At 68.6% G+C, this 109,469-nt stretch carries 125 protein-coding genes and 4 tRNA genes (1 of these 129 running past the window's edge); 69 read left to right on the top strand and 60 right to left on the bottom strand.

The genetic code is table 11. The features are described from left to right. Positions 1–434, bottom strand: partial view of a YihY/virulence factor BrkB family protein gene (locus tag A5655_RS05840; RefSeq protein WP_067006585.1) — the 5' end (the start) only. 553 nt of this gene lie to the left of the window's left edge; the window shows 434 of its 987 coding nt (coding positions 1–434); its start codon is at positions 432–434; its stop codon lies off the left edge, out of view. Between the two features lie 65 nt (positions 435–499). Continuing rightward, positions 500–685: a hypothetical protein gene (locus A5655_RS05835; RefSeq protein WP_067006660.1), complete on the bottom strand. Its 186-nt coding sequence runs from the start codon at positions 683–685 to the stop codon at positions 500–502. Between the two features lie 108 nt (positions 686–793). Between A5655_RS05835 and A5655_RS05830 the strand changes: the two genes are divergently transcribed. Next, positions 794–1,162, top strand: coding sequence for a DUF952 domain-containing protein (locus A5655_RS05830; RefSeq protein WP_067006583.1), 369 nt, complete (start codon positions 794–796; stop codon positions 1,160–1,162). Here the strand turns inward: A5655_RS05830 and A5655_RS05825 are convergent. Beyond that, positions 1,147–1,524: a Rid family hydrolase gene (locus tag A5655_RS05825; RefSeq protein ID WP_067006581.1), complete on the bottom strand. Its 378-nt coding sequence runs from the start codon at positions 1,522–1,524 to the stop codon at positions 1,147–1,149. The genes A5655_RS05830 and A5655_RS05825 overlap by 16 nt on opposite strands. Positions 1,525–1,725: 201 nt before the next feature. Between A5655_RS05825 and A5655_RS05820 the strand changes: the two genes are divergently transcribed. Then, the gene (locus A5655_RS05820; RefSeq protein ID WP_197508606.1) at positions 1,726–2,133 is read left to right on the top strand and encodes a nuclear transport factor 2 family protein; all 408 of its coding nucleotides are present in this window, start codon (positions 1,726–1,728) and stop codon (positions 2,131–2,133) included. A gap of 3 nt (positions 2,134–2,136) precedes the next feature. Here the strand turns inward: A5655_RS05820 and A5655_RS05815 are convergent, their stop codons facing one another. Both A5655_RS05815 and ppgK read right to left on the bottom strand, forming a co-directional pair. Then, complete coding sequence (locus tag A5655_RS05815; RefSeq protein WP_082978500.1) at positions 2,137–3,693, bottom strand: RNA polymerase sigma factor; 1,557 nt, start codon at positions 3,691–3,693, stop codon at positions 2,137–2,139. A gap of 178 nt (positions 3,694–3,871) precedes the next feature. Then, positions 3,872–4,678: a polyphosphate--glucose phosphotransferase gene (gene ppgK, locus A5655_RS05810; protein ID WP_067006573.1), complete on the bottom strand. Its 807-nt coding sequence runs from the start codon at positions 4,676–4,678 to the stop codon at positions 3,872–3,874. 101 nt (positions 4,679–4,779) lie between these two features. Between ppgK and A5655_RS05805 the strand changes: the two genes are divergently transcribed. Next, complete coding sequence (locus A5655_RS05805; RefSeq protein ID WP_067006570.1) at positions 4,780–5,664, top strand: inositol monophosphatase family protein; 885 nt, start codon at positions 4,780–4,782, stop codon at positions 5,662–5,664. 4 nt (positions 5,665–5,668) lie between these two features. Here the strand turns inward: A5655_RS05805 and cei are convergent, their stop codons facing one another. Further along, the gene (gene cei / locus A5655_RS05800; RefSeq protein ID WP_067006567.1) at positions 5,669–6,319 is read right to left on the bottom strand and encodes an envelope integrity protein Cei; all 651 of its coding nucleotides are present in this window, start codon (positions 6,317–6,319) and stop codon (positions 5,669–5,671) included. A 171-nt stretch (positions 6,320–6,490) separates the two neighbouring features. Here cei and A5655_RS05795 point away from each other — a divergent pair, with 171 nt between their 5' ends. Continuing rightward, positions 6,491–6,793: a DUF4193 domain-containing protein gene (locus A5655_RS05795; RefSeq protein WP_003919098.1), complete on the top strand. Its 303-nt coding sequence runs from the start codon at positions 6,491–6,493 to the stop codon at positions 6,791–6,793. Positions 6,794–6,797: 4 nt separating this feature from the next. Here A5655_RS05795 and A5655_RS05790 read toward each other — a convergent pair whose 3' ends face one another. Then, positions 6,798–7,283 (bottom strand): DUF3093 domain-containing protein, encoded by a 486-nt coding sequence (locus tag A5655_RS05790; protein WP_067006564.1) that lies wholly within the window; start codon positions 7,281–7,283, stop codon positions 6,798–6,800. 25 nt (positions 7,284–7,308) lie between these two features. On the opposite strand from A5655_RS05790, the gene dut reads away from it, so the two are divergent. Both dut and A5655_RS05780 read left to right on the top strand, forming a co-directional pair. After that, a complete protein-coding gene (gene dut, locus A5655_RS05785) occupies positions 7,309–7,773 on the top strand; it encodes a dUTP diphosphatase (protein WP_067006557.1) in 465 nt (154 codons plus the stop codon). Then, a complete protein-coding gene (locus A5655_RS05780; RefSeq protein ID WP_067006548.1) occupies positions 7,773–8,501 on the top strand; it encodes a DUF3710 domain-containing protein in 729 nt (242 codons plus the stop codon). The genes dut and A5655_RS05780 overlap by 1 nt, the downstream gene beginning before the upstream one ends. 3 nt (positions 8,502–8,504) lie before the next feature. On the opposite strand, the gene A5655_RS05775 is transcribed toward A5655_RS05780, so the two are convergent. Further along, positions 8,505–9,203 (bottom strand): hypothetical protein, encoded by a 699-nt coding sequence (locus A5655_RS05775; protein WP_067006546.1) that lies wholly within the window; start codon positions 9,201–9,203, stop codon positions 8,505–8,507. Between the two features lie 136 nt (positions 9,204–9,339). Here A5655_RS05775 and A5655_RS05770 point away from each other — a divergent pair, with 136 nt between their 5' ends. Together A5655_RS05770 and A5655_RS05765 are read left to right on the top strand one after the other, a co-directional pair. After that, entirely contained in the window at positions 9,340–9,708 is a 369-nt protein-coding gene (locus tag A5655_RS05770; protein ID WP_066935066.1) for an OB-fold nucleic acid binding domain-containing protein, read from the top strand. Beyond that, a complete protein-coding gene (locus A5655_RS05765) occupies positions 9,705–10,343 on the top strand; it encodes a DUF3159 domain-containing protein (protein ID WP_067006544.1) in 639 nt (212 codons plus the stop codon). Before A5655_RS05770 ends, A5655_RS05765 begins: the two co-directional genes overlap by 4 nt. A 126-nt stretch (positions 10,344–10,469) precedes the next feature. Here the strand turns inward: A5655_RS05765 and A5655_RS05760 are convergent, their stop codons facing one another. Both A5655_RS05760 and A5655_RS05755 read right to left on the bottom strand, forming a co-directional pair. Then, positions 10,470–11,144, bottom strand: a complete 675-nt coding sequence (locus A5655_RS05760) for a TrkA family potassium uptake protein (protein WP_067006542.1) — start codon at positions 11,142–11,144, stop codon at positions 10,470–10,472. Further along, complete coding sequence (locus tag A5655_RS05755) at positions 11,141–11,824, bottom strand: TrkA family potassium uptake protein (RefSeq protein ID WP_082978499.1); 684 nt, start codon at positions 11,822–11,824, stop codon at positions 11,141–11,143. The genes A5655_RS05760 and A5655_RS05755 overlap by 4 nt, the downstream gene beginning before the upstream one ends. A gap of 130 nt (positions 11,825–11,954) precedes the next feature. On the opposite strand from A5655_RS05755, the gene A5655_RS05750 reads away from it, so the two are divergent. From A5655_RS05750 to dxs, 4 genes are all read left to right on the top strand, one after another. Then, positions 11,955–13,949, top strand: a complete 1,995-nt coding sequence (locus A5655_RS05750) for an APC family permease (protein WP_067006537.1) — start codon at positions 11,955–11,957, stop codon at positions 13,947–13,949. After that, positions 13,946–15,163, top strand: coding sequence for a class I SAM-dependent RNA methyltransferase (locus A5655_RS05745; protein WP_067006657.1), 1,218 nt, complete (start codon positions 13,946–13,948; stop codon positions 15,161–15,163). The genes A5655_RS05750 and A5655_RS05745 overlap by 4 nt, the downstream gene beginning before the upstream one ends. Before the next feature lie 111 nt (positions 15,164–15,274). Then, positions 15,275–16,738: a cation:proton antiporter gene (locus tag A5655_RS05740; protein ID WP_197508604.1), complete on the top strand. Its 1,464-nt coding sequence runs from the start codon at positions 15,275–15,277 to the stop codon at positions 16,736–16,738. Between the two features lie 48 nt (positions 16,739–16,786). Next, positions 16,787–18,700 carry a 1-deoxy-D-xylulose-5-phosphate synthase gene (gene dxs / locus A5655_RS05735; protein ID WP_067006531.1) on the top strand — a complete coding sequence of 638 codons (1,914 nt, stop codon included), beginning with the start codon at positions 16,787–16,789 and terminating at the stop codon, positions 18,698–18,700. Here dxs and A5655_RS05730 read toward each other — a convergent pair. From A5655_RS05730 to A5655_RS05720, 3 genes are all read right to left on the bottom strand, one after another. Beyond that, a complete protein-coding gene (locus tag A5655_RS05730; RefSeq protein WP_067006526.1) occupies positions 18,697–19,983 on the bottom strand; it encodes a ribonuclease D in 1,287 nt (428 codons plus the stop codon). The genes dxs and A5655_RS05730 overlap by 4 nt on opposite strands. A 1-nt stretch (position 19,984) precedes the next feature. Beyond that, positions 19,985–20,587 carry a DUF3000 domain-containing protein gene (locus A5655_RS05725; protein ID WP_156764718.1) on the bottom strand — a complete coding sequence of 201 codons (603 nt, stop codon included), beginning with the start codon at positions 20,585–20,587 and terminating at the stop codon, positions 19,985–19,987. A gap of 98 nt (positions 20,588–20,685) precedes the next feature. Beyond that, positions 20,686–21,492: an enoyl-CoA hydratase/isomerase family protein gene (locus A5655_RS05720; RefSeq protein ID WP_067006520.1), complete on the bottom strand. Its 807-nt coding sequence runs from the start codon at positions 21,490–21,492 to the stop codon at positions 20,686–20,688. 57 nt (positions 21,493–21,549) lie between these two features. Here A5655_RS05720 and hemE point away from each other — a divergent pair, with 57 nt between their 5' ends. The 4 genes from hemE to A5655_RS05700 are packed head-to-tail and all read left to right on the top strand — an operon-like array spanning position 21,550 to position 25,422. Beyond that, positions 21,550–22,623, top strand: a complete 1,074-nt coding sequence (gene hemE / locus A5655_RS05715; RefSeq protein ID WP_067006517.1) for a uroporphyrinogen decarboxylase — start codon at positions 21,550–21,552, stop codon at positions 22,621–22,623. Then, positions 22,620–23,975 carry a protoporphyrinogen oxidase gene (locus tag A5655_RS05710; RefSeq protein WP_067006515.1) on the top strand — a complete coding sequence of 452 codons (1,356 nt, stop codon included), beginning with the start codon at positions 22,620–22,622 and terminating at the stop codon, positions 23,973–23,975. Before hemE ends, A5655_RS05710 begins: the two co-directional genes overlap by 4 nt. A gap of 5 nt (positions 23,976–23,980) precedes the next feature. Next, positions 23,981–24,676, top strand: coding sequence for a hydrogen peroxide-dependent heme synthase (hemQ, locus tag A5655_RS05705; protein WP_067006512.1), 696 nt, complete (start codon positions 23,981–23,983; stop codon positions 24,674–24,676). Continuing rightward, on the top strand, positions 24,673–25,422 hold the full coding sequence (locus A5655_RS05700) for a class I SAM-dependent methyltransferase (RefSeq protein ID WP_067006509.1): 750 nt from the start codon (positions 24,673–24,675) through the stop codon (positions 25,420–25,422). The genes hemQ and A5655_RS05700 overlap by 4 nt, the downstream gene beginning before the upstream one ends. Here the strand turns inward: A5655_RS05700 and A5655_RS05695 are convergent. Next, positions 25,419–26,699 carry an amidohydrolase family protein gene (locus tag A5655_RS05695; RefSeq protein WP_067006654.1) on the bottom strand — a complete coding sequence of 427 codons (1,281 nt, stop codon included), beginning with the start codon at positions 26,697–26,699 and terminating at the stop codon, positions 25,419–25,421. The two genes, A5655_RS05700 and A5655_RS05695, sit on opposite strands and share 4 nt — an antisense overlap. A 199-nt stretch (positions 26,700–26,898) precedes the next feature. Between A5655_RS05695 and A5655_RS05690 the strand changes: the two genes are divergently transcribed. Next, the gene (locus A5655_RS05690) at positions 26,899–28,389 is read left to right on the top strand and encodes a PE family protein (protein WP_067006507.1); all 1,491 of its coding nucleotides are present in this window, start codon (positions 26,899–26,901) and stop codon (positions 28,387–28,389) included. Between the two features lie 104 nt (positions 28,390–28,493). On the opposite strand, the gene msrB is transcribed toward A5655_RS05690, so the two are convergent. The 4 genes from msrB to A5655_RS05670 are packed head-to-tail and all read right to left on the bottom strand — an operon-like array spanning position 28,494 to position 32,539. Next, complete coding sequence (gene msrB / locus A5655_RS05685) at positions 28,494–28,904, bottom strand: peptide-methionine (R)-S-oxide reductase MsrB (RefSeq protein ID WP_067006504.1); 411 nt, start codon at positions 28,902–28,904, stop codon at positions 28,494–28,496. Beyond that, positions 28,901–30,205 (bottom strand): arabinofuranan 3-O-arabinosyltransferase, encoded by a 1,305-nt coding sequence (aftC, locus tag A5655_RS05680; RefSeq protein WP_067006501.1) that lies wholly within the window; start codon positions 30,203–30,205, stop codon positions 28,901–28,903. Before aftC ends, msrB begins: the two co-directional genes overlap by 4 nt. A gap of 4 nt (positions 30,206–30,209) precedes the next feature. Continuing rightward, positions 30,210–31,787, bottom strand: coding sequence for an alpha/beta fold hydrolase (locus A5655_RS05675; RefSeq protein ID WP_156764719.1), 1,578 nt, complete (start codon positions 31,785–31,787; stop codon positions 30,210–30,212). Then, positions 31,784–32,539 carry a pyrimidine reductase family protein gene (locus A5655_RS05670; protein WP_067006494.1) on the bottom strand — a complete coding sequence of 252 codons (756 nt, stop codon included), beginning with the start codon at positions 32,537–32,539 and terminating at the stop codon, positions 31,784–31,786. Before A5655_RS05670 ends, A5655_RS05675 begins: the two co-directional genes overlap by 4 nt. On the opposite strand from A5655_RS05670, the gene zapE reads away from it, so the two are divergent. Beyond that, positions 32,538–33,614 (top strand): cell division protein ZapE, encoded by a 1,077-nt coding sequence (gene zapE / locus A5655_RS05665; protein WP_067006490.1) that lies wholly within the window; start codon positions 32,538–32,540, stop codon positions 33,612–33,614. The genes A5655_RS05670 and zapE overlap by 2 nt on opposite strands. Here zapE and A5655_RS05660 read toward each other — a convergent pair. From A5655_RS05660 to A5655_RS05650, 3 genes are read right to left on the bottom strand one after another with little or no spacing between them, the layout of a single operon-like run. Further along, positions 33,571–34,107, bottom strand: a complete 537-nt coding sequence (locus tag A5655_RS05660) for an N-acetyltransferase (RefSeq protein ID WP_082978498.1) — start codon at positions 34,105–34,107, stop codon at positions 33,571–33,573. The two genes, zapE and A5655_RS05660, sit on opposite strands and share 44 nt — an antisense overlap. After that, positions 34,095–34,604 (bottom strand): hypothetical protein, encoded by a 510-nt coding sequence (locus A5655_RS05655; RefSeq protein ID WP_067006487.1) that lies wholly within the window; start codon positions 34,602–34,604, stop codon positions 34,095–34,097. The genes A5655_RS05660 and A5655_RS05655 overlap by 13 nt, the downstream gene beginning before the upstream one ends. A 21-nt stretch (positions 34,605–34,625) precedes the next feature. Next, positions 34,626–35,363, bottom strand: a complete 738-nt coding sequence (locus tag A5655_RS05650; protein WP_067006484.1) for a Clp protease N-terminal domain-containing protein — start codon at positions 35,361–35,363, stop codon at positions 34,626–34,628. Positions 35,364–35,480: 117 nt separating this feature from the next. Between A5655_RS05650 and A5655_RS05645 the strand changes: the two genes are divergently transcribed. From A5655_RS05645 to A5655_RS05635, 3 genes are all read left to right on the top strand, one after another. Beyond that, positions 35,481–35,813, top strand: a complete 333-nt coding sequence (locus A5655_RS05645) for a DUF732 domain-containing protein (protein ID WP_082978497.1) — start codon at positions 35,481–35,483, stop codon at positions 35,811–35,813. 103 nt (positions 35,814–35,916) lie between these two features. Then, positions 35,917–37,407 carry a sodium:alanine symporter family protein gene (locus A5655_RS05640; protein WP_231999079.1) on the top strand — a complete coding sequence of 497 codons (1,491 nt, stop codon included), beginning with the start codon at positions 35,917–35,919 and terminating at the stop codon, positions 37,405–37,407. 234 nt (positions 37,408–37,641) lie between these two features. Next, positions 37,642–39,276, top strand: coding sequence for a fatty acyl-AMP ligase (locus A5655_RS05635; protein WP_067006482.1), 1,635 nt, complete (start codon positions 37,642–37,644; stop codon positions 39,274–39,276). A gap of 55 nt (positions 39,277–39,331) precedes the next feature. Here A5655_RS05635 and A5655_RS05630 read toward each other — a convergent pair whose 3' ends face one another. Then, the gene (locus A5655_RS05630) at positions 39,332–40,135 is read right to left on the bottom strand and encodes a transglutaminase family protein (RefSeq protein ID WP_067006479.1); all 804 of its coding nucleotides are present in this window, start codon (positions 40,133–40,135) and stop codon (positions 39,332–39,334) included. A 517-nt stretch (positions 40,136–40,652) separates the two neighbouring features. Between A5655_RS05630 and A5655_RS05625 the strand changes: the two genes are divergently transcribed. After that, the gene (locus A5655_RS05625; RefSeq protein ID WP_067006476.1) at positions 40,653–41,030 is read left to right on the top strand and encodes a DUF732 domain-containing protein; all 378 of its coding nucleotides are present in this window, start codon (positions 40,653–40,655) and stop codon (positions 41,028–41,030) included. 37 nt (positions 41,031–41,067) lie between these two features. After that, positions 41,068–42,021 (top strand): alpha/beta fold hydrolase, encoded by a 954-nt coding sequence (locus A5655_RS05620; protein WP_067006473.1) that lies wholly within the window; start codon positions 41,068–41,070, stop codon positions 42,019–42,021. 4 nt (positions 42,022–42,025) lie between these two features. Here the strand turns inward: A5655_RS05620 and A5655_RS05615 are convergent, their stop codons facing one another. Further along, positions 42,026–42,946, bottom strand: a complete 921-nt coding sequence (locus A5655_RS05615) for a cation diffusion facilitator family transporter (RefSeq protein WP_067006470.1) — start codon at positions 42,944–42,946, stop codon at positions 42,026–42,028. 50 nt (positions 42,947–42,996) lie between these two features. Here A5655_RS05615 and A5655_RS05610 point away from each other — a divergent pair, with 50 nt between their 5' ends. From A5655_RS05610 to A5655_RS05585, 7 genes are all read left to right on the top strand, one after another. Beyond that, entirely contained in the window at positions 42,997–44,163 is a 1,167-nt protein-coding gene (locus A5655_RS05610; protein ID WP_067006468.1) for a glycosyltransferase, read from the top strand. Between the two features lie 25 nt (positions 44,164–44,188). After that, positions 44,189–44,392, top strand: a complete 204-nt coding sequence (locus tag A5655_RS27730) for a hypothetical protein (RefSeq protein WP_156764717.1) — start codon at positions 44,189–44,191, stop codon at positions 44,390–44,392. Between the two features lie 10 nt (positions 44,393–44,402). Then, a complete protein-coding gene (locus A5655_RS05605; RefSeq protein ID WP_067006465.1) occupies positions 44,403–44,681 on the top strand; it encodes a hypothetical protein in 279 nt (92 codons plus the stop codon). 135 nt (positions 44,682–44,816) lie between these two features. Beyond that, positions 44,817–45,113, top strand: a complete 297-nt coding sequence (locus A5655_RS05600) for a hypothetical protein (protein WP_067006463.1) — start codon at positions 44,817–44,819, stop codon at positions 45,111–45,113. A 118-nt stretch (positions 45,114–45,231) separates the two neighbouring features. Then, the gene (locus A5655_RS05595) at positions 45,232–45,579 is read left to right on the top strand and encodes a DUF732 domain-containing protein (RefSeq protein ID WP_067006460.1); all 348 of its coding nucleotides are present in this window, start codon (positions 45,232–45,234) and stop codon (positions 45,577–45,579) included. Positions 45,580–45,710: 131 nt separating this feature from the next. Then, complete coding sequence (locus tag A5655_RS05590) at positions 45,711–46,211, top strand: hypothetical protein (protein WP_067006457.1); 501 nt, start codon at positions 45,711–45,713, stop codon at positions 46,209–46,211. A gap of 77 nt (positions 46,212–46,288) precedes the next feature. Continuing rightward, on the top strand, positions 46,289–46,573 hold the full coding sequence (locus tag A5655_RS05585) for a hypothetical protein (RefSeq protein WP_067006454.1): 285 nt from the start codon (positions 46,289–46,291) through the stop codon (positions 46,571–46,573). Positions 46,574–46,594: 21 nt separating this feature from the next. On the opposite strand, the gene A5655_RS05580 is transcribed toward A5655_RS05585, so the two are convergent. Beyond that, the gene (locus tag A5655_RS05580) at positions 46,595–46,984 is read right to left on the bottom strand and encodes a hypothetical protein (protein ID WP_067006451.1); all 390 of its coding nucleotides are present in this window, start codon (positions 46,982–46,984) and stop codon (positions 46,595–46,597) included. A gap of 292 nt (positions 46,985–47,276) precedes the next feature. Here A5655_RS05580 and A5655_RS05575 point away from each other — a divergent pair, with 292 nt between their 5' ends. The 7 genes from A5655_RS05575 (at position 47,277) to A5655_RS27720 (ending at position 53,900) form a co-directional block, all read left to right on the top strand. Continuing rightward, entirely contained in the window at positions 47,277–48,416 is a 1,140-nt protein-coding gene (locus A5655_RS05575; protein ID WP_067006644.1) for a site-specific integrase, read from the top strand. Next, positions 48,406–48,876 carry a hypothetical protein gene (locus A5655_RS27725; RefSeq protein ID WP_156764716.1) on the top strand — a complete coding sequence of 157 codons (471 nt, stop codon included), beginning with the start codon at positions 48,406–48,408 and terminating at the stop codon, positions 48,874–48,876. Before A5655_RS05575 ends, A5655_RS27725 begins: the two co-directional genes overlap by 11 nt. Before the next feature lie 146 nt (positions 48,877–49,022). Continuing rightward, on the top strand, positions 49,023–49,280 hold the full coding sequence (locus A5655_RS26950; RefSeq protein WP_231999078.1) for a helix-turn-helix domain-containing protein: 258 nt from the start codon (positions 49,023–49,025) through the stop codon (positions 49,278–49,280). Positions 49,281–49,698: 418 nt separating this feature from the next. Beyond that, a complete protein-coding gene (locus A5655_RS05570; RefSeq protein WP_067006450.1) occupies positions 49,699–50,196 on the top strand; it encodes a hypothetical protein in 498 nt (165 codons plus the stop codon). Positions 50,197–50,373: 177 nt separating this feature from the next. Next, a complete protein-coding gene (locus tag A5655_RS05565; RefSeq protein ID WP_067006447.1) occupies positions 50,374–50,649 on the top strand; it encodes an HNH endonuclease in 276 nt (91 codons plus the stop codon). Positions 50,650–50,959: 310 nt separating this feature from the next. After that, a complete protein-coding gene (locus tag A5655_RS05560; protein WP_067006445.1) occupies positions 50,960–52,369 on the top strand; it encodes a hypothetical protein in 1,410 nt (469 codons plus the stop codon). Positions 52,370–52,418: 49 nt separating this feature from the next. Next, entirely contained in the window at positions 52,419–53,900 is a 1,482-nt protein-coding gene (locus A5655_RS27720; protein ID WP_156764715.1) for a hypothetical protein, read from the top strand. A 49-nt stretch (positions 53,901–53,949) separates the two neighbouring features. Here the strand turns inward: A5655_RS27720 and A5655_RS27715 are convergent, their stop codons facing one another. The 3 genes from A5655_RS27715 to A5655_RS27705 form a co-directional block, all read right to left on the bottom strand. Further along, positions 53,950–54,156, bottom strand: a complete 207-nt coding sequence (locus tag A5655_RS27715; RefSeq protein WP_156764714.1) for a hypothetical protein — start codon at positions 54,154–54,156, stop codon at positions 53,950–53,952. A 75-nt stretch (positions 54,157–54,231) separates the two neighbouring features. Then, positions 54,232–54,720 (bottom strand): GNAT family N-acetyltransferase, encoded by a 489-nt coding sequence (locus A5655_RS27710; RefSeq protein WP_156764713.1) that lies wholly within the window; start codon positions 54,718–54,720, stop codon positions 54,232–54,234. 57 nt (positions 54,721–54,777) lie between these two features. Continuing rightward, a complete protein-coding gene (locus A5655_RS27705) occupies positions 54,778–55,788 on the bottom strand; it encodes a hypothetical protein (RefSeq protein ID WP_156764712.1) in 1,011 nt (336 codons plus the stop codon). Between the two features lie 340 nt (positions 55,789–56,128). On the opposite strand from A5655_RS27705, the gene A5655_RS05545 reads away from it, so the two are divergent. Continuing rightward, entirely contained in the window at positions 56,129–57,118 is a 990-nt protein-coding gene (locus A5655_RS05545; protein WP_231999077.1) for a hypothetical protein, read from the top strand. 41 nt (positions 57,119–57,159) lie between these two features. Here A5655_RS05545 and A5655_RS05540 read toward each other — a convergent pair whose 3' ends face one another. The 7 genes from A5655_RS05540 to A5655_RS05515 all read right to left on the bottom strand — a co-directional run bounded on the left by A5655_RS05540 (position 57,160) and on the right by A5655_RS05515 (position 59,018). Beyond that, positions 57,160–57,561, bottom strand: a complete 402-nt coding sequence (locus A5655_RS05540) for a hypothetical protein (protein WP_156764711.1) — start codon at positions 57,559–57,561, stop codon at positions 57,160–57,162. Between the two features lie 241 nt (positions 57,562–57,802). Further along, positions 57,803–58,087 (bottom strand): hypothetical protein, encoded by a 285-nt coding sequence (locus A5655_RS05535; RefSeq protein WP_067006430.1) that lies wholly within the window; start codon positions 58,085–58,087, stop codon positions 57,803–57,805. After that, a complete protein-coding gene (locus tag A5655_RS27700) occupies positions 58,084–58,236 on the bottom strand; it encodes a hypothetical protein (RefSeq protein ID WP_156764710.1) in 153 nt (50 codons plus the stop codon). The genes A5655_RS05535 and A5655_RS27700 overlap by 4 nt, the downstream gene beginning before the upstream one ends. Continuing rightward, entirely contained in the window at positions 58,233–58,643 is a 411-nt protein-coding gene (locus A5655_RS05530; RefSeq protein ID WP_156764709.1) for a hypothetical protein, read from the bottom strand. Before A5655_RS05530 ends, A5655_RS27700 begins: the two co-directional genes overlap by 4 nt. A 108-nt stretch (positions 58,644–58,751) precedes the next feature. After that, positions 58,752–58,826, bottom strand: a tRNA-Val gene (locus A5655_RS05525). 16 nt (positions 58,827–58,842) lie between these two features. Then, positions 58,843–58,916 (bottom strand) — tRNA-Cys (locus A5655_RS05520). A 29-nt stretch (positions 58,917–58,945) separates the two neighbouring features. Further along, positions 58,946–59,018, bottom strand: a tRNA-Gly gene (locus tag A5655_RS05515). Positions 59,019–59,195: 177 nt separating this feature from the next. On the opposite strand from A5655_RS05515, the gene A5655_RS05510 reads away from it, so the two are divergent. Further along, a tRNA-Val gene (locus A5655_RS05510) sits at positions 59,196–59,267 on the top strand. A 126-nt stretch (positions 59,268–59,393) separates the two neighbouring features. Here the strand turns inward: A5655_RS05510 and A5655_RS05505 are convergent. From A5655_RS05505 to A5655_RS27695, 5 genes are all read right to left on the bottom strand, one after another. Then, positions 59,394–60,431: a YncE family protein gene (locus A5655_RS05505; protein ID WP_067006423.1), complete on the bottom strand. Its 1,038-nt coding sequence runs from the start codon at positions 60,429–60,431 to the stop codon at positions 59,394–59,396. A gap of 234 nt (positions 60,432–60,665) precedes the next feature. Continuing rightward, complete coding sequence (locus A5655_RS05500) at positions 60,666–61,637, bottom strand: NHL repeat-containing protein (RefSeq protein ID WP_304441648.1); 972 nt, start codon at positions 61,635–61,637, stop codon at positions 60,666–60,668. 172 nt (positions 61,638–61,809) lie between these two features. Beyond that, entirely contained in the window at positions 61,810–63,456 is a 1,647-nt protein-coding gene (locus A5655_RS05495) for an NHL repeat-containing protein (RefSeq protein ID WP_067006417.1), read from the bottom strand. Position 63,457: 1 nt separating this feature from the next. Further along, positions 63,458–64,690, bottom strand: a complete 1,233-nt coding sequence (locus A5655_RS05490; RefSeq protein WP_067006415.1) for a hypothetical protein — start codon at positions 64,688–64,690, stop codon at positions 63,458–63,460. 255 nt (positions 64,691–64,945) lie between these two features. After that, positions 64,946–66,376 carry a hypothetical protein gene (locus tag A5655_RS27695; protein ID WP_156764707.1) on the bottom strand — a complete coding sequence of 477 codons (1,431 nt, stop codon included), beginning with the start codon at positions 66,374–66,376 and terminating at the stop codon, positions 64,946–64,948. A gap of 328 nt (positions 66,377–66,704) precedes the next feature. On the opposite strand from A5655_RS27695, the gene A5655_RS05485 reads away from it, so the two are divergent. Genes A5655_RS05485 through A5655_RS05455 form a run of 7 tightly spaced genes read left to right on the top strand, consistent with a single transcriptional unit; the run spans position 66,705 to position 75,062 of the window. Continuing rightward, positions 66,705–67,142 carry an MmpS family transport accessory protein gene (locus tag A5655_RS05485; protein WP_156764706.1) on the top strand — a complete coding sequence of 146 codons (438 nt, stop codon included), beginning with the start codon at positions 66,705–66,707 and terminating at the stop codon, positions 67,140–67,142. Beyond that, the gene (locus tag A5655_RS05480) at positions 67,139–70,003 is read left to right on the top strand and encodes an RND family transporter (protein ID WP_082978494.1); all 2,865 of its coding nucleotides are present in this window, start codon (positions 67,139–67,141) and stop codon (positions 70,001–70,003) included. The genes A5655_RS05485 and A5655_RS05480 overlap by 4 nt, the downstream gene beginning before the upstream one ends. Before the next feature lie 7 nt (positions 70,004–70,010). Continuing rightward, a complete protein-coding gene (locus A5655_RS05475) occupies positions 70,011–70,607 on the top strand; it encodes a TetR/AcrR family transcriptional regulator (protein WP_067006412.1) in 597 nt (198 codons plus the stop codon). A gap of 41 nt (positions 70,608–70,648) precedes the next feature. Further along, positions 70,649–71,077, top strand: coding sequence for a PAS domain S-box protein (locus A5655_RS05470; RefSeq protein ID WP_067006409.1), 429 nt, complete (start codon positions 70,649–70,651; stop codon positions 71,075–71,077). A 60-nt stretch (positions 71,078–71,137) separates the two neighbouring features. Next, positions 71,138–71,995, top strand: a complete 858-nt coding sequence (locus A5655_RS05465) for a class I SAM-dependent methyltransferase (RefSeq protein ID WP_231999076.1) — start codon at positions 71,138–71,140, stop codon at positions 71,993–71,995. A gap of 7 nt (positions 71,996–72,002) precedes the next feature. Further along, positions 72,003–72,713: an ABC transporter ATP-binding protein gene (locus A5655_RS05460; RefSeq protein ID WP_231999075.1), complete on the top strand. Its 711-nt coding sequence runs from the start codon at positions 72,003–72,005 to the stop codon at positions 72,711–72,713. Between the two features lie 9 nt (positions 72,714–72,722). Continuing rightward, complete coding sequence (locus A5655_RS05455) at positions 72,723–75,062, top strand: ABC transporter permease (protein WP_067006400.1); 2,340 nt, start codon at positions 72,723–72,725, stop codon at positions 75,060–75,062. Here A5655_RS05455 and idi read toward each other — a convergent pair. Further along, on the bottom strand, positions 74,997–75,599 hold the full coding sequence (gene idi, locus A5655_RS05450; RefSeq protein ID WP_082978493.1) for an isopentenyl-diphosphate Delta-isomerase: 603 nt from the start codon (positions 75,597–75,599) through the stop codon (positions 74,997–74,999). The genes A5655_RS05455 and idi overlap by 66 nt on opposite strands. 18 nt (positions 75,600–75,617) lie before the next feature. Continuing rightward, positions 75,618–76,544 (bottom strand): heme o synthase, encoded by a 927-nt coding sequence (locus A5655_RS05445; RefSeq protein WP_082978492.1) that lies wholly within the window; start codon positions 76,542–76,544, stop codon positions 75,618–75,620. A 100-nt stretch (positions 76,545–76,644) separates the two neighbouring features. Between A5655_RS05445 and A5655_RS05440 the strand changes: the two genes are divergently transcribed. Next, positions 76,645–76,938: a hypothetical protein gene (locus tag A5655_RS05440; protein WP_067006397.1), complete on the top strand. Its 294-nt coding sequence runs from the start codon at positions 76,645–76,647 to the stop codon at positions 76,936–76,938. A 55-nt stretch (positions 76,939–76,993) separates the two neighbouring features. Beyond that, positions 76,994–77,821 carry an enoyl-CoA hydratase/isomerase family protein gene (locus tag A5655_RS05435; protein ID WP_067006394.1) on the top strand — a complete coding sequence of 276 codons (828 nt, stop codon included), beginning with the start codon at positions 76,994–76,996 and terminating at the stop codon, positions 77,819–77,821. On the opposite strand, the gene A5655_RS05430 is transcribed toward A5655_RS05435, so the two are convergent. From A5655_RS05430 to A5655_RS05420, 3 genes are read right to left on the bottom strand one after another with little or no spacing between them, the layout of a single operon-like run. After that, positions 77,816–78,595, bottom strand: a complete 780-nt coding sequence (locus tag A5655_RS05430; RefSeq protein WP_067006391.1) for an MBL fold metallo-hydrolase — start codon at positions 78,593–78,595, stop codon at positions 77,816–77,818. The two genes, A5655_RS05435 and A5655_RS05430, sit on opposite strands and share 6 nt — an antisense overlap. Continuing rightward, entirely contained in the window at positions 78,588–80,117 is a 1,530-nt protein-coding gene (locus A5655_RS05425) for a long-chain-fatty-acid--CoA ligase (protein WP_067006388.1), read from the bottom strand. Before A5655_RS05425 ends, A5655_RS05430 begins: the two co-directional genes overlap by 8 nt. After that, the gene (locus tag A5655_RS05420; protein WP_231999074.1) at positions 80,117–81,055 is read right to left on the bottom strand and encodes a DMT family transporter; all 939 of its coding nucleotides are present in this window, start codon (positions 81,053–81,055) and stop codon (positions 80,117–80,119) included. Before A5655_RS05420 ends, A5655_RS05425 begins: the two co-directional genes overlap by 1 nt. 65 nt (positions 81,056–81,120) lie before the next feature. On the opposite strand from A5655_RS05420, the gene A5655_RS05415 reads away from it, so the two are divergent. The 4 genes from A5655_RS05415 to A5655_RS05400 are packed head-to-tail and all read left to right on the top strand — an operon-like array spanning position 81,121 to position 84,304. Continuing rightward, complete coding sequence (locus tag A5655_RS05415) at positions 81,121–81,723, top strand: ABATE domain-containing protein (protein ID WP_067006381.1); 603 nt, start codon at positions 81,121–81,123, stop codon at positions 81,721–81,723. A 44-nt stretch (positions 81,724–81,767) separates the two neighbouring features. Then, entirely contained in the window at positions 81,768–82,556 is a 789-nt protein-coding gene (locus tag A5655_RS05410; RefSeq protein ID WP_067006378.1) for an SDR family NAD(P)-dependent oxidoreductase, read from the top strand. Between the two features lie 17 nt (positions 82,557–82,573). Then, complete coding sequence (locus tag A5655_RS05405) at positions 82,574–83,497, top strand: catalase family peroxidase (protein ID WP_067006375.1); 924 nt, start codon at positions 82,574–82,576, stop codon at positions 83,495–83,497. Positions 83,498–83,533: 36 nt separating this feature from the next. Continuing rightward, complete coding sequence (locus A5655_RS05400) at positions 83,534–84,304, top strand: sulfite exporter TauE/SafE family protein (protein ID WP_067006372.1); 771 nt, start codon at positions 83,534–83,536, stop codon at positions 84,302–84,304. A gap of 4 nt (positions 84,305–84,308) precedes the next feature. Here A5655_RS05400 and A5655_RS05395 read toward each other — a convergent pair whose 3' ends face one another. Both A5655_RS05395 and A5655_RS05390 read right to left on the bottom strand, forming a co-directional pair. Continuing rightward, positions 84,309–85,397 carry a glutamate--cysteine ligase gene (locus A5655_RS05395; protein ID WP_067006370.1) on the bottom strand — a complete coding sequence of 363 codons (1,089 nt, stop codon included), beginning with the start codon at positions 85,395–85,397 and terminating at the stop codon, positions 84,309–84,311. A gap of 39 nt (positions 85,398–85,436) precedes the next feature. Continuing rightward, positions 85,437–85,874 (bottom strand): anti-sigma factor antagonist, encoded by a 438-nt coding sequence (locus A5655_RS05390; RefSeq protein WP_067006368.1) that lies wholly within the window; start codon positions 85,872–85,874, stop codon positions 85,437–85,439. 153 nt (positions 85,875–86,027) lie between these two features. Between A5655_RS05390 and A5655_RS05385 the strand changes: the two genes are divergently transcribed. Continuing rightward, a complete protein-coding gene (locus tag A5655_RS05385) occupies positions 86,028–86,648 on the top strand; it encodes a TetR/AcrR family transcriptional regulator (RefSeq protein WP_067006365.1) in 621 nt (206 codons plus the stop codon). Between the two features lie 153 nt (positions 86,649–86,801). Here the strand turns inward: A5655_RS05385 and A5655_RS05380 are convergent, their stop codons facing one another. Next, positions 86,802–87,461, bottom strand: a complete 660-nt coding sequence (locus A5655_RS05380) for a DedA family protein (protein ID WP_067006361.1) — start codon at positions 87,459–87,461, stop codon at positions 86,802–86,804. Continuing rightward, positions 87,458–88,288: an SGNH/GDSL hydrolase family protein gene (locus tag A5655_RS05375; RefSeq protein ID WP_067006358.1), complete on the bottom strand. Its 831-nt coding sequence runs from the start codon at positions 88,286–88,288 to the stop codon at positions 87,458–87,460. The genes A5655_RS05380 and A5655_RS05375 overlap by 4 nt, the downstream gene beginning before the upstream one ends. Before the next feature lie 197 nt (positions 88,289–88,485). On the opposite strand from A5655_RS05375, the gene A5655_RS05370 reads away from it, so the two are divergent. Continuing rightward, complete coding sequence (locus tag A5655_RS05370) at positions 88,486–89,274, top strand: IclR family transcriptional regulator (protein ID WP_067006355.1); 789 nt, start codon at positions 88,486–88,488, stop codon at positions 89,272–89,274. Here the strand turns inward: A5655_RS05370 and A5655_RS05365 are convergent. Next, positions 89,262–90,095 carry a polysaccharide deacetylase family protein gene (locus A5655_RS05365; protein WP_067006635.1) on the bottom strand — a complete coding sequence of 278 codons (834 nt, stop codon included), beginning with the start codon at positions 90,093–90,095 and terminating at the stop codon, positions 89,262–89,264. The two genes, A5655_RS05370 and A5655_RS05365, sit on opposite strands and share 13 nt — an antisense overlap. Before the next feature lie 209 nt (positions 90,096–90,304). Between A5655_RS05365 and A5655_RS05360 the strand changes: the two genes are divergently transcribed. Beyond that, positions 90,305–92,143, top strand: coding sequence for a PE family protein (locus A5655_RS05360; protein ID WP_067006352.1), 1,839 nt, complete (start codon positions 90,305–90,307; stop codon positions 92,141–92,143). Here the strand turns inward: A5655_RS05360 and A5655_RS05355 are convergent. From A5655_RS05355 to A5655_RS05335, 5 genes are read right to left on the bottom strand one after another with little or no spacing between them, the layout of a single operon-like run. Continuing rightward, positions 92,140–92,856 carry a class II aldolase/adducin family protein gene (locus tag A5655_RS05355; RefSeq protein WP_067006349.1) on the bottom strand — a complete coding sequence of 239 codons (717 nt, stop codon included), beginning with the start codon at positions 92,854–92,856 and terminating at the stop codon, positions 92,140–92,142. The genes A5655_RS05360 and A5655_RS05355 overlap by 4 nt on opposite strands. Beyond that, positions 92,853–93,647, bottom strand: coding sequence for a 3-(cis-5,6-dihydroxycyclohexa-1,3-dien-1-yl)propanoate dehydrogenase (hcaB, locus tag A5655_RS05350; RefSeq protein WP_067006346.1), 795 nt, complete (start codon positions 93,645–93,647; stop codon positions 92,853–92,855). The genes A5655_RS05355 and hcaB overlap by 4 nt, the downstream gene beginning before the upstream one ends. Further along, a complete protein-coding gene (locus A5655_RS05345; protein ID WP_231999080.1) occupies positions 93,644–93,874 on the bottom strand; it encodes a dihydrodiol dehydrogenase in 231 nt (76 codons plus the stop codon). Before A5655_RS05345 ends, hcaB begins: the two co-directional genes overlap by 4 nt. Next, positions 93,865–94,383, bottom strand: coding sequence for a 3-phenylpropionate/cinnamic acid dioxygenase subunit beta (locus A5655_RS05340; protein ID WP_067006340.1), 519 nt, complete (start codon positions 94,381–94,383; stop codon positions 93,865–93,867). Before A5655_RS05340 ends, A5655_RS05345 begins: the two co-directional genes overlap by 10 nt. Beyond that, positions 94,380–95,666, bottom strand: a complete 1,287-nt coding sequence (locus A5655_RS05335) for an aromatic ring-hydroxylating dioxygenase subunit alpha (protein ID WP_067006632.1) — start codon at positions 95,664–95,666, stop codon at positions 94,380–94,382. Before A5655_RS05335 ends, A5655_RS05340 begins: the two co-directional genes overlap by 4 nt. A 300-nt stretch (positions 95,667–95,966) precedes the next feature. Between A5655_RS05335 and A5655_RS05330 the strand changes: the two genes are divergently transcribed. Both A5655_RS05330 and A5655_RS05325 read left to right on the top strand, forming a co-directional pair. After that, positions 95,967–96,905, top strand: a complete 939-nt coding sequence (locus A5655_RS05330) for a Rieske 2Fe-2S domain-containing protein (protein WP_067006337.1) — start codon at positions 95,967–95,969, stop codon at positions 96,903–96,905. After that, complete coding sequence (locus tag A5655_RS05325) at positions 96,902–97,387, top strand: hemerythrin domain-containing protein (RefSeq protein WP_067006335.1); 486 nt, start codon at positions 96,902–96,904, stop codon at positions 97,385–97,387. Before A5655_RS05330 ends, A5655_RS05325 begins: the two co-directional genes overlap by 4 nt. 26 nt (positions 97,388–97,413) lie before the next feature. On the opposite strand, the gene A5655_RS05320 is transcribed toward A5655_RS05325, so the two are convergent. Next, positions 97,414–98,373: an NADP-dependent oxidoreductase gene (locus tag A5655_RS05320; protein WP_067006331.1), complete on the bottom strand. Its 960-nt coding sequence runs from the start codon at positions 98,371–98,373 to the stop codon at positions 97,414–97,416. Between the two features lie 83 nt (positions 98,374–98,456). Here A5655_RS05320 and pcaH point away from each other — a divergent pair, with 83 nt between their 5' ends. The 3 genes from pcaH to A5655_RS05305 are packed head-to-tail and all read left to right on the top strand — an operon-like array spanning position 98,457 to position 100,973. After that, entirely contained in the window at positions 98,457–99,227 is a 771-nt protein-coding gene (gene pcaH / locus A5655_RS05315; RefSeq protein WP_067006328.1) for a protocatechuate 3,4-dioxygenase subunit beta, read from the top strand. Next, complete coding sequence (gene pcaG / locus A5655_RS05310; protein ID WP_067006325.1) at positions 99,220–99,750, top strand: protocatechuate 3,4-dioxygenase subunit alpha; 531 nt, start codon at positions 99,220–99,222, stop codon at positions 99,748–99,750. Before pcaH ends, pcaG begins: the two co-directional genes overlap by 8 nt. After that, positions 99,747–100,973 carry a lyase family protein gene (locus tag A5655_RS05305; protein ID WP_067006322.1) on the top strand — a complete coding sequence of 409 codons (1,227 nt, stop codon included), beginning with the start codon at positions 99,747–99,749 and terminating at the stop codon, positions 100,971–100,973. The genes pcaG and A5655_RS05305 overlap by 4 nt, the downstream gene beginning before the upstream one ends. On the opposite strand, the gene A5655_RS05300 is transcribed toward A5655_RS05305, so the two are convergent. Beyond that, positions 100,960–101,607 (bottom strand): TetR/AcrR family transcriptional regulator, encoded by a 648-nt coding sequence (locus A5655_RS05300; RefSeq protein ID WP_067006319.1) that lies wholly within the window; start codon positions 101,605–101,607, stop codon positions 100,960–100,962. The two genes, A5655_RS05305 and A5655_RS05300, sit on opposite strands and share 14 nt — an antisense overlap. A gap of 199 nt (positions 101,608–101,806) precedes the next feature. Here A5655_RS05300 and A5655_RS05295 point away from each other — a divergent pair, with 199 nt between their 5' ends. Next, entirely contained in the window at positions 101,807–102,088 is a 282-nt protein-coding gene (locus tag A5655_RS05295; protein WP_067006316.1) for a DUF1876 domain-containing protein, read from the top strand. On the opposite strand, the gene A5655_RS05290 is transcribed toward A5655_RS05295, so the two are convergent. Together A5655_RS05290 and A5655_RS05285 are read right to left on the bottom strand one after the other, a co-directional pair. After that, on the bottom strand, positions 102,069–102,296 hold the full coding sequence (locus A5655_RS05290) for a hypothetical protein (protein ID WP_067006313.1): 228 nt from the start codon (positions 102,294–102,296) through the stop codon (positions 102,069–102,071). The two genes, A5655_RS05295 and A5655_RS05290, sit on opposite strands and share 20 nt — an antisense overlap. A gap of 200 nt (positions 102,297–102,496) precedes the next feature. Then, positions 102,497–103,111, bottom strand: a complete 615-nt coding sequence (locus A5655_RS05285) for a DUF2249 domain-containing protein (protein WP_067006310.1) — start codon at positions 103,109–103,111, stop codon at positions 102,497–102,499. Between the two features lie 53 nt (positions 103,112–103,164). Between A5655_RS05285 and fdxA the strand changes: the two genes are divergently transcribed. From fdxA to A5655_RS05260, 5 genes are read left to right on the top strand one after another with little or no spacing between them, the layout of a single operon-like run. Then, entirely contained in the window at positions 103,165–103,521 is a 357-nt protein-coding gene (gene fdxA / locus A5655_RS05280) for a ferredoxin (RefSeq protein WP_067006309.1), read from the top strand. Then, the gene (locus tag A5655_RS05275; RefSeq protein WP_067006305.1) at positions 103,518–104,192 is read left to right on the top strand and encodes a metalloregulator ArsR/SmtB family transcription factor; all 675 of its coding nucleotides are present in this window, start codon (positions 103,518–103,520) and stop codon (positions 104,190–104,192) included. Before fdxA ends, A5655_RS05275 begins: the two co-directional genes overlap by 4 nt. Next, positions 104,189–104,614 carry a hypothetical protein gene (locus A5655_RS05270; protein WP_067006302.1) on the top strand — a complete coding sequence of 142 codons (426 nt, stop codon included), beginning with the start codon at positions 104,189–104,191 and terminating at the stop codon, positions 104,612–104,614. Before A5655_RS05275 ends, A5655_RS05270 begins: the two co-directional genes overlap by 4 nt. A gap of 31 nt (positions 104,615–104,645) precedes the next feature. After that, positions 104,646–104,990, top strand: a complete 345-nt coding sequence (locus A5655_RS05265) for a cupin domain-containing protein (RefSeq protein ID WP_067006299.1) — start codon at positions 104,646–104,648, stop codon at positions 104,988–104,990. A 4-nt stretch (positions 104,991–104,994) separates the two neighbouring features. Then, complete coding sequence (locus A5655_RS05260; protein WP_067006296.1) at positions 104,995–105,942, top strand: nitronate monooxygenase family protein; 948 nt, start codon at positions 104,995–104,997, stop codon at positions 105,940–105,942. Here the strand turns inward: A5655_RS05260 and A5655_RS05255 are convergent. Continuing rightward, the gene (locus tag A5655_RS05255; protein WP_067006293.1) at positions 105,917–106,621 is read right to left on the bottom strand and encodes a metalloregulator ArsR/SmtB family transcription factor; all 705 of its coding nucleotides are present in this window, start codon (positions 106,619–106,621) and stop codon (positions 105,917–105,919) included. The two genes, A5655_RS05260 and A5655_RS05255, sit on opposite strands and share 26 nt — an antisense overlap. A gap of 92 nt (positions 106,622–106,713) precedes the next feature. Here A5655_RS05255 and A5655_RS05250 point away from each other — a divergent pair, with 92 nt between their 5' ends. Further along, on the top strand, positions 106,714–107,166 hold the full coding sequence (locus tag A5655_RS05250) for a DoxX family membrane protein (RefSeq protein WP_067006290.1): 453 nt from the start codon (positions 106,714–106,716) through the stop codon (positions 107,164–107,166). Here the strand turns inward: A5655_RS05250 and A5655_RS05245 are convergent. Then, positions 107,148–107,648, bottom strand: coding sequence for a DUF1990 family protein (locus tag A5655_RS05245; RefSeq protein WP_067006288.1), 501 nt, complete (start codon positions 107,646–107,648; stop codon positions 107,148–107,150). The two genes, A5655_RS05250 and A5655_RS05245, sit on opposite strands and share 19 nt — an antisense overlap. Before the next feature lie 23 nt (positions 107,649–107,671). Here A5655_RS05245 and A5655_RS05240 point away from each other — a divergent pair, with 23 nt between their 5' ends. Further along, positions 107,672–108,547 (top strand): aldo/keto reductase, encoded by an 876-nt coding sequence (locus A5655_RS05240; protein WP_067006285.1) that lies wholly within the window; start codon positions 107,672–107,674, stop codon positions 108,545–108,547. Between the two features lie 207 nt (positions 108,548–108,754). Beyond that, a partial coding sequence (locus A5655_RS05235; RefSeq protein ID WP_156764704.1) for a PE family protein occupies positions 108,755–109,469 on the top strand: 715 nt, incomplete at its 3' end.

Below are 109,469 nucleotides of genomic sequence, written 5' to 3'. Positions count from 1 at the left end.
CGCTGCCGCACCGGGTGTCGCAGCGGGGTCTGGTCGTGGGCCTCGACCACGGCGTCGACGAACGACGAGATCGCCGACGACCCGGCCCACAGCGAGATCAGAAAGCCGAGCGACACCACTTCGCCGCGCGCGTTGGCGGTGATGTCGCGGATGGTCGGCTCGATGATCTCGTTGACGACGCTCGGCGAGAAGAAGCTGTGCGCGGTCGAGATGATGCTTTTCTCGATCGCGGACAGCGTGTCCTTCCCGAACAGCGGTGCCACGTAGGCCAAGCTGCCCAGCATTCCCAACAGCAGCGGCGGCGTGGAAAGCGCCGACCAGAATCCCGCCTGGGCCGACTCGGAGAAAATGGAGTCGTCCCAGCTTTTGGCCAGGGCTCTAAGAGAGATTCGCCAGACGTGGTGGCGCGACGGCCGCGCGGCTTGGACGCTCATACCCGTCCAGCATTACCGATGACCGCCCGCGCAGCCCACATTGCCCAGGGGTGAGTTCGGCTGGACTAGCTTTCGCTGACCTCCAGCACGGCGTCCTGCTCGGTCAGCTTCGACTGGTGCTGGTTCGCGTGGTGCTGGCAGAAGAGAAGCTCAAGTCCGGAAGGCAGCTTGGCGCGGACTCGAGCAGCGGCACCGCAGCGGTCGCAGCGGTCCGCTCTGGTGAGCTCGGGACTGGTCAGAGTTGCGTGCATGGCTTCTCCGTTCTCGTACATTCACTGTCTCAGACGTGTGGCGTTTTCGCCTTGTTCCCCGATCGTTATCGGGTGTGTCGTTTCTCACGGGTTTTAAGCTGACCGACTGTGACCCTCCCGGCCGGCGTCCTGGTGCACCTGTGCGGGCGCGAGCAGTGGTCCCGCGCCCGCGACCAGGGCGGAATTCAGCCTGATCACCCGCCCGGATTCATCCATCTCTCGACGCCCGAGCAGGTGCATCTGCCGGCCACCCGGCTCTACCGCGGCCGCGACGACCTCGTCCTGTTGCACATCGACCCCGCGCTGCTGGACTCGCCGGTGCGCTGGGAGCCGGGGGTGGCGACGGATCCGGAGTCCATGCTGTTCCCGCACCTGTACGGGCCGCTGCCGGCCCGGGCTGTGATCCGGGTCACCGCCTATCGCACGGAGCCCGACGGCACCTTCGCGCCGGTCGCGCGGCCTCAGGGCTCGACGTAGGCGTCGGCCTCGATCTCCACCAGGAGCTCGGGTGCGATCAACGCCGTGACCTCGACCATGGTGGCGACCGGACGGATCTCGCCGAAGATCTCGGCGTGCACCGCCGCGACCTCACGCCAGCGCGAAATATCGGTCACGAAGATGCGGGTGCGCACCACGTCGGTGAGCGCGGCACCGGCCTGCTGCAGCGCAATCTCGATGTGCCGCAGGGCGTCTCGGGCCTGGGCGGCGATATCACCGGCCGCTCCGGCGCCGGTCGTTCCGGCCACCGCCACGAGCGGGCCGACGCGCACCGCGCGCGAATAACCGACCGCCCCCTCGAATTCGGAGCCGGACGACACCATGGTTCGGTTGATTGGCATGCGGTCACGCTACGCGCGATTGGCTTGGCCACCAAAGGCTTTACGCGCGCACCCGGCGGTGGTAGGAGTGCTGTGTGGGCAAAGCAGCGCGTTTACGGTGACGCCGGTCAACATCGGCACGCCGGACATCGGAATCCCCACGGCGCAAGGAGTTTTCGTGGTAATCGACAGGTACTGTCAGGCGCTCGGGTTGGTCCGATGATGCCCGGCATCTCGGAGGACGCGCTCATCGCGCAGGAGGAACGCTTCGCGCGGGCGTTCGCGGTGCGTGATCCGTCGATCGCGCGGGACCTCTACCAGCCCGACGTGGTGTACGTGAGCCCGACGGTGCGCCTCTTCGGCTGGCCGGAACGGATCGACGGCGTCGAGCGCACGCTCGAGTTCATCGCGCTCACCATCGACGGCTGCTCGGACATCCGCTACGAGGCGGTCGAACACGCGATAGCCCCGGGCGGGGACGCGGCGTTCGTGCGCGTCGAATTCGACTGGGACCAGGGTGGGCAACGCCTGCGCTCGACCTACGTGGTGGTCTACCGCTACCGCGACGGCCGGATCGCCCGCCAGGAGCTGTACTACGACCCGAGCGGCGAGCTGGAGCGGCTCGCTTGAGCGCTAGTCCAGGTAGTCGCGCAGCACCTGGGAACGGCTGGGGTGGCGCAGCTTTGACATCGTCTTGGACTCGATCTGGCGGATGCGCTCGCGGGTCACGCCGTACACCTGCCCGATCTCGTCCAGCGTGCGCGGCTGGCCGTCGGTGAGCCCGAAGCGCAGCCGTACTACGCCGGCTTCGCGCTCGGACAGCGTCTCCAGCACCGACTGCAGCTGGTCCTGCAGCAGCGTGAACGACACCGCGTCGACGGCCACCACGGCCTCGCTGTCCTCGATGAAGTCGCCGAGCTGGCTGTCGCCCTCGTCGCCGATGGTCTGGTCCAGCGAGATCGGCTCGCGCGCGTATTGCTGGATCTCGAGCACCTTTTCGGGCGTGATGTCCATTTCCTTGGCCAGCTCTTCGGGCGTGGGCTCGCGGCCCAGGTCCTGAAGCAGCTCGCGCTGGATGCGACCCAGCTTGTTGATCACCTCGACCATGTGCACCGGGATGCGGATGGTGCGGGCCTGGTCGGCCATGGCGCGGGTGATGGCCTGGCGGATCCACCACGTGGCGTAGGTGGAGAACTTGTATCCCTTTGTGTAGTCGAACTTCTCGACCGCGCGGATGAGCCCCAGGTTGCCTTCCTGGATGAGGTCGAGGAACGCCATTCCGCGGCCCGTGTAGCGCTTGGCAAGCGACACCACCAAGCGCAGGTTCGCTTCCAGCAGATGGTTTTTCGCGCGGTCGCCGTCGCGGCAGATCCACATCATGTCGCGGCGCTGGGCGGCGGGCAGCTTGTCGCCGCGCTCGGCGTGCTCGGTCATCAGCTGCGTGGCGTAGAGGCCGGCCTCGATCCGCTTGGCGAGCTCGACCTCTTCCTCCGCGTTGAGCAGCGCCACCTTGCCGATCTGCTTGAGGTACGCGCGAACGGAGTCCGCGGACGCGGTGAGTTCGGCGTCCTTGCGGGCCTGCCGCAGCGCCTCGGATTCGTCTTCGTCCCAGACGAAATCGCCGGAAGCCTTGTCCTTTTCGGACGGCTCGGCGATTTCCTCCTCCTCGGCGGCGGCGGTCTTGGTCTTCGCGGCGGGCGCGGCCGCGGCGTCCTCCTCGCCGTCCTCGGTGTCGTCCGCCTCGAGTTCGGCGTCTTCGCCGTCGGCGGCGACGTCGACTTCGAGGTCGTCGAGATTGAGGTCCTCGGCGTCGATCTCCAGGTCCTCGCCGGGCTCGGCCTCGAGGTCCGGTTCGGCGTCGAGATCCTCGACCTCAACCTGGGCGCCGTCGGCGTCGATCTCGAGGTCGGCGTCCGGGGCACCCTTGGCCGCCTTCGTGCCGCGGCCGGATGGCGCCTTCGCGCCCTTGGCCGCGGGGCGGGCTTTCTTCGGGGCCTCGGCGGGCGCCGCCTCGTCGTGTGCCCGGGCGGACTTGGTGGCCCGCGGCGCGGCCTTGGCGGCCCGTTTCGCTGGGGCGGCGGCGCCATTGGCGGCCTTCGCCGGGGATCGCTTGGCGGGGGACGACGGAGACTTCGTGGCGGTGCGTTTCACCGGCTCATCGGTCGCCGGGCTTGCCTTGGTCGCTGCCACTTACACCCCTTCGGTCGGACGCACTTTCGGTGGGTTTGGGCATGGTCAACCGAAAGTGTCTGCTATGTCGAATGTCGGCGTTGGAGATCAGCGTGAGTGCTCGCACGCTTTCAGTCGGGCGGTCGCCGAGCACCATTGTAACGACAGCGGACGCTTCCACCGGCCTACCGGGCAAAATTCAGTGCGTCACATCGGAGGTCGCGGCCATCGCCGCTCCCACGATGCCGGCGGTGTTTTGCAAGGCGGCGGCCACCACCGGGGTGCGATTTCGAAGCAGCGGCAGCCATTTGTCGGCCTTGCGGCTGATGCCGCCGCCCGCGATGAACAAATCCGGCCAGATCGCGTTTTCGATGGCCACCAGCACCCGTGTTACCTGGTGGGTCCACTTTTCGTAGCTCCAGCCGTTGCGCTCTTTGACCGACGACGCCGCGCGCTGCTCGGCCTCTTTGCCGCCGACCTCGAGGTGGCCGAATTCGGTATTGGGAATCAGCGTCCCGTTGTGGATGACCGCGGATCCGATCCCCGTGCCGAAGGTGAGCAGCACCACCAGCCCCGTTTGTTCGCGGCCCGCGCCGTAGCGCTCCTCGGCCAGCCCGGCGGCGTCCGCGTCGTTGAGGATCGTGACGTCCTGGCCGTTCAGTTCGGCGCTGATGACGTCGCGCGCGTTGGTGCCGATCCACGCCTTGTCCACGTTAGCCGCCGTCTGGACGACGCCGTGGGTCACGACGCCGGGATAGGTCACCCCCAGCGGCCCGGTCCAGCCGAACCCGTTGACGACCTCGGCAATGGCCTTGGCGACGGCCGCCGGCGTCGCGGGCTGCGGGGTCAGCACCTTGATGCGTTCGCCGATGAGCAGCCCGGTGTCCATGTCGACGATGCCGCCCTTGATGCCGCTGCCGCCGACGTCGATGCCGAACCCACGGCGCTGCGGCTTGCCGGTCGCCGCGTCGGGTGGCGTGCCCGTGATCGAGTCGGTGCTGGTCATCGGAACTCCTCGGCGAGACTTGGCCTGTCCGATCACCTTAGCTCCACGGGTACGCCGGCTGGGGGTCTGCGCGACCGTGGCGACTGTGATGCGATGGCGGGGTGACGCAACCTACTGACAAGCGGGCCGAGCCCGGGCAGCTGCGTTCGGTGGCCGAGAAGTTGGCCGCCGAGGCCGCCGAGTTCGTGCGCCGCCGGCGCGCCGAGGTGTTCGGCCCGGCGGCGTCCGGCGTGTCGGGCGCGGGCGGCGGCGCGGTGCGGTCGAAGAGCACCCCGACCGATCCGGTGACCGTCGTCGACACCGAGACCGAGCGGCTGCTGCGGGATCGGTTGGGCCAATTGCGGCCCGGTGACCCGATTCTCGGGGAGGAGGGCGGCGGGCCCGCCGACGCGCAGTCCGGCGCGGTCACCTGGGTGCTCGATCCCATCGACGGCACAGTGAATTTCGTCTACGGCATCCCCGCCTACGCGGTGTCGGTGGGCGCGCAGGTCGACGGCGTGTCCGTGGCGGGGGCTGTCGCCGACGTCGTGGCCGGCCGCGTCTACTCGGCGGCGACCGGCCTCGGCGCGCACGTCACCGACGCCCGCGGGACGCGGCCGCTGCGCTGCGCCGCCGTCGACGATTTGTCGATGGCGTTGCTGGGCACCGGGTTTGGTTATTCGCGGCGGCGCCGCGCGAGCCAGGCGGCGCTACTGGCGCACATCTTGCCGGCGGTGCGCGACGTGCGCCGCATCGGTTCGGCGGCGCTGGACCTGTGCATGGTCGCGGCGGGCCGGCTGGACGCCTTCTACGAACACGGGCTACAGGTGTGGGACCGCGCGGCGGGCGCGCTGATCGCGGCCGAGGCGGGCGCCCGCGTCGTGGTGCCGGAGCCGAACGGCCCGGTGGGCGGCGAGGGGTTGGTGGTGGCCGCCGCCCCCGGCATCGCCGACGAGCTGCTGGCCGCCCTGGAACGTTGCGGCGGCCTGGCGCCCCTGCCGGACTGAGGGGTCAGCAGCTGCTGGCGTGAATCTTTTGCAGCAGTGCGGGATCCGACGGCTCGGTGGCGCCCGGGCGCAGGCTCGCCAGCACCGCGTCGATGTTGTCGTTGTGGGCCAGCGCGCTGAACTCGGTGCCGAGGGCCAGGTCGACGGAGTCGTCGGCGCGGTTGTCGTTGAACAGCTCGGTGCACGGCGCCACCAGCCACACCGCGGCCGCGGTGGCCTGGCCGGCTGTGCCGAAGCGGATCTGGCCCACGCAGCTCAGCCGGGTGCCGGCGTAGAGGGGGTCGTTGGCGGCGGTGGGCTGGGCGAAGCCCAGGTCTTTCATCGCGCCGGCGACGTCACCGGCTTGCCCGCCGCGGCCGCTGGCGTTGAGGACGCGGACCTTGGTGTCGGCGAGTTTGGCCGGGTTGACGTCGGCCATGGCGCTGCGGGACACCTGCTCACCGAGTTGGGGCGCCGCCGAGCCGGGCGGCTGCGGCGGCGGGTTGCACACCACCGCCTCATGCACCTTCGCCGGTCGCGTCAGGGCCACCGTCCACACCACGGCGGTGGCCACCACCAGCAGCGCCACGACGACGATGGCGGGCCGGGGGTTGCGCCGCCGGAAGGGCCGTCCGTGCTTGTCAAAAGCGGTACCCTCGGTGATTTGCGCGACCACAGGGGAACTCTAACTGCACCGTTTGAGACCCAAGACAAGGGTCAATCCGGGGTTGTGACGCAAATCACACCTTAATGGCACTGGATACGGGCACGAATCGTTTGGTGGATGCGTTCGACGCTGGTACAAAGCGTTGCTTGAGGTACGAGAGGGCTGCGAGGGGACGAGACGATGCCTACCGACTATGACGCTCCGAGGCGCACCGAGACGGACGACGTTTCGGAAGACTCGCTGGAGGAGCTCAAAGCGCGACGGAACGAGGCGGCATCGGCCGTGGTCGACGTCGACGAATCCGAATCCGCCGAATCTTTCGAGCTGCCCGGCGCCGACCTGTCCGGCGAGGAGCTGTCCGTCCGCGTCATTCCGAAGCAGGCCGACGAGTTCACCTGCTCGAGCTGCTTTCTGGTTCAGCACCGCAGCCGTCTCGCCAGTGAGAAGAACGGCGTGATGATCTGTACCGACTGCGCAGCCTGAACGGTCAGCTGCGCAATGCCGACAGCACCCGCTCCGGGTGACGGCAGCTCACCAGCCAGTACGGCGTCGGGTCGTCTGGGTCATCGAGGACCACCAGAACCATCGGACCGACCCATGCCCGGTGCAGCACGTAGGCCGCCGGGTCGAGCTGGCGGCCCAGGGCTGCCGATTTCGCCGCGGGCGCTATCTCCGCGGAGCGGGCGATGACGTCGACCGGTAGGTGCGCCTCGCCGGCCCACAGTTCGACTCCGCCCGGGACGGCGGAGTCCGCGGTGACGCGGATCTCGACGCGGCCCAGCCACAGCAGTGTTCCGGCCGCCACCACGAACAACGTCGCGTACGGCAGCCAGTCGGGCAGCGACCGAACCCCGAGGTTGACTTCGAACGCGATCAGCGCCGCCAGCCCGAAAGCCGGTGGCCACCACCACCATGGCACCCAAAGTCGTTCGCGATATCGCACACTGTGCGGCGCGACGCGCGTAGCTGACACGCGGTCAAGGGTAGTCTGTGGCCCCGTGTCGACCAGTCTGGCCATCGTCCGCCTTGACCCCGAGCTTCCGCTGCCCAGCCGCGCCCACCACGGCGACGCCGGGGTCGACCTGTACAGCGCGGAAGACGTCAAGCTAGCCCCGGGGCAGCGCGCGTTGGTGCGGACGGGCGTCGCGGTCGCCATTCCGTTCGGGATGGTGGGCCTGGTGCACCCGCGGTCGGGATTGGCTGCGCGGGTGGGGCTTTCGATCGTCAACAGCCCGGGCACCATCGACGCCGGCTATCGCGGCGAGATCAAGGTCGCGTTGATCAATCTCGACCCGGCCGAGCCGATCGTGGTGCACCGCGGCGACCGGATCGCCCAATTGCTGGTGCAGCGGGTCGAACTGGTCGAGCTGGTCGAGGTGTCGTCGTTCGACGAGGCCGGGCTGGCCGAAACATCCCGTGGCGACGGTGGTCACGGTTCCTCCGGCGGACATGCGAGTTTGTGATGGCTAGAAGATCAGACAACGACGAGTCGGCAGCCGAGGCCGAGGCCGTCGCCGACCCGGTCGACGACGAGTTCGACGAGGAGCTCGAGGGCCCGTTCGACATCGACGACTTCGACGACCCCGCGGTCGCCGAGCTGGCCCGGCTCGACCTGGGTTCGGTGCTCATTCCGATGCCGGAGGCCGGCCAGCTGCAGGTCGAGCTGACCGAGACCGGCGTGCCCAGCGCGGTGTGGGTGGTCACGGCCAACGGCCGCTTCACGATCGCCGCCTACGCGGCCCCCAAGACGGGCGGCCTGTGGCGCGAGGTGGCCGGTGAGCTCGCCGAGTCGCTGCGCAAGGACTCGGCGAAGGTCAGCATCAAGGACGGCCCGTGGGGCCGCGAGGTGGTCGGCACCGCCTCGGGCGTGGTGCGCTTCATCGGGGTCGACGGCTACCGCTGGATGATCCGCTGCGTCGTCAACGGTTCGCACGAGACCATGGAGGCGCTGGAGCGCGAGGCGCGAACGGCGTTGGCGGACACCGTGGTTCGCCGCGGCGACACACCGCTGCCGGTGCGCACACCGTTGCCCGTGCAGCTGCCCGAGCCGATGGCCGAGCAGCTGCGGGCCGCCGCGGCCGCGCAGCAGCAGCAGGCCCAGGAGCAGGAGCAGCCGTCCGACGAGCCGGCCGCGCGCCGCAGCGCCGAGGGTTCGGCGATGCAGCAGCTGCGCACCACGACCGGCGGCTAGCGCCTAGAGCTCGGCCAGCGCGGCCAGGCAGGCGGCGCCCAGCGCGGCGGTCTGCGCGCCCATCTGATCCAGCGTCACGGTCCGCAGCGCCGCGCGCGGCGCCGCGGCGACCCAGTCGACGGCCACCCGCAGCGGGTGGATCGGGTCGTCGACCGCGGCGGCCACCGCCAGCGGCGCGGCCAGCCGGGCCAGGTCGGCGCAACTGGGCGCGACGTAGGCCGCCGCCTCGTCCATGGCGTCGGGCAACTGCGGCCACTGGGCGCGCCAGGACCGGGTCAGCTCGTCGGCCAACCACGGCGGGCTGGACGCCCGCATCTGCGTGGTCGTCGCCGCCAACCCGTCGGCCCGCAGCTGCGCCGCCGAATGCCGCGCCGCCAGCGCCGCCGGCGCGTCGTTCGGGGGGCCCGCCCAGGCCGGCAGCGCGGCCAGCACGGCGACGGTGCGCCCGGGATGGGCCAGCGCCCACGCCGTCGCCACGGCGGCGCCGATCGAGACCCCGCCGACGGCGATCGGGCCGTCGCTCGCGGCGTCGTCGAGCGCGGACAGGTAGCCCTCGACCAACCGGTCCGGGCGCGGCGGCGGGGCCACCAGCGTGGCGCCGGCGTCGCGCAACGGGCCGGAAAACGCCCGGTAGACGTAGTCGTCGTCGGAGCCGGTTCCGGGCAGCAAAACCGTCGCGACACTGCGCAGATCGACAGTCACCCTTCGATATTGCCCGGCCGTCGGGGAGCGTCCAACATCACGTTTCGTTCTGTTGGCACCGGGGAACCAACAGGTCTACGGTGTCCGTTGGCATAGAGAAAGCGCCGAAGCTTTATCACCACTGTCAGGAGGGGCCATGGGGGCCCAAGGGTATCTGCGCCGGCTCACCCGTCGATTGACGGAGGACCCGGAACAACGTGACTCCGAAGAGTTGTCGGACGAAGTCGACAGCGCCGGCGCGCAGCGTGCGATCGATTGTGAGCGTGGCCAGGAGGTCACCATGATCGGCACGCTGCGCAGCGTGGAAACGAACGGCAAGGGTTGTTCCGGCGGTGTCCGCGCGGAACTGTTCGACGGCACCGACACGGTCGCCCTGGTGTGGTTGGGCCAGCGCCGCATCCCCGGCATCGACTCGGGCCGCACGCTTCGGGTGCGGGGCCGGCTGGGCAAGCTCGAGAACGGCACCAAGGCCATCTACAACCCGCACTACGAAATTCAACGGTGACCCTTTCCAGCGAACGCTTGCTGGACCAGGTCGGCGGGGTGAGCGGCGTCATCTACTCGTCGCTGCCGGTGGTCGTCTTCGTCGCGGTTTCCAGCCTTTCCGGTCTGTTGGCGGCCATCGCGGCCGCGCTCGGCGTGGCGGCGCTGGTGTTGCTGTGGCGGCTCATCCGGCGGGAATCGACCCAGCCGGCGTTTTCGGGTTTCATCGGCGTCGCGGTCTGCGCGCTGATCGCCTATCTCGTGGGGCAGTCCAAGGGCTACTTCCTGCTGGGCATCTGGATGTCGTTGTTGTGGGCGGTGGTCTTCGCGGTCTCGGTGCTGATCCGCCGGCCGCTGGTCGGCTACGCGTGGAGCTGGGCCACCGGCCGCGACCGCGGCTGGCGCGCCGTGTCGCGGGCCGTGTACGCGTTCGACATCGCCTCGCTCTGCTGGACTCTGGTGTTCGCCGCGCGCTTTGTGGTCCAGCGGCTCCTCTACGACGCCGATCAGACGGGTTGGCTGGGGGTGGCGCGGATCGCGATGGGCTGGCCGCTGACCGTGCTTGCCGCGCTGGCCACGTACGCGGCGATCAAGGGCGCGCAGCGCGCCCTGCCGGCCCCAGACGAAGCCGAATCCGCGGAAAGCCTCGCCGACTAGTTGTACGGCGTGCGCGCGTTGAGTGTGAATCGTGGGCTTCGTGTGTGAGCCCTGGGCGCAGAAATGGGCGAAATCCCGCCCTGAGCGCACACCGAAAACCGCCACGGCACACTCAAAGCCGACCGGTTAGTCGCCCGGCTCCGCTTCGGGCAGCAGCAGCTTCTGCAGTTCCTCCTCGGCCTCGGTGACCGCGACGAAGAGCAGTTCGTCGCCGCCCTCGAGCGGCTCGTCGGCTTCCGGCACGATGACCCGGGGGCCGCGCAGGATCGTCACCAGCGCGACATCGCGCGGCAGCTGCAGCCGGCGCACCGGCTTTCCGCCCCACGCCGTGTCGTCGGGCAGGGTGATCTCGACCAGGTTGGCCTGGCCCCGGCGGAATTCCATGAGCCGCACCAGATCACCGACGGCCACGGCCTCCTCGATCAGCGAAGCCAGCATCCGCGGCGTGGACACGGCCACGTCCACGCCCCAGGCGTCGGTGAACAGCCATTCGTTGCGCGGATCGTTGACCCGGGCCACCACCCGCGGCACCGCGAACTCCGTCTTGGCCAACAGGCTGAGCACCACGTTGACCTTGTCATCGCCGGTCGCGGCGACGACGACGTCGAAATCCTCCAGGTGCACCGACTGCAGCAGGCTCAGCTCGCACGCGTCGCCGAGGCGCCAATGCGCGGCCGGGATCGCGTCGACGTCGACGTGCTCGGGGTTGCGTTCGATCAGCGTCACGTCGTGGTTGTTTTCCAACAGTTCGCGGGTGACCGACCGGCCGACCGCGCCGGCCCCGGCGACAGCGACCTTCACTTGACGGCTCCCGCGTCGAGGTCCTCGCTGGGCGGCAGCGCCGCGATGGCCACCGCCTCGGCGGCGCGACCGGAAATCGCCGCGAGGTAAACCTGATCGCCGGCCTGGATCACCGTCTTCGGCTCCGGCAGCACCCCGGTGCCGAACCGGATCAGGAACGCGACCCGGCCGCCGGTGGCCTGCTCCAGCTCGGTGGCCCGGTGCCCCACCCAGTCCTCGTGCAAATCGACCTCGGCCACGGCGACCGTGCCGGTCGGGTCGCGCCACTTGGTCATTTCGCCTTCCCGGGTGAGCAGGTTGAGCAGGCGGTCGGTGGTCCAGGGCACGGTGGCGATCGTCGGGATGCCGAGGCGCTCGTAGACCTCGGCGCGCTTGGCGTCGTAGATCCGGGCGACGACGCGCTGGACACCGAACGTCTCCCGGGCCAGCCGGGCCGAGATGATGTTGGAATTGTCCCCGGACGACACCGCGGCGAACGCGTCGGCCGCCTCGACGCCCGCGCTCAGCAGCACGTCGCGGTCGAAGCCCTGGCCCAGCACCCGCTCACCCGCGAACTCGGGGCTGAGCCGGTTGAACGCGGTGCTGTCGCGGTCGATCACCGCCACGTCGTGGCCGATCCGGGACAGCCCGTCGGCCAGCGAAGAGCCCACCCGGCCGCAACCCATCACAACGACGCGCACTTGAGGTCCTCTCGGCTGGGTCCCGTGCTGTTCACTCGGCAGACCGGGCCGGCCAGCCGATTCGGTCCGTCGGGGAACATTGTTGCCTACGAAACGCTAGCAAGCACGGGTGGGCTTACTCTTGGCTCTCGTGTCCAAACTTTCGACCGCTGCGCGCCGGCTGCTCATCGGCCGGCCGTTTCGCAGCGACCGGCTGAGTCACACGCTGCTGCCCAAGCGGATCGCCTTGCCGGTGTTCGCCTCCGACGCCCTGTCCTCGGTGGCCTACGCCCCGGAGGAAGTCTTCCTGATGCTCTCGGTGGCCGGGGTCACCGCCTACGCGCTGACGCCCTGGATCGGCCTTGCGGTGGCGGCGGTGATGCTGGTCGTGGTGGCCAGCTACCGGCAGAACGTGCACGCCTATCCGTCGGGCGGCGGCGACTACGAGGTGGTCACCACCAACCTCGGCGACACCGCCGGCCTCGTCGTGGCGAGCGCCCTGATGGTGGATTACGTTCTCACCGTTGCGGTTTCGACGGCGTCGGCGATGTCGAACATCGGCTCGGCGCTGCCGGTCGTGGCCCAGCACAAGGTGTTGTTCTGCGTCCTCGCCATCGTGCTGGTGATGGCCCTGAACCTGCGCGGGGTCCGCGAGTCCGGGCTGGCTTTCGCCATCCCGACCTACGCGTTCATCTTCGGGGTCCTCGCGATGATCGGCTGGGGTCTGTTCCGGATCTTCGTGCTGGGCAACCCGCTGCGCGCGGAGTCCGCCGGTTTCCAGATGCATGCCGAGCACGGCCAGGTCGTCGGGTTCGCCTTGGCGTTCCTGGTGGCGCGCTCGTTCTCGTCGGGATGCGCGGCGCTGACCGGTGTCGAGGCCATCAGCAACGGGGTGCCGGCGTTTCAGAAACCCAAGTCGCGCAACGCCGCCACGACCCTGCTGCTGCTGGGCGGCATCGCGGTGACCCTGCTGATGGGCATCATCGTGCTGGCCGAGAAGATCGGGGTCAAGCTCGTCGAGGATCCGGCCCGGCAGCTGACCGGCGCCCCGCCGAACTACTACCAGAAGACGTTGGTCACACAGCTGGCCGAGACGGTGTTCGGCAGCTTCCACATCGGCTTCCTGCTGATCGCCACGGTGACCGCGCTGATCCTGGTGCTGGCGGCCAACACCGCGTTCAACGGGTTCCCGGTGCTGGGTTCGATTCTGGCGCAGCACAGTTACCTGCCGCGCCAGTTGCACACGCGCGGCGACCGGTTGGCGTTCTCCAACGGCATCCTGTTCCTGTCGGCGGCGGCGCTGCTGGCGATCATCGCGTTCCGCGGTGAGGTCACCGCGCTGATCCAGCTGTACATCGTGGGCGTGTTCATCTCGTTCACCCTGAGCCAGATCGGCATGGTCCGGCACTGGACCCGGTTGCTGCGCAGCGAGACCGACCCCCGGGCGCGGCGCAAGATGATGCGCTCGCGGGTGGTGAACACGGTCGGATTGCTTTCCACCGGCGCGGTGTTACTGGTCGTCCTGGTCACCAAGTTCCTCGCCGGGGCGTGGATCGCCCTCTTCGCGATGAGTTTGCTCTTCATCATCATGAAGCTGATCCGCAAGCACTACCACACCGTGAGCCGGGAGCTGGAGGAGCAGGAGGCCGCCCAGCACGACGTCGTCCTGCCGAGCCGCAACCATGCCCTGGTGCTGGTGTCGAAGCTGCACCTGCCGACGCTGCGCGCGCTGGCCTACGCGCGCGCCACCCGCCCGGACACGCTCGAGGCCCTCACGGTCAGCGTCGACGACGCGGAGACCCGCGAGCTGGTGCACCGGTGGGAGGAAAGCGATATCAATGTGCCGCTCAAGGTCATCGCCTCGCCGTATCGCGAAATCACCCGCCCGATACTCGATTACGTCAAGCGGATCAGCAAGGACTCGCCGCGCACCGTGGTGACGGTGTTCATCCCCGAGTACGTGGTGGGCCACTGGTGGGAGCAGGTGCTGCACAACCAGAGCGCGCTGCGGCTCAAGGGCAGGTTGCTGTTCATGCCCAACGTGATGGTGACTTCCGTTCCGTGGCAATTGAATTCGTCGGAGCGCCTCAAGGCCCTCCAACCGCACGCCGCACCCGGCGACGCCCGACGTGGAATCTTCGACTGAGCACTGCGTTGAAGCCCAACACATTGACGCTGGTGACCGGCGCCCCGGCCAACGGGGGCAGCTGCGTGGCGCATCACGAGGGCCGGGTCGTGTTCGTCCGCTACGCGCTGCCCGGCGAACGGGTGCGGGCGCGCATCACCGCCGAGCGCGGATCCTATTGGCACGCAGAGGTTGTCGAGGTGATCGAGCCGTCGGCCGACCGGGTCGATTCGCTGTGTCCCATCGCCGGGGTCGGCGGCGCCGGCTGCTGCGATCTGGCGTTCGCCGCGCCGCGGGCGGCCCGCGCGCTCAAGGCCCACGTCGTGGCCAATCAGTTGCAGCGGCTGGGCGGGCACCAGTGGAGCGGCGCGGAGGGGGGCGCCGAGCCGCTGTCGGACGGCGGCCCCACCGGTTGGCGCACCCGGGTGCGGCTGGACGTGGGCGCGGATCGCCGGCCCGGCTTCCACCGCTACCACAGCGACGAGCTGGTGACCGACCTGCGCTGCGCGCAGCTGCCGCCGGGGATGCTGGACGGCCTGGCTCATGATTCGTCCGGGGCCGACTGGCCCGCGGGCGCGCAGCTGCACGTCGCCGTCGACGACGACGGCCAGCGCCACGTGGTGCGCACCCTGCGGCAGGGCGGGCAGACCGCGACCGCCGTGGCGGAGGGCGGCTACGAGGCGGTGCAGCGGGTGGGCGCGCGCGCCTGGCGCGTTCCGGTCACCGCGTTCTGGCAGGCGCACCGGGACGCGGCCGGGGTCTACAGCGGCCTGGTCGCCGACTGGGCGCAACCCGCCGCCGGCATGACCGTCTGGGATCTCTACGGCGGCGCCGGCGTTTTCGCCGCGACGCTCGCCGACGCGGTGGGGGAGTCGGGGCGGGTCATGACCGTCGACACCTCGCGCTCGGCGACGCGGGGCGCGCGAACCGCGCTGGCCGACCTGCCGCAGGTCGACGTCGTCACCGACTCGGTCCGCCGGGCGCTGACGGCGCAGCGCGGCACTGCGGACGTCGCGGTGCTGGATCCGCCGCGGGCCGGCGCCGGGCGCGACGTCATCGACCTGCTGGCCGCGGCCGGGGTCCCGCGCGTGGTCCATATCGGCTGCGAGGCAGCGTCTTTCGCGCGCGACATCGGCCTCTATCGCGGCCATGGCTACGCCGTCGAGCAGATCAGGGTGTTCGACGCGTTCCCACTGACCCACCACACGGAGTGCATCGCTCTGCTGACGCTTTAGCGAGCGGCTAGACTCCGTCGCGGTGTGCCGGGAAGTCTGGTCGGCGATGGTCCTTAGATGTCCTTGTCGACCAACCGAAAGGCTCGGGTGCCGGATGCGATTGCCGCAATCGTGAGCGAAAGCCTTGGCTACGCACTAATCGTCTTGTTCTCCAGCGCGGTCGGCTTGGTCGCGGTGCTGGCGAACCGTCTCACCGAGCGGGTGAAGGTCCCGGTGGCCTTGCTCGTGCTGGTCGGAGCCGCCGTGGCGGTGCGCACCGTGCCGGTGGTGCAGCCCCCGTCCGAGCGGACCGTCGAGCGGGTGATCACCATCGCGCTGGTGCTGGTGTTGTTCGACGGCGGCATGCACATCGGGCCGAAGCGGTTCCGCGCGGCGGCGGCCCCGATCCTGACGGTGGGCGTCGTGGGAACCGCCCTCACCGCCGCCGGGGCGGCGGTGGTGGTGCACTACGTGTGCGGAATCGGCTGGTTTCCGGCGGTTCTGGTGGCCACGGCCGTGGCCCCCACCGATCCGGCCGTGGTTTTCTCCGTCCTCGGCAAACGTGAGATCAGGGGCCGCAGCAGCACGATCCTGGAAGGCGAGTCGGGCGCCAACGATCCGGTCGGCATCTCCTTGATGTCGAGCCTGATCGCCGCCGGTGGTCTCAGCGTGGCCGGATTCGCCAGTGTGGGAACACAATTCGTGCTGCAGATGGCGATCGGGCTGGCGGTCGGGGTGATCGGCGGCCAGGCCCTGCTCGTCTTCATGCGTCGCGTTGCGTTACCCAGCGAAGGCCTCTACCCGCTGCGAACGCTGGCGTCCTGCCTGATGCTGTACGGCATTGCCACGCTCGCGCACGGCTCGGGGTTTCTGGCGGTGTTCGTCGCCGGCATCGTGATCGGCGACGCCCGCGCGCCCTACAAGCCGGAGATCAAACGATTTCACGCCGCCCTGGCCGGCCTGGCGGAAATCGTCGCGTTCGCCGTTCTGGGTTTGACCGTCGACCTCAATGTGCTTACCCATCCCGACGTGTGGATCCCCGGGCTCCTCCTGGGCGTGGCGCTGACACTGGTCATTCGTCCGTTGGCCGTGGGCTCGTGCCTGATTCCCGTCCAACTGCGGCGAAACGAACGCATCTTCGTCCTCGCCGCCGGGCTCAAGGGCGCGGTGCCGATACTCCTCGGCGAATTGCTCCGGGCCGCCCACGTCGCGGACGCCGAACGCCTCTACGGCATCGTGGTCGTCGTCGTCATTTTCTCGGTGCTGGTGCAGGGCAGCTCGGTGCCCGGCCTCGCAAGGCTGCTGCGGCTGCCCATGCGCACCGTGGAGACCCGGCCATGGGAGATCGGTGTCCGGCTCGCCGACGAACCGGAGGGTGTCCACCGCTTCAGCGTTGCCCCGGGGTCGGCCGGCGAGGGGTGCACCGTCGAGGGGCTCGGTGACCGTGTCGGTGACATCTGGGTGAGCATCGTCGTCCGGACCACCGGCCTGGTGCCCGTGCGGGGCGACACCGAACTTCGGGCGGGCGACGAGGTCGTCGTCCTGGCGGACCCCGAGCTGCACGACACCCTGGCCGAACTCTTCGGACCGCCATAGGCCGGCTGCGCAACTAGTGATCGGGCGGCCGCTGCGTAGACTGACGGGATGCTGGAACAGATCCGCGGGCCCGCTGATCTGCAGTACCTCTCCCAACAGCAGCTCCGCGATCTGGCAGCCGAGATTCGCGAGTTCCTGATCCACAAGGTCGCTGCCACCGGGGGGCATCTCGGGCCCAACCTCGGCGTCGTCGAGCTGACGCTGGCGCTGCACCGGGTGTTCGACTCGCCGCACGACCCGATCATCTTCGACACCGGCCACCAGGCCTACGTCCACAAGATGCTGACCGGGCGCGCCCACGACTTCGAGAGCCTGCGCAAAAAGGGTGGGCTGTCGGGGTATCCGTCGCGCGCCGAGAGCGAACACGACTGGGTCGAGTCCAGCCACGCCAGCGCCGCGCTGTCCTACGCCGACGGCCTGGCCAAGGCGTTCGAGCTGAGCGGGCACCGCAACCGGCACGTGGTGGCCGTCGTCGGCGACGGCGCGCTCACCGGCGGCATGTGCTGGGAGGCGCTGAACAACATCGCCGCGTCGCGCCGCCCGGTGATCATCGTCGTCAACGACAACGGCCGCAGCTACGCCCCCACCATCGGCGGCGTCGCCGACCACCTGGCCACGCTGCGGCTGCAGCCCGCCTACGAGCAGGCGCTGGAGCGCGGCCGCGACATGGTGCGCTCGTTTCCCTTGTTCGGCCAGATCGCCTACCGGTTCATGCACAGCGTGAAGGCCGGCATCAAGGACTCGCTGTCGCCGCAGCTGCTGTTCACCGACCTCGGCCTGAAGTACGTCGGCCCGGTCGACGGGCACGACGAGCGCGCGGTCGAGGTGGCGCTGCGCCACGCCCGCGGCTTCGGGCGCCCGGTGATCGTGCACGTCGTGACCCGCAAGGGCATGGGGTACGCGCCGGCCGAGGACGACGAGGCCGAGCAGATGCATTCGTGCGGCGTGATCGACCCGGCCACCGGCCAGGCCACCAAGATCGCCGGGCCGGGCTGGACGGCGACCTTCTCCGACGCGCTCATCGGCTACGCGCGCAGGCGCCGCGACATCGTCGCGATCACCGCGGCGATGCCCGGCCCCACCGGCCTCACTCCGTTCGGCCAACAGTTCCCGGATCGCCTGTTCGACGTCGGCATCGCCGAGCAGCACGCGATGACGTCGGCGGCCGGCCTGGCCATGGGCGGCATGCACCCGGTGGTGGCCATCTATTCGACCTTCCTCAACCGCGCCTTCGACCAGGTGATGATGGACGTGGCGCTGCACAAGCTGCCCGTCACCATGGTGCTCGACCGGGCCGGGATCACCGGCAACGACGGCGCCAGCCACAACGGCATGTGGGACCTGTCGATGTTGAACATCGTCCCGGGCATCCGGGTGGCCGCGCCCCGCGACGCGACCCGGCTGCGCGAGGAGCTCGGCGAGGCCCTCGACATCAACGACGGCCCGACGGCGCTGCGCTTCCCCAAAGGCGATGTGGGCGAAGACATCCCGGCCCTCGAACGGCGCTCCGGCGTGGACGTGCTGGCGGTGCCCGCCGCCGGGCTGAACCACGACGTGCTGCTCGTCGGCGTCGGCGCGTTCGTGCCGATGGCGTTACAGGTGGCCAAGCGGCTGCACAACCAGGGCATCGGCGTGACGGTGATCGACCCGCGCTGGGTGCTGCCGGTGTCCGACGGCGTCGTGGACATGGCGGCCCAGCACAAGCTGGTCGTCACGTGCGAGGACAACGGCGTCAAGGGCGGCGTGGGCTCGGCCGTGTCGGCCGCGCTGCGGAGCGCCGAGATCGACACGCCCTGCCGCGACGTGGGTCTGCCGCAGCGCTTCTACGACCACGCCTCGCGCGGTGAGGTGCTCGCCGACTTCGGGCTGACCGACCAGGACATCGCCCGCCGCATCACCGGCTGGGTCGCGGCGCTGGGCGCCGCCGTCACCGAGGCCGAGATCCGGGAGCACCTCGACTAGTCGCCGGCTTCGGGCGGCTGCAACGCCCGGGCCAAAACGGGATCCACGAGTTGTCGCTGCCACGCCCGCGCCTGCCCGGCGCGCAGAAACGCGTCGACGGCCTCGTCGGGGTCGGGCGCCGGTTCCCAGTCCCAGCACAGCCGTCGCACCAGATCGGGCGCGACCAGGTTTTCGGTGGGGACGTGCACCCGCTCCGACACCTGCCCCAGCGCGGCGCGGGCCGCCTCCAGCCGCGCCGCGGCCTCCGGTTTGCGCCTGCTCCACCGCGACGGCGGCGGCGGCCCGTTGGGGGCCTCGGCCTCGTCGGGCGGATCCTGGGTCTGGCGGGCCGCTTCCAGCGCCGCCAGCCAGACCCCGGCGCTGCGGCGCTGGTTGCGCCCGCCGAACACCGGCAGCGCGACGAGGTCCTCGACGGTTTTCGGGTTGGCGAGCGCGGCGTCGATGATGGCCGAATCCGGCAGCACGCGCCGCGGCGCGATGTCGCGACGCTGGGCGATGCGGTCGCGCGCCGTCCACAATTCGCGCACCGCCGCGAGGCCCCGCCGGTCGCGCACCCGGTGGATGCCCGACGTTCGGCGCCAGCGGTCCCGCCGCGGGACCGGCGCGACGTCCCTGGCGCCCACCTCGCGCAGATAGTCGAATTCCTCTGTGGCCCAACCGGTCTTGCCCTGCTCGGCGAGGACGTCCGAGATCGCGACGCGCAGGTCGATGAGCAATTCCACGTCCAGGGCCGCGTAGTTGAGCCAGTCGGCGGGCAGCGGGCGTTTGGACCAGTCGGCGGCGCCGTGCCCCTTGGTCAGTCCGACGCCCAGTAGCCGCTCCACCATGGTCGCCAGGTTCACCCGGTCGAAGCCGGCCAGCCGGCCGGCGAGCTCGGTGTCGTAGAGCGCCGGCGGCCGCATGCCGACCTCGGCCAGGCACGGCAGGTCCTGATCCGCGGAGTGCAGGATCCATTCGTCGGAGCCCAGTACCTCGGCGACCGGCCGCAGCGCGGTCAGCGGGTCGCCGCCGTGGCTGACCGGGTCGATGAGCACGGTGCCGGCCCCGGCCCGCCGGATCTGGATCAGGTAGGCCCGGTTGGAGTAGCGGAAGCCCGACGCCCGCTCGGCGTCCACCGCGAACGGTCCGCGCCCGCGGTCCAGCAGTCGCGCCGCCGCCTCGATCTGGCGGATGCTCACCGCGAGATCGGGAACCCCCTCGGCGGGGTGCAGTAGCGGGGTGGCTTCGGGCGGGCTTGTTTCGGGCGCGATGCTGTCGGGCCCGGGGGCCCCCGGTTCGCCCATGTCAGGCGCGTGACCGGGAGCTCAGGTCGGTGACTCCGGACGGCGGCAGGCCCGCGGCGTGCTCGAGCACCTCGCAAAACGCCTCGACGTGGGCCCCGACGGCGGGGGTCGTCGCCGTCCACGAGGCCCGCAGCTCCAGCTGGTGGGCGCGGGGTGGTCCGGAGATGTCGCCGTAGCGCACCGAGGTGGTGGCGGTGACGGTGCCCCCCAGGGCCGTGGTGTGCTCCAGGCGCGACTCCAGCGCGTCGACCAGCCAGCTCCACGCCACCTCCGGCAGCAGCGGGTCGACGGCCTCGCTGGGATCCAGGTCGGCCTGGATGTAGGCGACCAGCCGGATCGTGCCGTCCCAGGCGTCGGCGCCGTCCGGGTCGTACAGCAGGATCAGCCGGCCGAACGCGTCGCCCTCGGATCGCTCCGGGACGATCTCCAGCTCGGGGTGCTTGACCTCGGCGCCCAGGGCGTAGCTGTAGGGCGCCAGGCGCTGCGGCGGCCGGATCGGGCCCAGCTCGATCTCCGGCCGCACGGTGACGGCGTTCATCGCCGCGACCGCCTCGCGGAATGGGGCCGGTTCAGTCGAGCTCACAGCGTTCGACGCTAGACCCATCACCCGACACGGGAAAACAGGCGCGCCGAGTTTCGCGGCCGTCGCGACCAAGCCGTTACCAGGGATTATCTGGGCCCCCTGGAGGGCATCGTGGCTGATCAGGGCTTCGTTCCCCCGTTGAATCGGGCCGGGCGCTTCTCCCGGTGCGCGGCCAGGCCCTCGCGGACGTCGGGGCCGCTGAAACTGAGGAATTCCAGGCCGAGCGACGTTTCGAAGGCGGGCCCGAACATGCGGTACCAGTGGTTGAGGCTGTGCTTGGTCCAGCGGATCGCGTCCTGCGCGCCGCGGGCCAGGTCCTCGGCCAGGCGGGTCGCGGTGGCCAGGACGTCGTCGTCGTCGACGCAGGTGGAGACCAGGCCGATGCGCTCGGCCTCCTCGCCGAGCAGCGTCTCGCAGGTCAGCAGGTAGTACTTGGCCTTGGCCATGCCGACCAGCAGCGGCCAGCAGATCGCGGCGTGGTCGCCGGCGGCCACCCCGAGCTTGGTGTGCCCGTCGATGAGCTTGGCGGTCCGGCCGGCCACCGAGATGTCGGCCAGCAGCGCCACCACCAGGCCCGCGCCGACGGCGGGCCCGCGGATCGCCGAGACCACCGGCTTGTCGAAGTTGACCATGTTGAGCACCATGTCGCGGGCCTCGCGCATGATGCGGATCCGGCCCTCGTAGTCGTTCATGGTCTCGTCGATCAGGTCGAAACTGCCGCCGGACGAAAAGGCCCGGCCCTCGCCGCGGACCAGCACGACGCGCACGGCGGGATCGCGATCGATCACCGGCCAGATGTCGGCCAGGTCGCGGTGCATCTGAGGCCCGACCGAATTCAGCCCCGGCGCGTCCAGAACCAGGGTCAGCACGCCGCTTTCGCTGGGTTCGCAGCGCAGGCTGGGGAACTCGTCGTAACTGATCGGCATTGGCGTGATGTTACGCAGCGGCGGTGCCGGCGGGCCGCCGTGGCAGCATTGAAGCCGATGAATACGCGTCGCGACCTCCCCGAGTCGCCGTACCTGGCCACCGTCACCGGGCGCAAGCCCAGCCGGCTGCCGGTGTGGTTCATGCGGCAGGCCGGTCGCTCGCTGCCCGAATACCGCGCGCTGCGCGAACGGCACAGCATGCTGGCGGCCTGCTTCGAGCCCGAGGTGGCCGCCGAGATCACGCTGCAGCCGATCCGCCGCCACGGCGTCGACGCGGCGATCCTGTTCTCCGACATCGTGGTGCCGCTGCGGGCCGCGGGCATCGAGCTGGACATCGTCGCCGACGTCGGGCCGGTGATCGCGCACCCGGTGCGCACCGACGCCGACATCGAAGCCTTCAAACCCCTTGACCCCCAAGCGATCCAGCCGATCTGCGAGGCGGTTTCGCTGCTCGTCGGCGAGCTGGGCGACGTTCCGCTGATCGGCTTCGCCGGTGCGCCGTTCACGCTGGCGTCCTACCTCGTGGAGGGCGGCCCCAGCCGCAACCACGCGCGCACCAAGGCGATGATGCTGGCCGAACCGGCCAGCTGGCACGCGCTGATGTCGAAGCTCGCCGACCTCACCGTCGCGTTCCTGCGCGGGCAACTCGAGGCCGGCGTGGACGCCATCCAGGTGTTCGACTCGTGGGCGGGGACGCTGTCGCTGGCCGACTATCGCCGGTACGTGTTGCCGCACAGCTCAAGGGTTTTCGCGGCCCTGTCCGAATACGGCGTGCCGATGACCCACTTCGGGGTCGGGACCGCCGAACTGCTGGGCGCCATGTCCGCGGCGCTGAAGTGCGGCATGAAACCCGGCCAGTCCACCGTCGTCGGGGTGGACTGGCGGACCTCGCTGGCCGACGCGGCCGTCCGGGTCGAGCCCGGCACGGCGCTGCAGGGCAACCTCGACCCGGTGGTGCTGCTGGCGGGCTGGCCGGTGGCGGAACGCGCCGCGCGGGCCGTCATCGACGACGGGCGGCGCGCCGTGGACGCCGGCGCGGCCGGCCACGTCTTCAACCTCGGGCACGGGGTGCTGCCCGAGACCGACCCCGGTGTGCTGACCGATCTGGTTGCGCTGGTCCACTCGCTATGACATCCCGCTCGTATTGTGTTGTGGGCGGTGGGATTTCGGGGCTCACGGCGGCGTACCGGCTGCGCGCGGCCGTCGGGGACGACGCGACGATCACGCTGTTCGATCCCGCCGACCGGCTGGGCGGCATCCTGCGCACCGAGCGGGTCGGCGGGCGTCCGATGGACCTGGGCGCCGAGGCGTTCGTGCTTCGCCGCCCCGAGATGCCGGCACTGCTGGCCGAGCTCGGCCTGTCCGGGCGCCAGGTCGGCACCACCGGCGCCCGGCCGCTGATCTACAGCGGCCACGAGCTGCACCCGCTGCCCGCCGGCACGGTCGTCGGCATCCCGTCGTCGGCGGCGTCGGTGGCGGGCTTGGTCGACGAGGCGACCGTGGCGCGCATCGACGCCGAACCCGCCCGCCCGCTGGGCTGGCAACCCGGCGGCGACCCCGCGGTGGCCGAATTGGTCGGCGACCGGTTCGGCCCGCAGGTGGTGGCGCGGTCGGTGGATCCCCTGCTGAGCGGGGTGTACGCGGGCTCCGCGGCGACGATCGGGCTGCGCGCGGCCGCCCCCGGCGTGGCGGCGGCGCTCGACCGCGGCGCGGCCAGCCTGACCGACGCCGTCCGTCAGTCGCTGCCGCCGGCCACGGGCGCGCCGGTGTTCGGGGCGATCGACGGCGGCTACCAGGTGCTCCTCGACGAGCTCGTCGCGCGCGCCCGGCCGCGCTGGGTCCGGGCCGCGGTGGAGCGGCTCGACCCCGCCGAGCCGGGCTGGTCGTTGCTCGACGACACCGGCGCCCACCGGCATGCCGACGCCGTGATCCTGGCCGTTCCGGCCCCGCGGCTGGCGGCCCTGCTCGACGAGGTCGCCCCGCGCAGCGCGGCCGCGGCACGCCGGATCGAGAGCGCGTCGTCGGCGGTGGTGGCGCTGGCGGTGCCCGCCGACACCCCGTTCCCGCAGTGCTCCGGGGTGCTCGTCGCGAGCGGAGAGCCCTTGCGCGCCAAGGCGATCACGCTCTCGTCGCGCAAGTGGGGCGCCCGCGGGGGCACGGAGCTGCTGCGGCTGTCGTTCGGGCGGTTCGGCGACGACGTCGCGGCCACCACCCCCGACGACGACTTGCTGGGCTGGGCGCTGAGCGACCTGGTCGACGTGTTCGGGCTGACCGTCGACCCCGTCGACGCCCGCGTGCAGCGCTGGATCGACGCCATGCCGCAGTACGGCCCCGGCCACGCCGACGTGGTCGCCGAGGTGCGCGCCGGCCTGCCGCCGACCCTCGCCGTGGCCGGCAGCTACCTCGACGGCATCGGCGTGCCGGCCTGCGTCGGGGCGGCGGGCCGGGCGGTCGAGGCACTGCAGGCCGAAGTGGCACGATAGGTTCCATGGCCAAAATCGATTACGAGGCGCTGAACTCGCAGCTTCGGTACCTGATGTTCTCGGTGTTTTCGGTGCGGCCCGGCGCGCTCGGCGACGACCGGGGTGCCGTCATCGACGACGCCGCCGCCTTTTTCAAGATGCAGGAGGAACGCGGCGTCGTGGTGCGCGGCCTCTACGACGTGGCGGGCCTGCGCGCCGACGCCGACTTCATGATCTGGACCCACGCCGAACGCGTCGAAGCGCTGCAGGCGACCTACGCCGACTTCCGCCGCGCCACGGCGCTGGGCCGGGCCAGCTCGCCGGTGTGGAGCAGCGTGGCGCTGCACCGGCCCGCGGAGTTCAACAAGAGCCACATCCCGGCGTTTCTGGCCGGCGAGGAGCCCGGCGCCTACATCTGCGTGTATCCGTTCGTGCGGTCCTACGAGTGGTACCTGCTGCCCGACGAGGAACGCCGCCGGATGCTCGCCGAACACGGCATGGCCGCCCGCGAGTACAACGACGTCCGCGCCAACACCGTGCCGGCGTTCGCGCTGGGTGACTACGAATGGATCCTGGCGTTCGAGGCCCCGGAGCTGGACCGGATCGTGGACTTGATGCGCGAGCTGCGCGCCACCGACGCCCGCCGGCACACCCGGGCGGAGACGCCGTTCTTCACCGGCCCGCGGGTGCCGGTCGAGCAGTTGGTGAGCGCGCTGCCATGACCGCACCCGACCCGACCGATCCCACCCGCTTCGAGGAGATGTACCGCGACGACCGGCTGTCGAACGGCCTGCCGGCCGCCACGCCGTGGGACATCGGCGGCCCGCAGCCGGTGGTCCAGCGGCTGGTCGCGCTCGGCGCGGTCAAGGGCGAGGTGCTCGACCCGGGCACCGGCCCGGGGCACCACGCGATCTACTACGCCTCCAAGGGCTACTCCGCGACGGGCATCGACGGGTCGGCGGGCGCGCTGGAGCGGGCTCGCGAAAACGCCCAAAAGGCCGGGGTGTCAGTGAATTTCGAGCTGGCCGACGCCACCAAGCTGGAAGGGTTCGACGACCGGTTCGACACGGTCGTCGACTGCGCCTTCTACCACGTCTTCAGCACCGAACCCGAAATGCAGAGGTCCTACGCGCGGGCGCTGCACCGCGCGACCAGGCCCGGGGCGCGGCTGTACATGTTCGAGTTCGGCGAGCACGACGTGAACGGCTTCAAGATGATGCGGTCGTTGTCCGAGAACGACTTTCGGCAGGTGTTTCCCGACGCCGGCTGGGAGATCACCTATCTGGGTCCGACGACCTATCTGGTCAACATGAGCACCGAGACCATCGACATGATGATCGCGCGAAACCCCGACATGGCCGACCAGGCGCAGCCGATGCTGGAGCGGTTCCGGGCGATGGAGCCGTGGTTGGTCAACGGCCGGGTGCACGCCCCCTTCTGGGAGGTGCACGCCACCCGGCTGGACTAGCTGTTGCCGCGGGTCGCCTCGGCCAGGGCGTTGGTAACCCGCTCGCCCTTCTGGTGATGGCTGAGCGCGCGAATGGACACGTCGTGGCCTTCCGCCGCCCGCCGCAGCGCGCCCACCGTGGCCTGTTCGCGCGGATGGTCGGCGAACGGGTCGAATGAGTACCAGCGCATGGCGTTTTCGTGCGTCATCTTGTCGATGTCGGCATCCGGGACGTCGTGCTCGCGCAGGACACCCCAGAGCTCCTCGGGCGCGCCGGGCCACATCGAATCGCTGTGCGGGTAGTCGGCCTCCCACGCGATGTTGTCGATGCCGATTTGGTGTCGCAGCTGGACCCCGACGTGGTCGCTGATGAAGCACGTCAGGAAGTGCTCGCGGAACACCTCGCTGGGCAGCTTGCCGCCGAAGTCCTGCTTGGTCCACGCCGAGTGCATCTCGTAGGTGCGGTCGGCCCGCTCGAGGAAGTACGGGATCCAACCGGTGCCGCCCTCGCTCAGCGCGATCTTGAGGCCGGGGTACTTCTTGATCGGCGCCGACCACAGCAGATCCGCGGCGGCCTGCACGATGTTCATCGGCTGCAGCGTGATCATCACGTCCATCGGCGCGTCGGGTGCGGTGACCGCCAGCTTTCCCGACGAGCCGATGTGCACGTTCATCACCGTCTCGGTGTCCACCAAGGCCTTCCACAGCGGTGTCCAGTAGTCGTCGTGAAAGCTGGGATAGCCCAGCACCGAAGGGTTTTCGCTGAATGTCAGGGCGTGCACGCCGCGATCCGCGTTGCGCCGCACCTCGGCCGCGCACGCCTCGGCGTCCCAGATCACCGGCAGGCACATCGGGATGAACCGCGCCGGGTACGCCCCGCACCACTCCTCGACGTGCCAGTCGTTGTAGGCCCGCAAGAGGGCCAGGCCGAAGTCGTGGTCCTCGGTGGCGAACAGCCGGCCGGCAAACCCCGGAAACGTCGGAAAGCAGATCGAGGCGAAGATCCCGCCCGCGTTCATGTCCTTGACCCGCTCGTCGACCTGCCAGCACCCGGGCCGGATCTCGTCGAGGCCCTGCGGTTCGAGCCCGTACTCCTCCTTGGGTCGACCCGCCACCGAATTGAGCGCCACGTTGGGAATCACCACATCGCGAAACTGCCAGCTGTCGCTGCCATCTGGGTTGTGCACCAACCGCGGCGCCTCTTCCGCGTACTTCTTGGGCAAGTGGTTGGAGAACATGTCCGGCGGTTCGACGATGTGGTCGTCGACGCTGATCAGGATCATGTCGTCTTTGATCATGTTCGCCCGCTTCCCGATTCCCTTACCGTTGGCGCAACGGTACCGCACCGGACACAGCGGCGAAAGCGTTCGTTGACGTCGATGTTCGTGCCAAACCCCGCATGCCGCGCCCCCGGAGCGCGTAGGCTGCGTTCGCTGGTGACCGGCGCCGGGGGAGATGACTTGTTGGTCATGGCGCACCGGATTGGGGAGGTATCCCATGTCGTTCGTGATCGCGGCTCCAGACGCGGTGCTGGCCGCGGCCGGCGACTTGGCGGGGATCGGTTCGGCGATCAGCTCGGCCAACACGGCCGCGGCGGCCGCGACGACGGGCGTGGTCGCGGCGGGTGCCGATCAGGTGTCGGCGGCGGTCGCGGCGCTGTTTTCCGCCCAAGGGCAGGAATACCAGGCCCTGAGCTCACAGGTCGCGGCCTTTCACGCGCAGTTCGTGCAGAACGTGACGTCCGGCATGGCCGCGTATGCCGGCGCCGAGGCCGCCAACGTGCAGGGGAGCCTGCTCGACGCCGTCAACGCGCCCACGCAGGCGCTGCTGGGGCGCCCGCTGATCGGCAACGGCGCCAACGGCGGCACCGTCAACGGGATAGGACAGCCCGGCGGCCCCGGCGGGCTATTGGTCGGCAATGGCGGGGCCGGCGGCAACAGCACCGCCCCCGGAGCGCCGGGCGGTAACGGCGGGGCGGCCGGCTTGTTCGGCGTCGGCGGCCCGGGCGGCGCCGGCGGCGCCGGCCCGACCGGCGCCGGCGGTAACGGCGGGGCCGGCGGGCCCGGGCTGCTGTTCGGCGGCGGCGGCACCGGCGGCACCGGCGGATACGGCCTCACCCAGGGCGGTAACGGCGGTCCCGGCGGGCCCGGCGGCCTACTCGGCTTCGGCGGACCCGATCAGACCCACGGCAGCGCCGGCGGCGCCGGCGGTCCCGCGGGGCCCAATGGAATAGGCGGCACCGGGGGCGCCGGCGGAACCGGCGGGCTGCTTGGCTCCGGCGGGTTCGGCGGACCGGGCGGCGACGGCGGGACCGGCGGCAACGGCGGGGCCGGCGGCGGCAGCCTGCTGTGGGGCAACGGCGGACCCGGCGGACCCGGGGGCACCGGCAGCACGGGCGACGGCGGCAACGGCGGCAACGGCGGTACCGGCGGGCCGTTCGAAGGCGGCGGCGGGATCGGCGGCGCGGGAGGCACCGGCGTCATGGGCAACGGGGGTAACGGCGGCAACGGCGGCACCGCGGGCGGCATCTCCGGCAACGGCGGCCTCGGCGGCGCCGGCGGCACGGGCGTCACCGGACACGGCGGCGACGGCGGTGCCGGCGGCAACTCCAATCCCTACCAGGGCGCCGGCGGGGCCGGCGGCCGCGGCGGCGTCGGCGCCACCACCGGCGGCGACGGCGGCGCGGGCGGCAACGGCGCCGGGTTCAACGGCTCCGGCGGGGCCGGCGGCATCGGCGGGTTCGGCTACACCACGGGCGGGAACGGCGGGGTCGGCGGCAACGCCGGGCCGATCGGCAACGGCGGGGTCGGCGGCGCCGGCGGGCAGGGCCTCGTCACCGGGGGCAACGGCGGTCACGGCGGCGTCGCCGTGCTGATCGGCAACGGCGGCAACGGCGGCAGCGCCGGCGGCGGCCCGACCCCGGGCACCCCGGGCGCCGGTGGCGCGGGCGGGAGCCTGTTCGGCCAGCCCGGGATGGACGGGGTGTAGGAGCCGGGCCGTTTCCGCGTACCTTCGTACGCCGAGATCGACGTTAGCGCGCGCGGCACTCGCACTTCTTCGCGCCAGCGTCGATCTCGAAGAAGACGAACGCCCTAGGCGCCCGTCGGCACCAGCCGCAGCGAGATCGAGTTGATGCAGTACCGCTGGTCGGTCGGCGTCGGATAACCCTCGCCGGCGAACACGTGGCCCAGGTGGCTGTGGCAGTTCGCGCACAGCACCTCGGTGCGCGTCGTCCCCATCGAATGGTCCGGGCGCAGGATCACCGCGTCGGAGTTGGCCGGGTCGAAGAACGACGGCCAGCCGCAATGCGACTCGAATTTCTCTGTGCTGCGGAACAATTCGGCGCCGCAGGCCCGGCATTGGTAGATGCCTTCGGTCTTGGTGTCGGTGTACTCACCGGTGAACGGCCGCTCGGTGCCGGCGCGGCGCAGCACCTCGAACTCCTGCGGGTTCAGCTTTCGGCGCCACTCGTCGTCGGACAGTTGCACCTTCGGACTCGTCATGCCTCCACGCTAGCGCGCTCACGGTCAACCGACAGCCAAGCAGGATCGATCCCGTCGTCCAGCCGGTTCTCGGCCTTGGCGTCCAGGTAACGGAAGTAGAGCACCGTGAACACCACGATCAGCAGCAACGACCAGCCGTAGGTGATCTTCAGGTAGTGCAGCGCGCGGCCGTAGCGCATGTGTTGGTAGATCAGCCAGTCGTCCAGCGCCAGGAAGCCGTAGACACCCAGCCAGGCCGGCCAGTTGCGGATCAGCGAGTTCTGCAGCACCACCGTCATCAAGAAGGGGAACAGCATCATCGAGTAGTAGCCCTGGGCCAGCGGCAGCACCAGCCACGAACACAGCAGCAGCACCCCCGACGAGTTGGTGTACCAGAACCGCGGGTCGCGGGTGCGGTAGTAGCGATACAGCAGCCACAGCGCGCCGATCGTGAGCAGAACGAACAGGACCCGCAGGAACACGATCAGCCAGGTGGGCAGCCCGAAGTACACGCCGTTGCCCTCGATCGAGCTGTTGAAGTAGTCCCGCACGCCCCCGATGTAGGGCAGCGTGCGGGTGACGAAGTCCATCGGGTCGCTGACCAATGGCCACGCGGCCGCGTTGATGACGAGCGGGACGACGACCGCGGGCACCAGCGCCCGCCACTGGCGGTTGAGCAGCGGCAGCAACAGCAGCGGCGCCAGCACGGGTTTGAGCGTCAGCGTGAGCCCGATGGCCACACCCGCCCACCACTGATGGCCGACCCGGCCGTCCAGCAGCCACCGCAGGAAGAGCACCTCGGCGAGCAACACGCAGCCGTTGATGTTGGTGAACACCAGCGTGCTGGTCACGGATTCCGTGCAGAACATCGCCAACAGCAGGGCGGGGGCGGCCACCGAGGACAGCGTGTAGTTGAACAACCGCAGCAGCAGGTACCAGGCGAGCAGGATCGCGACGGTGTTGATCAGGATGAACAGATACCGCGACGGCGTGAAGGACAGGTAGCCGAAGGGCGCCATCAACAACGTGCCGCCGGGCGGGTACAGGTAGTGCGGGTCGACATAGTCGAAGTGCTCGTTGTAGATGTCCCAGCCGCGCCGGAAGTTCAGCACCGCCCGATAGACCGGCTTGAAATCGTCGGTGATGTTGCCGTTGAGCGTGAGCACGATGCTGCGGTGCAGCACCGACATGACGGCCAATGGCCACAACACCGACCGCACGATCGTCGCGGTGCCCGGTGCGCCGGTGCGGGGACGAAACGCGGCCAGCAGCGAATCGCGCAGGCCGGTTCGGGTCGAGTCAGCTGCGGTCACGAAGCGCAAAGTATCAGGCGGGACAGTAAGTGTCGGTCCCGGGCAGCTTGCCGCTGTTGAGATAGCCGACCAGCGGCGGGACCGCGCAGGGCGAATAGATGCTGGCGCCGTGGCCGATGCCCTGCCACATCACCCGCTTGCTGGCCGCGTTGGCGTTGATGATCATGGCCGCCGTCGCGGCGGTCCCCTCGTTGCCGACGATCGGGTCGTTCTGCACGCCCGCCAGCAGGACGTCGACCTTGAGATCCTTCGGCGGCGCGGGCGGCGGAATGGTCGGCCAGTGCACGCATTTCACCAAGCCGAGCGCGGCAACGGGGCCGAATTGGGGATAGAGCTTCGCCCACGCCACCACGAGTTCGCGCACCCGGTCCGGGGTCGGCCGGTTGATCGCGTCGCTGCAGGAGTTGACGAACTGGCCGTCCGAGTCGGTGAGCGAGTACGCGTGCCCGATCAGGTTGTTCAGCTGGTTGGCGTCCCCGGACCGGGCGGCCGCCAGCGCGTTGGCCAGGCTCTGCGTGGCGCCGACGCGTCCGCCCGAGGGGAAGCCCAACGCGACAGTGATGGCGTTGGCCACCGCGGACACCGGCGCGCCGCCGGGCCCCTTGCCCGCGCGGGCGTCGGCCAGCATCGCGCTGATGGCGCCCTTGGGGTCCGGGCCCAGCGCGCAGTTGACGGCGACGCACTGGGCGGCGAACGCGTCGAGCGCGGCCTGCTGGCCCTTGACCTGTTGCTCGGCGGCGGCTTCGGCGTTGACGCCCAAGGCAATTGGGGAGTCGAGGATCAGCCGGGCCACCCGGTCGGGCCGCGACGCGGCATAGGCCAGCGCCACCTGGGCGCCGTTGCCGACACCGACCAGCGCGACCGCGGGCACGTCCCACAGGCTGCGCAGGCGCTCGATGTCGGAGGCGGCGTGCGAGTTGTCGTAGGACGAGGAGCCCGGGGCGATGGCGTCGGTGCAGTTGGTGGTGGCGGTGTTGGAGATGTCGGACAGGTTGGCGACGGGGTCGTCGCCGGTCTGGAACTGCGCCTGGTCGCGCATCGCCTGCCGGTCGAGCGGGTCGCGGCAGTCGATCGGGCTCGACATGCCCATGCCGCGCCGGTCGACGGCCACGATCGGGTGGGTTTGCAGCACGTCGGCGCCGCCCCGGGCGAGCCAGGCCGGCAACTGTACCGAGGACGGCAGGTCCGTGCCGGTGGTGAAGACGAGGGGACCGGCGTCGTGCGGCGTCTTGGCGGAGCGCGCGCGGACCACGCCGATGCTGAGCGTTCCCGACCCGCCGTTGACGGGGTCGAGGTCGGTGTCGTAGGTCGCGCAGTCCAGCTGCACGTCCGGCGCCGCGGGCACGGCCGCGTCGCCGAACACCTTCGCCGTGCAGTCGCGCCAGGACAGGTCGTTCTTGGGCGCGGCGATCGGCGGGGGACCGGCCGGCGGGGGCTTCGTGGTGGCCGCGCCCTGCGGTCGGGCACCGGAATTGGTGGCGAAGCGCGGGTCCGCGCCCAGCCCGGGAACGCAGCCGGCGACCAACGCGGTCACCGCCACCAGGATCGTGGCGGACGCGATCTGCCGACTCATGCCGACCACAGTAGCTATCCCCGGACGTAGCGGGCGTAAAGGTAGCCGGCCTCGTCGGTGAGCAGGTGGGCGCGGCGCATCCGGGTCAGCACCTGGCCGGGGCCCGTCGCGATGCGCCGGGCCAGGCCGCCGACCAGGTAGGGCGCGATCGTCAGGCACAGCTCGTCGAGCAGGTCGCGGTCGACGAATGCGCCGAGCAGCATCGGCCCGCCCTCGGTCAACACGCGGCGCATTCCCTGCGCCGCCAGCCCCGCCAGCAGGGCGGCCTCGTCGACTTGTGCGGGGTCGCCGCCGGAGCAGTCGAGCACCTCGCACAGGTCGCCGAGCCGCCGGCTCGTCTCCGCGGCCGTCGCGGCGCAGGTGAGCACCAGCGGCGGCACCTCGGTCCGGGTGAACACCGCCATGTCGCGGTCAAGGCGGCCCGACTTGGTGACGATCGCCAGCCGCGGCACCTCGCTCTGCCCGCGGGCCTGCCGCCCCTGGCGCTGCGCGACGGCCAGGTGCGCGCCGGAATAGCCCTCGATGCGCACCGTGCCCGCGCCGACCACGATCACGTCGGCCAGTTCCCGCAGCAGGTTGAAGATGTGCCGGTCGCCCGGCCCGCCCATGGCACCGCTGCTGCCGTCGGCGGTGGCGCCGCCGTCGACGCTGGTGATGAAATTCGCGCGCACGCAGGTGCCGTCCCGCTCCGGATAGCCGTAGAGGCGGGCGAGTTCGGCGTCGTCGATTTCCCGCGTCGACCCGAGCAGCGTCAGCGGGGTCTCTGGCATGAGCTTGATTGCAGCACGCCGCTACAGTTCCTGCATGCACGGGGGCCGCGTGGGGCATCTGGTGGATCGGCATCCGACCGTGTCGCCGGAGCGGCTGATCGCCCAATTGCGGCCGCCGCCAACGTTCGTCGACGTGAGCTTCGCGACGTATCGCCCGGATCCGCGGGAACCGAGCCAGGCGGACGCCGTCGCAGCGTGCCAGGACTTCTGCCGGCAGGCCGTCGAGCGCCGGGCCGGCCGGCGAAAGCTGTTGGGCAGGCGGGCCGTGTCACCCGGCGTCGGGCTGTATCTCGACGGCGGGTTCGGCGTGGGCAAGACCCACCTGCTCGCCTCGGCCTACTACCAGCTGCCCGGAAGCGGGCCCGAGCCCCCAACCCCCAAGGCGTTCGCCACCTTTGGCGAGCTCACCCAGCTGGCCGGGGTGTTCGGCTTCGCCGAATGCATCGAGATGCTCGCCGGCTACACGGCGGTGTGCATCGACGAGTTCGAGCTCGACGATCCGGGCAACACCACCCTGATCTCGCGGCTGCTCTCCTCGTTGGTGGAGCGTGGGGTGTCGATCGCCGCCACCTCGAACACCCTGCCCGAGCAGCTCGGCGAGGGCCGCTTCGCCGCCCAGGACTTCCTGCGCGAAATCAACACGCTGGCAAGCATTTTCACCACGGTACGGATCGAGGGGCCCGACTACCGGCACCGCGGCCTGCCGCCGGCGCCGCAACCGTCGTCGGACGAGGAGGTCACCGCGCGCGCCGCCGCGGTCGACGGGGCGACGCTCGACGATTTCGACGCGCTGTGCGCGCACCTGGCCACCATGCACCCGTCGCGGTACCTGACGCTGATCGAGGGTGTGACGGCGGTGTTCCTGACCGGCGTGCACCGCATTGACGATCAGAACGTGGCCCTGCGGCTGGTGTCGCTGACCGACCGGCTCTACGACGCCGGCATCCCGGTGGTCGCGTCCGGCGCGAGGCTGGACACCGTCTTCAGCGAGGAGATGCTGGCCGGTGGCTACCGAAAGAAGTACCTGCGGGCTACGTCGCGGCTGGTGGCGCTGACCCAAGCTCGCGAACCATGACGTAGTCGTTCTCGAGGCCGGCGCCCACCCGAAACGTCCTGGTGCCGCTGACCTCAAACCCGTGCTTGCGGTAAAAGCGTTGCGCGCGTTGGTTCGCCTGATTGACGCCCAGCCACAAGCGGCGCACGCCCCACTGCTGCGCGGTGGCCACCGCGAGGTCCATCAGCGCCGCCGACGCGCCGGTGCCGTGCTGATCGGGCAGCACGTAGATCTTGGACAGCTCGGCGGCGTCGTCGCCGGCGTCGCGAATGACCATGGCGTAGCCGAGGATTCGGCCGTCGCGCGTCGCGGTGAGGATCGCGCGGCGCGGATCGGCCAGGTACTCCGCGAAGCGCTCGGCCGACAGGTTGGTCTCGACGAACGAGGCGATGTCCGCCGCGGCGGTCGCCGGGGGACACGCCAGCGGAAAGGTCTGCGCCGCAACGTCGGCCAGCTCCGCGGTGTCGACCGAACCCGCCGTGACGACGCGTACGTCCAGGGTCAGAGGTTCCACTGGGCCAGGTGATAGCCCGTCTTCTTGTCCAGCAGCACGACGGTGGAGACCGGGTCGCGGTAGGCGTCCCAATACACCGCGCCGCGCACGATCGCCCCGTTCGGCGCGTTGACGAGCACGTTGTCCAGCGCGTCGGGCGCATCGGACGCCCGCGGCTTGTAGGCGTCGGCGAACGGGGTCACGCCGTCAAAGCTGAACTCGGTGGCCATGATGAACGGGTTGGGCACCCGGACAGCGCGGACGGTCACGTCGGCGCGATCGACGGTGCTGCCCGGGAAGCTTTTGACCGGGACGCCCTCGCGGGTGTAGCCGAATCCCGGCGGCGGGTCGCACGGGGCCACGCTGCTGACCGTGACGTCGGCGATGTACTTGCCGGTGTCCACCCGCAGCGTGTCGCCGATGTGACCGATCGGCGCGTCGCCCGCCCACGCGCGCGGCGCCGCGAGGTTCGCGGCCGCGACGATCAACACGGACAGGGCGATCAGCCAGCGATGCATCCTCGCATGATCGCACAGGGGCTATGGCGAAGGGGAGGGGTTCTTGCCGCTGGCCAGTGCTTCGAGCGCGGCGGCGGCATCCTCATCAACGCGGTCCTTGTCGACGCCGCACCGGTGCAGCGGCCCCGCGCCGTCCTCGAGTTCGAGCAGCGCCAGCAGCAGGTGCTCGGTGCCAATGTAGTTGTGGCCCAACCGAAGTGCCTCGCGGAACGTCAGCTCCAGCGCCTTGCGCGCCGGGCCGCTGAACGGGATGAGCTCTGGGGGTTCGCCGACCGCCGGGGGCAGGCTGACGGCGGCCCGGAGCGCCTCGACGTCGACCTGTTGCCGTTGCAGCAGCAGCGTGGCCAGGCCGGCCGGGTCGCTGAGGACGCCGAGCAGCAGGTGGTCGGGCGTGATCTCGCCGTTGCCGGCCTCGTGCGCGGCGTTCTGGGCGGCCACCACGGCATTGCGGGCCCGCGGCGTGAAGCGCCCGAAGCCCTGTTGGTCGTCCAGCGTGGTGGGCTCGGCGCGCGGGACGAACCGCTTCTGGGCGGCCTGTTTGGTCACGCCCATGCTCTTGCCGATGTCGGTCCAGGAGGCTCCGGAGCGGCGGGCCTGATCGACGAAATGCCCGATCAGGTGGTCGGCGACCTCGCCCAGGTGCTCGGCGGCCAGGACGGCGTCGGCGAGCTGGTCCAGGACGTCCGGGTGCACCCGTTTGATGGCGGTGATCAGCTCGTCGAGGCGGACGGGGTAGGCGATGGGGGTCGGTTCGGACATGCCGTCAACATTAGGTTGACGGCATGCATCGTGTCAACCTCTGGTTGACGCAGTGCGGCGGCCGTAATTCGTGATTTGGGGTGCGCCCGTTCCTACGCTCTGGCACGATCAGACACCGTGAAACCGCTGCTCCTGACGTTGGCGGGCTTGGCCGCCCTGGTCGGCATGGCCGGGCCCGCGCGGGCGGACGACACCGACGACGCCTTCCTGGTCTCGCTGCGCGCGGCCGGCATCACCTTCCCGGACCCGGGGCCGGCGATCGGGGCCGGAAGGTGGGTGTGCGACGCGATGGGCAAGGGGACGCAGACGGTGGACGTCGTCAAGACGATCCAGGCCCAAAACCCCGGGCTGCACGGGGACAACGCGGCCCGGTTCACCGCGATCGCGGCCAACGTGTACTGCCCGCAAACCCTTGCGGCCAGCGGCGGCAAGGTCAGCGGCGGCGCCTAGCGTCACTGGATTTTTACAAACACGCCGGCCAACCGCCGGTTAACGAAACCTGTCCTCAACATTTCGCGTTTACGCTGCGGCGAGCAAACGGCCCAGGTTGGGGATGGATTTGGACTTCGTTCAGGCGCGGTGGATCGACCCGCTGAGCAATGCCCTGAGTTGTCATGTCCTCGTGTACCTGCTCATCGGCGTCGGCATCTATTTCACGGTGCGCACCCGATTCATTCAGATCCGCTACTTCGGGCGCATGCTTCGCCAGCTCCGCAGGTCCCACCGCCAAGACGGTGGGATCTCCTCTTTTCAGGCCTTCTGCGTGGGCCTCGCGTCGCGCGTGGGCACCGGAAACATCGCCGGCGTGGCGATCGCGCTTACCGTCGGCGGTCCGGGCGCGATCTTTTGGATGTGGGTGGTCGCCGGCGTCGGGATGGCGACGGCGCTGATCGAGGCCACCCTCGCCCAGGTCTTCAAGGTCCGCTCGGACGACGGCGCCTTCCGCGGCGGCCCCGCGTTCTACATCCAGCGCGGCCTGCGCTCACGCACGGGCGGCGTGTTCTTCGCCGTGCTGCTCGTGGTCACGTTCTCGACGGCGTTCAACATGGTGGAAACCAACGCGATCAGCGGTGTGCTGAAGTCGTCGCACGGTGTCGGCATCGGTTGGACGACAACGGGATTGGCCGTGCTCGCGGCGGCGGTCCTCTTCGGCGGGGTGCGCAGCGTCGCCAGGTTCGCGGAGCGGGTCATCCCGGTCGCGGCGCTGACGTACGCGTTGCTGGCGTTGGCGATCGTCGCCGTCAACATCTCGGCGTTGCCGGCCGTCCTCGAGGAGATCGTCGGCGGCGCGTTCGGAATCAAGCAGCTGGCGGGTGGATTCGCGGGGGGCATCGCGACGGCCATGCTGACCGGGGTCAAGCGCGGGCTGTTCGCGTGCGAGGCGGGGATGGGCAGCTCGCCCAACATCGCCGGCGCCGCGACGGTGTCACATCCGGTGGAGCAGGGCCTGATTCAGTCGCTCGCCGTTTTCGTCGACACCATGGTGATCTGCACCGCGACGGCGTTCATCGTGCTGATGGCGGGCCCCGGCGTTTACGATCCGGCCCACACCGGTTCGATCGCGGGCGCCAGCCTGACGCAGTCGGCCGTCGCCGCCGGCCTGGGATCCTGGACCACCGTGGTGATGACCGCCGTGGTCTTCGTGTTCGGATTCGCCTCGGTGCTCAGCAATTACGTGTGCGCCGAGGCCAACCTGTTCTTCCTGGGCGGCCGGCAACTGGCGACCAACGCGCTGAAGGTGGTGACACTCGGGGCGATCGTGTTCGGCGCGATGTCCCAGCTCAAGCTGGTGTGGGCGCTCGCCGACCTGACGATGGCGCTGATGTCCATCGCCAACCTGGTCGCGATCTGCCTGCTGAGCAAGTGGGCGTTCGCCACGGTGCGCGACTTTCACCGCCAGTCCATGCGCGGCGCCTATCCCGTCTTCATCGCCAGCGAGGCCGGGCTGCCGGGCATTCTGGCCGGCGACATCTGGGAGGTCCCGGAGCGCCGGCAGGTCGGTGCGCTGCCCGACTCGTTGCGGCTGAGCCGGCCGGCGGCGTAGCCCTCGCCGCCGAGGCCCCAATTGTCACGATCTGGACTGCGTTCCGCGCGCTCCGCGCTGCGCAGGGCTTTGGCTCGATACAGTCAGCCCGTCTGACACGCCATCTGGGCTGAATACGAAGGGTTTTAGCACGCCCGCAGTCATCATCGACGCCAACAGTGCTCGACGGCGGCCGAACCCAGCGGCTTCCACAACTCCTAGCGCGCCTGCAAACACCTGAGCCAAAGGATCGCCGTGAGCCGATTTACCGAGACGATGTACGAAAACGCGCGGTCGAGCCCCAAGGGGATGGTCACCGGCGAGCCGCACGCACCCGCCCGGCATACCTGGGCAGAAGTGCACGCGCGGGCTCGTCGGGTGGCCGGTGGGCTGGCGGCGGCGGGCATCGGGCACGGCGACGCTGTCGCCGTGCTCGCGGGCGCACCGGTCGAGATCGCGCCCACCGCGCAAGCCATCTGGATGCGCGGCGCAAGCGTCACCATGTTGCATCAGCCCACCCCGCGCACCGACCTGGCGCGTTGGGCCGAGGAGACAACCGGCGTCATCAACATGCTGTCGGCGAAAGCCGTTGTCATCTCGGAGCCGTTCATGGCCGCCGCGCCGGTGCTGTCGGGTCTCGGGATGACGGTGCTTACCGTCGAGACGCTGCTTGCGAACGCCCCCGTCGCACCCGTCGACACCCGCGATGACGACGTGGCGCTGATGCAGCTGACATCGGGCTCGACGGGATCGCCCAAGGCGGTTCAGATCACGCACGCCAACATCGTCGCCAACGCGGAAGCCATGATGGTCGGCTGCAACTTCGACCTTGATACCGACGTGATCGTGAGCTGGCTGCCGTGCTTCCACGACATGGGCATGACGGGCTATCTGACGGTGCCGATGTACGTCGGCGCCGAGCTGGTAAAGGTCACGCCAATGGACTTCCTGCGCGATACGTTGTTGTGGGCCAAGCTGATTGATAAATACAAGGGCACTATGACCGCCGCGCCCAACTTTGCCTACAACCTGTTGGCCAAGCGGTTGCGCAGGCAGGCCACACCCGGGGACTTCGACCTGTCCTCGCTGCGGTGGGCGCTCTCGGGCGCCGAACAGGTGGACCCGCTCGACGTCGAGGACCTCTGCGAGTCCGGGGCGCCGTTCGGGTTGAAACCCGAGGCGATCATCCCCGCCTACGGCATGGCCGAGACGACTGTTGCGGTGTCGTTCTCCGCGTGCGGCGGCGGCATGCTCGTCGACGAGGTGGACGCCGCCCTGCTGGCCATCCTGCACCGGGCGGTCCCCGCGAGCAGGGGACATACCCGCCGACTCGTCTCACTGGGCCGACCGCTGGAGGGCCTGGAGCTGCGCGTCATCGACGAGGAAGGGTGTGTGCTGCCGCCGCGCGGCGTGGGCGTCATCGAGGTACGCGGTGAACCGGTGACCAATGGCTACACCACGGTGGCCGGGTTCATCCCTGCGCAGGATGAGCGGGGCTGGTATGACACCGGCGACCTGGGCTATCTCACCGAAGACGGCAATGTGGTGCTGTGCGGGCGGCTCAAGGACGTGATCATCATGGCTGGCCGCAACATCTACCCGACCGACATCGAGCGCGCCGCCTGCCGGGTGGCCGGGGTGCGGCCGGGCTGTTCGGTCGCGGTGCGACTCGACGCGGGGCAATCGCGGGAGACGTTCGCGGTGGCGGTGGAATCCAAGGAGTACGACGACCAGGCGCAAGCGCGCCGCATCGAGCGGCAGGTGGCGCACGAGGTGTTCGCCGAAGTCGATGTCCGCCCCCGAAACGTGGTCGTGCTGCAGCCCGGGATGATCCCGAAAACGCCGTCGGGCAAGCTGCGGCGCGCCCACGCGCTGGGACTGGTCAGCTGAATCACACAACAAGAAGCGCTGACACACAAAGGCTTCGCCACGACGAGGCCCGGCTTCAGCGGATCGACACCAGCTGGTCGATCGAGTCCCTGGGCAGATCGCCGTCAACGACGGCGGTCACCACCAGTTTGTCCAGCGTGATCGCGCCGTTGTGGTTGTCGAGGAAGGCGATGTCGGCGGCATCGCGTCCGGTGGCGATGCGCACGAGGCTTTGTCTCGGCGCCAAGAGAGTGCCGTCGACGACTCGCCAGTGTCCATCGACGAACGCCTCGGCTACCGCATGAAAGTCCATCGGGTACAAGCCGGGCGCATACACCGAAACAACGCGGGCCGGCACCTTGACGGCCCGTAACAAAGCCACCACGAGATGCGCGAAGTCTCGACATACGCCGGCGCCGGAGAGCAAGGTATCCGCCGCGCCGTCGATGGGGTCGCTCGAGCCCGGTACATAGTTCAGCCGGCTGCCGACCCAACGGGAAACCTTCTCCAACAGGGTCGCCGAGTCGATGTACCTGCCGAATTCGGTTGCGGCGAAACCGAAGAACTTGTCGCACTCGGCGTAGCGGCTCGGACGCAAGTACAACGATAGGTCATATTCGGTCACCGGTGCCGGGTCGGTTTGCCCAACGATCGTCGCGGAGTAGTCGACCTTGAGGTCCCCCACCGGGACGTCCAGCTTGTGGATGCGGTTACCGTGCACACCGCTGATCTCCAACGGCCGCAGAGGCTTTCCGTCCAAGACGAATGACATCGACTCGGATACCTCGGTGTTGGGATGCGGTGCGACGGCGATCTGGAACTCCAAGGTCGTCGGCGCGGTGATCTCGACCTCGAGTTCAGCGGCGACCTCTCGTCTCATCTGTCCCTCCTGTCGCCTGACAGTCAACCCTCGGTCACTGCCGCTGCCAAGCGCGCCGCCGCGCCCCGGTCAAGGGATTCACGACGGTGGCGTCGTCGCCTCGGAATCACCGTTGGGTCGGTCGGAGAAAGTAGGAAGTTGCACCGGTTCCGAGTCGCGACCGGTGTCGGACACGACCTCGGGCTCGTAGCGATGTGAAAACAAGTTGGACGATTTCATATGTGCGGGGTCCTCATATCAGTTGGGTTTCTGCCCAAACGTGGATCTGTCGAGAGGGGGCGTTCGATTCGTGAGCTGCTCATCTGCGCAAAAATGTCTACGATGGCAGTGGCCAAACGAACGACTTACCGACCAATCTACACGCGAGCCGTAGGTAAGACCTGCTCCGCGCCGACCCGGAAGCCATCGAGCGTGCCGTGGGTGCGCTTGACCTACACGTCACCGAACCGCAAGTAGTTGCCGCGCCCACGTACCCCGGGATGCGGGGACGGCGCGAGTCTGGGACGATGGCGGCGTCATGAGGTCTCTGTGGGGGATGGCAGCCGTGGTCGCCGTGATCGGCCTGGCCGCGCCGGCGTACGCCGACCCTGACGCCGCCACCGATCCGGCCGCTGCGAGCGATCCGGCCACCGACGCCGACTTCCTGTCCGCGCTCAAGTTCGCCGGCATCACCTACCAGGACCCGAAGGCTGCGATTTCGGCCGCCAAGACGCTGTGCCAGCTGGAGGACACCGGGTCGACCGAAGAGGAAATCATCGGAAACCTGCAGCAGCGCAACGGGTTTACCGGCAACGGCGCCGCCAAGTTCACGGTGATCGCGCTCGGCGCGTATTGCCCCAAGTACATCACCGGCGAGGGCCGGGGCCCCAAGCCCGAGGGTGCGGTCGGCGACTAACCCCACCACCGGGCTTGCCCGCCCGCCATAATGAGCCATGCGCAAGGGGATGGTCATCGCGTCGGCGGCCGGTTTGCTGGGTTGGGGCGCCGCACGGGCGATGGCCGCGCGGATAGCGCGCAACCCGGATCCGTATCCACGCGAACGGCTTCTCGCCGAGCCGGACGGCGAGCAGGTTCGGATTGCCCGGCCCGACGGGACGGTCCTGCACGCGCTGGTCGCGGGGCAGGGCCCGCCGGTGATCCTCGTGCACGGCTATACCGCCCGCATCCTCGAGTGGAATCTCGTGTGGGATGAGCTGCAGGCCAGGGGATTTCGCGTCATCGCGTTCGACCAGCGCGGCCACGGACGCTCCACGCTCGGCTCCGACGGGATCGGATCGGAGCCCATGGCGGCCGACCTCGCCGCGGTCCTGCAGCACTTCGACGTTCAAGACGGCGTGCTCGTCGGGCACTCGATGGGCGGGTTCGTCACCATCCGCGCCGTGCTCGACCACGCCGACGTGGCACCTCGGCTGCGCGGGCTGGTGTTGTTCGCCACCTGGGCGGGCCGCATCCTGGACGGGGCGCCGCAGAACCGGCTGCAGATCCCGCTGCTGGAATACGGCATCCTGCAACGGCTGATGCGCAACGACACCGTCGCAACGCTGTTCGGTGCCGCGCAGTGCGGCGCGCGCCCGTCACCGACCATGGTCTCGGTGTTCGTCGACTTCTTCAACCAGCACCTTGACGAACACGGGCCGCTGCTGCCGATCGTGCGGGCCTTCTCCCACGAGGATCGCTACCCGCGGCTGGGCGAGATCGCGGTGCCGACCGCGGTGATGGTCGGCTCCGCTGATCGCACGACGCCGACGAGCCATTCGCGCCGGCTCGCCGAGGGAATTCCGGGCGCGCGGCTGGTCACCGTGCCCGACGCGGGGCACCTGCTGAACTGGGAAGCGCCCGACGAACTGATCAAGGTCGTCGAATCGTTTCCGGCGCAACGGGTTTAGGTGTTTAGGCGGCCCGCGCGGTCCAGCTGAAGCTGTGCATCTCGGGGATCTTCGGCGTCAGCGCCGCGGCCACGCTGCGACCGATCCGATCGGCCTGGGCGAGTGGGGTTTTCGGGTCGAGGAAGCCTTCCACCTCGACCCGGAGGGTGCGTCCCGTCCAGCGGGCCCGCGCGTGGGCGTGCATGACGCCCGGAATCGCGGCGGCCGCGGTTTCGGCCGTGGTGATGATTTCTGGGTCGACGCCGTCGAGCAGCCGGTGCGCGATGTCGGAGGTCACCTCCCACCCGACGTGGCAGATGAACGCGGTGACGACGATCCCGGCGACCGCGTCCGCCCAGCCCCAGCCGAGGGCCACGCCGATCAGCCCCAGCATCGCCCCCGCCGAGGACAACGCGTCGAGCCAGGAATGCTTGGCGTCGGCCACCATGGTCGCCGATCGGATCCGCCGGCCCACCGCCAGCTTGTAGCGGGCCACCAGCTGATTGCCCGCGATGCCGACCGCGGCGGCGGCGATTCCCCAGCCCAGGTGCCCGGTGCCGCCGTGGCGGAGCAGCTTCGTGACGCTTTCGAAGCCCGCGACCGCGGCGCTGCCCCAAATCACCAGGGCCACACCGATGCCGGCGAGGTCTTCGGCGCGTTCGTAGCCGTAGGGATAGCGCTCGGTGGGCAGCTTGCGGGACGCCCGGAAACCGACGAACACCAGGGCGCTGGTCGAAACGTCGGACAGGTTGTGCAGCGCGTCGCCGAGCAGCGCCACCGATCCGGACACCAGCGCGATGGCCAGTTCGACGAGGCCGGTCAGCGCCAAGCCGACCGCGCTGACGGCGACGGCGCGGTTGGCCTGGCGGCGCTCGCCCGCGTCGTCGGCCAGGGTCTCGAGGGGGAAGCTCGCCGCGGGGTCGCGGACTCCGTTGATCACGTGCATACCGCCAAGGCTACGAGCTGGCGACCCACGGCGTGAGTTAGGTTGCGTCCGTGAGGGTCGTGGTGGTGGGCTACGGGAGCCGCGGCGACGTCGAGCCGTGCGTGACGGCGGCCCGCGAGCTGCTGCGCCGGGGCCACGACGTCCGCATGGCGGTGTCGCCCGACAAGGTCGGCTTCGTCGAGTCGGCGGGGCTGGCCGCGGTCGCCTACGGACCGGACACGCGGGAGCGGATGGACTCGGCCGCGAATTTCGTGCGCGGCGTCGACAACCCGTTCGCCGCGCTGCCCGAGGTCATGGAGCAACTCACCCGGGTTTGGGCGGGCAAGACCGCCACGCTGACGTCGCTCGCGAGGGACGCCGACCTGCTGGTGGCCGGCTTCAACGAGCAGGAGCTGGCCGCCATCGTCGCGGAGCATCGCGGCATCCCGCTGGCCGCGCTGCATTTCTTCCCGACGCGGGTGTTCTCCACCGGGGTGCTGTATTCGAACATGGTCAACGACATCGCGGCGGCCCAGCGCCGTGAGCTCGGGCTGCCGGACGGGGCCGCGCCGACGCCGCTGGAGATCCAGGCCTACGACGAGCTCTGCCTGCCCGGGCCGGCCGCCGAACTTGTGGAGCCGAACGGCCGGCGGCCCTTCGTCGGCGCGTTGACGCTCGAGTTGCCGGCATCGGCCGACGACGAGGTGTTGTCGTGGATCGAGGCGGGGACGCCGCCGATCTGCTTCGGGCTGGGCAGCACGCCGGTCTCGGCTCCGGGGGAGCTGGTCGCCATGATCGGCGCGGCCTGCGCGCAGCTGGGGGAGCGGGCCCTGATTTGCGCCGGCCCCAACGACTTTGCCGGTACGCCACCGTCCGATCACGTGAAGATCGTGGACGCGGTGAACCATGCGGTGGTGCTGCCGGCGTGCCGCGCCGTCGTGCATCATGGCGGGGCCGGTGTCACGGCGGCGGGCCTGCGGGCCGGGATCCCGGCGGTGGTCCTGTGGCTCTGGCTCGATCAGCCGTTGTGGGCGGCCGGCATCGAACGGCTGAAAGTAGGTGTCGCGCGCCAGCTTTCGATGACGACCCGGGAGTCGCTGGTCGCCGACCTGCGCTCGGTCCTTGCCCCGGACTACGCTGCGCGGGCCCGTGACGTCGCCGCCAGGATGACCAACTCGGCCGAAAGCGTGGCCCGCGCCGCCGATCTGCTGGAGGGCGCCGTTTCGGGTTGCGGCTAGCCGCCGCGTATCCCACGCTTGAACGATGGGGGTGAAGCTCGCCTTGGTGGTCGGACTGACGGCGGCCCTGCTTGCGCCGGCCGAAGCACCCGGCGTGGTGCCGCTGGGCTGCGGGATCACCTGGACGCGAACGGGCGGCGTGTGGATCTACCAACCCGACTGCCCGCAACAGCCGCCGCCGTCGCAGCCCCCGCCGTCTGGGCCGCCTTCGCCGCCGCCAACTCCGTAGACTTCCGCCCGTGGCATATGACGTTCACATCCGAACCGCCGACGGCGGTGTCCAATACCCCAACGCATTCGGCTACGACATCAAAGACGGAATCCTGATGGTGGAGGTCGGCGACGACGCCGACCACGCCGACAAGATCTACTTCGCGCCGGGCTACTGGCAGCAATACGTCGTCGACCCGTACGGCGAGGACCCCCTCGACCTGGAGCTCGACGTCTTCGACGACGACGAAGACGAGGAGTACGAGGACGACGACGTCGAGGAAGACCACGACGAGGCCGACGAATAGGGCGTCGCTTCATCGGGTGATCCGCGCCGTGACGTCGGTCACGATTGCCGCGGATTTGGGCAGGCCTGCCGTCGCTCCGGTGTTGCACGGGACGGTTGTCGCATCAGGCGGCGACCCGAACCGAGCGAGGCAGACATGCGGCACATCACGATCAATGGGCACCACGGGAACCGCGACCTGGAGGCCGCCGCGTTCTGGATCTTCGGGGGCATCATCCTGTTGATCGCCTTCGGCGACGCCGTGGCCGTGTTGGCCGTCGCGGTCGCGATGCTGACCGCGGTCGCGTGGATCTACCGGAAAATCGAGCGCCGGTTGGAGCGGCACGATGCGCCCGCGGCTCCGGTGACTCAGCTTCGCTGGGAGTGGGCCGGCCAATACGACGCGAAAGAGGCTCCCGCGCAAGCGCTGCCGCATCACCCGCACGCCGCATAGCCGGTCGGGCATTTCAGTCGGGAAAGCCGATTATTCAGCTCCGCATAATCTGATTTTTCCCGGCCGTCTCTATTCTTCTACGGCCCCCTCAACGCCGAGGAGAAAGAGAGCGCACCGAATGCCCTCACTTCGCTGGCTGGCCACACTGGCCATTCCCGTCATGACCGGCGCCGCGTTGGTTTCCGGCGCCGCGACCGCGGCCGCCGATCCCGTCGACGACGCGTACCTGACCCAACTGCGCGCCGCCGGCTTCAGCTGGCCGCCCGACCACGACGAGGCGCTGACCGCGATGGGGCGGCTTATCTGCGACGATCTCGGGTGGGGTTGGACCTACGACCAAATCGCGCAAAACATCCACTCCACCCTGGACCCGAGGAACGTCACGCTCGGGGAGATCGGGTCGATGGTGCGAATCGCGCATGCGACCTATTGCCCGCTGCAGCAGTGCTGGGCCGCTCACTGCTGAGCGGGCTTAGCTGGCGTCGTCGTTTTTAGCCCGGGGAAGCGTCTAGGTGAAGGCGCGGAATACGGGTATAGATGGGGTATACGCACTTCGCTCTAGTTCCGAAGTTTGTCGCGGAATGAGAGGAGGAGCCGATGGCCCCGAATGGTCTGCGCGGTCTGGCTGGTTTGTGTGCCGCGCCGCTCGCGATCGCCCTGCCGCTTGCCCCACCCGCTTCCGCCGACGCCGCGTCCTGGAACGGCACGTACGCGATAACGTTCATGGTCGGTCCGAAGTCCGGGACCAGCATGGCCGTCGGTGACCCCGAGGTGCAGCACACCGATACATATGGGTTCCGTTCGAGCTGTTCGAGCGGAAAATGCGTCGCCACCATCGTCAGCGGCCCGCCGCCGAGCAACCCGACGGTTCCGCAACCGGTCCAATTCACCTGGGACGGGTCGTCCTGGACGCAGGTCAGCGATTTCCAGTGGGACTGCATGATGCCCGACACCAGCATCCAATGGAATCCGGCCCACTCCACCGTGCGCTACACGCCGCAACCCGACGGGTCGCTTTCCGGCGTGATGCACACCGAGATCCTCAGCGGCGCGTGCCAGGGCACGATCGACATGGACATGAAGGCCGAGAAGGCGTGAGTTGCTCTAAGCTGTTGCGCTGCAATTCAATTCGCTTAACCCTTTGCCGCGGGCATGCTCGGCGATACGATGCGAGAATGCGTTTCACCTATTTCGCTGCGGCGGCCGGCGTGGCTATTGCTCTGCTGGGGGCGTCGCCTGCTCACGCTGATTACAGCGGTTTCAATCGTTGCGTCGGGGGCATCAAGGAACTTCCGCTGGGGGAACCGGACCCACAAAACTTCCAGCGGGCTGGAGTCATCGAGCAGGACCTCAAATCTGGCGTTTCCCCCGACGCCGAGGCCCAGAAGGTAGCGCGGATGGGATTCGACCAGCAGACGGCCGCCACGATTGTGCAGTGCGTCATCGAGGAGAACCCCTAGCCGCGGCGCTTTAAAAGCAAATCAGTCGGTCTTGTGCCAGGTTTGGCAGCTACGCGTCAGGAACGCCTTGTCGGTTGGCGCGATCATCACCACCTGAGGACCGGTGCCGATGTCGCTATCGATGATGTGGGTTGCATTGAGACTGCTCAGCCGCGCCCAATAGCAATCGGATCCTCCTTCGGGGCTGGGACCACCCGAGCGATAGGTGCCCGCCACGATGTCGATGCCGACCCGATAGGTGCCGTCGGTTTCGATGACGGTCCTGGGGGCGAACGGTGGCGGCGGAGCGGTCACCGTGACCGTTTTCGTGATTTCCACCGCGGACGTCACCGTCGTTGCTGTCTTGCCTGACCCGCCGCAACCTGCGAGAACTATCGCCGCGCCCGCGACAGCAATTTTCTTGCCCTGCATTGAAGGAGGGTAAGCAAATGGTGGTCGGACCGCCAGCGAGATCGCCGGGGGCGAAGGCCGGTTGCGCCAGATGTTTGGGCGTCGCTCGAAAAAAGCTTTGACGTGCGGCGATACTGGTGCGCGATACTGGGATTGAACCAGTCTCAATCAGAACCCTCTACACTGTTGCTGACCTGCATCAGAAAGCCTCTGACCAGGCGACACGCTGAACAGTAGCATTAACCGGACTTGACCACAATTAACCACACCTACCCGATATAGTGGTGCATATGTGGTGCAAAAGGCGGCGACAGTGACATCGGTGGATCGTAAACAGAGACGCAGTTTCGGGCGGTTGCGGCAATTCCGCTCCGGCCGCTGGAAAGCCAGCTACACCGGACCTGACGGGATGCTCAACGAGGCTCCGACCACGTTCGCGCTAAAGCAAGATGGCGAAGCATGGCTCACTGATCGACGCCGGGAGATTGACCGAAACCTTTGGTCACCGTCGAGCGGACAGGACGATCGGCCCAACGCACTGTTCGCCGATTACGCCACCGAGTGGCTGAAGCGCCGGACCGTCAAGGGGCGGCCGCTGAAGGACAGGACATTGGCGCACTATGAGGCCCTCCTTGAGGATCACATTAACCCGACATTTGCTCGCGTGACGGTTCGCGCGATCAACCCCGACGCCGTGCGCAAGTGGTACGCGACATGTGCGATTGGTGCGCCGGTTATGCGCGCGCACGCCTACTCGCTGCTGTCGACGATCCTGGGCACCGCGGCATCGGAGGGGATCGCCGACGCCAATCCCTGCACCATTTCTGGCGCCGGCAACACAGAGCGCCGAGTCAAGATCCGACCAGCAACCCTCGCCGAGCTGGAAACCATCGCCACCGAAATGCCCGAACGGCTGCGACTCATGGTGCTCCTAGCCGCCTGGTGCGCATTGCGCTACGGCGAACTCGCCGAGCTACGTCGAAAAGACATCATCGGGAATGTGATTCAGGTTCGCCGTGGCGTCGTCCGCGTTGACGGCGAAATGCGAACGACGACACCCAAGAGCATCGCGGGATCGCGTGATGTCACCGTTCCGCCTCATCTGATGCCGGTCGTTGATCGGCACCTTGAACGGCATACCGGCCCATCCCGCGAATCGCTGTTGTTTCCTGCCATCAACGGCCACCATCTTCAACCGTCGTCGCTGTATCGCTACTACTATCCGGCTCGCAACAAAGCCAAGCGCCCCGACTTGCGATTCCACGACCTTCGGCACACCGGAGCGACATTGGCAGCTCAGACAGGGGCGACCCTCGCCGAATTGATGGGCCGGCTCGGCCACAGCACGGTGAGCGCGGCACTGAAATACCAACACATAGCGGCCAATCGAGACGCACAGATCGCGGCCGCGCTGTCACAGCTCGCACAGAAAGAATCTGCCGGTGCCCCATAAACTTCCCGACTACCGGTTGACCGTTTACTGCGCCGAGCCCAGTCACGCAGAGGCCGTCCTGGGCCCATTCCTTAAGATTGATGGCGCTTTGGCCGCTGAGGGCTTGGTACAAGATGCTGAAGGTGTATTTGCCGTTGCGGTGATGGAGCTGAACCGGTCTGAAGATGAGATTCTCACCGCTGCAATGAAACGCGGCTCCGAGACGTTCGGCCTGTGGACCATCGCTAGTGATGTACCTGCTCCTGGCCCGCTAAGCATTCACCGGCCCAGGAGCAGGAGCGCCGAGATGCTGACGCATTCTGACGGAACCGCGCCCGGCAGAGTTCGTATTCGTTTGAGATGCGGCCGGTGCGGGCTGTCCTATGAAAGGCGCATGCCGGAGTTCTGCGCTCAGCTCGATGCGCTGGCCGAGAACGGCATTGCCGCAATCTCGCTGCGCTCACTCATCGACACAAGATAGGGGCAGGTTCGCGACATTCGGCGTGCGTGGTTCCATGCCTACCCACAACTAACCATGTACAGTCAGAGTTGCTGCGCCCGGCATGAAGCTCCGGCCAGCGACAACCTCCCAGCAGAGGGTCGATCCCTCATGCACTGGGAGGTTCAGTGTCTACACGGCAATCCACGTCTCCGACGAATCTGAAATCAGGATCGAACCGGAGAATCCGGCGGCAAGCAGAACAACAGCCTGCTTATCTCGGAATCCCTGAAGCGGCAGCATATCTCGACGTCGATCACAAGACGATACGGAGGCTAATCGCCTCGAAGCGATTGGCCGGCTACCGGCTGGGCAATCGGATCATCAAGATCAAGGTCGCCGACCTCGACGCCGTCCTCACTCCGATGCACGGCGGTGTCGCATGAGCGGGCCACCGGAACGAAAAAGCCGCCAGCCTGGGAAACTGGCGGCCCCTTCAACAGCAGCAGCTACACCCAACGATACCGCACCCACCGCCGATCGGCCCGGTAGCGCACTGGTCTGGTTGCCATGCACCTGGGACCACCCGCAAGACCTGCGGTCCCAGCTTGGCCGACGCCGCGACAAGGCCGCACGGTCAGTGCCATTGGACTGCGGCTGTCGTGATCCCTGGCCGTGCCGATGCACCGAACCACCCCTATCCGAACGCGCCATCGACGCCTATCGCGACGCGGCGGAACATCTCCTCGGGACGGGTCAAATCCCGCTGCTGCCATTGGAAGCCAGACGCGCACTGTGGCGCCGCGGCGGCCGTGACCGCGACCTCGCCGAGCTGCTACACGAAGCTTGCGGGGGAGAGGTCGCATGAGCGACGCAGATGGGAACGACGACGGCGCCGAACTGCTCGGCGAGCTGTACGCCACCTTCGCGCGGTACGTCTCACTGCCCGATCAGCACTCGTACGTGGCGGCGGCATTGTGGACGGCCGCGACACATGCCCTGCCAGCGTTTGAGTTCGCGCCGCGGCTGGTGGCCACCAGTCCCGAGAAGCGTTGCGGCAAGTCACGATTCCTCGACATCATCACGGGGACGTGTCATAAGCCGCTTGCGACGGTCAACGCGACCGTGGCCGCTATTTTCCGGTCCATCAATGGCGAGCATCCGCCCACGTTGGTGATCGACGAGGCCGACACCATTTTCGGAACCAAGAAAGTCGCCGAACAACACGAGGATCTGCGCGCTTTGCTGAACGCCGGCCACCAGCGCGGGCGCCCAGCGCTCCGCTGCGTCGGACCGATGCAGATTCCCACGGAATTCAACACGTTCGCGATGGCTGCCTTGGCCGGCAGCTGGAACGTCTGACCCCATGATCGGCGGCGGCGGGCGTCAACCGTTTCAGGCCCTCGACGGAAGGACTGGCCAAGACGGCGAGCCGGGTTACTCGCCGAGTCAGTATCTGCGCTACGCCGCCGCTCACCTACGACTGACCGGCAAGCTTCCGAGCCGCAAGGACTAAGCGAAAGGAACATCTGACCGCCGATGCCGTTCGCCACCAAAGCGATCCGAGACCGCAACCGCAAACGCATCGCGCGCCTCGTCCACGCAGGCCAACCCTGCTGCTTCTGCCAACAACCGATTGACCTCACCCTGCGCTGGCCCCACCCCAGGTCCTTCGTCGTCGACCACCAAACCCCAACCAGCCACGGTGGAACCGACGACTTCGAGCAACTGCGCCCAGCACACCACGCGTGCAACGGCAAACGCAGCAACCTGCCCGACGGCACCGTCGGACGCAACTCAGGAGCCCTCGGATGACACCCCCCGACCCCCAGGGCGTAGGCCCCCTCGACCCCGATCAAGGCGACGCCCGTCGGCATACGGATAAATCTGGAGGGTCGCGCAGCCGAGCGGCCGGCGCGGCGCCGCGTAGCGACCGTTCTCGTCTGGAAACGCTGCGTGACCTGCTTGAATCCGTGCTGAATGACCCGCAGACGGCCCCGCGGGACCTCGCTGCGGTGTCGCGGGAGTACCGGTTGGTGGTGGCGGCGTTGGCGGCTTCCGCGCCGGCGCCGGGTGGGTCGAAGCTTGATGAGATCGCTGCCCGCCGGCGTAAGCGGGGTGCGTGATGACCGCGCCGGCCACGACGGAGCCGACGTTCTCGCGTATTCCCGACGGGGATGAGACGACGGGCCAGGATTGCGTGGATCTGGCGCTGGCCTACGGTGTGCCGCTGGACCCGTGGCAGACCGGGATCGTGCGCGGGGTGCTGCGCGAGGCTCACGGCGGCTGGTCGTGCTCGCAGGCCGGTTTGGTCGTGGCGAGGCAGTCGGGAAAGGGCCAGATCATCCTGGCGCTCGAGCTGTTCGGGCTGTACCAGTTGGGTGAGAACATCTTGCACACGGCGCATGCGGTCAAAACCTCTAGTGATGCGTTTCGGCGGCTGTGGTCGGTGATCCAGTCGCATTCGGAGCTGGCTAGCCGGGTGCGGCGGCATTCGCAGATGATCGGCGCCGAGTACATCGAGCTGGACACGGGTGCTCGGATCGCGTTCACGACGCGCTCGGCGTCCGCGGGTCGTGGGCTGTCGGTGGATCGCCTGGTGGTTGATGAGGCTGAGGATTTGCCGGCGCCGGAAGTGGGGGCGTTGGCGCCGACGGTGTTCTCGCGGCCGCGCGCGCAGTCGCTGTATTTCGGGACGGCGCCGGGTCCGATGCATGATTCGGAGGCGTTCGCCACGATGCGGTCGTCGGCGCATGATGGGCTGAATCCCCGGCTCGCGTGGTGGGAGTGGTGCGCGCAGTGGGGCGCCGATGTCGATGACCAGGAGTTGTGGCTGCGTGTGAATCCGGCGGTGGCGGCTGGCCGGGTGCCGTTGCAGGCCATCCTTGATGACCGCGCGGTGCTGCCGGTGGATCAGTTCCGGGCGGAGCGGTTGTCGATGTGGCTGCCGAAAGCCGCAGCGACGGCGGTGTTCGACGCCGATGTGTGGGCATCGCTTGCTGATCCGAATTCGGTGCCGGTGCGGGATCTGGCGATCGGTGTGGACGCGATGCCGTCTCGCGACGCCGCGACCGTGTGCTTGGCGGGCCACCGCGACGACGGCCGGCTGCACCTGGAGTGGTACACCACCGCGCCGGGTGTGACGTGGCTACCGCAGTGGGTGAGCGCACACCTTCAGCCGGGGGTGCGGGCTGTCGTCGTTGATGAACGGAACGCGCTGGCCGAACTCGATTGGGCTGGTGCCAGGATCCGGCCGACGCTGACCGGGCATCACGACGCGGCGATCGCGGCAGGGCTGCTGTGGGACGCGGTGACCGAAGGAAGGCTGGCGCATCGCGGGCAGGTCGAGTTGACCCGCGGCGTGCTGTCGGCCAAGCAGCGACCTATGCTCGGCGGTCAAGCGTTCGGCTGGGACCGCAAAGCTGCGGGCTCCTCAACCCTCGTCGCGGCGACGTTGGCGCTGTGGGGAGTGACCTGTGAAAGGCCGATCCGTCCACGCCGCAGGGAAGGCTCCCGAACCGCGATTGTCATGTGACGGCGAAGAACATCAAACTCGCCGGGGGATAATCGGTAACTTACGACTTGTGGCCAATGTTTACCGAGACTCCATTGGCGATGCCGAGTACGTAGCGCGGGTCCGTCGGCACTCGCCATCCTCGCTAGTGCCGCTGATAGCGCAAACGTCGGCCCAATACTGGCAGCCCGGTTCTTGGCTCAAGAGCCCTTACCGCAAGTACACGCCATGGGCGCTGGCTGACATCGCCCGAGTGAGCCTTACATCCGGGAACGAATATCGTTCTGCGGCAACACAAGAAGATCTGCTGTATTGCTGTGCGGCATACGTCGCGGTCAGTGATGCCGGGCTAGCTTCGAACAGCCCAGACTCGCTCACTGGGTTCTTTCTGAGGATTACGTCCGAACAGGGTTACAACCAAACGCCGTACAACGAAGTAGGCCGAACGGTGGCGCTCTTCGAAAACACGCAATCTTCGAAACCGCTCAAGGTGATCCGCCCAGGATGGGACACCGAGCTGTTTGGCTGTACCCTCTCGCAATACACCGGGGCGGGATTCTTTGTTCAGGCGACAGCGGCGCATAACGCGGGAATGTTTTCGGCCGACTGGTTCAACCATCCGCAACTAGACCCGATCACGGCGGTCATGCCGACCGAAGTGCTCGCCAGCGCTGTCGCTCAGAACTTTGTTGGTTCTCTGAAGTGGTTCCACGCCCAGCGAAGCGTCCCCATGGCCAGCGATTACCGGCGATTCACGTTCAATCCTCTGCTCGCTAGGCCTGTGGTGGCAGGTGTCTCGAACGAATTGCTAGTCCCTTCAATACTTCTCGTGCTTCGTAAGATCAGTCCGCTTGGCGTCTATTACGCGGGCGCGAAGAAGTGGGGCAACAGCTTCACGGATGACGTTGGTGACTTGTTCGAGCAGTACGTCGGCCGGCAACTCGCGACCATCCCAAACGCTCAAATTCATCCTGAAATCGTCTATGACAAAGGCGGCAAGCGATCAGTCGACTGGGTAGTGGTCTGTGCAGATGCGGTCATCTTGGTTGAGGTCAAGTCGGTTAGACCAACGGAGCCCGTGCGTATGGGCACTGCCGACGCCGGCGCAGAACTGCGGCGGATGCTGGGCAAGGCATACAAGCAGGTCAATACGACCGATGATCGGATCGCCGAGCAGCACCCAGCCTTCGCGCACATCCCCGCGGATCTGCCTCGAATTGGGCTCATCGTGACCATGGAACGATTCGATTTAGCCAATGCGAGACCGATACAGGATCTCCTCGATGTCACGCCGAAAATCCCGACAACCATCGCTGCCAGCGAAGACATCGAAAGACTTGTCACCCTTCAAGATATCGACGTCAGCGCTTTCCTTCAGAAATTTCTAGCCGACCCAACAATGAGCGATGGATCGCGCATTTCTAACGCGCTCGCCGACAAGGAGCTTGGACGGAACTCCGTGCTCGACCACGCGTGGGACACCTACGAGTGGGGACCGAAAATGGTTCTGGGCCAAGACCTTCCGGACTTGCAGGATGGCAGCGGGGCTTAACAACGCCCGTTAAACCAAACCCGACCCGGTCGGCCCCTCGCGTGGAGTATCAGTCAGTAGGAAAGTTGGGATTGATGCCCTCGTGACGAAGGGCGGATAACTCCTGTGCGATTGATAGCAGCGCAGCGACCTCGGCCACCTTCAGACGCTGATCTGTGCTTAAGTGATCAACCTCGTTGATGTAGCCGGAACTCTGCCCTTTCTCGGCTCCGATGGCATCGGCCAGACAGTCCCAGGCTGTGTTGTAGTCGCTCATTGCTCTCCTTTGTCTATTGGGCTGGGGCGCCGCAGAACCCCGCGGTGAGATCGAAGGTACCTGCCGGGCGTGACGTTAAAGCGGACGTGTCAACCTCTGCACAAACAAGGTGCGATTCCGCGGTTCAGTGAGGTGATCATGGCGCTGCCAGCCAAGCGAACCCCAGAAGTCGTCCGCTTCCATGCTGAACGCAACCAATGTCCGGTCTGGATACTGAGCCTCGAGCCCACGCACAATTGCTGTGCCGATGCCCTCGCGGCGGCAAGTGTCCGACACCTCAAAGAAGCCGATCTCTAGGGCATTCGCTGCTACCTGCCGACTCACACCGTAACCACGGAGAGACAACTTCCTGTCGTCAAACTTGACCCGACCAACCTCATCACCATTTCGGAGCACCTGCACGTACCACGGATCGTCATCACCGTAGGGCGGCCGGTCCCACCAATCAGGATTGAAGCTTCCAGACGATTCAAACGGTATCCAGCTATATCTGTCGGAGCGGCCGCGCCGCCTCTCTACGAAGTTGAGAACCACGATGTGCCTATCGCCTGAATTAGAAATCATCTACTGGTCGATTCTATTGGCCTGACGCTCAAGTCGAGCTGGGCCAGGCGAAACACCTCAGTGAGGAAAGTCAAAGCGGATGATGCGGAAGATGGGTCCGAGGTCGCTGTCGTCGTAGTATCGGAAACCGATTGTTTCCAGTGACGTCCGCAGCGTCGCGGCCACGTTTCGCATTGCGACGCAGAGGATTTCCGGACTGGTAGTTAAGTTCTCGACGGGAAGAGTCCGAAGACCGTCAAGCCACAAGACAGACCAGACGTCGCCCACATATCGCTCCCAAAGCGGTAGTCCTCTGATCTCGGCGGGTATGTCTGCGATGTTGGCGTCGTCTGCTCGATATTGGGCTATCCAGTAGCCGAGTGTCGTCCAGAGATTTACGCAGCTGCTTAGGGCAGCACCTGCAAGTTCGGAGATTGCACCGGGTCTTTGTGGGGCCGCCTGGTACCCGTCATGGGCAGCGGCGAGTTGGGAACCAAGCGCCTCAAGTACGGGGACAACATCACCAGCCGTGACCGGCTCGTGCTCGGTAAGTTGAATGGCTTGCCACTCCGCTCGATGCTCGTCGCATACTTTCGCGGCGCAGCGGGCGAACTCCTGGTTGGTTGCTCCGCTTTCCGCGCCATATGCATAGGCGTCAAACCCCGATCCGCGTTGGTGCATGATGACGTGTTGCGCTTCATGCACCAGGCATCGACGAATGTCGCGCATGGCGTGCCGGATGTGATCCGGAGTGTCGAACGCATGTAGCCAGCCTGGATTGAGGATCACGTCCACGCGGCCACCGGGCATACTCATCGTGCGCGCGCTCACGAAGCCTGATCCACGTTGCGCGGTGTAACTCGGGCCGTCTTCTCGTCGCCGAACCGCGTCCGCCATGTCGACCGGGATAATCAGCGCCACGGAGGCCGGGTCATCGACATGCTGGGCAAGAAGTTCACCGAATTCGATGAATGCAGTTCTGAAGCTTGCAGGGCGAGAGTCTGACCAGATCCGATCGGCGTTGCCCGCGTCCCACCCCTCAAGATCTATTCGGCACCGCGTATCGGTGGCAGGCAACACGGTGTTCACGTCGCAGCACAGTACCAAGCATGGGCGCGCGACTATATCGCCGTCAGCGCCGGCACACCCATTGGTGAGATCGAGCTTGGCTCGCACTACCCGGTGGTGCGCGTCTGGTGACCTGCTAATTCTCGATCAGCTCGTGATTTTGCGGTAAGCAGACTGGGGGCGCCGGGCCGGTTTCCGGTCCTGGCGGGGTGCGATTCGGGCATTTCACCTGAACGGCGCGCTGATATATAGAAGTCTCTGTGGTGTGCCGTCCGTCGCGACCGTTGAGCAGTGGCGGAGCTGGGCGACCTCTGCCGTTCAGGCGCTGTTGGAGGCCGAGGGGGCGGCGACCCAACCGGGGATGGAAGCAAAGCTGGCTGATCAGAAATTCGAAGGTGCGGCACGCAAGATTGACCCTCACCACCTGACGACGGCGCGGAATCGCCTCCTTGATGGTCATGTGATCGAACGGCGTGTCGACGCGACGCGGGGTGGTCAATCTGTGGCGACATATGTCCTAGCCAATCCCAGCAAGGCGGCTCTGCGGCACGCGGGGCGCAAGCGGCTGCTCCACAGACGGTTTTTAAGCTGGAGCCACCCAGTCACAGAATGGGGCGCTCCGCCGATTCCAGCAGCTCTTGAGCGAGTTGTTCACACGTCGCTTACGGCGGCGGCTCCAGAGGGTTACCGTCTGCTGAGGCCGCAGGGGGGCGAGGTTGCGACGATTGCTGGCGCCCCGGTCCCGGGCGGCCGAATGGACAACGCGGCGTTTTACACAGGTATGGATACGGGTGGTCTTCCAAAGCCGGCGCTCCTCGTCGCGATCGAAGTAAAGAACGTCCGCCAGTGGATTTATCCTCAGACACAGGAGCTCTACCAGCTCCTGTTCAAATGCGCCCAACTCCGGCTCCACCACCCCGAGCTACCAGTCATGCCAGTGCTTGTGTGCAGAAGAGCCCACTACACAACGCGTCTGATGGCCCAGCAGTTGGGTTTCCACGTGATATCGACTCAGAAGCAGTACGTGCGGCCCGCGGTGGCAGGCACCCCCGACGATCGCCGCAAGTTTGAGGAAGTTAATTCAGAGTTGGGTTACAACCTTGAGCTTCACGAGGGCCCTGTCGACCAGATGACGAAGCACTTCACGAGAACCATTCCTGACCGCTGCCAGGAGGCTTCCGAACGCTGGGCCCAATTCGCAGCCCACCCAGAGGTACCGGATCTTATTACGCGACTTCGCGATGACGACATCAGCAACCAAGACCGCACAGTGGCACACGACATGCTGATCGAACTCGCCGAAGAAGTCTTCACTGAAGATGTCGAGTGGCGGTTGGAGCGAAACGATTAGCCGGGTGCGCCAACCCCAGGCATATCGTCAGGCCGCTGCTCTCACCATTCCCGCAAATTCGTATCAGATGTCGGGTGCTCTTCCCAGATTGGTTGAGTGGGAGCCCAGTGGTCGGCCCCGCGCGGCCGCGACAGCCACCTTAATGGTTTGACCGGCGATAACTGCGGATTGAAGACCGCCCGGGCGATCAGTTCGCGGTGCTCGTGGTCGGCTCGGGCGGCGACGGCCGCCCGCTGGCGCGCGGCACGGTTCAGCAGCACCGCGCACAGGATGATCGTTGCCGGGATGGTGAACCACGGATACACCAGCATGACGCCGATGAGGGTGTACCCGGCTGGAAGCGCGAACAGCACCGCGGCGACCGGGTGACGGTCCCACCAGCGCCCGTGGGAACAGCTCGACTCAAGCCCGCAGCGCGGGCACGCGCACTTCTTCTTGGCCACCATCCAACCTCTCTGGGAGCTGATGTCCGCGTCGCGGATACCTGGATTTGAAATCCGGGTATCTGCGGCGCTGCAGTGAGCGCGGACATTTTTCAACCGACACCTCTTGGGTGCCGATTCGGGAAAGGGTCGCGTTTGAAATGCGACCCTTTGGGTTGTCGCCAGGAACGACCCGCCATACCCAGTGCTGAATACGCAGTATGCAACCTGCGGTTCACCAACGGGCCGTTACTGGCGTAGTTCATTCGGCGCTGCGCTTCCGCGCGACTTGTTCGGCGAGCACCGCGAGCCGCCAGATGGCGACCGCGAGCGCGTCGAAGGAATAGACCTTCTCCGGGATGTCGTCCTCCATGATGTCCGCAAGCACGCACGCCGCTCGTTGCAGCCGGCGGGCCGCCCAGGGGCTGTCCCACTCGCCAGGGTGTTGCGCCCGGACAACGGCGATCACTTTGTCAATCCACGCCGCAGCCTGAGTCACCCGCTCCGCGGCGAACGCGTCGACCGCCTCGTCATCGACGGCACTCACGTGAACTCCCGGTCCAGGTCGTCGGCCAACTGGTCCAGATCCGTCGATTCCGGCTTGCCGATCCGGCGGCAGGTCTCGGCGTGACCGACGCGCCTGATCAGCTCGTCGATGATTTCCCGCGCCGAGTAGTTGCCGATGGGCGTCTTCATCGCTCGGCCCACCTGTCGAGCTCCTCAGCGGCCATGAGCAGCGCAGCTGCCAGCTCACGCGCTTGTTCCGCGGTGAGCCCGTCGTCGGTGAGCACGTAGACATCCATGCTCGGCGGGCACTCGGTCGTGTCGATGCTTCCGTCCCGGCGCTGTATCCCTCCGGTCCGTACTTCGGCGATCTTCTTGCCAGCGGCGTTCGAGACAGTCCGGTCGGGGCCGTGGAAGATACGAAACTCGTTGTCCCAGAACGCCCAGCTCTCACAATCCGCTACGGCGCCGGCCGGCAACGGGACATCGGGTTGTGTGCTGGTTGCGGTCGTTGTCATGGCTGGACCTTCCTGTTCGGGGAAGTCCACCGTGGCACCAGGCGCCGACACATCAGGTCGCGGATTGGTTGCTGCGGTCACTGCGGGGTTCTCCTCACTGATACTGTGCGGAGCCCTGACCTGCATCTACGTTGTGGTGCATATGTGGTGCAAAACCGAGTCGGATCAGCCGTCTATGCACGTAGAACGTGGTGCGCGATACTGGGATTGAACCAGTGACCTCTTCCGTGTCAGGGAAGCGCTCTCCCGCTGAGCTAATCGCGCCTGGGGGGTCAAAACTTGGAGGTGGAGACGGGAATCGAACCCGTGTGCACGGCTTTGCAGGCCGTTGCCTCACCACTCGGCCACTCCACCGCTGGGGATTGATGCCACTTGCACCTTCGAGCGGACGACGGGATTCGAACCCGCGACCCTCACCTTGGCAAGGTGATGCGCTACCAACTGCGCTACGTCCGCGCGCAACGGGCGAGATCGTCGCCCGTCGCGAAGGACGACGATAGTCCACCTGAGCGGGCACGCACAAATCTCTTGGTTACGTTGCGGCTCTAGGCTAGCGCGCCCGGCGACGCACGCGGCGAGTTGGGCGCAGTCCGATTCGTGCTAGTCTTCTTCGTCGTTCGCCCCTCGGCGCCGGGTCCCGTGGCTCAGTGGAAGAGCGTCCGCTTCACACGCGGAAGGTCGCTGGTTCGATCCCAGCCGGGACCACCCTGCTGACCTGCACGAATAGAGCTTGTGCACTCTATGATTAGCGGGATTCGTCGGCTCTGGGTACGCCCACCATCCTTGGCGGACAAGACAATCCGTCGCCCCCCCACACACCGGCGCACACCACTATCGAGATTCGATCACCGACACCGTGTTGTCGCCGCCGTCGGTGACGTAGGCGGTGTGGCTGCCCGGGTCCACCGCCACCTCGCCCGGGTGCTTGCCGACGGGCACGGTGGCGGTGACGGTGCGCGTCGAGGCGTCGATCACCGACACCGTGTTGTCGTCGCGGTTGGTGACGTAGACGGTGTGGGTGCCCGGGTCCACCGCCACCCCGGCCGGGTGCTTGCCGACGGGCACGGTGGCGCTGACGGTGCGGGTCGAGGCGTCGATCACCGACACCGTCCCGTCGCCGCCGTTGGTGACGTAGACGGTATGGGTGCCCGGATCCACCGCCAGGCCGCCCGGGTTCTTGCCGACGGGCACGGTGGCGACGACCGTGCGCGTCGAGGCGTCGATCACCGACACCGTGTTGTCGTTGGCGTTGGTGGCGTAGACGGTGTGGGTGCCCGGATCCACCGCCACCGAGTGTGGTTGCTTGCCGACCGTCACGGTGGCGGTGACGGTGCGCGTCGGGGCGTCGATCACCGAGACCTCGCCGTCGTCGTTGCCGACATGGGCAGCGGCCGTTCGAAGTCGACCGACGTAGACGGTGTGGGTGCCCGGATCCACCGCCACCCCCGCCGGGTTCTCTTCCGGGCCCGCGCTGACGGGCACGGTGGCGGTGACGGTGCGCGTCGAGGCGTCGATCACCGACACCGTGACGCCGTAGTTGGTGACGTAGACGGTGTGGGTGCCCGGGTCCACCGCCACCCCCTCCGGGCCATAGAACGGCTTGCCGACGGGCACGGTGGCGGTGACGGTGCGCTTCGCGGCGTCGATCACCGACAGCGTGTCGTCGTCGCGGTTGGTGACGTAAACGGTGTGGGTGCCCGAGTCCACCGCCACCCCCGACGCCGACTTGCCGACGGGCACCGTGGCGGTAACCCGGTAAGTCGGAGGCGTCTTACTGCATCCGGTGACACCGATGGCGGCAACGGCAGGCAGCACGAGCGCGGCGATGGCGGTCGCGACGGAGAGCGCCGCGATTCTTGCGTTCTTCATGATTGCTTTCCTTTCCGCCGAACATGTCCGGGCTGGGATGCCGCGATGGCGTGGAACGGGTTGCCGGGGGCGGCTGTTGTGGTCTGTCATACCAAGGCTGCGGTGGGCGCCTTGCGTGTTTCTTGCTTGGTTCTTGTGCCGGTTCGCTGTGGGTCGGCATGCGAAACACATTGCAGCGCAGGCAAATATCTCAGGGGCCTGACTTTCGAGCGTGTGACGTACGTGCACTCGTCGTCAGCCCGCCGCCAGCTTCACCACATGTTGCCGCTCGTCGGTGACGTAGAGGTTGCCGGCGGTGTCCACCGCCACACAGAATGGGAAGCGGAGGCCGGTGAACGGCAGCACTGTTTGATTGTTCGATCCGGGAGCCAACCCCACCACGCGGTCGTGGTTGCGGTCGACGACGTAGACGGTGCCCGCGGTGTCCACCGCCAGACCGGTAGGGGTGTCGAGGCCGGTGAATGGCAGCACCGTTTGGGTGTTCGACCCGGCTGCCAACGTCACCACCCGAGCATCAGTTCCATGCTTGCCCATGTCGAGCACGTACACCTTGCCGGCGCTGTCCACCGCCAGACCGGAAGCGGTGTCGAGGCCGGTGAGCGGCTGCACCGTCTGGGTGTTCGACCCGGCCGCCAACTCCACTACTCGATAGTGGTGGGGGTCGGCGTTGCTTCCGCCGTCGACGACGTAGACGTTGCCGGAAGCGTCCACCGCTATACCGGAGGGGCCCTCGAGGCCTGCGAACGGCAGCACCGTCTGGGTGTTCGACGCGGCCGCCAACCTCAGCACCCGACGGTTGCGGTAGTCGGTGACATAGACGTTGCCGGAAGCGTCCACCGCCACATCGCCGGGGTGATCAAGGCCGCTGAACGGCAGCACTGTCTGCCCGCCCGACCCGGCCGCCAACTTCACCACGCGACCGTGCGAGTCGTGGTGACCGCTGTCATAGTCGACGACGTACACGTCGCCGGCGCTGTCCACCGCCACACTTTGGGGGTTGGTGAGGCCGCTGAACGGCAGCACGGTTTGTCGGGATGGCGGCGGCGTTGGCCCCGTCGACGGATTCGTTGGTCCGGTAGACGCGCTCTTCGTTGCCGTTCCATGCGGGGACGGCGGCGTCTTGCTGCATCCGGTGACGCCGATGGCGGCAACGGCGAGGAGCACGAGCGCGGCGATGGAGAGCGCCGCGATTCTTGCGTTCTTCATGATTTGCTTTCCTTTCCGCCGAACATGTCCGAGACTGGGTCGCCGGGCGCGGCTGTTGTGGCCAGTCACGCTAAGGCTGCGGCGGGCGCCTTGCGTGTTTCTTGCTTGGTTCTTGTGCCCAGCGAAAGGCATTGCAGCGCAGGCAGATAGAGCGAACCGGCACTTCGACGCATCAGCCCGCCGCCAGCTTCACCACCTCGGCGTTATCGCGGTCGGTCACGTAGACGGCGCCCGACGCGTCCACCGCCACCCCCCAAGGGTCGCCGAGGCCGGCGAACGGCAGCACAGTTTGGGTGTTCGACCCGGCCGCGAGCTTCACGACCCGCTTGTTGGCGGAATCAGCGACGTAGACGGCGCCCGCCGCGAGGATCGCGACGCCGTGCGCGCCGTCGGCTCGGCTAAGGCCGTTGAACGGCAGGACCGTTGGCGTGTTCGACCCGGCCGCCAGCTTCAGGACCTTGTCGTAGTCGACGATGTAGACATCGCCGGCGGTGTCCACCGCAATGCCCCAAGGGTCGCCGATGCCGGTGAACGGCAGGACAGTTGGCGTGTTAGACCCGGCGGCCAACTTCAGCACCCGATTCTTGCGGTAATCGGTGACGAACACATCGCCCGCGGTGTCGACCGCAACAGCCCGGGGGGCGACGCCGGAAAACGGCAGCACGGTCTGGGTATTGGAGTCTGGCGCCAACTTCAACACTCGATTGGTTTTGTTGTCGACGACGTACGTGTTGCCGGCGGTGTCGACCGCCACGCTCTCGGGGAAGCCGAGGCCGGTGAACCGCAGATCGGTTTGGGTGTTGGACCCGGCCGCCAGCTTGATTACCCGGTTGCGGTGGTCGCCCGAGGTGTTGTTGACGACATAGACATTGCCGGCGGTGTCCACCGCCAGGGCCCAGAGATCGTCGAGGCCAGTGAACGGCAGCACCGTCTGTCGGCACGCCGGCGGCGCCGCTGACTGCGCCGACGAGAGCCTCACGACTCTGTTGTTTTGGGCGTCGACCACATACACATTTCCGGCGGTGTCGACCGCCGCACTCTCGGGGCCGGTGAGGCCGATGAACGGCAGCACCGTCTGGGTGCACGATCCGGCCGCCATCGTCACCGCGGCGTTGTTGAAATAGTCTGTGACAGAAACCCTTCCGGCGGTGTCGACCGCCACCCCGATGGGGCCGTGGAGGCCGTCGAATGGCAGAACGGCCTGGGTGGTCGCCCCGGCCGCGAGCTTCACCACCCGCTTGCGCCCGAAGTCGGCGACGTAGACGCTGCCGGCGCCGTCCACCGCGACACCGCGCGGCAGGCCGAGTTGGGTGAATGGCAGCACCGTCTGGGTGGTCGACCCGGCGGCCAACTCGACCACCCGAGCATTGAGGTAGTCGGCGACGTAAACGGCGCCGGCCGCATCCACTGCCACGCCATCCGGGCCGTTGAGGCCCGTGAACGGCAACACCGTCTGGGTCGTGGACCCGGCCGGCAGCTTCACCACCCGGTTGTTGTGGTCGTCCGTGACGTAGACGGCGCCGGCGGCGTCTACCGCCACGCTGTCGGGGTAGTTGAGCCCGGTGAACGGCAGCACCGTCGGGCTGTTGGACCCGGAGGCCAACTTGAGCACTCGCTTGTTGCCGCTGTCGGCGACATACACCGCGCCGTGGGTATCCACCGCGACGCCGGCGGGGTGGTTGAGACCGCCCAGCGGCAGCACGGTTTGTTGGGCGGCCGGCGGCGACGAGTGGCACGCTGTGATGCCGATGACGGCAACGGCGAGGGCGACGATCGTGGCGTTTCGGCGGTGCCGCCACAGCCGCTGGTGCGGTCGCACGCTACTGCTCGCCCGGGTAAGGCACCGCGCTGATGACCGCGCCGCCGTTGAGCGGCGGTCCCAGCAGAACGTTGGTGGTGCCGGCGGCGGGGTCGTACTCGAGCAGCGACTCGGCGGGTCCGCAACCGGCGACCGTGGCTTTGAGGTCGAGGTTCCCGCCGTGGACGCCGATCACATAGATGCTGTGACTCGGATCGACGTTGGGCACCGCAACCTTGGACACCGTGCCGTCGGGGTTGAGCTTGCCGAGGTGGATGGCGCCGCATCCGCCCGCGTACTGGACATAGGTGCCGGCCGGCAGTTGCCATGCGCTGATGTCGCCGGTGTCGTGCGACGCCGGGTCCGTTATCGGCGCGGTGAGCGCGGTCGGTGCCGAACCGTCGATGGGGACCAGCCAGAGCCGTCCGCGCTGGTTTGCGGCACTGCAGTTGGCGAGGACGGTTTTCGCGCCGGCGTCCCACCATCGCACCGGTGAGCAGCTTCCTTCCGTCGACGACAGCTCCTTGCCGACTGTTCCGTCGTTGCCCATCAGAGCAAGGCCGGAGGCGGTACCCAGCACCAGCTGCGTGCCGTCCGGGGTTGAGAGGTACTGACCGTTGAAGGCGCTCGGGAGCTTGTCGGTCGGATAGGTCAGCTGCGGATTGCCGGCCAGGTCGACCCGCATCAGTTTTTTGTCCACTGTCAGCAGCAGCGCCTTGCCGTCGGGGCGGGTGAAGCGAGGGGCGACAGACGAGCCGTCAACGGTGAACGTGGTGCGGGTGCCGTTGTGCAGGTCGAGCTCGGTGATCACCGTCGATTTTCCGGGGCCCGCGGAGGCCCAAAGGGCGTGGCTGCCGTCGCCCGACCACTCGACCCCGTGGGGTCCAGCCTTCGGCGGGAAGGTGGTGATCGCGTAGCGACCGCCCGCCGGGTCGACGAGGTACAGGGTGACGGGGACCGTGTCGGGCGCCGGCGAGCCCGGAGGCGGCGGCACACCGGGAGGCACGCTCACGGCCGGGCTCCACGTCGCGAGCATCCAGCCCGGACCGACTTGCGACCAGGGCACGTCGCCGATCGATTTCTCGACGCCATGAGCCGCCATCTCTGCGGCCGCGGTTGGCATGGATGTCGTGGGGTTGCCCGGGTGCGATGCGGTCGCATCGTTCGACGAGCACCCAGCCGCCAGAACCGCGGCCAGCGCGACGAGGCCGGCGCGCCAGCGCCGTGCGGTGGAGTGGCGCGAACTCGTGATCATTTCGGTTCCTTTCCCGCGAGCGGTAAGTGGCAATTGCGGCAACGATGTCGCTGATACCTTGCGTGATTCTTGCTTGGTTCTTGTGCGGGTCGCCGCGAGGTGGGGAACCTCAGCCCTGAGGCTCCGCGGCCGACAACCGCGCGTCGACGCCTCCCTCGACGATGTCGCGGACACTCTTGGCCTATGCCGCCTTGTCCGAACTATGTCCGATTGCCGGACCAACTGAATAAGTCAGCCCGGTTCAAATATCGGGATTCAGCCCTTCCCGCTGGGCGGTGCCGGCGCTGGGCCGGGCGGGGGCTTCTCGGTGGGCGCGTACTCGGATTCGCTTGTCATCTCGCTCCCCGGATTCAGCTCCTCAAGTTTTCTTTCTGACTCGCGGTCCGGATTTGGATTATCGAACCGTCCAGCGGTCCCGAAACGATAGGTGATTATGGGATATTCAGTGCCCACATCGTTTGGATTATTGAGCCAGGTGGTCAGTTCCACGGCTGGATGATTAGCGATCAATTTCTCGATGAAATTGCGTGGGGCGATGTCGAATTCTCGACAGAAATAGTGGGTATTCGAACCTTGCAACGGCTGCGCCTGTCGTACCTCTGATGCAAATTGTGTGAAATCCGCATATGCCGAAGTGTGTTTGTCGGTGCACGATCGAATATCTTCGATCCTTCGGTCGGTGAGGGTTATAGCGGCGGCGGATAAGCGAACCAGCGAAACCTTTCCGGAGTCTATATCCACGTCTCTTTGAAAGACATCCGTCTCGCCCGGAACCAAAAAATCAGACTGAAGAGTGGTGACGTAAACTAGTTGGCTACCTGTGGGTGGAGTGGGCGTGAAGAAGCCAGTTATAGTCGGATTTACGCGGAAATCCAGGTCCAGTGAATTTCCCGAGGGATCTATGCCTCGCGCCAGCCTGCACCAGCCTTCGTCCCGGTCTGGCGTTTCCGCGCACTTATTCCAGTAGATTTTCGTGTCTAGGTCTTTCGGGTCTTTCGAGTATGCAGTCACCCTCATCAGCGAATTCGCGATGTTAACCCGCGTGGAACCGCGATTATGAATTGTGACCTTTGCCGACAAATGGACGATCGACCCGGACCAGCCCTGTGGCGAGAGCTCGGTCGTTATATCGACGAGGGGCAATGAGGTTGAAGGCATGTAGTAGTTTTGCAGCCAGAACTGAAGAAGTCCGGCGAGCGGAAAGAGTGCGGTTACAACTACCGCGGGCTTTGTCCATTCGAATCTGGACTTTGGCGCCAGAAGTAGAAGCCATAGGAAAGAGGCGCCAGCGACCAATCCCGCAGTTGCCATCACATACCAGTTTCTTATCGCGCTTCGCTGGTCGACGACGATTATGTATCCTGCGAGAAAAAGCACGAACATTTGAGCGATGAAAGCGTCTCTTGCCCAGGTTGGAGCCGCCCGTCGAACGGAATTGAAAGCCCAACCGTTCGCGACACCTATTGCGAGCTGAATAGTGGCTGCCAGCGTTGCGAAGATGGTCAGGGGCATCGAGAATTCACCGACGGCAAGCGCGAGCGCCCCTAGACAGTCCACCGCCAGTGTGAGCAGCAGGCAGATGCGAAGAATCTTCGAGAGGCGCCCAGCTCGTGTGGACGATTCGTCGTTACCGATTTCAGGCCGCTTGAGCCCAAGTCTGCTCGAACCCTGGGCGTAACCCCTCATCACTTCCCCTCTCAAGGACCGAGCGTTAGGGATGGCGTGCTTCAAGGCCAGATCCGGTCGCAGTGCACAAGTGGATGGAGCCGGACCAAGCGGTATGAAGCGATTGGGTGGACGAACCGATTGTGTGCGGGCGATCGCCTGCTCAGCATGCGTAATTTGGTACTCCATTTGGAGTCTGTGATCGAGCCTGATGGCGCGGCCCGCGACTCCGGGCGGCATGCTCGGCGATGCGGTAGTGTCCTGACCGACCGAGCATGGAACTTGCGTTCCGCGTGAGTGCGGCTCGGGCGTGTCGACTTCGGCGGTGGCGGCAGGGAGGAGATGGCGGGTGTATCGACTCTTCAAGAAGGTGTGGATCCCGCTACTTCTGGTCGTCGTCGTCGCGCTCGGTTCGTATGTCGTGCTGCGGGTCCGCGCCAGTTTCGGTGCCACCGCGCACGCCTCCAGCCACGACGCGAACGCCGACGATACGAAACCGTTCAACCCGAAACACATCACCTACGAGGTCACTTCGCCATCGGCGGGCAGTGTCAGCGCCAACTACCTCGACGAGAACGGGCAACCCCATCTCGTCGAACACGCCCCGCTGCCGTGGTCGTACACGATCGTGACGACCCTGCCGTCGATGTCGGCCAACATCGTCGCCCAAGGTGACAAAGGCGTCCGCAACATCCGATGTCGGGTCGTCGTCGACGGCCAAGTCCGCGACGAACGCACCATCGACGAATACGAGCCGTTCATCTACTGCCTGGTGAAATCCGTATGAGTAGCGAGCCTGGCTCCCGCTCCCGCATCGCCCGCACGATCCGCGTCCTGGCGGTGCCGATCATCCTGCTCTGGCTGCTTGTCGCGCTCGGCACCACGCTGTTCACGCCCGCGCTTGGCGACGTCGCGGGCAGGCACTCGGTGCCCATGACTCCGCGGGACGCGACCGCGTTCAAAGACATGATGAACATCGGCCACAAGTTCCAGGAGTTCGACACCGACTCCACGGCGATGGTCGTGTTGGAAGGCGACGACAAGCTCGGCGACAGCGCGCACGAGTTCTACAACAAGATCGTCGCCAAGCTCAAGGCCAGCAAGCATGTCCAGTTCCTCCAGGATTTCTGGAGTGACCCGCTGACCGCCGCCGGGTCCCAGAGTCCGGACGGTAAAGCCGCCTACGTGCAGGTCTTCCTGGACGGCGCGCAGGGCACCACCCCCGCCCACAAGTCGGTCGCCGAGGTCCGCAAGATCGTCAAAAGCGTCCCGCCGCCGCCGGGGGTCAAGGCCTACGTGGCCGGCAACACCGCGCTCAATACCGACACGCTGATCGCCGCGCACAACAGCATGGAACTGATGACGATGGTCACGATCGGCGTCATCTTCGTGATGCTGCTGATCATCTATCGCTCGCTGAAGAACGCGATCCTGGCGTTGATCCTGGTCCGCTTCGAGCTCTATGCCGCGGAAGGCATCGTTGCGACCGCCGGGAATCTGGACATCATCGGTCTGACGCCGTACGCCGTCAGCATGGTCACGATGCTGACCATCGCCACGGGAACCGACTATTTCATCTTCCTGTTGGGTCGCTATCACGAAGCCCGATCCCGTGGCGAGGATCGAGAGCAGGCGTACTACAGCGCCTACAACGGCGTGGTGCACGTCATCCTGGGGTCGGGTCTGACGATCGTGGGCGCCTGCCTGTGCCTGACCGCGACCAAGCTTCCGTACTTCCAGACGATGGGCATCCCGTGCGCCATCGCCCTGGTGGTGACGATGCTGGCGGGCCTGACGCTGGCTCCCGCAGTGCTCGTGGTCGGGTCCAGGTTCGGTTTCTTCGATCCGAAACGTCAAGTGTCGGAACGAGGTTGGCGCAAAGTCGGCACGATGGTGACGAGGTGGCCGATACCCATCATCGTGGTGGCGTCCTTTGTCGCGGTGATCGGTTTCGTCAGCCTGACGACCTATGTCCCGACTTACAACGACAGGAAGTTCACCCCGCCGGACATCGCGGCGAACGTCGCGCAGACGGCGGCCGAGCGGCACTTCAGCCCGGCGCGCATGAATCCGGAATTACTGATGGTCGAAGCCGACCACGATCTGCGCGATCCGGCGGACATGCTGATCATCGACAGAATCGCCAAGACCGTCTTCCATGAACGCGGCATCGGGCGGGTCCAGACCATCACCCGCCCGCTGGGCGCGCCGATCGAGCACAGTTCGATCCCCTTCGTGATCGCCATGAACAGCTCCAGCACCCTGCAAACCGCGAAGTTCATGAACGACAGCATGGCGTCGATGCTCGAGCAGGCCGACGAGATGGGCAGAACGATCAGCGTCATGCAGCACATGTATGGCGTCATGCAGCAGATGACCGCCACGACCCACAGCATGGATGGCCGGACGCACGACCTGGTGAACACCACCAACGAGCTGCGGGACCGCATCGCGGACTTCGACGACTTCTTCAGGCCCATTCGCAGCTATTTCTATTGGGAGAGGCACTGTTTCGACATCCCCATGTGCTGGTCGCTGCGCTCAATCTTCGATGCGCTCGACGGCATCGACGAGATTTCCGACAAATTCGCCGGCCTCACAGTCGATTTCGACGCCCTGGACCGGTTGATGCCACAGCTGCTCGCCGACTTTCCCAAGACCATCGAGTCGATGCAAAGAATGCGCGACTTCATGCTGTCCACGCACAGCTCCATGGCGGGCATCCAGCGGCATATGCAGGAGAACGCAGAAGGCTCGACGATGATGGGGAACTACTTCGACGAAGCCAAGAACGACGACAGCTTCTATCTTCCGCCCGAAGTCTTCAAAAACCCCGACTTCAAGCGCGGTTTGAAAATGTTCGTCTCGCCCGACGGTAAGGCGGTCCGGTTCATCATCACCCACCAGGGCGACCCCGCCTCGGTGGACGGGATCCGGCACGTGAAGGGCGTCAAGCAGGCGGTTGCCGACGCGGTCAAGGGAACCCCCTTGGAGTCTGCCAAGGTGTCGCTGGCCGGCACCGCCTCGATGTACAGCGACATGCAGGACGGCGTGAAGATCGACCTGACGATCGCCGGCATCGCGACGCTGATCCTGATCTTCTCGATCATGCTGCTGATCACCCGGAGCCTGGTGGCGTCCCTGGTGATCGTCGGCACCGTGCTCGCGTCGTTGGGCACCGCGTGCGGTCTGTCCGTGCTGCTCTGGCAGGACATCCTCGGGGTGGGGCTGCAATGGATCGTGCTACCGCTGACGGTGATCATCCTGCTGGCCGTCGGGTCCGACTACAACCTGCTGCTGGTCTCTCGCTTGAAGGAAGAAATCCCGGCCGGCCTCAACACCGGCATCATCCGGGGCATGGGAGCCTCCGGCCGGGTGGTCACCGCGGCCGGCCTGATATTCGCGGCGACCATGGCGTCGATGATCGTCAGCGACCTGGTGGTGATCGGGCAGTTCGGCACCGCGATCGGGTTGGGTCTGCTCGTCGACACGTTTATCGTGCGGGCGTTCATGACGCCGGCGATCGCCGCCGCGCTGGGCCGCTGGTTCTGGTGGCCGCTGGACACCTTCGCCATGAGGAAGAGGCAGGCCCCTGAGCCGGAGCCGGAGGGTGACACCGCGCCCGTCCCGCAACTGACGGGGGTGTGACGCAGCAATGGAGTCGAAGCTTCGCCAGCGCACGGAGGGCCGCCTGGACCGGTCCCGCGATCCCGCGATCCTCAACGCCGCGCTGGCCGCGCTGACCGAGAACGGCTACGACGCCACGAACATGGACGACATCGCCGCGCGCGCCGGCGTCGGCAAGGCCGCGATTTATCGGCGGTGGTCATCGAAGGCGGCGTTGATGACCGACGTTCTCGTCTATTGGCGGCCCGATCTGTGCACCGATGAGGTCCCCGATGCCGGCAGTTTGGCCGGCGACATGGACGCGGTCGTCGAGCGAGCGGCGCGCAATGACAGCGAGTTGATCACCAACGACCTGGTGCTCCGCGTCGCCCTGGAAGCCACCCACGATCCCCAGCTCGCGGAAGCCCTCGGTGACCTCCTGCTGCTAAAGGGCAGGCGCATCATGACGACCATCCTGACCCGCGCCGCGGCCCGCGGTGAGATCGCCGCCGACCGCGACTGGTCCCTGGTCGCCGACGTGCTTACCGCGATGAGCCTTTTCCGAGTGCTCAACGGACAAACCGTTGACGCGGGTTTCTTCCGGCAGGTCATCGACACCCTCGTGCTGCCCGCGCTGTCCGGCTAGCCCTGTTTGAACCCGGCGACGGCGCCGGCCGTGATCACGGTATGGACGCTTCCGGGGCGGCCAACGACGGTCGCGCAACGGTGACCGTCGACCGGCACGGCGTCATCCGTCAGTGGGGTGATGCGGTCACGGACGTCGTGGGTCATTCGGCCGCCGACGCGCTGGGCCACAGCCTCGACGTGGTGATCCCGCCCGTCCTTCGGCCCGTGCATTGGTGGGGCTTCGATTACGCGATGAAGAGCGGCCGATTGAACCGCAAAATCTTCAAGGTCCCGGCCCTGCGCAAGGACGGCCGCATCGTCGTCGCCCACGCGACCATCGGCTTGATACCCGGAAAGGGCCGCGGCGCGGACGGCGCCGTGGTCACCTTCGTCGGCGTCGGCGCCCCATGGCGGGGCAGGGCCTGGGAAGCCGCCCTCGCGCCGATCAACCTCGCGCGCCGGGTCTGGCGCGGGGCCCGATCGCGGTAGGCGCCCGAAATTTGTGCCGCGGCCGGTGAACCATCCGGCGCCCGACCGCGTGCCTAGGTTATGACCGCCCGACAGCCCGGGGCGGAGGCCGTCCCGGATGCACTGTGGTCGCCGGCGCTAGCGCGTGGGTTGATCCGCGACGATTTCATGCGCTCGATGCACTACTGCGACGGGTTCACCGATTTGCTGGGCGCCGGCTTCCCGATCCGGCCAAGCCTCGCGCAGCGATTCATGCACAGCCCCACGGTCGCGGCGCTGTACGAGCGGTTCTGGCGTCCCATCATGGTCGCGATCATGCGGTTGCACGGAATTTCGATCGACGCCGAGCGGCAAAAGGCTTCCGATGCACTGCATCTGGGCGGCGAGCAGCGCGTGCTCGACGTGGCCTGCGGCCCGGGCAATTTCACCGGCTTCTTCGCCGACCAGCTCAGCGGGGACGGGTTCGTCATCGGGTTGGACAATTCCGTCGCGATGATGGAGCGCGCCGTCCGCGACAACAGCGCCGCCCGCGCGGTCTACATGCGCGCCGACGCGCTCAGCCTGCCCTTCAACGACTGCACCTTCGATGTCGTGTGCTGCTTTGCCGCGCTGCATCTCGTCCAGGAACCGATCCGCATGCTCCAAGAGATGATCCGGGTACTTTCGCCCGGTGGGCGGATCGCCGTGATGACGACCTATGGCCGCGAATCCTTGCTGATACGCAAGGGTCTCGAGTTCGGTGCCGAAATGTGCGGGGTGCGCGTGTTCGACCGCACCACGGTTCCGGGCTTCTTCGCGGCGGCCGGACTGACGGACATCGACCAGCAGCTGCACGGAATCTCTCAATTCGTCATGGCGCGGCGGCCCGAGCGGGAAAGCGACGCCTGGCTCACCCGATCGACGAGGTGGCGGGCGCGGGGCAGGGCGATTGGCTCCTAGGCCGGCTGTGCGCGGCGGGGTCCGGCTACGTGGGGTCAGCAAGACCTACGGCGAGGGCGCGGCGGCGGTATCCGCGCTGAGCGACGTCGATCTCGATCTCCGTGCCGGTGAATTCGTCGCGATCCTCGGTCCGAGCGGGTCGGGCAAGACGACGCTGCTCAATATCATCGGCGGCATCGAAACGGCGGATTGCGGCACGATAACCGTCGCCGGACAGGATATTTCGGCGCGCCGGCCGCGGGACCTGGGTGCCTTCCGCCGCGAACACGTCGGCTTCGTGTTCCAGTTCTTCAACCTGATTTCCTCCCTCACCGCCCACGAAAACGTGCAGGTGGTGATGGAACTCACCGGCCGGGGCGACCGAGGTCGCGTTCCGGAGCTTCTTGCCGCGGTGGGCCTGTCGGATCGTGCCGCGCATTTCCCGGCTCAGCTGTCGGGCGGTGAGCAGCAACGGGTTTCGATCGCCCGGGCGCTGGCGACCGACCCGGACTTGTTGTTGGCCGATGAACCGGCTGGTGCGCTGGATGTGGCGACCGGGCGTCGCGTGCTGCAGCTGCTGCAGCAGACCAGCCGCGCTAGTGGATGCGGCGTCATCATGGTGACGCACAACGAGGCCACGGCCGACGTGGCCGATCACGTGGTGCGGATGCGCGATGGCGCGATCGTGTCGACGGAACGCAACTCCTCGCCGGCCGACGCCGCGACCATTCGGTGGTGACGCGCCACGATGAGCTCCGCACTGCACAAGAAGGCCCGGCGCGACTTGCGGCGGCGGCTGCCGCAGGTCGCCGCGATCGGCGCGACGGTCATGCTCGGGGTGCTGCTGTTCGTCGCCAGCTACGACTCCTTCCGCAACGTGCAGGCGTCCTACGACCGGACCTACGCCAGAACGCATTTCGCCGATCTGACGGTGACGGGCGGCGACGCGGAGGCCATGGCCTCGGCGGTGCGTAACGCCGCCGGCGTCGCCCGCATCGCGATCCGCACCCAGGCCGACCGTCCGCTCGCCATCGGCGGCACCAAACTCGTCGGCCGGGTCGTGGGAATCCCGCCGGGAAACGCAATCAACGAGATCGACGCCGTCTCCGGGGGACTGCCCGATCCCGAGCGCTCCGACCAGGTGGCCGTCGAGCGGCACACCGCCGACACCTTCGGCCTCACCCCGGGCAAAAGCCTGCGGGTGTTCGACGGCACGGGATGGCGCGACGTGATCGTCTCCGGAGTCGTGCGGTCTCCCGAATACCTCTGGCCCGCGCGAAACCGCCAGGACATCCTCGGTGATCCCCATGCGTTCGCCGTGGTGTTCGCGCCCGAATCCCTTTCCCGGACGCTGTCGGCGCGCGCGACGCCCAATCAGGTACTTCTCGAAATGGCCGGTGGCGCCACCCAATCCGATCGCGACCGGATCACCGGTCTGCTGCGTTCCGCCGGCGCCGCGGACGTCGAGGACCGCGGCGACCAACCGTCCAACGCCGCACTCCGGCAAAATTTCAACGGATTCCGCGGGATGGCGATCGGGTTCCCCGCGTTGTTCCTGAGCGCCGCGGCGATCGCCGAGTACCTGCTGCTCACCCGCATCATCCACACGGAGCGACCGGTGATCGGCACCCTGCTCGCGCTGGGCGCGCGGCGTCGCGTGGTGGTGCAGCACTACGCGTGGTACGGGGCGATCGTCGCGACCGTCGCGGCGCTGGCGGGGGTCCTGGTCGGGGGAGTGGCCACGTCGGCTTACACGAAGGCCTACGCGTCGCTGTTGCGGCTTCCGGACACCGTCATCGAGCACCGAATCCCCACCGCCGTCATCGGTTTCGCGCTCGGACTGGTCACCGGGGTGATCGCGGGACTGATGCCCGCGATCGGGGCCGCCCGGACCGCGCCCGCCGAGGCGATGCGCGGCGACGGGGTCCGCGAGATCCGCATCGGTCGGTTGATCCGGGTCTCCGCGCGGTGGACACGACTGCCCGTCGTGTTCCGGATGGCGTTGCGTTCCCTGACCCGCAGCCGGCGCCGCACCGCGGCCACCATGGTCGGCGGTGTGCTTGCGCTGGTCCTGATCCTCGCCTCGGCCTCGATGCTGACCAGCGTGCGCGCGATGGTCGATGTCGAGTTCGGCCAGGTGCAGCGCCAGGATGCCACCGTGCTCGTCGCGCCGGGGGCGAAGGATGTTGGAGACAAGTTGAATTCGATCCCCGGCGTCGCGGTCGTCGAGCCGGCGACCATGGCGCGGGTCGCCGTCGTCGCCAACGGCCACACCTACCCGACCTCGCTCACCGGGCTCCAACCGGCGACGGTCATGCACGGATTCCGCAACCCGAACGGCACCTTCCGGACGCTGCCGGCCGACGGCGTTCTCGCCGGCGCGGCCCTCGCGAACCGGCTTGGTGTGCGCGTCGGCGACGACCTGTCCGTCGTGCCCGCCGCCGGACCCGCCCGGACGGTGCGGCTCGCCGGCCTCGTCGACGAACCGTTGGGCACCGCCGTGTACGCCACCAACGACACCGCCCGAGCCCTCACGGACGCCGAACCCGCTGGGTACCTGCTCCGCTTCGACAACGGAGCGGACCGCGACCGGGTCCGCGCCGGTGCCACGGCGCTCGCCGGCGTGGCCGCCTACACGGACAATCGCGCGGTCGAAAAGCAGTTGCGCAGCTACCTGGTCATCTTCTGGGCGTTCGCCGGCACCGCCCTGGTGCTGGGTGCCCTGCTCGCGTTCACGGTCATCTACGTCACGATGACGATCAACCTGGCCGAGCGGACGAGCGAACTCGCCACACTGCGGGCGACCGGCGCACCGATCCGCCGGCTCACCGCCACCGTGGCCATCGAGAACCTCGCCGCGACACTGCTTGCCGTGCCGATCGGCCTGGCGGCCGGCGTAGCAGCGGGGTGGCTGTTCCTGCGCTCGTTCAACAACGACCTGTTCAGCCTGCACCTGTCCGTCGGCGCGACGGTGCTGGTCCTCGCGACCGCCGCCGTGACGGCGGCCGCCGCGGTCTCACAGCTACCGGCGGCCAGACTGATCAAACGCATCGACGTGGCAAGAGTTGTCCGGGAGCGCTCGCAGTAAATTCGCGCTCAGCACCCACGAATGGGCGCGCAGGACCCGGTCCCATTCGAGCTTGAACCACGGTGTGAATGTCTCAGGGGCGCAGATCATTTCGGTCTGTAGCTCTTGCGGCGCCACGTAGCGCCACGCCATGATCTCGTCCGCGTTGGCGCGCGGCCGATCGGCGCTCCATCCGCCGTAGACCCAGCAGAGCTCGTGTTCGCCGCCGAGCGCGTCGTACTGCGTCTGGTACTCGAACTTGAAGAGAAACCCCAATTCCGCCGTCATGCCCAGTTCCTCGCGCAGGCGACGGGCGATGGCGCTGTCCATCCGCTCGCCCGGGCGGGGGTGCGAGCAGCAGGTGTTGGACCAGTAGCCCGGCCACAGGCGTTTGCCCGGCGCGCGCTGCTGCACGAGCAATTCGCCGTCGGGATTGAACACGAACAGCGAGAACGCGCGGTGCAGCACTCCGCTGCCCATATGCGCGTCGGCCTTTGCGAGGTGGCCGATTTCGCGGTCGTGGCTGTCCACCAGGACCAGCCGCTCGTCGTCGTTCACCGCGACGCCTCCCTCTCTTCAACGGCCCAGGAGCGTCGGTAGCCCCAATGCCGAATCCACCGCCAGCGCCACAAACACCGAGGACAGGTAGTTGTTGCAGCGGCGGAACAACCGAAGCGGTTGGACCGGCCGGCCGTTACGTGCCCGGACGTGAAGCTGATAGGCCATGGCAAGAAGCCACGACGCGGCGAGCAACGCCACCGCGGCGTAGAGCCAGCCGGTGGCCAGCGCGAGCACCAGGGTCGCCGAGACCGTCAGACCGACGTATCCGAAAATCCTTGTGGCGACGTGACGTTCGCTCGCCACGGCCGGCAGCATCGGCAGCCCCGCGGCGCGGCAGTCCTCGGTGCGCCGCATGGCCAGGGCCCAACTGTGCGGCGGGGTCCAGAAAAAGATGATCGCGAACATCGCCACGGCCGGCCACCCGATGCCGCCGGTGACGGCCGACCAGCCGATCAGCACCGGCATGCCGTTGGCGGCGCCGCCCCAAACGACGTTTTGCGAGGTGCGCCGCTTGATCAACCGCGTGTAGACCACCACGTAGAACACGATCGTTGCCACCGCCAGCAGACCGGAGAACACGTTGGCCGTCAAGCACAACCAGACGAACGCGCCCGCGCTCAGCGCCAACCCGAACGTCAGCGCACGGTCGGTCGATATCGCGCCGCGCGCCAGCGGCCGGCTGGCCGTGCGTTTCATCAGCTTGTCGATGTCGGCGTCGGCGACGCAATTGAGCGTGTTGGCGCCCGCCGTCATGAGTATCAAGCCCGTGAGCGTGTTGATGATCGGCACCGGGGCCACCACGCCGCGGTCGGCGAGCAGCATTGCGGGAATCGCGCCGACCACGAGATGGATGGACCGCGGTTTGGTCAGGGCCGCGTAGTCGGACAGCGTGGTGCGGACTCGATCGCGCCTCGAAACGACTCCCCGCTCAGAAATGCTCACGCTGGCATCCCCCAATGCTTCGCGATATTAGGAACACGAATGGCGAGCAAATAGCGTTCAATGGGCACCGAGAGGACCAGACCGAGAAGGACGGTGGACGATGGCAGCCAACCAAGAGGGCATCGGCGTGCTGAAACTCGAATGCCCGCACCGGCATCCCGTGGGCCGGATCCTCAAGGAGGCCCCGCACCAGTCGGTCATGTACGACCCCGGCGCAATGGCCGGAGAACGCCGATTCTGGCCGAACGAAGAGGACCAGCCGCAGTTCAAGACGCACTGCCGCTTCTGCGACAAACCGGTGGGCGAGGCCGCGACCACGCTGCAGACCCAACTGGCCAACCTGGTCGGCGACGCGTCGCAGACCATCGGAACCGTCACGATGCAGTACGTCTAGGGAGCGTTACAGTCTTGGGGCGCGATGTTAAGCACCGACGCGTGAGAGGAGCCCCATGGCGACACCGGAAAGCAGCCCCCGCCCTCCCGAGGGCGATTGGCTGGGCACCCCGTACCTGACCTTCGAGCGGCAGGGACCGATCGCGGTGTGCACCATCGACCGCCCCAAGGCGCGCAACGCCCTGACCCCCGCGATGTACTTCGGAATCCGTTATGCCGTAGGGCGTGTGAGCGAGGACCCGGACCTGGCCGGGCTACTGATCACCGGAACCGGCGACGTCTTCGCGCCCGGCGGCGACATGGGCGGCGGGGGAGCCACGGACAACTGGATCACCTTCGGCTCGGCGCTGGGCATGGATGTCACGCCGTTCGACGCGGTGCGCACGTCGGCCAAGCCCGTCGTCTCCGCGGTCAACGGGCTGTGCCAGGGCGGCGGCATGCAGATCGCGTTGTGCAGCGACCTGTCGGTGGTCAGCGAGCGGGCGACCTTCCGGGTGCCCGAGCTGTTCCGCGGCTACGCCGACACCTACTACAGCCAGATGCTGGTCCGGCTGATCGGGCCGGTCCGCACCCGCGACCTGATGTTCACCGGCCGGGTGCTGACCGCGGCCGAGGCACTGGACTGGGGCCTGGTCACCCGGGTCGTGCCGCACGACGAGCTGCTCGCCACCGCCAAAGAGCTGCTGGCGCAGGTCTGCCGGACCGCGCCGCGGGCCCGCGGCGTCATCAAGGCCAGCATCGACAACTACCTCGGCCTGTACGACCGCATCGGCATGACCGCCAGCCTCGGCGACGCCGAGGCCCGCGACGGCTTCCGCGCGTTCAAGGAGCGCCGCTCGCCGGACTGGGTGCACCCGGAGTTGCGCGCCGAGGGACGGCTATAGGTCAATCCACTCGCCGTGGGCCGCGAGCCGCAGCACGCCCGCGATCCCGGCCTGATCGAACGCCGAGGCGAATTCGTCGGCGCCCTCGCTGAAGTGGGCCCAGCCGTCGACGTGGGCCGGGATCACCGCCTTGGCGCCCAGCACCTCGGCGGCGGCGGCCGCCCGCGCCGACGTCAGCGTCAACGGCCGGCCGTGCTCCTTGGCGGGCACGCTGGCCGCCCCCGCGAACAGCACCGCGACGTCGATCTCGCCGACGCGGTCGGCGACCTGCTTGACCGCGCTCATCGACGCGTTGTCGCCGCTGAGGTACACGGTGGGCACGCCGGGCCCCGACAGCACAAAGCCCGTCACCTCACAGTTGACGTGGCCGCCGGCGTCGCGCTGCCCGTCGGCCGGTCCGTGCACCGCCGGAACCGCCTGCACCGCAAGGGAACCCGATAGTTCATACGATTCCCACGCCGGCACCCCAACCGCCGGCGGGCCCAGCCGGGCGGCGGCGCCGGGGTTGGTGAGCACCAGCGGGGCGGCCAGCGCCATCGCGCGGCCGTCGTCGTCGAGGTTGTCGGGGTGCTGGTCGTGACTGATCAACACCGCGTCCACCGCTCCCAGCGCGTCGGCGCCCACCGCGGGCCCGGCGAGCTTGGTCAGGTAGGCGTGCTCACCGGGCGGGTCGAAGGTCGGATCCATCACGATCCGGTGGCCGGCGATGTCGATCACGGTCGTCGGGCCGCCCAGCACCGTGATCGCGCAATCGCGGCGCCGCGCGTCAAACATTGCGCGCCCGGCCTTGCCAATACGGTTCGCGCAGCGCGGTTTTGAGGATCTTGCCGCTCGGGTTGCGGGGCAGCGACGGCACGAAGTCCACGGTCCGCGGGCATTTGTAGCCGGCCAGGTGCCGGCGGCAGAACTCGATGATGTCGTTCGCGTCGACATCCTCCGTGGCGACGACGATCGCCTTGACCGACTCGCCCCAGAAGTCGTCGGGCACGCCGATGATCGCGGCGTCGGCGACCGCGGGGTGCTCGATCAGCACGCTTTCCACCTCGGGCCCGTACACGTTCTCGCCGCCGGTGATGATCATGTCCTTGAGCCTGTCCTCGATGTAGACGTAGCCGTCGGCGTCCAGGCGCCCGATGTCGCCGGTGCGCACCCAGTCGTCGTCGGTGATCGTCTCGGCGGTCGCCTCCGGCCGATTCAGGTAGCCGGTCATGTTCTGGTTGCTGCGCACCCAGATCTCACCCGGCTGCCCGACGGGCAGCGCCTCGCCGGTCTCGGGATCGGCCACCCGAATCTCGGTGCCCAGCACCGCCTTTCCGGCCGACAGCTGCAAGTGCGGCCGGTCGGTGTCGCGGTGGTCGTCGTCGCCGAGCGCGGTGACGGCCCCGCACAGTTCCGTCTGCCCGTACACCTGGACGAAGTTGGTCTTGGGCCACGTCTCGAGCGCGCGGTGCAGCAGCGGCAGCGGCATGGGCGCGGCCCCGTACACGATGTAGCGCAGGCCGGCGATCGTGGCGCTGGCCGCCTCGCCGGCGTCCAGGAACCGGGCGATCACCGGCGGCACGAAGAACGCGTGGGTCGCGCCGGCCCGCACCGCCCCGATCAGCGCCGCGGCGTCGGGCTCGCGGGTGATGATCGTCGGCACCCCCGCCGCGATGCCGAACAGCGCGTAGCCGATTCCACCGACGTGGAACAGGGGCATCGCCACGAGGTTCGCGTCGCCGGCGGCGAACGGGAACGCCGGCGCCAGGTTCGCCGCGTGATTGGCCAGCGCGCGCTGGCTCAGCAGCACGCCCTTCGGGCGCCCGGTGGTGCCGGAGCTGTAGATCACCAGCGCGGTGTCGCCGTCGTCGACCTCGGCGGCCTCCGCGGGCGGGGCCGTGGCGAGCAGGGATTCGTACTCGTCGTCGATCACCACGATGCGGTCCACGCCCGCGGCTTCGACCGCGGGACGCAGTTCGGCGCCGACGAACAGCAACCGCGGGCGGCTGTCGGCCAGCACGTGCGCGAGCTCGTCGCCCGTCACCCGCCAGTTGACGACGGTCGTCACCGCGCCGATCGACGCCGCGGCGAAGAGGATCTCCAGGCAGGCGGGGTGGTTCTTGTCCAGGAACGCCACGCGGTCGCCGCGCCGCACCCCGGCGGCCTGCAACGCCCCCGCCGCGCGCCGAATCCGCGCCGCCCACTCGGACCAGGACCACTGCCGCTCGCCGTAGCGGATCGCGACGTCGTCGGGACGCTGCCGGGCGTGCCGCTCGACGAACCCGGCGAGCGTCTCCGTCGTGCTGGCGTCTGGCATTACCCCTCCGTCTGCGCTGAGTGTTCCCTCCGAGTCTGCCCTGAGGGCTTTGAACGCGCGCGGACGGCGGGAAATTCTGGGGCCGAGCTGGCGAGATAACCGGCGGAAAGCACGAGTGCACAACCGCCGAGTTGCAGCACGGAGGGGCGTTCGCCCAGCACGGCGGCGCCCAGGACGACCGCGCCCACCGGAGTCAGCAGGAGCAGCGCGGAGCTGACGGTGCTGGGTACGCGGGCCGAGAAGAAGGCCACGAACAGCCAGCCCAGCAACTGGCCCGTCACGGCGACCAGGATCAACCATCCGACGGCGCGCCAGCCGGGCCGCAGGTCCAGGCCGTGCCACCAGGGTCCGACCGCGACCGCCACAACAGCCGACGTCGCCAGCAGCACCGCGTAGGTCTGCATGGGCTGACCGGCCTGCCCACCGCGTCGCAGCAGAAACAGGAATCCCGAGTAGCACAGCGCGGCACCGATCGCGTGCACGGTGCCCAGCGCGGGATTGCTGCCCGAGATCCCGTGCTCCAGCATCCCGCCGGCGAGCGCGACGCCGGCCAGGAGCGCGGGCAGCGCCAGCAGGAACTGGAACGAAATCCTTTCCCGATCGACCAGCCAGCTCAACAATGGAACGACCGCGACCTGGGTGTTGACCAGGACGGTCGACAGGCCCACCCCCACCTCGGGAATGGCCTGCGTCCACAGCAACATGTCGCCGGCGAACAGGGCGCCGCAGCAGACGGCCGACAGCACGCCGCGTCGTGAAAGACGCTGGCCGCGTTGCAATTCCGGGATCGCGAGCCCGGCGACCACGGGCAGCGCGAGCAGGCAGCGCGCCGCAGTCGCGGTCGCCGGCGTCGTCGCGGCCAATTTCAGGAACACGGCCGAGGCCGACAAGCACAAGGCGCCGGCGCCCAATCCGACTCGGTCTGCTGTGAACTTCATGCCCATTCGAGTACCCGGCTGCCTAATGGTTAAATCTATATTTAGGAATTAGGTGGTGATAGCCGATGGCACGGTCGGAGGCGGCCGGGCTCGACCTGCGCGGGGGTCATCCCGCGGTCGACCTGGTCAACACGGTGTCGTGGCGGGGTGACCCGCAGCGCCGTACGGAATACCTGTCGGACTATCGCGACCTCGTGGCCTGGGCGCGTCACGCCGGTGTGCTGTCGCCCGGTGAGGCGCGCGAGCTCGCCCAGCGCGCGGTCTCGGACCCGGACGCCGCCGAGAAGGCGCTGCGTCAGACCCGCCGGCTCCGAGAGGCGCTCCATCGCATCTGGACGGGGTGCGGGTCGGCCCGCGATGCCGACACGGTCGCCGACGCGTACCGATCCGCGCTGCGGGCCCAACGCCTCACCATCGACGGCGATGCCGGCGGGTGGCACGAAAAGACCCTGAGCGTGCAGACGCCGCTGCATCGGCTGGCCGCCGAAGCGGTGACGCTGTTGACCGCCGTCCCTTTCTCGCGCATCAAACGATGCGGCGACGATGCCTGCGGCTGGCTGTTCCTCGACACCAGTCACCGGCAGAACCGCCGCTGGTGCAGCACGGCCGATTGCGGCAACCGGGCCCGCGTCCGACGGTTCTACGAGCGCACCCGGGACGGACGCTAGCTCGGTGGGCGCACACCGAGCGCCGGTGTGCCACTATCACTGCCATGGTCAACGCCGATCGCGCTCGCTCCCGCACCTTCGTCGTGACGGGAGCGGCGTCCGGCATCGGCCTGGCCACCGCGCGACGCCTGCTCGCCGAGGGCGGCACGGTCATCGGCGCCGACGTGGCCGCCCCGCCCGACCTGGGAGCCGACTTCCACTTCGTCACCGCCGACATCACCGACGAGGCGGCCATCGACGCGGTGCTGGCCGCCGTCCCCGACCGCCTGGACGGCGTGTTCCACGCGGCGGGCGTCGCCGGCGGCGGCCCGGTGCACCTGCTCGACCGCAAGGAGTGGGAGCGGGTGATCGGGATCAACCTCACCGGCACGTTCCTGGTGGCCAAGGCGGCGCTGGCCAGGATGATCGAGCAACCCCGCGTCGACGGCGAGCGCGGCTCGATCGTCACCGTCGCGAGCATCGAGGGGCTGGAGGGCACGGCCGGCGGCAGCTCGTACAACGCGGCCAAGGGCGGCGTCGTCCTGCTCACCAAGAACATCGCGCTCGACTACGGGCCGAGCGGCATTCGCGCCAACGCCATCTGCCCCGGGTTCATCGAAACGCCCATGGCCCAGGGCGTTTTCGGCCTGCCGGGGATGGAGGGCCCACTGGCCTCCATCACCGAGGAGCACGCCCTGCAACGGTTCGGCCGGCCCGAGGAGGTCGCGGCGATGGCGGCGTTCCTGCTCTCGCCCGACGCCTCGTTCGTCAGCGGCCAGGCCATCGCCGTCGACGGCGGCTACACCGCCGGTCGCGATCACGGTGTCGTCAAACTCTTCGGGTTGCCCGACTAGCGCCTTAAGATTCGCGAATGGTCACTCCCGACGAGGCGATCGCGGCGATTCGAGGCACCGGCGGCGCGCAGCCGGGCCACCGGGCGCTGCACGCCAAAGGCACGCTGTATCGCGGCACCTTCACCGCGACCCCCGACGCGGCGGGCCTTTCGCGCGCCAAGCACCTCGACGGCTCGACGGTGCCCGCGCTGATCCGCTTCTCCAACGGGTCGGGCAACCCCTCGCAGCGCGACGGCGTGCCCGGGGTGCGCGGGCTGGCGGTGAAGTTGACGCTGCCCGACGGGTCCACCACCGACGTCTCGACCCAGACCGCCCGGCTGTTCGTCTCGAGCACGCCGGACGGATTCGTCGACCTGCTCAAGGCCATGCGGCCAAGCCCGACGACCCCGCTGCGCATGGCCAAGTACTTCCTGACCCATCCGCGGCTGTTCGGCGCGCTACCCGTGCTGCGCGACGCCAACAAGGTCCCGACCAGCTACGCCACCATCGAGTACCACGGGCTGCACGCCTTCCGCTGGGTCGCCGCCGACGGCAGCGCCAGATTCGTTCGCTACCACTGGGTTCCGGCCGCGGGGGAGAAGGGGCGGGCCCCCGACGGCGACGGCCCGGACTTTCTCACCGAGGAGCTGAACGCGCGGCTGGCCACCGGCCCGGTGCGGTTCGACTTCCGCGTGCAGGTCGCCGGGCCGAACGACTCGACGGTCGACCCGTCGGCGGCCTGGCAGAGCACGCAGGTGGTCACCGTCGGCACGCTGCAGATCGACGGCCTGGACACCCAGCGCGAGCGCGGCGGCGACATCGTCGTGTTCGACCCGATGCGCGTCACCGACGGCATCGAACCCTCCGACGATCCCGTGCTGCACTTTCGCAGCCTCGCGTATTCGGCGTCGGTCAAGCTGCGCACCGGCGTCGACCGCGGCCCCGAGGCGCCGCACGTCTAACGGCGACTAAGCTTTTCGGGAGTGCTGCTCTCCCATATGGTTTTGATCGCCGCGGCCGGGTTCGGCGCCGGCGCCATCAACGCCCTCGTCGGATCGGGCACCCTGATCACCTTCCCGACGCTCGTCGCCCTCGGTTATCCGCCGGTCACCGCCACCATGTCGAACGCGGTCGGCCTGGTGGCGGGCAGCGTGTCGGGCACCTGGGGCTATCGGGCCGAGCTGGCCGGGCAGTGGGACCGGCTGCGCTGGCAGCTGCCGGCGTCGCTGGCCGGGGCGGTGCTGGGCGCCTTCCTGCTGCTGCACCTGCCCCCGACGGTGTTCGCCCGCGTCGTGCCGGTGCTGCTGGTGCTGGCCCTGGTGCTGGTTGTGATCGGGCCGCGGCTGCAGACGTGGGCGGCCCAGCGCGCCGAACAACAGGGGCGGTCGGCCGAACACATCACGCCGGCCCGGATGGCCGTGCTCGTGCTCGGGACGTTCGCCGTCGGCGTCTACGGCGGCTACTTCACCGCCGCGCAGGGCATCCTGCTGGTCGGCATCATGGGCGCGCTGCTGCCCGAGTCGGTGCAGCGCATGAACGCGGCCAAGAACCTGCTCACGCTGGTCGTGAACGTCGTTGCGGCGGTGAGCTATTCGCTGGTGGCCTTCGGCCGGATCAGCTGGCCGGTCGCCGGGCTCATCGCGGCGGGCTCGCTGGTCGGGGGACTGGTCGGGGCGCGCTATGGGCGCCGGCTCTCGCCGACGGCGTTGCGCTCCACCATCGTGGTGGTCGGGCTGATCGGCCTGTACCGCCTGCTCGCCGTGGGCTGACGGATCAACTGAGCGTGGCGGCGGCGGCCTCCGCGATGACGTCCATCGCGTCGTGGCGCTTTTGCCATGCCCGCAGCTGGCGCATGGCCCCGTTGCCCTGCGCGGCGACGCGGTCGAGTTCCGTTGTGACGCGGTCGTATTCACCGAGCGCGTCCAGCGCCGGGCGCACCCGCCGCACCAGCGCATCCAGGACGTCGCGCGCCGGCACCGCCCCGCTGCCGTGGATCAGGTCGAGCGTGTGCCCGGCGAGCCCGTCGTGCGCGGACTTCCAGTACGCCGCCCGCAGCGCCGCGGGCGGCAGGCGCTCGTCGCCCGCGCCCCGCTCGTCGAGCGCCGTCATCACCGCCGCCCTGACCAGCGTGGCCAGCAGCACCGTCTCGGCGACCGTCGCCGGCACGTCGGCCACCCGGATCTCGACGGTCGGGAAGTTCTCCGACGCGCGCACGTCCCAATAGACCATCTTGTGATCGAGGATCACCTCGCTGTCGATGAGCATGCGCACCGTGCGGTCGTAGTCCTCGGGCGCCGGGAAGAACGGCGGCGGCCCGGCCACCGGCCAGCGCCGCCACAGCACGCTGCGCCAGCTCGCGTAGCCGCTGTCGGCGTTGCGATACACCCGCGAATTGGCCGACAGCGCAAGCAGCGACGGCAGCCACGGCCGCAACCAGTTGCTGACCCGAATGGCCGCGGCGCGGTCGGGCACCTGCACGTGCACGTGGCACCCGCAGATGCCCTGCTCGTGCGCGACCATCCCGTACGCCGCGCCGATCCGCCGGTACCGGGGCGTGTCGGTGACGGGAAAGTCGTGCGGCGTGGCGGGCGGAAGGCCGGCGGCGAGCAGCTGCACCCCGGCGGCGTCGGCGGCCTCGGCGGCGGCGCGGCGCAGCCGGGTCAGTTGCTCGCCGAGTTCGGCGCTGGTCGCCGTCACCGTGGAGTTGGTTTCGACCTGGCAACTGCTCAGCTCCAGCTGCAGCGTCGCGCCGCGGCGCTCGGCCTCCTCGGCCACCGCGGTGTTGCGCGGGGCCGGTTCGCCGGTTCGCGGGTCGACGAGGAGGAATTCCTCCTCCGCACCGAAGGTGGGCAGCCCGCTCATTCAGCCGATTATCGGCCGGTTAACTGTGGCTAATTGGGGTTACCAGCGAGCGGCCGAGCCGAGCGCGGCGTCCGTCGTCGGGTACACGGGCAGCAGCCGGCTCAGCCCGCAAGCGTCGACGATTCGGGCGACCATCGGTTCGCAGCTGACCAGGCGCAGTTCGATGCCGCGCTCTCGGCACCGTTGCGCCGCGTCGGCCAGCACCGCGAACGCGCAGCAGCCCATGAATTCCAGGCCGCTGACGTCGACGACGAAGGGGCCGGGCGGGATTGCGGCGCTGGACGCCTCGCTGACCAGCTGGCGCCAGGTGTGTTCGTTGCACGCGTCGACCTCGCCGCCGGCGTTGATGATCACCGCCGCGCCGTTTCGGTCGGTGGTCGCCCGCAGCGTGCTGTGCGGGTCGCCCAGCTCGTTGACCAGCCGCGGGCTCAGCGTCAGGTGCGGAGTGAAGATGGGTTCCGCAATAACCGAGCTCATGAGGACTCCTAATCTACCGACGTCGGGCGCCGGGATAGATGCCCGTCCTTCTGTCTGAAGACAGACGCTGCGCGAAGTGCGCGAATCTCATTTGTATAACGAGACAGGGCGGTCTGTCTACATCAGCCTGTTAAGAGTATGGTAAGGCCCGGTATGGCAAGCGATGATGTCAGTCCTGTCGTCAGTTCGGCCCGCGAACGCATCCTGAGCGCGGCCTATGAGCTGTTCAGCCGGCGTGGGATCCGCGCCGTCGGCACCGACGAGGTGATCGTGCGGGCCGGGGTGGCCAGGGCGACCCTCTACCGCCACTTCCCGACCAAGGACGCGCTGGTGCTGGCCGTGCTGCAGCGCCGCGAGGAGGTCTGGACGCACGGCCTCATCGAGGAGCAGTCCCGGCAACGGGCCAGCACGCCCGAGGAACAATTGCTCGCGATCTTCGACGTGCTGCACGACTGGTTCCAGGCGCGCGACGGTTACGAGGGCTGCTCGTTCATCAACGTCTTCCTGGAGTTGGGCGCCGATCACCCCGCCGGGCAGGCCTGCATCGCCCACATCGACCACGTCCGCGACATCGTGCGCCGCCGCGCCGTCGCCGCCGGGCTGACCGACGTCGAGGACTTCGCGTCGTCCTGGCACATCCTGATGAAGGGCGCGATGATCCTCGCGGCCGTCGGCGACCTGGGCGCCGCCCGGCGCGCCCGCCGGATGGGTCGCTGCCTCATCGAAGAGCACCGCCCGGTGGAGCCGGGCGACATCGGCGAGGCGGTCGGCTAGCGCAGCCTGCCCAGCGCTTTGAGTGTGAATCCTGGGCTTCCAGTGTGAGCTGATGGCGGGATCCGGGCGATTTTCCCGCCCTGGACGCACGCGCAAAGCCGTGGATTCACGCTAAGAGGCCACGGACCAGAGCGCGCGCTCCTCGGCCCCAGTTCAAGCGGCGTCGGTGGCTTCGGCTTTGCGGTAGTGCTCTTCCTCCAGCTCGGCGATCATCCGCGACGTGCGTTCGCGCAGCAGGATCGCGGCGGTGATTCCGCACAGCACGGCGACCACCAGCCCGATCCAGGAGAACCGCTCCAGCCAGCGTTCGGCGGCCATGCCGGCGAAGTACACCAGCGCGGTGGTGCCGCCGGCCCAGCAGATGCCGCCGGAGACGTTGGCGGCCAGGAAGCGCGGGTAGGGCATCTTGAGCGCGCCGGCCAGCGGGCCGGCGAAGATCCGCAGCAGCGCGATGAAGCGCCCGAAGAACACCGCGCGAACACCCCAGCGGTTGAACAGCTTTTCGGCCAGGGCGACGTGCCCGGGCCCGAAGTGTTTGGGGAACCGCCGGCCGAGCCGGTCGAAGAGCGGCAGCCCGTAACGGCGCCCGACCGAATAGCCGATCGAGTCGCCGATCACGGCGCCGATCACCGCGGCGCCCCCGACACCGATCGGATTGACCGCCAGGTCGTGGTGCGACGACATCAGCGCCGCGCTGACCAGCACGATCTCACCGGGCAGGGGAATGCCCAGGCTCTCCACCCCGACCACACCGCCGACCACCAGATAGACGAGGAGCGGGGGGATCGACTGCAGCAGAGCCTCCACATTCATGGGTCAAGGATGCCTGACCGACGGACAAAGTGCGCCGCACTTGGCGCGCTGAGGGGTTCCAGGCGTGGACGCTTGGGCACCCGCCCGTCGGCCGAGGACATGCCGCGCATGCGGCGCCACACCCACGGCATGAACTTGTCCTGCGTCCAGCGCAGCTGTCCGTAGGTGCGGGCCCGGAACGACAGCCGCGTGGGACTGCCGCTCGCCTCGGCCCAATCATGGTTGCTGCCAGGCAAATTGAGGGCCTCGGCCGCCGCCGCGGCGAATAGGATGTGCCCCTTGGTGGACGCGTGCACGCGGTCGACGTCCCAGGTGTCCAGGTCGCGCATCGAGGCCGCGTTGTAGAGGTCGACGAGCCGGAAGCCGTATTGGTCGGCGGCGGCCCTGATCGCGTCGTTGATGCGGGTGAGCCGCCCGGACACCAGCCGGCCCAGCGGGAGGAATTGCGCGACGTTCGGGAAGGTGGTGGTCACCACCGTCGCCCCCGATTGCGCGAGCGCCGCGTGCATGCGCTCGAGGTTGGCCAGCGCGCGGCCGAACGAGTTTCCCGGCTGGATGACGTCGTTCATCCCGACGCACACGGTGATCAGGTCCGGGCGCATGGCGAGCGCGGGCGGGAGTTGTTCGTGCAGCACGTCGGCCACCAGCTTGCCGCGAATCGCCAGGTTGGCGTAGTGCAGGCCGGGGTAGAGCGAGTCGATCGTGGCGGCGAGCCGGTCCGCGAATCCGAGGAAGCCGACGGCGTCGTTACCGTCCCACAGACCCTCGGTCTGGCTGTCCCCGATCGCGACGTATCGGCTGTATCCGGTCTCGGTAGCCCCGTACACGATGCCGAGACTAACGGGTAAGTCGGTTTTCGGCGGCTCTAGCGTGGCGTGGCGCGAGTGTGCGTTGACGGCGTCCCGTGTGAGGTGGTGGCGGTATTTCGACGATTTTTCCGCCCGGGAGTCACACGCAAGGCGAAGATCGCACACTGCGCCCTGACAGGTGTGGCCATTGCGACTAGTGCGACTACCGTGAGGCCATGCAAGCGAAGCGTGAGCCATCCGCCGAACCGCTTGCGCCGCAGTATCCGATCGAGTCGGTCGACAACGCGCTGAAGCTGCTGCTGCTGTTGGGGGAGCGGCCCGAGATCCGGTTGAGCGACGCGGCCCGAGACCTCGGTGTCGCCCCGTCGACCGCGCACCGGCTGCTGGCGATGCTGGCCTACCGCGGCTTCGTGCGCCAGGACCCGGTGTCCAAGGCGTACCTGCCGGGTCCCTCGCTCACCGGCGTGGCGTTCGCGGTCTTCGGCCGCCTCGACATCCAGCGATCCGCCGCGCCGATCATGCGGGCCCTCAGCGAACAGCTGCGGGAGTCGATTCACGTCGGGATGCTCGACGGCGCCAACGTCCATTTCGTCGCCGCGGTCGAGGGACCGGCGGCGGTCCGGGTGGCGTCCCGGCTGGGGCGCACCATGCCGGCGCACTGCACCTCGACGGGCAAGGTGATGCTCGCCGAGCTTCCCGAAACCGAACTGCGCCAACTGTTTCCGACCGAGGAGCTGGAACGGGTCACCGCGCATTCGATCGGCAGCCGCGCCGAGCTGGAGGCCGAGCTATCCCGCATCCGCGAGCGGGGCTACGCCATCAACCGCGAGGAGAGCGAGGACGGTGTCGCCTCGGTCGCCGTGCTGATCCCGACTCGGGCGCCGGGCGTGCGCCTCGCGCTCAACGCCGCCGCTCCGCGGGACCGGCTCGACAGCGCCCGCCATCCGTCGGTGGTCGCCGCTCTTGTCAACGCGGCCAAGGAGATTGGCGATCAGCTGGGCTGAAGCCGGTGCGGGATCTCCGGCTTCAGGAAGACGTCGTTGAGCGTCACGGTGCGCAGCCTGCGGGCCCGGATGATGTCCACCAGCTGCCCGTAGGCATGGGTGATCGGGGCGTGGTTGAGATGCCCGATCACGATGTTCTGCGGGGTGAAGGACTGGTCGGCCATCTTGACGATCTGATCTTCGGTCAGCACCGCGGAATCCCGCAGGTCGCCGGACCACAGCGTAGGCACCTGGTAGCCCATATCGGCGGCCACCGCGTCCACCACGGCGTTGTGACGGCCATAGGGCGGCCGGAAGTACGGGGTGGCGTCCACGCCGTAGGTGTTCCGCAGGAAACGGTCGGTGCGGCCGAGTTCGTCGGCGACCTGGTTCGGCGTGAGCTTCGGCAGATCCGGATGCGTCCAGGTGTGGTTGGCGAGCTGAATGTGCCCGGATTCGACGAGCGGCCGAAGCAACTCGGCGTTGTCGGTCCACGACCGGTAGGAGCCGGTGACGAAATAGGTGAGCCGCACGCCGGTGTCCCTGGCGAATTCCGTGTAGAGCCGGACCACGTCGGTGTCGACGCCGTCGTCGACCGTCCACGCCAGCAGGTCACCGTTGCCGGGAAGCTTGCTCAGCACCGCGCCGCCGGGCAGCGTGACGCGCGATGCCGGACCCGGCGGCGAGAGCAGCGGCGGCAGGGCCGGAGCGGCGGGGCTCGGCGCGGATCGGGGAACGTCGGCACGGGCCACCGTGCCCCTGGTCCCGGCCTCCGAGCACCACGAGATCCCGGTGACGGCCACCGTCGCGGCCACCGCGACCAGGAAGCGCCGCCGGTCCAGTTCGCTCACGTCGGCCAGGTTAAGCCCGCCGCCCCCGCGATCCCTGCAGGGCGCGCAGCGGATATGAACCTGTGACGTTCCGGGCGCTTGCCAGTTCATCCGAAAGTACCGATATAGCCGCAGTAAGAGGCATACAGTTTGCACCTGGCGATGGTTCGCCCCATCCGGGTACGAGTCGAGTCGTCCTCTGTTGATGGGAGGCCTCACCCATGTCTTTCCTCATTGCGATGCCCGAAACCGTCTCGGCGGCGGCCACCGATCTGGCGGGCATCGGCTCAGGGCTCAGCGCGGCCAATGCGACCGCGGCGGCCACGACGACGGAATTGCTGCCGGCGGCCGCCGACGAGGTGTCGGCGGCCATCGCCGCGCTCTTCGGCGGCCACGCCCAGGCCTACCAGGCGGTCGGCGCGCAGGTGGCGGCGTTCCACGAGCAGTTCGTGCAGCTCCTCAACGGCGGCGCGGGCGCTTACACGGCCGCCGAGGCGACCAACGCGCAGCAGGCGGTGATTGGTGCGGTGAACGCGCCCGCCCAGGCGCTGGTGGGTCGGCCGCTGATCGGCGACGGCGCCAACGGCGCCGCCGGAAGCGGCGCGAACGGCGGGGCCGGCGGACTGCTGTGGGGCAACGGCGGCAATGGCGGCTCGGGCGGGGCGGGCCAGGCGGGCGGCAACGGCGGCAGCGCGGGGCTGCTCGGCAACGGTGGGTCCGGCGGCGCGGGCGGTGCGGGCCAGGCGGGCGGCAGGGGTGGTAACGGCGGATGGCTGAGCGGTAACGGCGGCAACGGCGGACAGGGCGGCGCCGCCGCGGCGGGCTTCAGCGGCGGCATGCCCGGGCGAGGGGGCGACGGTGGCAGCGCCATGCTGTTCGGCGCCGGCGGTGCGGGCGGCCAGGGCGGGACCGGCCTGGCCGGGGCAAGCGGTGTCAATCCGACGATTAGCGGGCAGGGCGCCACCGGCAGCGCCGGTACCAGCACCTACGACGCCAGCACCGGAAATTCCTTCGGGTTCAACGGCGGTGATGGCGCCGACGGCGGTCCGGGCGCCACCGGAGGCACCGGCGGCGCCGGCGCCTCGACCAATTCGAGCCAGAGCGGTGCGGCGGTCAGCGGCAACGGCGGTGCCGGCGGTGCCGGCGGCAACGGGGGCGCCGGCGGTAACGGTGGGAGCGCCCAGACCGGCGGGCTCGGATCGAACGGTGTGGCCGTCGGGGGCAACGGCGGCAACGGAACCAACGCTTTGGCGCCCGGTGGTGTGGGCGGGGCGGGCGGCGACGGCGGGAGCGCCATTGGCTTCAACACCGGTTCGCAGGCCGTCTCCGGGAGCGGCGGCGACGGAGGCGGTGGCGCCACGGGCGCGTCGGGCGGCACGGGCGGCACGGGGGGCGCGGGCGGTAATGGCGGCCATGGCGGGATGTTGGCCGGAAACGGCGGGGGCGGCGGCGCCGGCGGTACCGGCGGGGTGGGTGGCCTCGGAGCCTCGGGCGGCGCCGGTGGCGCCGCCGGCAACGCTTCGTTCGCCGGCGGCACCGTCAATTCATCCACCGTCCAGGGCGGCGCGGGTGGTGACGGTGGCGCCGGCGCCTCCGGTGGAACGGGCGGCACCGGAGGGTCCGGCGGCGCGGGCGGTCACGGCGGAGCCGGCGGGCTATTCGGTGACGGGGGCGCCGGTGGAAACGCCGGCGCGGGCGGCCACGGCGGGCAAGGTGGCGGCGGCGGTGTCGGCGGCGCCGGCGGCGATGGCGGCAATGCGTCCGCGTCCGGGGCCGCTACGACCTACGGCGGCGGCGCTGGCAACGGTGGCCATGGTGGTGACGGAGGCAATGGCGGCAACGGCGGCGGCGCCGGCACGGTCGGTGTCGGTGGCTCCGGCGGCCAGTTCGGCCAGAATGGCGATAACGGCGCCGCGGGCACCGGTGGTACCGGCGGCGCCGGGGGCAGTGGCGTCAGCGGCGGGGGTGCCGGCACGCCTGGCACGGGACAGACAGCCGGCGGAACTAGCGGCACCGCCGGCGGCCACGGCGCCGACGGCTCGCAGGGCCAGGACGGCTAACCCAACCGCGCGATCTCGTGCCGCCACGCCGAGTCGGTATTGAAGCCCGGCCCCAGGTCCGGCAGCTCGTCCCAGTCGGCGTCGTCGATGTCGCGCAGCGTTCCGCCGGCCGCGCGCACTCGCAAGGACATCCGCGCCAGCGCGTCCACGCTGATCGCCTGCAGCACCGCCTGCTGAATTGTGCCGGCGGCGCTGGTGATTCCGTGCCCCCGCAGGATCACCACCGGCCGGCCACCCATCGCCGCCACCATTTCCTTGCCCAGCGCCGAGTTTCGAATCAGCACGGCGCGCTCGTAGACCGGCACGCCGCTGCGCGCCAGCCAGGCGCCGGGAATGTCGAAGGCGCCGTAGATCGGCCTCAGCGTGATGCCGGCGAGGTCGGCGGCGACGACGGCGGGCGGGTGCAGGTGCGCGACGGCCCGGTGGGCGGGGTTGGCGAGCATGGTTTCCACGTGGATGGGCAACTCGTTGGGCACCCGGTAGCCGTCGAGTTCGCCTGCGGCGCCGGCGGTTCCGTCAAACGTGATGAGCCTTATGTCGCCGGGGCGGGTGAACGCTACCCCGGCGTCGGTGTCGCTTCGGCAGCGCACGAGCAGCCGCTCGTCGTCGACGCGCAGGCTCAGGTGCCCCAGGATGCCGTCGACCAAACCGCGCGCCGCCGCGACCCGGCAGCCCTGCGCCACCAGTTCACGTTGCGCGTCAAGGGCCGTCATCGCGGCGCGCCCAGCGCGAATCCGCCGTCGGGATGGATGGTTTCGCCGGTGATGCCCCGGGCGCGGTCGGACGCCAGGAACACGAAACTCCACGCGTGGTCCGCCCCGGTGAGCGCGACGCCGAGCGGGCTGCGCGCCGCCATGTCGCGCGCCCGGTCCGGAGTGTCGTCGAGGCGGACGCCGCCGAGCCCCAGGCTGGCGAGGCCGCGCAGGTCGGTGTTGAGCGTGCCGCCCGGGGCGACCCCGTTGACCCGAATCCCCGGCGCCAGTTCGTGAGCCAGCGTCGCCACCAGCCCGCGAACCGCGAACTTCGACGATACGTACAGCGCGCCGCCGCGCCCCGGATGGTACGACGACGTCGACTCGGTCAACACGATCGACGACCCGCCGGTGGCCCGCAACGCGGGCAGGGCCGCCTTGACGGACTGCAGGTGGCTCAGCACGTTGGTGCGGAACATCTCGTCGAACGCGGCGGACAGGTCGCCGGCGTCGATGTCGCCGATGCCCCGGTAGAAATCGAAGATCCCGACGCAGTTGACCAGGGTGTCCAGCGCGCCGAACGCATCCACCGCCGCGGCGACGGCGCGCTCGTTGGCCTCGGGGGTGATGGCGTCGCCGTCGACCACCGGCACGTCGGGCAGCTCGCGCCGCAACCGTTCGCACTTGCCGGAGTCCCGTTCCAGCACGGCGACTTTGGCGCCCTCGGCGCGAAACGCGTCCACCACTGCGCGCCCGATGCCCGAACCGGCGCCCACCACCAGCGCCCGCTTGCCCGCGAGCCAGGCCGTCATGCTTCTCCCTCGTCGGGGAGCAGCGGCCCATCGGGATTGCCGACCATGGCCGCCAGCGTACGGGTGTTCTGCCGGGTCAGCGCCTCGATCTCGAGCGCGTCGAGGGAAATCGAGCGTCCGGTCTTGGGCGCGCTGATCAGCAGCCGCGACCCGTTGCGGGTGTCCACCCGCTGGACAACGACTTCGGTGAATTCGTTGGCGATCGTGATGCGTTCGTTCACAGGAATACCGCCAGGTTCTGCATCCGCAGCACCGACTCGTCGACGAAGATGTTGCGGCGGGCCAGCTTCCAGCGATCGCCGCACCGGCGCAGCAGGTCCTCGCGGCCGCACGACACCAGCGCGCTCTCGTTGACGTCGCCGCGGCTGCGGAAGAGCAGTTCGGCCGACTCGACGAGCAGATGGGCCTCGTCCTCGCACTCGAACGCGCGCACGTTCGTGATGAAGTGCCGCAGCCGCGACGGCGGATCCTCGGTCCAGGCGTGCTCGGTGGCGAAGCGAGCCGCGCGCTGGGTCAGCGAGTACTTGTCCTCGTCGAAGTGCGCCATCCCCGGTGACGTGTCGAAGCCGGCGCCGCGCGCGGTCGTCACCCGGACCGGCATGACGTAGCGGACGTCGTCGGTCAGCGTGTCCAGCCACGCGTCGTAGTGCTGGGCGTCCAGCAGGTAGGCCTCGTCGACCAGGAACTGGTGCGCGCGCAGATGCCGAATGTCGTTGAACGGCAGGGGTTTTCTCATTGCAGGTAGTCCGCCCACAGCTTGAGCAATTCGCGCTGGTTGTGCTCGTTGTAGCCGACCTGGGCGCGCCCGGGCCCGTGGAACGCGTCGGCGGGCAGCGCCACAACCACGGGGCTGTCGTCGCCGAGCAGCCCCATCCGGCTGTTCAGCAGCAGCCGCCGCGCCATCGAGCCGCCCGCGGTGGTGGTCAGCGACACCCAGTTCTCGACGTCGTCCTGCTCGAACATGCCCGTCGACCCGAAGCACATCAAATAGGCCTTGTACGAGTCCTTCTTGAACGGCTCGGGCGCCGCGGAGTCCACCGCGAACCAGGAACAGACCTCGGTCTCGTTCTCGCTGATCGGCTGCCACAGCCGGATCGAGATGAAGGGCAGCACCTGATCGTCGTGACCGTCGCGCACTTTCGGCCAGTTGTGCACGAAGCTGAGGTTGGGAAAGCAGGTGGCCGCCGAGATCATGAACCCGTCCTCGCCGACCACCCGCTGCTGGCGCGGCGTCCACGCTTCCCTGATGCGGCCGATCATCTCGTCGGGGTAGCCGACGTAGCGCATCCGCCGATCGAAGTCGCCCGGCGGCAGCTTGTAGGTGGTCCCGCCGCCGCGGTGCGCCCAATACGTCGCCCCGTCCTTGCGCTTCTGGGCTTTTGGCTCGCGGAACAGGCCGATGTCGACGATCGACGCGTGCGTGTGCGGCGTGTGGTACATGTCGCCGGCGAAATTCTCGGCGCCGATCTTCCAGTTGGCCTTGATGCGCCAGCGCTGCGGCCCCCGCACCTCCAGGCCGTCCGTGCTCTGCCTGGTGTAGAAGTCCAGGTAGAACCGGAAGTCGCCGAGGAAATCCTCCAGCGGTTCGGCCGCCGGGTCCATGCTGATGAACAGCAACCCGTTGTAACTGGCGAAACTCGGTGCGGGAAGCAGGCTTTGGCCGTCCCGGACCAGCCCCTCGTCGCCGCCGTAGGCCTCGCGGTGAAACGGCAGCCCGATCAGCCGGCCGTCGTTGCGATACGACCAGCCGTGGTACGGGCAGCGGAAGTTGGAGGCGTTGCCCAGCTCAGCGCGGCACACCTGCATGCCGCGGTGCAGGCACATATTGAACAGGGCCCGCACCTTGCCGTCGGAACCCCGCGTGATGATGAACGAGTCGTCGAGCACCCGGCGCACCACGTAGTCGCCGTCGTGCGGGATCTCCGACTCGTGGCCCACGAACGTCCACGCCCGGCCGAACAGGCGCTCCCTTTCCAGCGCGAACACTTCCGCGTCGTTGTAGATGTGGGCGGGGATCATCCCGCGCCGCACGTTGTCGAAAACGCTACGAAGGTCGGTCACGCGGTCCTCTGTTATACAGAAATGGCTTCTGCTAACAAGAATCCCGCACCTGGGCCGCCTGGTCAATCCCCACACCAGCGACCTCGGAGCATCCTTGTGGCTAACTCACAGGCGTCACACAACCGGCGGACCGGGTGGCGCCGCTACGGTTGTCACGTCGGGCCCACCGAACGTGTGAGCGCGACGTAACACCGGGGCATTCGCCGATTTCACGGGTGGTATCGGCGAATATCTCTTTATTTGAGGAAGGACGGTTTCATGGTTGATCGGTCCCGGGGGGCCGCTGGTCGGCTGCGGGAACTCGGACCGCGGGTGCTGTCAGCTATCGGGCGTCAGGAGTGGCTGGATCGGCCGAGCTATCGCCTCGAGCACCTGCTCAGCTTCGGCTACAACGCGCTGGGCGGCGCCCGCGACACCGTCACCAACGCGCTGCACGGCGTCTGGCTGGGGCATCCGGTTCATCCGCCGCTGGCGTCGCTGACGAGCGGAGCGCTCGGCACCACGGTGGCGCTGGACGCGCTGAGCCTGCTGCCCGGCCAGCGGCCCAGCGAGGTCCGCGACGCGTCGCGGTTCGCGACCCGCGCGCTGGGGGTGGGGATCCTGGCCAGCGTCGGCTCGGCGATCACCGGCACCACCGACTGGCAGCACACCCACGAGGAGGACCGCCGGGTGGGGCTGGTGCACGGGCTGGTGAACCTCGCTGCCACAGCGCTTTACGCGCAATCCTGGTGGGACCGCCACCGCGGCCGCCATGGCCGCGGCATCGCGCTCACCGCACTCGGCTACGCGATCACGCTCGGCGGCAGCTACCTCGGCGGGTCCCTGGTGTTCGAGTCCGGCATCGGGATCGACCGCTCGGGTGGGCGGCTGCGCGCCACGGAGTGGACGCCGGTGCTGCCCGCCAGCTCGCTGAACGGAAAGCCGGTCCGCGTCGAGGTCGACGGTGTGGGATTGGTTGTGTGCCAAACCAAACCGGGTGAGGTGTCGGCGTTCGGCGAGTTCTGCCCGCACCTGGCCGCGCCGATGGCCGACGGCTGGGTCGATCGCGGCCGGGTCGTGTGCCCGTGGCACGGCTCGTGGTTCGCGGCCGAGTCCGGTGAGGTGTTGCGCGGACCCGCGGCGGCGCCGCTGCCGTGCTACGAGGCCAGGTTGGCCGACGGAATGGTTGAGGTACGTGCCGAGGAGGTAGCGAAGTGAACGCCTATGACGTCTTGAAGGAGCACCATGTCGTGATCAAGGGCCTCGGCCGCAAGGTCAGCGAGGCGCCGGTGAACAGCGAAGAGCGCCATGACCTTTTCGACGAGATGCTCATCGAACTCGACATCCACTTCCGCATCGAGGACGACCTGTACTACCCGGCGCTCAAGGACGCCAGCAAGCTGATCGCGGTCGCCCACGCCGAGCATCGGCAGGTGGTCGACCAGCTTTCGGTGCTGCTGAAGACGCCGCAGAGCGCGCCCGGCTACACCGACGAGTGGAACTCGTTCAAGACGGTGCTGGAGGCGCACGCCGACGAGGAGGAGCGCGACCTGATTCCCGCGCCGCCCGAGGTGAAGATCACCGACGCCGAGCTCGAGGAGCTGGGCGACAAGATGGCCGCGAAGATGGAGCAGTACCGCGGCTCGGCGCTGCACAGGCTGCGCACCCGGGGCAGGGCGTCACTGGTTCGCGCCCTGTAACGGCGGGGCGATGCTGGTGCTCGCCGTCACCACGCGAGCACGAGGCGACCTCGCACACCGCCGGCTTCCAGCCGGCGGTGTGCGTCGGCGGCCCGCGTGGCGGGCAGCGTGTCCGCTACGCGCAGGGTCAACACGCCCTGTTCGACGAGATCGCGCAAACTGCCGAGCACATCGGTGCGGGTGGTGTGGTCGGTGACGGAGACCACGTGCCACCTGATGCCCCGTTCGCTGCTGCCAGCATGCTGGCGCGCCGAGGTAACGGCGCCGCCGTCCCGGATCGCGGGAACGATGGCGTCGGTGTACAGCGCCGCGTCGACGGCACCGTCCACTCCATCGGGTATCGCGCCGCGAATGTGTTCGGCCAGTCCGTCACCACGGGGGACGACGATGTCCGCCCCCAATCGCGTGACCAGTTTTTCGTCGGTTTCGGCGGCATCGGCGATCACTTGCAGCCCTTGATGTTTGGCTAGTTCAACGGCGTAGCCTCCCAGAGCTCCGGCCGCCCCCGTCACCGCGACTATGCCGCCACGGGGAACGGCGAGGGCTTCGAGCATGGCGTATGCGGTGAGCGCGTTCATCAGAAGGGTCGACGCCGCAACGGTTGTGGCATTGCTCGGTGCGCGAACGACCGAGCGCGCGTCCGTCACGATGTATTCCGCGTACGCGCCAACCTTGCCCATCGGGCTGAGTGCGAGCCCGATGACCTGCTCTCCCACGCCGATCGCCCCGCTACCAGGGGCCTCGTCGAGAACACCACAGAAGTCCCAGCCCGTCACGTAGGGCGGCTCGGGATAGCTGCCTCCAGGCAGGGTTTCCGGCGCGTAATTGCGTTTCATCCAGCCCGATCGGGCTGCGGTGTCAGCGGGATTGACCGCCGCGGCCTGAACACGGACTCGGACTTGCCCAGGCCTCGCATGGGGCTCCTGCATCTCCAACACGCGCAGCACGTCGGGACCACCGAACTCGGTATAGCCGATTGCTTTCATACCCGCCTCAACTGATCAGCTGTGGGCGTTATTTCGGTGTTCGGAAGCTATCGCCTGCTGCCGCGGGAGTAGCGTCACAGCTCATGAACCCCGAGTGTGTCGCGTCGCAGGGCGACATCTCGGCGGAGATTGTCCGCATCGCGGCCGAATATCGGGGCGCGGCTGGAGGGGTCGGGCCGCAACGGCAGCCGCTGCTCGACTATCCGCCCTACCGCAGCAGCGCCCTGCGCCATCCGAAACGTCCCGCGTTGGTCGTCGACCCGGAGGAGCTCGAACGCCACGCGCCGTGCTTCGGCGCCCACGACGTCGACCCTCGCGACGCCGACCTGACGGCGGGCCATCCCGGCGAGCCGATCGGGGAGCGGGTCGTCGTGGCCGGGCGGGTGCTCGACGACTCCGGGAAACCGGTGGCGGGCCAGCTGATCGAGATCTGGCAGGCCAACGCCGGCGGCCGCTACCGCCACATCCTCGACCAGCACCCGGCCCCGCTGGATCCGAACTTCGTCGGCGCCGGCCGTTGCCTGACCGGGCCCGACGGGTCGTACCGCTTCCTGACCATCAAGCCCGGCCCCTACCCGTGGCGCAACCACCGCAACGCGTGGCGCCCGGCGCACATCCACTTCTCGGTCTTCGGAACGGCTTTCACGCAACGCCTCGTCACCCAGATGTACTTCCCGGGTGACCCGCTGTTCGACCTAGACCCGATCTTTCAGTCGATCCCCGATCCCGCCGCCCGGGGGCGGCTGATCGCCCGTTACGACCACGACCTCACCGAGCCGGAGTACGCGACCGGCTACCGCTGGGACATCGTGGTCTGCGGCGGCCGCCGGACCTGGACCCAAGACGATGGCTGAATTGGCTTGCACCCCAGGGCAAACGGCCGGCCCCTTCCTCGGGCTGGGCCTGCCGTATCCCGGTGACAGCCACCTGGTCGGCGACGGGCATCCGCGGGCGGTCCGGCTGCACGGCACGGTCTACGACGGCGCCGGCCAGGTGGTGCCGGACGCGCTGGTCGAACTGTGGCAGGCGGACGGCGCCGGCCGCATCCCGCACCTGGCCGGCTCCCTGCGGCGCGACGAAACGTCGTTCACCGGGTGGGGCCGGAGCGCGACCGACGCCGCCGGGCACTACGCCTTCACCACCGTGACGCCCGGCCCGGGCGAGGCCGGGCGGGCGCCGTTCTTCGCGCTCGCCGTGGTCGCGCGGGGCCTGCTGGACCGATTGTTCACCCGCGCCTACCTGCCCCACGACGACGTGAGGGCCGACCCGGCGTTGGCCGGCCTGGTGTGCATCCCCGAAAGCGGCTGCGCGGGATACCGTTTCGACATCCACCTGCAGGGCCCGAACGAGACCGTGTTCCTGGAGTATCGGCGATGACCAACCTGCTGTGGCCCGGCGACCAGCGGGCCGGCACGCACATGACGGACGCCGCGCTGCTGCAGGCGATGGTCGCGGTCGAATCCGCCTGGCTGGCGGCCCTGGCCGCCGCCGGCCTGACGCCCGGCGACTGCGCCGGGGCGGACCTGGCGGCCCGGCTGCGTGACGGCGACCTCGAGTCGCTCGCGGCCGGCGCCGAGGGCGGCGGCAACCCGGTCATCGGCCTGGTCGAGCTGCTGCGCGGTCGCGCCGGGCCCGTCGTCGCGCCGTGGATCCACCGGGGTCTCACCAGCCAGGACGTCGTGGACACCGCCCTGATGCTGGGCGTGCGCGCCGCCGCCGACGAGCTCATAACCCAACTCGCGCAACAGAGTTCGACGCTGTCGGACCTCGCCGCCGCGCACCGGGCCACGCCCATGGTGGCGCGCACCCTCACCCAGCACGCGGCTCCCACCACGTTCGGCGCCAAGGCGGCGCGCTGGCTGGACGGCGTCGTCGACGCCCACGAGCGGCTCGCCGGGCTGGTCACCCCGATCCAGATCGGCGGCGCCGCCGGCACCCGGCCCGCGACCACCGAACTGGCGACCCTGCTGGGCGGGGCGGCCGATCCCGCGGCGATCTCCGATCGCCTGGCGCAAAACGTCGCAACGTCTTTGGGGCTCAGCGACCGGCCGCCCTGGCACACGACGCGGACGCCGGTCACCGCGGCCGCGGATGCCTTCGTCGGCTGCACCGACGCCTGGGGCCGCATCGCCTCGGACGTCGTCACCCTGGCCCGCCCCGAGATCGGCGAGCTGGGCGAGCCGGCGGGCGAAAACCGCGGCGGATCGTCGTCGATGCCGCACAAGCGCAACCCGGTGCTATCCATCCTGATCCGGCGGGCCGCCGTCGCCGCGCCGCAATTGGCGGCGACGCTGCACACGGTCGCCGCGCTCGCCAACGACGAACGGCCCGACGGCCCGTGGCACGCCGAATGGGACACCCTGCGCACGCTGGTGCGGCGGACCGTCATCGCGGGGTCGCAGTGCGGCGAGCTGCTGGCCGGGCTGGAGGTGCGTTGCGCGCGGATGGCCGAAAACCTGGGCGCGGCGGACGTTTACGGCGAACAGCGCGCGATCTCCGACCTGGTGGGCAAGCCGCCGTCGGCAACGTACTTCGGCACTGCCGACCGGCTGATCGATCAGAGCCTGGACCGCGCCGGGCGGGTACTCAAAAACCGCTAGTCGCCCACGCCTTGGCGTCGGCCTTGTAAATGCTGGCCAGCCAGATGTGCTCCAGCATGTCGATCACGCGGTCCTCGGGGATGGCCGGCTCCTCGGCGGTGAACGTCGCGGCCATCACCCGCTCGCTCAACATGTTCAGCGCGACGGACAGGTCCTCGGCCGGGTAGGTGTCGGGGGCGGCGCCGCGCCGGCGCTCGGCATTGATCGCCGCGGTGGTGTGGGAGATCCACTTCTGCATCAGCGTCGACCACAGCTGCCGGACCTCGGGGTTGGTGGCCTTCGCCGCGGCGCCCGCCACCGCGACCGCCCGGTGCGAGCCCGACACCTCGAAGAACGCCTCGATGCGCGCCCGCCACAGCGCCGCGGGGTCGCGGAATAGCTTGCCGGTCAGCGCCGTAAGCGCCGCGTGCGCCTTGCCGTTCATCTGGTCCAGCAGGGACAACAACACGGCGTTCTTCGACTGGAAATAAAAGTAGAAAGTGGGGCGGGAGATGCCCGCGCCCTTCGCCAGGTCGTCGACGGAGAAATCGGCCAGCGGCCGCTCCTGCAGCAGGCGCTCGGCGGTGGCCAGGATGGCTTGTTCCCGGTCGTCGCCCGAATGATGCGCCGAACGGCGGCCCCGGGAGGCGTGCATCTACTCGGCCTGCCTGAGGTAGGACACGACCGTTACTTTATGGACGCGCCGATATAAGTCAACGAATTGCTGATTAATATCGGCGGTTTGTTTATCGACCAATTTGTTGAATGGCTGGTGACTTTCGCCCCCACTTTGCGGCGCCCGCCGGTGGTCGCATCGAGGTGGGCTAAAACCCGGCAAGGCAAGGAGACTGGCGATGACCGGCAAGGCTGACGGCACCAAGACCTGCCAAATCGACCTGGTGGTCGAAGAGCACGAAGAGCGCACCCGGGCGAAGGCGCGGCTGGCCTGGGCGGGCAGAAAGTTCGTCGGTGTCGGCCTGGCGCGGCTCGATCCCGCCGACGAGCCGGTGGCCCAAATCGGCGACGAACTGGCCATCGCCCGGGCGCTGTCCGATCTGTCGAATCAGCTGTTCGCCTTGACCTCGACCGACATCCAGGCCAGCACCCACGAGCCGGTCACGGGCCTGCACCGCTGACGCGCGTCATGATGCGATCCAGCACCGTCTTGGCGAGGTCGCCGTCGTCGGCGACGCGGGGGAGTCCACGCCGCCGCAGGAAGGTGTCCAGGCGCCGGTCGGGCGACCAGTCGGCATAAATGGGACCGAGGTAGCGCGAGCGCAAGAATTCACCCGCGAGGGCGTCAACGTCGGAATCGGACAGTAACAACGGTGGGCCACCACCCATAACCGTCAATCTCCTTTGTTCAGCCGCAACCGCCGCAGCCAAGTTACGTCAGACGAGGTCATTATTGCGTCACGCGCCGATTGCGGATAGGGCCCAAAGTCACCTCCGGTGGGCAGCCAGACATCGGTGCGGCGGCGGGGGCGCCGGTGACGCCGACTGGGCCAGCGCTCAGACGAGCAAAGGTCTTCTGATGGGTCGCGTCAGACCGCGTGTGGCACAGCAGCTTTCGCGGAGGGGTCCAGCACGAGCGCCTGGCGGCGCCGGTGCACCGTGAGGTAGCGCAGCCCGTCCGGGCCGGCGGTGAACTGACGACGGGAACGCCGCGGCAACCAGAGCAACGCGCCGGGGAAGAGGTCGACAGTGCCCGTTTCGGTGGTCAGCCGGCCGCCGCCGGACAGCACGTGGATCAACACGTCCAGGTCGGGCCCGGCGTGCGAGTCGATGCCGCCCGCGGCCGGCAGCGCGATGACGTTCGAGTCCAGGTCGCGCTCCCTGGCCTCGAGCGTCCACACGGCTCCTGCGGCGTCCGGCTCGGCGTTGGCCGAGAAGGCGTTGGTATCGGCCAGGATTCGCGGCGGCGGGGTAGCGGCGAGCTTGCTGATCCGGATCCGCCAGACCCGCGGTCCCTTCTCGACGTATTCCCAGCCGTAGCTGCCCGGGTGGTCGGCGTCGAACTCGGCCCGCAGGTGCTTGGGGTCGTGGTTGTTCACCAGCACGAGGGATTCGCCGACCCCCAGCGCGCCGTAGGCCGCGAAGATCGTCGGGTGCTTGTCCGGCCTGCGCAGCTCGCGCACGTCAAGTTCGGTGTCGGCCATGGGTTTCCGCAACTCCTTGGTTTATACAATAGAAATTGTGTAAACTCTAGCGCATGACGTACGTGATCGGAAAGCCGTGCATCGACGTGATGGACCGGGCCTGCGTCGACGAATGTCCCGTCGACTGCATCTACGAGGGCGGCAGGGCGCTCTACATCCACCCGGACGAACGCGTGGACTGCGGCGCGTGCGAACCGGTGTGCCCGGTGGAGGCGATCTACTACGAAGACGACCTGCCCGCGCAGCTCAAGCCCTACCTGGCCGATAATGAGGCGTTCTTCACCGAAGTCCTGCCCGGCCGCGACGAGCCGTTGGGATCGCCGGGCGGGGCGGCCAAGGTCGGGCCGCTCGGTGTCGACACACCGCTGGTCGCCGCCCAAGCCAGGGCCGACGAGACCAAAGGAGCGTGAGCGGCATTACGTCAGTCGGAGAAAACACCGGTCGCCGCCGCCGTGAGGTGCTGCGGCTGTTGCGGTCGTCGCCCGTTCCGCTGAGCATCGTTGCGATCGCCGAACAGCTTGGCGTGCACCCGAATACCGTGCGCTTCCACCTCGACAGCCTGCTCGCGAGCCGGCAGGTGGAGCAGGTCGAGCATGACCGCAAGGGTCCCGGGCGCCCACCGCTGATGTTCCAGGCGGTGCGGCAGATGGATCGCGGCGGGACGCGCCACTACCGCATGCTCGCCGAAGTCCTGACCGAGGCGCTCGCCGCCGACCGGAATCCGCGCGCGAAGGCGGTGGCCGCCGGGAAGGCGTGGGGGCGGAGCCTGGAATCCCGCGCGAAGGCGCCGAAGGCCCGCAACGCCGAGGAGGCGGTAAATCGGCTGGTCGGCGTGCTCGACGACCTCGGGTTCGCCCCGGAACGCCGGACCTCCGACGGGCAGCAGGTGGTCGGCCTGCGGCACTGCCCGTTCCTGGAACTGGCCGAGAGCCGCGGTGCGGTCGTGTGCCCCATCCACCTCGGGTTGATGCAGGGGGCCCTGGAGACGTGGGGGGCGCCGGTTTCGGTCGATCGCCTCGACGCGTTCGTCGAACCGGATCTGTGCCTGGCCCACATCTCGCCGGCTCGATCCGCCCGGTGAGCACCGGATCCGCGATCGCCGTCGCGGTCACCTTCGTCTGGCTCGGCATGGTGCTGGCCATCTCGTTCCTCGAAGCCCCCCTGAAGTTCCGCGCGCCCGACGTGACGGTGCGGATCGGCCTCGGCATCGGGCGCCTGGTCTTTCGCGCGCTGAACACCGTCGAGGTCGCCTTCGCCCTCGTCGTCGTCGCGATCGTGGTCTCGGGCCCGTCGACCGCGCGGGTCGCCGTGGCGTTCGCGGTCGCCGTCGCCGCCCTGGCGATCCAGCTGATCGCGGTGCGCCCCCGGCTGACCCGCCGCTCGGATGCGGTGCTCGCCGGATCGGAGGGGCCGCGGTCCCACGCGCACCATGTCTACATCGGCCTGGAGGCGGTCAAGGCCGTTGCCTTGCTCGTGACGGGGATACTGCTATTGACCGTCTGATCGCGGGCGTGCACGACGGAAGGGGACGACCATGGAATCCATCTCGTTGACCGGCCTGGCCTCCGAAAAGCTGGCCGAGGCGGGTCGGTCGCACAGCGGACGCGCCGCGCACACCATCCACGGAGGTCACACCCACGAACTTCGGCAGACCGTGCTGGCCCTGCTCGCCGGCCACGACCTGTCGGAACACGACAGCCCGGGTGAGGCGACGCTGCAGGTGCTGCAGGGTCACGTGCGCCTGACGACCGGTGGCGACGCGTGGGACGGCAAGGCCGGCGACTACGTCGCGATCCCGGCGCAGCGGCACGCGCTGCACGCCGTCGAGGATTCGGTGGTCATGCTGACCGTGCTGAAGAGCCAGCCCGGGGCGCACTAGCTCGATGCTATCCACTCCCTGGTCAAGGGGTTTCGGGCTGCGGGTGCCGATCGTCAACGCCCCGATGGGCGGGGTCGCCGGTGGCCGGCTGGCGGCCGCCGTCACCGCGGCCGGCGGGTTGGGCATGGTCGGCATGGGCAGCGATGGCAGCAGGGAACTGCTGCGGGCCCAGTTGCGGCACGTGCACGGGACATTCGGAATCGGCTTGGTGGACTGGGTGATTCGGACCCAGGAGGGCCTCCTCGAGGATGCGCTGGCGGCCGGGCCGGCGCTGCTGTCGGTCAGCTTCGGCAGCGACTGGTCGTGGGTCGCCAAGGCGCGCGACGCTGGAATCCCCACCGTCACACAGGTTTACGATGGCCTGGGCGCCCGTAAGGCCGTCGACGCCGGCGTCGACATCCTGGTCGCGCGGGGGGCCGAGGGCGTCGGGCACGGCGAGGTCAAGCTCGCCACGCTGCCGTTGCTCGACGACGTGCTGGACGCCGTCACCGTGCCCGTCCTCGCGGGCGGCGGCGTCGCCTCGGCGCGAAGCCTGGCCGCCGTGCTGGCCGCCGGCGCCAGCGGGGCGTGGGTGGGCACCCGGCTGGCGGCCTGCCCGGAGGCGCTCACCGGCGACGGCAGCCGCCGCGCCCTGATCGCCGCCCGGGCCACCGACACGGCCGTCACCCGGGCCTTCGACGTCGCCCGAGGGCTGCCCTGGCCGGCGAGGTTCCCGTCACGCGTGCTGGCCAACGACTTCGTCGCGCGCTGGAGCGGCCGCGAGGAGGCGCTCGATGCGCCGGCGTGCGACGAGCTGGCCGCCGCCGTCGGCGCCGACGATCGCCGCGTCGCGCCCGTCGACGCCGGCGAGGGCGTCGGGATGATCCGCGACGACGCGTCGGTGGGGGAGGTCATCGGGCAGATGTGCGCGGGCGCCGAGAGTTTGCTTACCGGGTGGGCCCAGCGGTCCTGAGCACGACGCAGCACCGGTCCGGGCCGGGGCAGAGCCGGGCGTCGGGGCCGTGCGGCGCCAGCGCGTCGGCCACCCCGGTGATCAGCGCGTGGTTCATGTTGCAGGCCAGCTCCGTCTGCTCCTGCGCCAGCGCGTGGAACGGGCAATTCGCGAGCTCGACCTCGCCGCCGGCGGGCCGGGGTTCGTAGCCGTACCTGCGCAGCACCCGCAGCGCGAGATCCATCGCCGCCGAGGCGTCGCCCGGGGCGCGTTCGGTGGCGGCGATCGTCCGGCCGTAGTCGCGGGCGACACGGTTCAGCTCGTCGACGACGGGCTCGCCGGTGTCGGCCGACCGCGCGATCGCGGTGGCCATCAGGCGACCGGCCAGCTCGTACTCGCGCTGCGGCAGGCTGACCGCGATGTCGCGGGGCGCCCGGCGATACAGCTTGGACGTCCGCCCCGCGCCGGGGCCGGAGCGGCCCGTCAACCGCGCGTATTCCGTTTCCAGCAGGCCCTCGGCGGTGAGCCGGTCCAGGTGGAACTTGGCCTGGTGGTGCGGGACGCCCACGGCGTCGGCGGCCTGGTCTCGGCTCACCGGCGCGGGCTGCGAGCACACGAATTCGTAGAGCCGGCGGCGCACCGGGTCGGCGAGCGCGCCGATGCCGGCCGCGTCCCGCTGCAGCGCGTTCCCGTCGTCCATCCGACCTTCGTCTCTAACGGACAAAATGCTTGACGCTACAGTGTAACGGATCTAACGTACAAATTATTATCCGTTAGGAATTGGAGACAACCATGAGCACCGCACACGACTCCGCCACGCCCGCCCTCGCCGACCAATTGCGGGACCCGGCCTACTCGGCCTACCTCGCGCTTCGCACGGTCTTCACGATCGCGCCGATCGTGATGGGGCTGGACAAGTTCTTCAACGTGCTGACCCACCCGCATCACTGGAGCATGTACCTGGCCGGCTGGATCGACGGCGTGGTCCCGGGCACCGCCGACCAGCTCATGTACGTGGTGGGCGTGATCGAGATCGTGGCCGGTGTGTTGGTGGCGGTGGCGCCGCGGTTCGGCGCCTGGGTGGTGGCGGCCTGGCTGGCCGGCATCATCATCGACCTGGTCACCGTGCCCGGCTTCTACGACATCGCGCTGCGCGACTTCGGTCTGCTGGTCGGCGCCGCCGCGCTGGCCCGGCTGGCGCAGGGCGTGCACGACGGCAGCGTCGGCTACACCGCGCGCAGGTAGCGCCGGGCGATGACGCGCTGGGCCGCCCTGACCAGCGGCCCACCCGCCCTTGCCCACCAGGCCGCCGGCCGGGAGAACGCCGACACCTCCGCGTACACGGCGTCGGTGGCCGGGTCGCGGCGCACCACGAAGCGCTCCTCGCCGGACTCCGGATGCCCGGGCAGGGTGCCGTAGCCGAAGCCCCGGATGTCGGGCTCGTCGACGACGTACACCACCCGGCACGGCGCGGGCAGGAAACCCATCCGCACCACCAAGACGGCGTCGAGGACGGCGACCTCGGAGCTGGCCCGCACGCGCAGCCCGGACCCGCGTTGCATGCCCCAGCGCATGACCGCGTCCGCGGCCCGCTCGAAACGCTCTCGGCCCGTGCCGATTTGGCGCTCGACGTGTTGGTGGTGATATCCCGCGGGCAGCTCGCCGGCCGCGGTGGCGCCCACCTCGGTGTAGGTGAGCGGAAGTTCCTCGAGCGTTTCCAGGTCCACGTGTTCAGCGTACGGTCGCAGAGGTGACCACTCAGACTGTTGCCCAAGCGTCCGGAACGTTCACCCTCGGCGGGGACCTGACCGTCAACCGACTCGGTTTCGGCGCCATGCGCCTGACCGGCAAGGGCGTGTGGGGCCCGCCCGCCGACCGTGACGAGTGCGTCCGAGTGTTGCGGCGCGCCGTCGAGCTCGGGGTGAATTTCATCGACACCGCGGACTCCTACGGGCCCTACTTTTCCGAGGAGATCATCCACGACGCGCTGCATCCCTACGACGGCCTGGTGATCGCCACCAAGGCGGGGCTGCTGCGCACCGGCCCCGACGTCTGGGTCCCGCTGGGCAATCCGAGCTACCTGCGCCAGGAATGCGAGATGAGCCTGCGCCGACTCGGCGTCGATACCATCGACCTGTTTCAGCTGCACCGCATCGACCCCAACTTCCCGCTGGCCGACCAGGTGGGTGAGCTGGTCAAGTTGAAGGACGAGGGCAAGATCCGCCACATCGGCCTGTCCGAGATCGACGTCGACCAGCTCACCGCGGCCCAGCAGATCACCGAGATCGTGTCGGTGCAGAACATGTACAACCTGGCGTCCCGGGGCGCCGAGCCGCTGCTGGAAGCCGCGACCAGCCAGGGCATCGGCTTCATCCCGTGGTTCCCGCTGGCCGCCGGGCCGCTGGCCGCGCCAGACGGACCGCTGCAGCGCATCGCCGCCGAGCACGACGCGAGCCCGTCGCAGCTGGCGCTGGCCTGGCTGCTGAAGCGCTCGCCGGTGATGCTGCCGATCCCGGGCACGTCCAGCGTCGCGCACCTCGAGGAGAACGTGGCCGCCGCCGAGATCACGCTGAGCGACGAGGAGTTCGAGACGCTGGCGGCCGCGGGAGCCCAGCGGACGGTCTGACCACCGCGAACACCCCCGGCGCCGAGACAAAAATAGGGAAGATTCCCGATGATCCGACCCATCCCGCCAACGCACACTCCATAGGGAGCGCTCCGGGCGGCTGACGCGGCCACAGCGACCGCAACATTCCCACGGTGACGCGGCGTCACTGTGACTGCGGCGGCTGCCCGGACGCGTCCTATACGGATGCGTTGGTGGAGGGGCGAGATGTCGTTTGTGGTTGCGGCGCCGGCGGTCTTGGCCTCGGCGGCGGCGGATTTGCACAGCATCGGAGCGGCGCTCACCGAGGCCAACGCGGCGGCCGCCGGCTCAACGACCGGGCTGCTTGCGGCAGGAGCCGACGAGGTCTCGGCGGCTATCGCGGCGCTGTTCAGTGGTCACGGTCAGGCCTATCAGGGCCTTAGCGCGCAGGTGGCGGCGTTTCATCAGCAGTTCGTGCAGACCCTGACCGGCGGGGCGGGTGCTTATGCCCTCGCCGAGGCCGCCAACGCGTCGCCGCTGCAGACCCTGGAGCAGGACGTGTTGGGCGTGATCAACGCGCCCACCGAGGCGCTGCTGGGCCGCCCCCTGATCGGCAACGGGGCCGACGGCGCGCCCGGGACCGGGCAGCCGGGTCAGGCGGGCGGCATCTTGTGGGGCAACGGCGGCAACGGCGGGTCCGGCGGGACCGGTCAGGCCGGGGGCAACGGCGGCGACGCCGGGCTGTGGGGCAATGGCGGCCGGGGCGGCGCCGGTGGGATCGGCGCCACCGGCGCCACGGGCAACGCCAGCACCTTGACTAAGGGCGGCACTGGCGGGTTCGGCGGTAACGGCGGGGCGGGCGGTCACGGCGGACTGTTGCACGGCGACGGCGCACAGCACGATCGGGGCCGTGGTGGCGATCGATCAGCTTGGGCCGCAACGCGCCAAGGCCGAGTGGCTG

The organism is Mycobacterium sp. 1081908.1 (genome assembly GCF_001673535.1).
GTDB lineage: Bacteria > Actinomycetota > Actinomycetes > Mycobacteriales > Mycobacteriaceae > Mycobacterium.
Note: the sequence above shows the minus strand (reverse complement) of the source record. Positions and strands in the feature narration are given on the sequence as shown.

Coding starts and splice junctions, on each gene's coding strand:
- A5655_RS05835 (WP_067006660.1), bottom strand. CDS start 685: ATGCACGCAACTCTGACCAGTCCCGAGCTCACCAGAGCGGACCGCTGC.
- A5655_RS05825 (WP_067006581.1), bottom strand. CDS start 1,524: ATGCCAATCAACCGAACCATGGTGTCGTCCGGCTCCGAATTCGAGGGG.
- A5655_RS05820 (WP_197508606.1), top strand. CDS start 1,726: ATGCCCGGCATCTCGGAGGACGCGCTCATCGCGCAGGAGGAACGCTTC.
- ppgK (WP_067006573.1), bottom strand. CDS start 4,678: ATGACCAGCACCGACTCGATCACGGGCACGCCACCCGACGCGGCGACC.
- A5655_RS05795 (WP_003919098.1), top strand. CDS start 6,491: ATGCCTACCGACTATGACGCTCCGAGGCGCACCGAGACGGACGACGTT.
- A5655_RS05780 (WP_067006548.1), top strand. CDS start 7,773: ATGGCTAGAAGATCAGACAACGACGAGTCGGCAGCCGAGGCCGAGGCC.
- A5655_RS05770 (WP_066935066.1), top strand. CDS start 9,340: ATGGGGGCCCAAGGGTATCTGCGCCGGCTCACCCGTCGATTGACGGAG.
- dxs (WP_067006531.1), top strand. CDS start 16,787: ATGCTGGAACAGATCCGCGGGCCCGCTGATCTGCAGTACCTCTCCCAA.
- A5655_RS05730 (WP_067006526.1), bottom strand. CDS start 19,983: ATGGGCGAACCGGGGGCCCCCGGGCCCGACAGCATCGCGCCCGAAACA.
- A5655_RS05725 (WP_156764718.1), bottom strand. CDS start 20,587: ATGGGTCTAGCGTCGAACGCTGTGAGCTCGACTGAACCGGCCCCATTC.
- A5655_RS05720 (WP_067006520.1), bottom strand. CDS start 21,492: ATGCCGATCAGTTACGACGAGTTCCCCAGCCTGCGCTGCGAACCCAGC.
- hemE (WP_067006517.1), top strand. CDS start 21,550: ATGAATACGCGTCGCGACCTCCCCGAGTCGCCGTACCTGGCCACCGTC.
- A5655_RS05710 (WP_067006515.1), top strand. CDS start 22,620: ATGACATCCCGCTCGTATTGTGTTGTGGGCGGTGGGATTTCGGGGCTC.
- hemQ (WP_067006512.1), top strand. CDS start 23,981: ATGGCCAAAATCGATTACGAGGCGCTGAACTCGCAGCTTCGGTACCTG.
- A5655_RS05700 (WP_067006509.1), top strand. CDS start 24,673: ATGACCGCACCCGACCCGACCGATCCCACCCGCTTCGAGGAGATGTAC.
- A5655_RS05695 (WP_067006654.1), bottom strand. CDS start 26,699: ATGATCAAAGACGACATGATCCTGATCAGCGTCGACGACCACATCGTC.
- A5655_RS05690 (WP_067006507.1), top strand. CDS start 26,899: ATGTCGTTCGTGATCGCGGCTCCAGACGCGGTGCTGGCCGCGGCCGGC.
- msrB (WP_067006504.1), bottom strand. CDS start 28,904: ATGACGAGTCCGAAGGTGCAACTGTCCGACGACGAGTGGCGCCGAAAG.
- zapE (WP_067006490.1), top strand. CDS start 32,538: ATGAGCTTGATTGCAGCACGCCGCTACAGTTCCTGCATGCACGGGGGC.
- A5655_RS05670 (WP_067006494.1), bottom strand. CDS start 32,539: ATGCCAGAGACCCCGCTGACGCTGCTCGGGTCGACGCGGGAAATCGAC.
- A5655_RS05655 (WP_067006487.1), bottom strand. CDS start 34,604: ATGCATCGCTGGCTGATCGCCCTGTCCGTGTTGATCGTCGCGGCCGCG.
- A5655_RS05650 (WP_067006484.1), bottom strand. CDS start 35,363: ATGTCCGAACCGACCCCCATCGCCTACCCCGTCCGCCTCGACGAGCTG.
- A5655_RS05640 (WP_231999079.1), top strand. CDS start 35,917: ATGGATTTGGACTTCGTTCAGGCGCGGTGGATCGACCCGCTGAGCAAT.
- A5655_RS05630 (WP_067006479.1), bottom strand. CDS start 40,135: ATGAGACGAGAGGTCGCCGCTGAACTCGAGGTCGAGATCACCGCGCCG.
- A5655_RS05625 (WP_067006476.1), top strand. CDS start 40,653: ATGAGGTCTCTGTGGGGGATGGCAGCCGTGGTCGCCGTGATCGGCCTG.
- A5655_RS05620 (WP_067006473.1), top strand. CDS start 41,068: ATGCGCAAGGGGATGGTCATCGCGTCGGCGGCCGGTTTGCTGGGTTGG.
- A5655_RS05615 (WP_067006470.1), bottom strand. CDS start 42,946: ATGCACGTGATCAACGGAGTCCGCGACCCCGCGGCGAGCTTCCCCCTC.
- A5655_RS27730 (WP_156764717.1), top strand. CDS start 44,189: ATGGGGGTGAAGCTCGCCTTGGTGGTCGGACTGACGGCGGCCCTGCTT.
- A5655_RS05600 (WP_067006463.1), top strand. CDS start 44,817: ATGCGGCACATCACGATCAATGGGCACCACGGGAACCGCGACCTGGAG.
- A5655_RS05595 (WP_067006460.1), top strand. CDS start 45,232: ATGCCCTCACTTCGCTGGCTGGCCACACTGGCCATTCCCGTCATGACC.
- A5655_RS05590 (WP_067006457.1), top strand. CDS start 45,711: ATGGCCCCGAATGGTCTGCGCGGTCTGGCTGGTTTGTGTGCCGCGCCG.
- A5655_RS05585 (WP_067006454.1), top strand. CDS start 46,289: ATGCGTTTCACCTATTTCGCTGCGGCGGCCGGCGTGGCTATTGCTCTG.
- A5655_RS05580 (WP_067006451.1), bottom strand. CDS start 46,984: ATGCAGGGCAAGAAAATTGCTGTCGCGGGCGCGGCGATAGTTCTCGCA.
- A5655_RS05570 (WP_067006450.1), top strand. CDS start 49,699: ATGAGCGACGCAGATGGGAACGACGACGGCGCCGAACTGCTCGGCGAG.
- A5655_RS05565 (WP_067006447.1), top strand. CDS start 50,374: ATGCCGTTCGCCACCAAAGCGATCCGAGACCGCAACCGCAAACGCATC.
- A5655_RS05560 (WP_067006445.1), top strand. CDS start 50,960: ATGACCGCGCCGGCCACGACGGAGCCGACGTTCTCGCGTATTCCCGAC.
- A5655_RS27715 (WP_156764714.1), bottom strand. CDS start 54,156: ATGAGCGACTACAACACAGCCTGGGACTGTCTGGCCGATGCCATCGGA.
- A5655_RS27710 (WP_156764713.1), bottom strand. CDS start 54,720: ATGATTTCTAATTCAGGCGATAGGCACATCGTGGTTCTCAACTTCGTA.
- A5655_RS05545 (WP_231999077.1), top strand. CDS start 56,129: ATGGAAGCAAAGCTGGCTGATCAGAAATTCGAAGGTGCGGCACGCAAG.
- A5655_RS27700 (WP_156764710.1), bottom strand. CDS start 58,236: ATGAAGACGCCCATCGGCAACTACTCGGCGCGGGAAATCATCGACGAG.
- A5655_RS05505 (WP_067006423.1), bottom strand. CDS start 60,431: ATGAAGAACGCAAGAATCGCGGCGCTCTCCGTCGCGACCGCCATCGCC.
- A5655_RS05500 (WP_304441648.1), bottom strand. CDS start 61,637: ATGAAGAACGCAAGAATCGCGGCGCTCTCCATCGCCGCGCTCGTGCTC.
- A5655_RS05490 (WP_067006415.1), bottom strand. CDS start 64,690: ATGATCACGAGTTCGCGCCACTCCACCGCACGGCGCTGGCGCGCCGGC.
- A5655_RS27695 (WP_156764707.1), bottom strand. CDS start 66,376: ATGAGGGGTTACGCCCAGGGTTCGAGCAGACTTGGGCTCAAGCGGCCT.
- A5655_RS05480 (WP_082978494.1), top strand. CDS start 67,139: ATGAGTAGCGAGCCTGGCTCCCGCTCCCGCATCGCCCGCACGATCCGC.
- A5655_RS05475 (WP_067006412.1), top strand. CDS start 70,011: ATGGAGTCGAAGCTTCGCCAGCGCACGGAGGGCCGCCTGGACCGGTCC.
- A5655_RS05470 (WP_067006409.1), top strand. CDS start 70,649: ATGGACGCTTCCGGGGCGGCCAACGACGGTCGCGCAACGGTGACCGTC.
- A5655_RS05465 (WP_231999076.1), top strand. CDS start 71,138: ATGACCGCCCGACAGCCCGGGGCGGAGGCCGTCCCGGATGCACTGTGG.
- A5655_RS05455 (WP_067006400.1), top strand. CDS start 72,723: ATGAGCTCCGCACTGCACAAGAAGGCCCGGCGCGACTTGCGGCGGCGG.
- A5655_RS05440 (WP_067006397.1), top strand. CDS start 76,645: ATGGCAGCCAACCAAGAGGGCATCGGCGTGCTGAAACTCGAATGCCCG.
- A5655_RS05435 (WP_067006394.1), top strand. CDS start 76,994: ATGGCGACACCGGAAAGCAGCCCCCGCCCTCCCGAGGGCGATTGGCTG.
- A5655_RS05430 (WP_067006391.1), bottom strand. CDS start 78,595: ATGTTTGACGCGCGGCGCCGCGATTGCGCGATCACGGTGCTGGGCGGC.
- A5655_RS05425 (WP_067006388.1), bottom strand. CDS start 80,117: ATGCCAGACGCCAGCACGACGGAGACGCTCGCCGGGTTCGTCGAGCGG.
- A5655_RS05420 (WP_231999074.1), bottom strand. CDS start 81,055: ATGAAGTTCACAGCAGACCGAGTCGGATTGGGCGCCGGCGCCTTGTGC.
- A5655_RS05415 (WP_067006381.1), top strand. CDS start 81,121: ATGGCACGGTCGGAGGCGGCCGGGCTCGACCTGCGCGGGGGTCATCCC.
- A5655_RS05410 (WP_067006378.1), top strand. CDS start 81,768: ATGGTCAACGCCGATCGCGCTCGCTCCCGCACCTTCGTCGTGACGGGA.
- A5655_RS05405 (WP_067006375.1), top strand. CDS start 82,574: ATGGTCACTCCCGACGAGGCGATCGCGGCGATTCGAGGCACCGGCGGC.
- A5655_RS05400 (WP_067006372.1), top strand. CDS start 83,534: ATGGTTTTGATCGCCGCGGCCGGGTTCGGCGCCGGCGCCATCAACGCC.
- A5655_RS05395 (WP_067006370.1), bottom strand. CDS start 85,397: ATGAGCGGGCTGCCCACCTTCGGTGCGGAGGAGGAATTCCTCCTCGTC.
- A5655_RS05390 (WP_067006368.1), bottom strand. CDS start 85,874: ATGAGCTCGGTTATTGCGGAACCCATCTTCACTCCGCACCTGACGCTG.
- A5655_RS05385 (WP_067006365.1), top strand. CDS start 86,028: ATGGCAAGCGATGATGTCAGTCCTGTCGTCAGTTCGGCCCGCGAACGC.
- A5655_RS05380 (WP_067006361.1), bottom strand. CDS start 87,461: ATGAATGTGGAGGCTCTGCTGCAGTCGATCCCCCCGCTCCTCGTCTAT.
- A5655_RS05370 (WP_067006355.1), top strand. CDS start 88,486: ATGCAAGCGAAGCGTGAGCCATCCGCCGAACCGCTTGCGCCGCAGTAT.
- A5655_RS05360 (WP_067006352.1), top strand. CDS start 90,305: ATGTCTTTCCTCATTGCGATGCCCGAAACCGTCTCGGCGGCGGCCACC.
- A5655_RS05355 (WP_067006349.1), bottom strand. CDS start 92,856: ATGACGGCCCTTGACGCGCAACGTGAACTGGTGGCGCAGGGCTGCCGG.
- hcaB (WP_067006346.1), bottom strand. CDS start 93,647: ATGACGGCCTGGCTCGCGGGCAAGCGGGCGCTGGTGGTGGGCGCCGGT.
- A5655_RS05340 (WP_067006340.1), bottom strand. CDS start 94,383: ATGAGAAAACCCCTGCCGTTCAACGACATTCGGCATCTGCGCGCGCAC.
- A5655_RS05335 (WP_067006632.1), bottom strand. CDS start 95,666: ATGATCCCCGCCCACATCTACAACGACGCGGAAGTGTTCGCGCTGGAA.
- A5655_RS05330 (WP_067006337.1), top strand. CDS start 95,967: ATGGTTGATCGGTCCCGGGGGGCCGCTGGTCGGCTGCGGGAACTCGGA.
- A5655_RS05320 (WP_067006331.1), bottom strand. CDS start 98,373: ATGAAAGCAATCGGCTATACCGAGTTCGGTGGTCCCGACGTGCTGCGC.
- pcaH (WP_067006328.1), top strand. CDS start 98,457: ATGAACCCCGAGTGTGTCGCGTCGCAGGGCGACATCTCGGCGGAGATT.
- pcaG (WP_067006325.1), top strand. CDS start 99,220: ATGGCTGAATTGGCTTGCACCCCAGGGCAAACGGCCGGCCCCTTCCTC.
- A5655_RS05305 (WP_067006322.1), top strand. CDS start 99,747: ATGACCAACCTGCTGTGGCCCGGCGACCAGCGGGCCGGCACGCACATG.
- A5655_RS05300 (WP_067006319.1), bottom strand. CDS start 101,607: ATGCACGCCTCCCGGGGCCGCCGTTCGGCGCATCATTCGGGCGACGAC.
- A5655_RS05295 (WP_067006316.1), top strand. CDS start 101,807: ATGACCGGCAAGGCTGACGGCACCAAGACCTGCCAAATCGACCTGGTG.
- A5655_RS05290 (WP_067006313.1), bottom strand. CDS start 102,296: ATGGGTGGTGGCCCACCGTTGTTACTGTCCGATTCCGACGTTGACGCC.
- A5655_RS05285 (WP_067006310.1), bottom strand. CDS start 103,111: ATGGCCGACACCGAACTTGACGTGCGCGAGCTGCGCAGGCCGGACAAG.
- fdxA (WP_067006309.1), top strand. CDS start 103,165: ATGACGTACGTGATCGGAAAGCCGTGCATCGACGTGATGGACCGGGCC.
- A5655_RS05265 (WP_067006299.1), top strand. CDS start 104,646: ATGGAATCCATCTCGTTGACCGGCCTGGCCTCCGAAAAGCTGGCCGAG.
- A5655_RS05260 (WP_067006296.1), top strand. CDS start 104,995: ATGCTATCCACTCCCTGGTCAAGGGGTTTCGGGCTGCGGGTGCCGATC.
- A5655_RS05255 (WP_067006293.1), bottom strand. CDS start 106,621: ATGGACGACGGGAACGCGCTGCAGCGGGACGCGGCCGGCATCGGCGCG.
- A5655_RS05250 (WP_067006290.1), top strand. CDS start 106,714: ATGAGCACCGCACACGACTCCGCCACGCCCGCCCTCGCCGACCAATTG.